This is a genomic window from Plebeiibacterium marinum, from assembly GCF_026013615.1.
Lineage (GTDB): Bacteria > Bacteroidota > Bacteroidia > Bacteroidales > Marinilabiliaceae > Saccharicrinis > Saccharicrinis marinus_A.
This window is the reverse complement of the sequence record NZ_JAPDPI010000010.1, coordinates 57,672-143,088: the sequence shown is the minus strand read 5'-3', so window position 1 is coordinate 143,088 and position 85,417 is coordinate 57,672. Positions and strand designations below refer to the sequence as shown.

The 85,417-nt window shown below is 36.5% G+C and carries 45 protein-coding genes (1 of these 45 running past the window's edge); 41 read left to right on the top strand and 4 right to left on the bottom strand.

Going from position 1 to position 85,417, the window contains the following annotated elements:
- The first annotated feature begins 1,355 nt into the window (after window positions 1-1,355).
- The 15 genes from OM074_RS07095 to OM074_RS07025 all read left to right on the top strand — a co-directional run bounded on the left by OM074_RS07095 (window position 1,356) and on the right by OM074_RS07025 (window position 27,700).
- Window positions 1,356-4,439 (top strand): SusC/RagA family TonB-linked outer membrane protein, encoded by a 3,084-nt coding sequence (locus OM074_RS07095; protein ID WP_301198759.1) that lies wholly within the window; start codon window positions 1,356-1,358, stop codon window positions 4,437-4,439.
- A gap of 12 nt (window positions 4,440-4,451) precedes the next feature.
- Window positions 4,452-6,137 (top strand): RagB/SusD family nutrient uptake outer membrane protein, encoded by a 1,686-nt coding sequence (locus OM074_RS07090; RefSeq protein ID WP_301198758.1) that lies wholly within the window; start codon window positions 4,452-4,454, stop codon window positions 6,135-6,137.
- A gap of 26 nt (window positions 6,138-6,163) precedes the next feature.
- Entirely contained in the window at window positions 6,164-7,621 is a 1,458-nt protein-coding gene (locus tag OM074_RS07085) for a DUF4859 domain-containing protein (RefSeq protein WP_301198757.1), read from the top strand.
- 10 nt (window positions 7,622-7,631) lie between these two features.
- Window positions 7,632-9,692, top strand: a complete 2,061-nt coding sequence (locus OM074_RS07080; RefSeq protein ID WP_301198756.1) for a DUF4859 domain-containing protein — start codon at window positions 7,632-7,634, stop codon at window positions 9,690-9,692.
- Between the two features lie 219 nt (window positions 9,693-9,911).
- Window positions 9,912-11,300: a DUF6055 domain-containing protein gene (locus OM074_RS07075; protein ID WP_301198755.1), complete on the top strand. Its 1,389-nt coding sequence runs from the start codon at window positions 9,912-9,914 to the stop codon at window positions 11,298-11,300.
- A gap of 72 nt (window positions 11,301-11,372) precedes the next feature.
- A complete protein-coding gene (locus OM074_RS07070; protein ID WP_301198754.1) occupies window positions 11,373-13,499 on the top strand; it encodes a family 43 glycosylhydrolase in 2,127 nt (708 codons plus the stop codon).
- Window positions 13,500-13,565: 66 nt separating this feature from the next.
- Window positions 13,566-15,965 (top strand): glycoside hydrolase family 127 protein, encoded by a 2,400-nt coding sequence (locus tag OM074_RS07065; RefSeq protein ID WP_301198753.1) that lies wholly within the window; start codon window positions 13,566-13,568, stop codon window positions 15,963-15,965.
- Between the two features lie 10 nt (window positions 15,966-15,975).
- On the top strand, window positions 15,976-17,163 hold the full coding sequence (locus OM074_RS07060) for a glycoside hydrolase family 27 protein (RefSeq protein WP_301198752.1): 1,188 nt from the start codon (window positions 15,976-15,978) through the stop codon (window positions 17,161-17,163).
- A gap of 18 nt (window positions 17,164-17,181) precedes the next feature.
- Entirely contained in the window at window positions 17,182-19,413 is a 2,232-nt protein-coding gene (locus OM074_RS07055) for a S9 family peptidase (protein WP_301198751.1), read from the top strand.
- 21 nt (window positions 19,414-19,434) lie between these two features.
- Complete coding sequence (locus tag OM074_RS07050) at window positions 19,435-20,256, top strand: M90 metallopeptidase family protein (RefSeq protein ID WP_301198750.1); 822 nt, start codon at window positions 19,435-19,437, stop codon at window positions 20,254-20,256.
- A 76-nt stretch (window positions 20,257-20,332) separates the two neighbouring features.
- A complete protein-coding gene (locus OM074_RS07045) occupies window positions 20,333-22,693 on the top strand; it encodes a glycoside hydrolase family 127 protein (RefSeq protein ID WP_301198749.1) in 2,361 nt (786 codons plus the stop codon).
- Between the two features lie 50 nt (window positions 22,694-22,743).
- Window positions 22,744-23,484 (top strand): Crp/Fnr family transcriptional regulator, encoded by a 741-nt coding sequence (locus OM074_RS07040; protein WP_301198748.1) that lies wholly within the window; start codon window positions 22,744-22,746, stop codon window positions 23,482-23,484.
- A 45-nt stretch (window positions 23,485-23,529) separates the two neighbouring features.
- Window positions 23,530-24,603 (top strand): M24 family metallopeptidase, encoded by a 1,074-nt coding sequence (locus tag OM074_RS07035; protein WP_301198747.1) that lies wholly within the window; start codon window positions 23,530-23,532, stop codon window positions 24,601-24,603.
- A 60-nt stretch (window positions 24,604-24,663) separates the two neighbouring features.
- Window positions 24,664-26,049, top strand: a complete 1,386-nt coding sequence (locus OM074_RS07030; protein WP_301198746.1) for an aminopeptidase P family protein — start codon at window positions 24,664-24,666, stop codon at window positions 26,047-26,049.
- Between the two features lie 130 nt (window positions 26,050-26,179).
- Window positions 26,180-27,700, top strand: coding sequence for a peptide MFS transporter (locus tag OM074_RS07025; RefSeq protein ID WP_301198745.1), 1,521 nt, complete (start codon window positions 26,180-26,182; stop codon window positions 27,698-27,700).
- A gap of 44 nt (window positions 27,701-27,744) precedes the next feature.
- Here OM074_RS07025 and OM074_RS07020 read toward each other — a convergent pair whose 3' ends face one another.
- Entirely contained in the window at window positions 27,745-28,623 is an 879-nt protein-coding gene (locus OM074_RS07020; protein WP_301198744.1) for an AraC family transcriptional regulator, read from the bottom strand.
- 370 nt (window positions 28,624-28,993) lie between these two features.
- Here OM074_RS07020 and OM074_RS07015 point away from each other — a divergent pair, with 370 nt between their 5' ends.
- The 11 genes from OM074_RS07015 (at window position 28,994) to OM074_RS06965 (ending at window position 49,466) form a co-directional block, all read left to right on the top strand.
- A complete protein-coding gene (locus tag OM074_RS07015; RefSeq protein ID WP_301198743.1) occupies window positions 28,994-32,053 on the top strand; it encodes a SusC/RagA family TonB-linked outer membrane protein in 3,060 nt (1,019 codons plus the stop codon).
- Window positions 32,054-32,073: 20 nt separating this feature from the next.
- On the top strand, window positions 32,074-33,729 hold the full coding sequence (locus tag OM074_RS07010) for a RagB/SusD family nutrient uptake outer membrane protein (RefSeq protein WP_301198742.1): 1,656 nt from the start codon (window positions 32,074-32,076) through the stop codon (window positions 33,727-33,729).
- A 16-nt stretch (window positions 33,730-33,745) separates the two neighbouring features.
- Complete coding sequence (locus tag OM074_RS07005) at window positions 33,746-35,446, top strand: hypothetical protein (RefSeq protein WP_301198741.1); 1,701 nt, start codon at window positions 33,746-33,748, stop codon at window positions 35,444-35,446.
- 191 nt (window positions 35,447-35,637) lie between these two features.
- Entirely contained in the window at window positions 35,638-37,578 is a 1,941-nt protein-coding gene (locus OM074_RS07000) for a glycosyl hydrolase (protein ID WP_301198740.1), read from the top strand.
- A gap of 26 nt (window positions 37,579-37,604) precedes the next feature.
- Entirely contained in the window at window positions 37,605-38,711 is a 1,107-nt protein-coding gene (locus OM074_RS06995; protein WP_301198739.1) for a glycoside hydrolase family 26 protein, read from the top strand.
- Window positions 38,712-38,747: 36 nt separating this feature from the next.
- On the top strand, window positions 38,748-39,950 hold the full coding sequence (locus OM074_RS06990) for a glycoside hydrolase family 130 protein (RefSeq protein ID WP_301198738.1): 1,203 nt from the start codon (window positions 38,748-38,750) through the stop codon (window positions 39,948-39,950).
- Window positions 39,951-40,047: 97 nt separating this feature from the next.
- A complete protein-coding gene (locus OM074_RS06985; RefSeq protein ID WP_301198737.1) occupies window positions 40,048-41,280 on the top strand; it encodes an AGE family epimerase/isomerase in 1,233 nt (410 codons plus the stop codon).
- Window positions 41,281-41,305: 25 nt separating this feature from the next.
- Window positions 41,306-42,682, top strand: coding sequence for an MFS transporter (locus OM074_RS06980; protein WP_301198736.1), 1,377 nt, complete (start codon window positions 41,306-41,308; stop codon window positions 42,680-42,682).
- A gap of 137 nt (window positions 42,683-42,819) precedes the next feature.
- Window positions 42,820-44,040 (top strand): glycoside hydrolase family 27 protein, encoded by a 1,221-nt coding sequence (locus OM074_RS06975; RefSeq protein WP_301198735.1) that lies wholly within the window; start codon window positions 42,820-42,822, stop codon window positions 44,038-44,040.
- Window positions 44,041-44,838: 798 nt separating this feature from the next.
- Window positions 44,839-45,003, top strand: a complete 165-nt coding sequence (locus tag OM074_RS06970) for a two-component regulator propeller domain-containing protein (protein ID WP_301198734.1) — start codon at window positions 44,839-44,841, stop codon at window positions 45,001-45,003.
- Window positions 45,004-45,425: 422 nt separating this feature from the next.
- The gene (locus OM074_RS06965) at window positions 45,426-49,466 is read left to right on the top strand and encodes a hybrid sensor histidine kinase/response regulator transcription factor (RefSeq protein WP_301198733.1); all 4,041 of its coding nucleotides are present in this window, start codon (window positions 45,426-45,428) and stop codon (window positions 49,464-49,466) included.
- An 18-nt stretch (window positions 49,467-49,484) separates the two neighbouring features.
- On the opposite strand, the gene OM074_RS06960 is transcribed toward OM074_RS06965, so the two are convergent.
- Complete coding sequence (locus OM074_RS06960) at window positions 49,485-49,997, bottom strand: GNAT family N-acetyltransferase (protein ID WP_301198732.1); 513 nt, start codon at window positions 49,995-49,997, stop codon at window positions 49,485-49,487.
- Between the two features lie 298 nt (window positions 49,998-50,295).
- On the opposite strand from OM074_RS06960, the gene OM074_RS06955 reads away from it, so the two are divergent.
- The 9 genes from OM074_RS06955 to OM074_RS06915 all read left to right on the top strand — a co-directional run bounded on the left by OM074_RS06955 (window position 50,296) and on the right by OM074_RS06915 (window position 66,448).
- On the top strand, window positions 50,296-51,264 hold the full coding sequence (locus tag OM074_RS06955; RefSeq protein ID WP_301198731.1) for a T9SS type A sorting domain-containing protein: 969 nt from the start codon (window positions 50,296-50,298) through the stop codon (window positions 51,262-51,264).
- Between the two features lie 34 nt (window positions 51,265-51,298).
- Complete coding sequence (locus tag OM074_RS06950; RefSeq protein ID WP_301198730.1) at window positions 51,299-54,508, top strand: SusC/RagA family TonB-linked outer membrane protein; 3,210 nt, start codon at window positions 51,299-51,301, stop codon at window positions 54,506-54,508.
- Window positions 54,509-54,520: 12 nt separating this feature from the next.
- Window positions 54,521-56,221 (top strand): RagB/SusD family nutrient uptake outer membrane protein, encoded by a 1,701-nt coding sequence (locus OM074_RS06945; RefSeq protein ID WP_301198729.1) that lies wholly within the window; start codon window positions 54,521-54,523, stop codon window positions 56,219-56,221.
- 20 nt (window positions 56,222-56,241) lie between these two features.
- Window positions 56,242-57,483 (top strand): glycan-binding surface protein, encoded by a 1,242-nt coding sequence (locus OM074_RS06940; RefSeq protein ID WP_301198728.1) that lies wholly within the window; start codon window positions 56,242-56,244, stop codon window positions 57,481-57,483.
- 21 nt (window positions 57,484-57,504) lie between these two features.
- Window positions 57,505-59,604 carry a glycan-binding surface protein gene (locus tag OM074_RS06935; protein WP_301198727.1) on the top strand — a complete coding sequence of 700 codons (2,100 nt, stop codon included), beginning with the start codon at window positions 57,505-57,507 and terminating at the stop codon, window positions 59,602-59,604.
- A 136-nt stretch (window positions 59,605-59,740) separates the two neighbouring features.
- Window positions 59,741-61,111: a glycosyl hydrolase gene (locus OM074_RS06930; RefSeq protein WP_301198726.1), complete on the top strand. Its 1,371-nt coding sequence runs from the start codon at window positions 59,741-59,743 to the stop codon at window positions 61,109-61,111.
- A 177-nt stretch (window positions 61,112-61,288) separates the two neighbouring features.
- Complete coding sequence (locus OM074_RS06925; RefSeq protein ID WP_301198725.1) at window positions 61,289-62,497, top strand: glycoside hydrolase family 27 protein; 1,209 nt, start codon at window positions 61,289-61,291, stop codon at window positions 62,495-62,497.
- A 352-nt stretch (window positions 62,498-62,849) separates the two neighbouring features.
- Complete coding sequence (locus OM074_RS06920) at window positions 62,850-63,959, top strand: glycoside hydrolase family 26 protein (protein ID WP_301198724.1); 1,110 nt, start codon at window positions 62,850-62,852, stop codon at window positions 63,957-63,959.
- Window positions 63,960-64,066: 107 nt separating this feature from the next.
- Complete coding sequence (locus OM074_RS06915) at window positions 64,067-66,448, top strand: glycosyl hydrolase (RefSeq protein WP_301198723.1); 2,382 nt, start codon at window positions 64,067-64,069, stop codon at window positions 66,446-66,448.
- A gap of 292 nt (window positions 66,449-66,740) precedes the next feature.
- Here OM074_RS06915 and OM074_RS06910 read toward each other — a convergent pair whose 3' ends face one another.
- The gene (locus OM074_RS06910) at window positions 66,741-70,838 is read right to left on the bottom strand and encodes a hybrid sensor histidine kinase/response regulator transcription factor (RefSeq protein ID WP_301198722.1); all 4,098 of its coding nucleotides are present in this window, start codon (window positions 70,836-70,838) and stop codon (window positions 66,741-66,743) included.
- A gap of 232 nt (window positions 70,839-71,070) precedes the next feature.
- Between OM074_RS06910 and OM074_RS06905 the strand changes: the two genes are divergently transcribed.
- The 4 genes from OM074_RS06905 (at window position 71,071) to OM074_RS06890 (ending at window position 79,780) form a co-directional block, all read left to right on the top strand.
- Entirely contained in the window at window positions 71,071-74,220 is a 3,150-nt protein-coding gene (locus tag OM074_RS06905) for a SusC/RagA family TonB-linked outer membrane protein (RefSeq protein ID WP_301198721.1), read from the top strand.
- Window positions 74,221-74,244: 24 nt separating this feature from the next.
- On the top strand, window positions 74,245-75,711 hold the full coding sequence (locus OM074_RS06900) for a RagB/SusD family nutrient uptake outer membrane protein (protein WP_301198720.1): 1,467 nt from the start codon (window positions 74,245-74,247) through the stop codon (window positions 75,709-75,711).
- A 171-nt stretch (window positions 75,712-75,882) separates the two neighbouring features.
- Window positions 75,883-79,422, top strand: coding sequence for a family 78 glycoside hydrolase catalytic domain (locus OM074_RS06895; RefSeq protein ID WP_301198719.1), 3,540 nt, complete (start codon window positions 75,883-75,885; stop codon window positions 79,420-79,422).
- Between the two features lie 223 nt (window positions 79,423-79,645).
- Window positions 79,646-79,780, top strand: a complete 135-nt coding sequence (locus tag OM074_RS06890) for a hypothetical protein (protein WP_301198718.1) — start codon at window positions 79,646-79,648, stop codon at window positions 79,778-79,780.
- Between the two features lie 8 nt (window positions 79,781-79,788).
- On the opposite strand, the gene OM074_RS06885 is transcribed toward OM074_RS06890, so the two are convergent.
- Complete coding sequence (locus tag OM074_RS06885) at window positions 79,789-83,730, bottom strand: hybrid sensor histidine kinase/response regulator transcription factor (RefSeq protein WP_301198717.1); 3,942 nt, start codon at window positions 83,728-83,730, stop codon at window positions 79,789-79,791.
- Window positions 83,731-84,145: 415 nt separating this feature from the next.
- Between OM074_RS06885 and OM074_RS06880 the strand changes: the two genes are divergently transcribed.
- Both OM074_RS06880 and OM074_RS06875 read left to right on the top strand, forming a co-directional pair.
- Entirely contained in the window at window positions 84,146-85,354 is a 1,209-nt protein-coding gene (locus tag OM074_RS06880; RefSeq protein WP_301198716.1) for a glycoside hydrolase family 53 protein, read from the top strand.
- A 19-nt stretch (window positions 85,355-85,373) separates the two neighbouring features.
- Window positions 85,374-85,417, top strand: the 5' end (the start) of a protein-coding gene (locus OM074_RS06875) for a glycoside hydrolase family 2 protein (protein WP_301198715.1). 2,338 nt of this gene lie beyond the right edge of the window; only the first 44 of its 2,382 coding nucleotides appear in the window; the start codon lies at window positions 85,374-85,376; the stop codon falls past the right edge of the window.

Sequence of the window (85,417 nt, the reverse complement as noted above, 5' to 3'; positions counted from 1 at the left end):
CTTTTGTAAGATACTGAATATCAAGGTTTTAAACAAGAAAATCACATACTTAATTTGATGATTTTCAATTGTTTATAGTTTTGTCATGTACTAAAGTGTTTTGCTTAAAAATATAGCCTTTCCTATCATTTTTTCATGAACTATCATAAATAAAAACAGGCGTACCTGTTAAATAAAACCACTTATTTGTAAAAAAGAATCGTAAACGGGAAAAATAACGCCGTTTTCGGTAAAAAAAGAACCGCTTTTCTATAAATTTTATTCAAAATCGGTTCTTTTTTATAGGAATTCTGCTAAATAAAATAGCATGTTGTATAAAATTTATAGCGTATAGAATAGAAAGTATAAAATAAGAGCAAAACAATAAGCAAATCCTGTAAAAAATATAGAAAGGCCGCTCTTTTTTATAAGAAAGCCATTCTTTTTTATAGTGAAGTGGAGTTATTTTATAGGAAAGTGGAGTATTTTTATGATTCAAATCTAAATAGTTCTTGCAACAAAACCAGATTTTATCCCAACCCGTACTCTCCAACTTCCAAAAGGGAGAGCTTCAACCCCCGCAGTGCGACCATAAATTTCCTACCTATACATCACGGTAATCAATCTTCCCCTATCAGGGGGAAGTACCATGCTAAAAGCATGGGGAAGGGGGTAAATTTGTGCTAATACAATAACTAGAATATTACCATGTTTATCTCACTCCAATCCTCATAAAACTCCTCAATTTCTTTTATAATAATATCGGGATGTTCTAAGTTTATTTCTATAATATTTTAATTTGGGCCGGTTTATTATTTCATAAAGCCAATAGTTGTTTTTGGTAATATAGACAAGATGTTATGAATAAAACCCCCTTCCCCCCATCTTTGATGTGGTACTTCCCCCTTTCAGGGGAAGATTGATTCCCGTATTGCACAATATTCAGCCAGCACAATCCCTCTTTCCAACATCCAAACCCTATTTACTTCCCCGTTACCTTCCTCATTAAACTATCCTCTCGTTTATGGCCTTTACTCGCCCAAAAAGTATCGCGGAAAATACATTTGTGCGCTTGTACATATGTTCAAAAACGCGTACAAATGTCCATTTTATAGGATAAAAGGCCTGTTAGGATGGTGTTTTAATGATTTGTAAATTGTAGGTAATGAAATATTTAAGCTTTGTTAACATATGGTGTGTAGGCGAAAAATGAGCAATTGAGAATATTCTGATTCAAACATAAGGTTATTGTAGCGGAAACAGGGCGTGTACACAGGTGTTCGAATTTAAAAAACATATGTGTAAGCCGCCGAGGAGAATAATTGTCAATTTTGAAACAACTCTGGAACACATCTAATATTTAAATTAAAATTTTTATGAAAGAGAAGAGAATTTGCTTATTAAAAGGTCTTAGTTATTTCCGGGCTAGGATGATAATGGTTGCTTTTCTATTTTTTGCCTCAACAATGATGTGGGCTCAAAATATTGAAGTAAAAGGAAAAGTTGCAGATGATACAGGCGAATCATTGCCGGGCGTTTCTGTTGTTGTTAAAGGTACTACAAATGGTACAATAACAGATATTGATGGTAATTTTGCTATTACAACTGAAGCAGGCAATGTTTTGGTTATATCATTTGTTGGTTATGCAAATCAAGAGATTGTAGTTACGGCACAAACTTCAGTAATGGATATAGTGTTACAACCTGATGTGATTGGTTTGGATGAAGTTGTGGCCATTGGATATGGAACACAAAGAAAAGGCGATATTACCAGTGCGGTAGCCAGTGTAAAGGCTGAGGATTTTTCTGTAGGTAAAATTGGTGATGCTGCAGAATTGGTTAAAGGTAAAATTGCTGGTTTAAGTATTACTAAGTCGTCAGGAGACCCTAACGAGAATTCAAGTATCATGTTACGTGGTATCACTACAATTAAGGGTAGTGTGGAGCCTTTGATTTTGGTAGATGGTATTGAGGGGTCTTTAACTACTGTGGCTCCAGAAAATGTGGCTTCTATTGATGTGTTGAAAGATGCTTCTGCAGCAGCTATTTATGGTACAAGGGGTGCCAATGGGGTTATCTTGATTACAACAAAATCAGGTAAGCGTGGTTCAAAAACAAGTGCTACCTATTCGAGCTATGCTTCTATATCAGAATGGTACAAAACATCTGATTTTATGAATACCAATGATGTAATTTACGGACGTACTCAATTTAACTATGATGGTTATGATACAGATTGGTTAGAAGCTATTACCCGTAAGGCTGGTTATACTCAAAATCACTCATTAAGCTTAGAGGGAGGATCAGAAAACTCTACTTACGCTGCAAACATTACTTATTCTGACGAAGAAGGAATTATGCGCAAGAGTGATAGAGAAAACATCAAAGGGCAATTGGATTTTAGTCAATATGCATTAAATGATATCATTAAGTTTAATGTTAATGTACTTTACAGCACTCATAAGCATACCAATAACAACAACAAATATGCTTACCGCCAGGCTGTAATCCGCAACCCTTCGTCGCCTATTTACAACGAGGATGGAACTTACTATGAAGAATATAGTAAATTCCAGTATTATAACCCTGTTGCAATTCAAAATGAACTTATAGGTGATACCAGAACTAAACATGCCCGTATAACAGGTAATATGACAGTGGAGCCTATTAAGGGATGGAAAACAAATTTGATGATTTCCAGAAAGGAAACAGAAACTACTTCACAAAACTATTACAGTAGTGGGTATCTAGGAAATAAAAAGGCTAGTGAAGATTCAGAAACTAGTACACAAACAACCGTAAGGGGGTCTGCTTCTAAAGGGTCTTATTTAGATCGCAGTGATAACCTTGAGCTGACGTCTAAATATGATTTTACAGTGGGTAAAAATCGTATTAATGCTTTAGTGGGTTATAGTTACTTGTATAATAGCTATGATGGTTTTACCGCAGGAAACTCAAATTTCCCGTCAGAATCATACCTATACAATAACTTAAACCAGGGAACTTACTTAACTGATGAGGACCATGTTGCAAGTATGAGTTCTTATCAGAATGATAACAAGTTGATTGGTTTCTTTGGTCGTGCAAGTTATAGCTACGACAACCGTATCAATGCAATGGTTAGTGTTAGGCGTGAAGGTTCTTCTAAGTTTGGTGATAAGCATAAATGGGGTACTTTCCCTTCTGCATCTTTGGGATGGACACTTAGCAACGAAGAATTTATGCAAAATTTTGCATGGCTATCTAACTTGAAATTACGTGCAGGTTATGGTGTTACTGGTGTAATTCCAAATGATCCATATGTGTCTTTGAATAGATATGATTATGACACCTGGGGTAAACACTTAAGTAAAGATGGTGATTGGACTCCTTCATTAAAAGTAGATCAAAACCCAAATCCTGATTTGAGATGGGAAAAAACAAGTGAGGTAAACATCGGTATGGATTGGGCTGTATTAAATTCCCGTGTAAGTGGTAGCATTGATGTTTATAGTAAGAAGACTGTAGATTTGTTATATGATTATGCAGTACCTGTACCTCCAATGTTGTATGATATTACTACTGCCAATGTTGGAGAGATGAGCAATAAGGGTATCGAAGTAATGATTAATGCTGTCCCTGTAAAATCATCAGATTTTGAGTGGAGTACTACATTAACCATGTCTCATAACGAGAATGAACTATTAAGCCTGTCGAATGACTTATACCAAACAGATAACTTTGTTGAAGTTGGTGGAGTGAGCGATCCTATTTCAGTACCTACTCACGCAATGGAAGTAGGACATAGATTGGGAGACTTCTGGGGATTACGTTCTGTTGGAGTTAGTAAAGATGGTTTTGTATTGGTTCAGGTAAAAGATGATAATGGTAACTGGACTGTTAAAGAGTTTGAAACAAAATATAACGACGAAAAAAATCGTCAGCGTTTAGGAAATGGTCTGCCTCAGATTTATGCAGGATGGAATAATACCTTGCGTTATAAAGGATTTGATTTGAATCTGCAATTTACAGGACAGTTCGGGTTTAAAATTTTAAATGTTCAGAGAAGTTTTTACGAGAACAACTCTATTGCCTATAACCGTTTAAGTTCAGCTGCTGATCAATATCCTGCAGTAGAACCAGGAGGTGCTGCTGTAATCGATCCAGAAACAGGAAAGCAAAAAATGGTAGCCTTAGCTAACTCAATGACTCAAGGTGTTTGGAGCGATCACATTGAAGATGGTGATTTTGTAAAACTTACAAACGCAACATTGGGTTATACCATACCTACAAAGGGAAAATTAGGTGAGTACATCAATAAACTTCGAGTGTATGTTTCCGGACAAAACCTTTTCTGTATTACAGGTTATTCAGGTCTTGATCCTGAGGTTTCCAATTACTTTTTGGCACCAGGTATTGATGATCGTGATAAGTATCCTACTGTTCGTTCATATACAGTTGGTCTTTCTGTTAACTTTTAAATTTGGAGAATAATGAAAATTACAAAATATATAAACTTTAGTATAGTCTTAGGCTTTTTGTTGACGATTGGTGCGTGTACTGATCTGGAAGAGACTGTTTACGATAAACTTACTGATGAAACGATAGATGTAACCGATCCAACCGTAGTAGGATCTATGATGGGTGAGGTATATGCACAGTTTCGTTTCTTGTACTGGGGATGGAATGGATACTTTGATGTGATGGAAGAGTGTAGTGATACATATATGACTCCTAAACGTGTTGGTATTGGATGGGGAGACTTATATATTAACATGCACAAGCATGACTGGATCTCAACTCAAGGCCATTTAGCCGGCTTATGGCATTATGCCTATTTAGGTATTGGTTATGCCAATAAATGTTTGGATGTATTACCTGAAACAGGATCTGATCAGGCTGAAATGCGTTTTATGAGAGCCTTGAATTATTACATATTGCTTGATGCATTCCGTAATGTTCCTTTGATCACAACACAGGATTTTGAAGCAGGTTATTTGCCGGAACAGGTAACTGCTAAGGAAATCTATGAGTTTTGTGTAACAGAATTGAACGCCATTAAAGATGAGTTAGGTACAGAAAAGTATCATGGTTATCCTAACAGATATGGTGCCTGCATGGTATTGTCAAAACTTTATTTGAACTACAATGCTTACTTCGAAACTAATGACAATACATATTACGAAAAAGCATTGGCTGAAGTAGAAGAAGTAATTACAGAAGGAGGCTATTCATTAGCTCCAAATTATTTGGATAACTTTAAAGCGGATATTTCTACTTCACCTGAAGTTATTTTTGCAATTCCATTAGATAAAAAGAATGCATCGCACAATTACTTGGTTAATAAGTGTTTGGTTGGTGCCGGTGCTGCAGCTTACGGATATGATGGTTCTCCATGGAATGGAAGTTGTGCAATCCCTCAATTTATCGAAAGTTATGAAGAAGGCGACAATAGGTTAGCTTATACCTGGGCTGGTGGTGTGCAGTTAACTGCAACTGAAGATGCTTCAGGAGAGGTTATTCCTCAATCAGGTGACCCTATTTCTTTTACTACTGATGACTGGGCAGGTCAGGGAGTATTAAACTACTCTGTAAATGTTCACTCAATTGATAATCCTGGAGCGTACCAGCAAGAAGGTTACCGTTTTGTGAAAAGTGAGATTGTAGCCGGAGACGGTGGTACTTATGGTAACGATGTGGCATTTTTCCGTTTGGCTGATGCTATGTTTATTAAAGCGGAGTGTTTATTACGCTTAGGAAGAGATGAGCAGGTTGCTGCAGATTTAATTACCGAAGTAAGAAGCCGTTCTTTCGATTCAGCTGCTGAAGCTCAACGTACAGTTGCAGATTTAACTGGAGGTAGTGTTTACGATTATGGTCACAGAGAGTATACCAGCGAAGGTTTTAACAACTGGGAAACTTATGTATTTACTATCGAAGGTGGTGGTGATATTGAGTTAGGTGGTTTATTGGATGACCTTGCATGGGAGTTTGTTGGTGAACACCACCGCAGACAAGATTTAGTGCGTTTTAAAATGGCAGATGGAAGAAGCGTGTTTAACGGAAAATCATGGTTCTGTAAAGATGCTACAACTGAATCTCACTGGAACTATTTCCCTATACCTAAAGATGCTTTAGATACCAATATTTCATTGGTTCAAAACGAAGGGTATAACTAACATTTTGTAACGAAAGGATGATACGTATGAAAAATTTTCAATTATATATTGTTTTAGCTGCGCTATTTGCAGGTTTATTTAGCTGTGGCGATAATGAAGATTTCAGTGCTTTGCATGTGCTAACAGACGCTGAAATTGCAGAAATGCATCGTCAGGATTCAATTGCCGAAGCAGAGAGAAACAGGATTAATGCAGATTTACTTTTAGAATATAGCATAGATGCTACCACAAGTGATGTATCGTGGGATGCAGGTATGGTTACAGTTGAAATGGACAAAATAGCTGAGCTGTTTGGTCTTACTGAGGCTGAAGTTTTAGCAGGTATTGCCGGAGAAAGTGGTGCTCCTGAAATTAAGTGTTTTGCGATTGACTGGACAACTCGTGCCGATTATGCAAACGCCTCTACAACCAATGCTCCATGGGGGCACTGGTGGGGTCCTGAAGGAGATGTTACCTCTTGGGGTGATGAGATAAATGTTCCTACTGTATTTTGTGAATTCGATTATGAGGCTGGTGAGTTTTTTGTGGGTCAATTACCCGGAAACCTTGAGCCAGGAACTATTAAAGTAATCGAAGCTCTAAAATATAATGAGTTACGTGTAGCTGTTGTGATCACAATTAATGCTTCTGCACCAGGACAATTAGTAGCTGATGTGGTTAGTACATTGGATTTGTCAATTGATGTTACTGCATTAAGTTCATATGATGGAGGAGAGATCCAATTTGACCTGGATCAGGCTTTAACTGATTTAGGTGTTAGCTCTATTGATGAAGTTAAGTTTATTGGTGTAAACGAAGATGGTTCATACAATCAGGAACCAGTTACCAACAACGGATTCTGGTACGATATGAATGGTTATGTAGGTAGCTATGGCGATGATGCAAGTGTATTTACAGAATACTATATTGATAATCCGGGAGTAATTGTAATAGGTCAATTCCCTGATCACCTTGCAGGCGATGAAGTATACAATATTAAATACGGTTTGTTTGCTAACGATAAGATTGTGATGTTTAATATTGCTGTAAATATTTTAGGTTATCAAGATCCGGAAACAGCTCCGGCTGGTGATCCTGCAGATGCTACATTAGATGTTGCGTTAACACAGGCATACAACAATACTTATGCAAGAACTACTTTAGATGTAAAAGAAACATTGCGTAATGCATTTAAAATGACTACTTATCAAATCCATAAAGCAATTGGATCTGGTGAACTTAAACTATACCAGGGTGCAACAAGCGATACGGATCCTGCATATACTTCAGATGTTCCGGGATACTGGCTTAAGGCTGATGGAACAGTGGGTGAATGGTCAGAAGGCGTTGTGTATTGTTGTCTTGGACATAGCGAAACAGAGCTTTATATCTATGCAGGAAACCATCCTGATAATGCAGCTTCTGGAAATACTGTGACTACTACATATATTGCTACATTAAATGGTGCAGCAGTTACTTTCAACATTACTTATACTATAGAATAAGTATTATTTTATGAAAAATTTGAATTGTGAATTAAAACAAAAGTCGGCTTTTGCCGGCTTTTGCTTATATTTTTTGCCAATACTATTTGTTTTGGCTTTGGGTGTTTTACCCTCTTGTGAAACAGATGGAGATGTTCCTGAAGTAGTGATACCGGATCCTGATGCTAAGGATACAACTGATGTTGTGGAACCTAAGGATACGGTGTTGGTTCTGGAAGAATCAGATGTTGCTGACCTGGACAAATTTTATAAACCGGCAGAGCATAAAAATGTAGATTTCTTTAGAAGTGACAGTAAATGGAACTTTGTTAGAAGTAAGCAGTCAGATCACTTTATTGTATTTTGGGAAGAAGGTTTTGGTGAAAACCCAAATTCAAGCGATGTTCCTGCAGAATACAGAGTAGATATTGATGACCTGTTAACCAAGGCAGAAAGTTTCTTTGATATCAATATCAATCAGTTAAAGTTTGCTCAGCTTGGTGCAGGAACTTCAAATGTAGACAAGTATAAATTGCAGATTTATCTTTTTTATACTCAGGAATGGATGGCCTATGGTGGTGGCTATGATGATCTTATCGGTGCATTATGGATTAACCCATCTACAGTTCATCCTGTTGGTTCAACCATTGCTCACGAAATTGGACATAGTTTTCAATACCAGACATATGCCGACTTATTAGCCTATGGTGGTATCTCTAATGATTTCAACAGAGGTTATAGGTATGGTTATGGTGGTAATGGCGGTAATGCTTTTTGGGAGCAATGTGCACAATGGCAGTCCTTCCAAAGTTATCCTATGGAAGCTTTTACTTCATATAACTATAGTGTACATATGGATAACTATCACCGCCATTTTTGTCATGAATGGCAGCGTTATGCTAGTTATTGGTTGCATTATTATTGGGCAGAGAAACGTGGCCTGGATGTTATAGGGAAACTATGGCGCGAATGCGAAGGACCTGAAGATCCTATTGAAACCTATATGAGGATAAATGGTTTGGACGTTAGTCAAATGAATGATGAGTTGTATGATGCCTATGCACATTTGGTAACATGGGATGTGGAAGCAATTCGTAGTAATGGGTCAGATTTTATAGGAGATTACTCATATAAACTTTACCAGTTAGAAGACGGAAGCTACCAGGTTGCATATAGCAAATGTCCGGGTACTACAGGATTTAATGTAATTCCGCTTAATGTTCCCGATGCCGGTTCTGTTGTAACTACATCCTTTAGAGGTTTAACCCCTGGTTCAGCCCTGGCTGCTGATGATCCGGGTTCGTATACCGATGAGGAAAAAGTTATGACTACAAGAAACTACAATAGTAGTTCACTTACAAGGGCAGGATGGCGTTATGGTTACGTTGCCTTATTAAATGATGGTACACGTGTGTATGGAGATATGAATAAATCCACTTCAGCAGATGTTGAATTTACAGTTCCTGAAGGATGTAAAAAACTATGGTTTGTGGTTTCCGGAGCTCCATCGTCATATACATCTCACCCTTGGGATGAAATAGAAAGCAATGATGATCAATGGCCATATAAGGTTTCGTTTACCAATACCGATTTGTTGGGTAATTTAACTATCGATCCTAATGCCACACCTGAAAATCTAACGTTGACATATGATATTTCATTTGCTGCAGCAGACGATTATTCAGGTGCTGTAGTCAATTTATATGACAATGGTGATATAAATGATGTTGCTGAGGCCTTGGTTATGCAACCATCTGCAATAGCAGGAATCATGTTGGCTGCCAAAGAAACACCTCAGGAAGGTAAAATTGCCTTTGCAGCTGAAGAGTCAGGTGGTAATATTAACTATGAAACAACAGCCAATGGTTATGGTTTTTGGTTCGATAGCAACGGTGATGCAATAGGCTGGGGAGGTGATAATGACAGTAAGCTATTCTCAGAATTCTCCAGCAGTAATTTTGAGTTTAATATAGGTCAGTATCCTGGAAAAAGTAGCGCAGGTGATAAATACACAATAAAAGAAGCTTTTGTTTATACAAAAGACGGAGAACAGTATCAAATCACATTTGTGTTCAATGTTACTTTGCAATAATTCTCTAATCTTAAGGTTGTCAGTTTTTGGCAACCTTAAGGTTTTTTATATAGGATAGGAGATTATGTCTTCTACCACTTGCATAAATGTTCATATCTGTTTATTAACGATTCGTATAAGCTTTTTGAACATTTGTTATGATCTAAAAGAGATTGAAAATACAATTTTACAGTGAGATTTAATTTTTGAAACATAGGTAAGGATAGTAAAAATAATTGTATGAAACTTAGTGCTTTTTCGATAGTATTGTTCTTTTTAATGAGTATTCATAGTGCTGGTTTTTCTCAGTCAATGGAAACTCCTGTTAAAAAAGAAGCTGATAGGAAAATATATATTCCACAGGAATTTAAAGAATCAGGTTTTGATGATCCCAACAATAAATGGAGCTATAAACGAAGCAAACAATCAGACCATTTCATAGCCTTCTGGGAGGCAGGTTATGGTGAAAACAATCCAAACTCCAACGATATACCGGAAGAATACCGTGTAGATATAGATGATATGTTGCTTAAAGCTGAAGAGTTTTATGCTTTAAATATCAATAAGCTTCAGTTTGCAAATGTGGGTTCAGGAAAATCTAACCTGGATAAATATAAAATGATTATCATGCTTCATTATACTACCGAATGGATGGCCTTTGGTGCCGGGTATGATGATGTGATTGGTGCACTTTGGGTGAGTCCAAGTACATGTAAACCGGTGGGAAGTGTTATCGCTCATGAAATAGGGCATTCGTTCCAATACCAGGTTTATGCCGATTTGTTGGCAAATGGGGATGTAAAGGAAGATTTTACTAGAGGCTTTAGATACGGTTTCGGAGGTAATGGAGGTAATGGCTTTTGGGAACAAACAGCACAGTGGCAAGCCATGCAATGTTATCCTGATGATATTTTCAATAAAAGAGATCTTGATACGTATATCAAAAACTGCCACCGTCATGTATGTCATGAAGATTACCGTTACTCAAGTTATTTTATTCATTATTACTGGATTGAAAAACATGGGGTTGACTTTATAGGAAAACTATGGCGCAGTGCTCAAAAACCGGAAGATCCTTTTCAGGCATATATGCGAATTACAGATATTTCTGCACCTCAGTTAAATGATGAAATTTATGAGGCAGCATCTAAAATGGTGACCTGGGATATAGATGGATTGCGAGAAGGAGGAAAAGAAAATATTGGAAAGTACAAGAGTAATACTGACTTGTTAGAAGATGGCACTTATCAGGTTGAATACAATAGTTGCCCGGGAACAACAGGTTTTAATGCATTGGAATTAGAGGTGCCGGGAGCAGGAAAAAAGATTACAGCCTATTTTAAAGGGATTGTAAATGCAGACGGTTACAATACAGTTGAAGACACAGCCAGGGCAGGATGGCGTTATGGTTATGTGGCGCTTTTAGAAAATGGTAAAAGGGTATACAGTAAAATGAATGCAGCCACTCAGGGTGCTGTTACATTTAAAGTGCCAAAGAAATGTAGCCAGTTATGGTTTGTAGTAACTGGTGCTCCAAAAACCTATGCTCCACATCCCTGGGATGAAGATGAAAGTAATGATGACCAATGGCCATATCAGGTAAAGTTTGATAATACAACATTACTCTAGCCAAAACTAATATATAGAGTGTAGTTATTTAGTATTGGGTGAAACTATAATTAGGCGATTAAAGATTTTAGAATGAAGAGAGTATTATATATAGCTTGGATAATTTTAGTAATATTTGGGTGTACTGAAGGTAAGCAGGAAATTGCCGTTCAAACAAACAGTAATCCGTTGCTGCCCGGATATTTTGCAGATCCTACCATTAAAAAGTTTGGTGATACCTATTATATATATTCAACAACAGATGGAGTTAAACTGGCATCGGGACAGCCAACAGTTTGGTTAAGCAAAGACCTTGATAATTGGTTTAACTATGAGTTGGATATAGATTTACCGGAAGGTTTAACCAATTGCTGGGCTCCGGATGTAGTAAAAGGACAAGATGGCAGGTACTATTACTATATGGGTAACTGTCAGTTTGGATGTAACATATATGGTTATGTTTCAGATAATCCCATAGGTCCCTGGAAAGCTTTAAACGAAGGAAAACCAGTGGTTCCTGTAGGAACCGGTACTGAAAATCTGCCGGCTCTGGATGCACAGTTTTTAAGTTGTAGCGATGGAAGTCTTTATACCTATTTTGGCACTTGGTGTCACGTGTTTAAAGGATTGGGATGGGCAAAAATAGATCCATCAGATATGCACACTATTTTGGATGAGGGCTATATTCCCAATGAACAGCTTCCTGAATTATTTGAAGCGGTATATCCTATTGAACGAAATGGGAAATATATACTAATGTATTCGGCAGGGGATTGTAGACTAAGTTCGTATGCAGTGCATTATGCCTATGCCGATTCTCCTACAGGCCCTTATAAATACGGACAGAACAACCCAATACTCAAAACCAATGAGGATATGACGGTGGATTCTCCAGGGCATCATTCATTAATTGAGATTGATGGAAAAACATATATCCTGTACCACAGGCACGATAACCCACATAGTTCAGGTGGGGAGTTCCGTCAGGTTTGTATGGATGAGATGGTGTTTGCTAACGATACTACCATTTTAAAGATAGTGCCAACCCACACAGGGGTTAAGAGGTTTAAAACCAAATTAAAGAATATTGCATTAGGAGCAGGCACAGAGGCCTCTTCTGAGTATCACCTAAAGTCAAAAGCTTCTGTTTTTACACAAAAGCCGGTCGACTATATTTATAGTTCGCAAAATGCAACAGATGATGATAATGGTACCTTATGGAAGGCTGAAAATTGTAGTATGCCACAGTCTATCATCATTGATTTGGGAACGAAACAGTCATTTAAAAGAATATTAACACAATTCGAGTATAGCACTTTTTATTATCAATATAAGATAGAAACATCTAACGATAAGAACAGCTGGGAATTATATGCAGATAAAACAAAGAATGAAACTGCTGGTAGTCCGATGATTGATGATAAAGAGGTTGCAGCAAGGTATATTAAAGTAACTGTTACAGGTACTGAAAAATCCGGGATGTTAGCTGCAATATGGAATGTTAAAGTGTACAATACGCTATTTGATATTCCTGAATATAATAATCAGCCTGTTAAAGTAAACGATTACAAACAACCTAGTAATGCGCTGGAGGTTCTTTTCGATGCGAAGGATTTGCCTGCAGGAACAGTAAACAATTCAATTGTTAATGAAGGGGATTTGCAGGGAGAGTTTATTCCGGTCGGAAACCCTAAGGTTAAAAAGATAGGTAAGCATAAGGCCTTGTATTTAGATGGTAAGAGTTATCTGGAATTATCAAAAAATGCACCTGATAACTTTAACTGGAATGCTCCTTTTACAGTTGCTGCATGGATCTATCCTACAGAGGAAACCATTGGACAATGTATTTTGTCGTGGAACAGCCGTGATAATATGTTGCAGGGGTCATATGCCTCAGTAATGTATGGCAAAGGTAATTTTGGGGCTGTTGCCCATGGTGATGGATCTGTGGATATGCCTTTTGTTACAGTGCCACCTCTAAAAGAGTGGACTCAAATAGCAGTAACCTTCGATGGAATGAAGGAATGTATTTATGTGAATGGCGAGTTAGACAATGAGATGCCTCTTAACCTGTTTGTTGAAGCTGATAAAGTGAAAATTGGGTCATCGGGTTTCGATCCTGAAAATTTTAAAGGGTTTATCAGGGAAGCAAGGTTGTATAATAAGGCAATGAATAAGAGTGAAATAGAAAACCTGTATAAAGAAGGATCAGTTCAGTAGAAAGTCCGCTTAATAATATATTCAGGTTAAATGTATGGGGTAATGATTAATAGAAAAAATGTACTTATGAAAGTAAGAATTTGCACAATATTGTTATCTGGAATATTGCTTATTTCAGGATGTAAAAATAATAAGGTAGAGCCTGTTACTATAGAGCAGGTACCATTTACCAATGTTCATCTTAACGATTCGTTCTGGGCACCAAAAATAGAAGTGAACAGAACAGTTTCTATTCCTTCGGCATTTAAAAAGTCGGAAGAAACAGGGCGTATGGATAATTTTGCAGCAGCTGGTGGAATCATAGATAAAGAACATCAAGGTGATTTTCCGTTTGATGATACAGATGTATATAAGATTTTGGAAGGTGCCTCATATGCTTTGGCTGTGAAACCGGATACCGAATTGGATCAATATCTGGATAGCTTGATTTATTTAATTGGTGAGGCTCAGGAAGATGATGGGTACCTTTTTACCTGTATTACCAATAAATGTGACCGTTTAAAGGGATGGTACGGTGAAGGTAGATGGGATCGTTTGAATAGCCACGAATTGTATAATTGCGGTCACCTATACGAAGCAGCCGTAGCGCATTACCAGGCAACAGGAAAAACCAGTTTGTTAAATATTGCTGTTAAAAATGCTGATTTAATATACAAAGTGTTTGGTCCTAACGAAGGACAAAAGCACGTGCCTTCTGGTCACCCGATTATTGAAATGGCATTGGTTAAGTTATATCATGCTACCGGTGATAAAAAATATCTGGATCTGGCTCATTATTTTATTGATGAAACCGGAAAGGGTACAGATGGTCATGAGTTGAGCGAATACAGTCAGGATCATATGCCTGTGGTTGATCAGGAAGAAGCTGTAGGGCATGCCGTTCGTTTAGGTTATCTGTATTCAGGAATAACCGATGTGGCTTCTCTGTTGCACGATGAAGAGTTAATGAAGGCAAGCAAAAGAGTTTGGGAAAATATTGTATCTAAAAAGCTATATATTACCGGAGGTATAGGGCAAAGAGCTCAGGGTGAAGGATTTGGTCCGAATTATGAGCTTAATAATATGACTTCTTATTGTGAAACATGTGCTTCTATATCAAATGTTTACTGGAACTACCGATTGTTTTTGCATGAAGGTGCTGCCAAATATTATGATGTATTAGAAAGGACATTATATAATGGGTTGATTTCGGGTGTATCGTTAAGCGGCGATCGTTTTTTCTATGATAATCCGTTGGAATCTGATCATAATCACGATAGGGCACCCTGGTTTGGCTGTGCTTGTTGTCCGGGAAATGTTACCCGCTTTATGGCCTCTGTACCAGGATATGTATATGCAAAAGCAAAAGATGCCGTATATGTAAATTTATTTGCCGGAGGAACAGCTTCTATACCAATGGGTAACGACACTCTGAATTTAACTCAAAATACTACCTACCCATGGAGCGGTAAAATTAAGTTGAGTGTACAAAGCAATGTTAAAAAGGACTTTAAAATTAAAATCCGTATTCCTGGATGGGTTAAAAACAATGTATTACCATCCGATTTATATCACTTTGTTAACCAGCATGATTCTACTTATACAATTAAAGTAAACCGTAAGGAAGTAGAAATTGTAGAAGAAAATGGTTATGCCGTACTATCGGGTAATTGGAAAAGCGGTGACGAAATTGACATTGAGCTGCCTATGGAAACCCGTAAAATTGTAGCTCATGATAAGGTGCTTTATGATAAAGATAAAATGGCTTTCCAAAGAGGTCCTGTAGTATATTGTTTTGAAGATAAGGATAATAGTAACGAAAGTGTTTTCGATAAATATGTACATCAGGATGTTGATGTAAAAGCAAAATTTGAGGAAGATTTACTGGGTGGCGTAGTAACGTTGAGCATGACGGGAAATAAAAAAATAAAAGGTAATAATGTTGATGATGATGCCGTTATGCTTAAGGCAATTCCCTATTTCGCCTGGAATAACCGTGGAACTGCCAGTATGAAGATTTGGACACCAATTACTTCTGAGGCGGCCACGGTTAAAAACACCACCGATATATCTGCAAAAGCAGAGGTTGCTGCTTCTACCGGTTGGGCACCTGGACTTAACGATGGATTCGATCCTGAAAATTCAGGGGATATCGACAAGTCATATTTTTATTGGTGGCTTAAAGATGGTTCAGAAGAATGGGTTGAATACAGCTTCAAAAAACCAGTAACCGTATCTTCATCTTCAGTTTACTGGTTGCACCTCGACCATTATGATGTTAACTACCGTGTTCCTGAGTCTTATAAATTATCCTATAAAAACAATAAGGGCGAGTGGGTTGAAGTAAAAAACCACTCCGAATATGAATCAAAATTGAATCAATATAACAAGGTTTCTTTTAGTCCGGTGAAAACAAAAGCCATCAGGTTAAGTGCAAAAATACAGAAAGGTTTTTCTGCCGGTATTTTGGAATGGAAACTAAATTAAGGTGAAAAAGATGAAGTACTTTATAACAACATTAATTGCCCTTTTAACCTCGGTTTCAATATGGAGCCAAGGCGGTGATTCACTTGCTTTAACGCCGCCTATGGGATGGAACAGCTGGAATAAGTTTGGCTGTAACGTTAGCGAAACCATGATAAAGGATATGGTTGATGCCATGGTGGAAAGTGGTATGAGGGATGCCGGTTATGAATATGTGGTAATTGATGATTGCTGGCAAGTGGGGCGCGACTCATTAGGTAATATTATTCCTGATCCCGAGCGTTTCCCTTCCGGGATGAGTGCTTTAGCTGATTATATACATGCACAGGGATTAAAGTTTGGTATTTATTCCTGTGCAGGATCAAAAACCTGCCAGGACAGGCCTGGTAGCAGGGGGTATCAGTTTCAGGATGCCCGCACTTATGCTTCATGGGGTGTTGACTATCTGAAGTATGACTGGTGTTATGATGAAGGTCAGGATGCCCATGCAGCCTATAAAACCATGAGTGATGCATTAAAAGAGTGTGGAAGGCCTATTGTTTTTTCTATTTGTGAATGGGGTGAAAGTGAGCCCTGGAAATGGGGAAAAGAGGTAGGTCATTTATGGAGAACAACTGCTGATATCAGGGATTGTTACCAGTGTACTTTTGATTGGGGTGGTTTAGGTGTGTTGGATATTATTGATAAGCAAGTGGATTTATGGAAATATGCCGGACCCGGACATTGGAACGACCCGGATATGCTTGAGGTTGGTAACGGGGGCATGACCGTAGATGAGTATAAAACACATTTCTCGATGTGGGCTATGATGGCAGCTCCGCTTATGGCAGGAAACGACATCAGGGAAATGGATGCATCAACAAAGGAGATACTGACCAATAATGATGTTATAGGAGTCAACCAGGATGTTAAGGGGGAGCAAGCCCGTAAGTTTATGGATATGGGCGAATATGAAATTTGGGCCAAACCCCTGAGTAATGGCGAAGTGGCCGTTTGTTTTTTAAACAGGTCAAATTTTGAATGGAATCTTGATTACGACTGGAGCAAACAAACCATGTATTTTGTAAAAGATGTGAGTATTCGTAAAAACGTTTATAAGGTATATGATTTATGGGAGCACAAGGAAGTTGGGAAAACTAATGAGAAATTAAAGAAAACGATACCTCCGCATGGAGTTTTAATGGTGCGATTGCATTTATAAGATAACAATCCGGATATTATGAAGAAAATTATATTAGGTTTTATTCTACTGTTTTTTAGTCAGTATTGTTTATTTGCTCAAGTATCAGAAGCTGATTTTGAACGGGCAGATTCTTTATCCAGGTTTAATGATTTGGTTTATGGAAACATGACCAATGTACATTGGATTGAAGATAGCCATTTGTTTTGGTATGAAGTAAAATTGCGCAAAGGGATTGAATTTAAACTGGTTGATGCAGATAAGCAGAGAGTAAAGCCTTTGTTTAATACAGAAAAATTTGAAATTGAGTTTGGGAAATTCCTTGGTAAAGAAATAAAAATCAGGAAATACAGCTTGCGGAATATTTCTGTTTCTAAAGATTTAAAAGGATTGCATTTTGAGTATGAAGGAACCAAATATAAGTGCGACCTTAAAAAGTATGTATTTGAATCTACGGGTGAAGTTAAGGGGCATCCGGATAAACATTGGGGATGGACCGACGGAGCTTATGACTTCGAGCCATTTTATGCTCCGGATTCTTGTTATCTGGCCTATATAAAAGACTATAATGTTTTTGTTAAGGATGTTAAAACAGGTAAGGAGCATCAGTTAAGCTACGATGGTTGCTTAGGTGAATTTTACTCAGGAGAATTGTTTTGGTCGCCCGATTCAAAGAAAATAGCAGCACGCAGGATTCGTAATAATACGAAACACTATATTCATTTAATAGAATCATCGCCTAACGACAGGCTTGAACCTAAGTTATTAAAGCGCGAGTACTTAAAGCCGGGTGATGCTTTGCCAATTGCCAAACCGTGTTTGTTTGATGTTGAGGGTTTAAAACAAATAGAAATTGACGGTACCGCCTTTGACCAACAATATAGTTTAGACAAGATTAAGTGGAATAGCAACAGCAAATACTTCACGTTTGAGTTTAACCAAAGAGGGCATCAGGTATATCAGGTTGTAAAAGTAAATGCCAAAACCGGCGGGTACTCAGTTATAGTAAATGAACAATCGGATACTTTTATTGATTACAGTGGAAAGTATTATCGTTTTGACACGCAGGATGATACCAAAATTATTTGGGCTTCGGAACGAGATGGATGGAATCATCTTTACCTGATTGATGCGGCCAACGGCAATGTAATAAACCAAATAACTAAAGGAGAATGGGTTGTTAGGGGCGTTGAATACATCAACGAAGAGGATCAGACTATCATATTTAGAGGTAGTGGTAAAAATAAAAACGAGGATCCGTATTTTGTACATTATTACAAAGTAAAATTTGATGGTTCCGGGTTAACAGATCTTACTCCGGAAGAAATGAATCATGATGCTGTTTTCTCTCAGGATTTTAAATGGTTTACTGATACCTATTCAAAGGTTGATGTTGCTCCGGTAAGTGTTTTGAGAAACACTTTGGATGGAGGCAAGTCTATGGATCTTGAACAAACCGATATTAAAGATTTACTGGCAGAAGACTTCCGTTTTCCGGAAGTGTTTGTAGCCAAAGCCCGTGATGGGAAAACAGATATTTGGGGAAATATTTACTACCCTACTAATTTCGATCCGAATAAAAAATATCCGATTATAGAGTATATATATGCCGGTCCGCAGGCAGCCTTTTCGCAAAAAAGTTTTAGGGCTTATAATTATGCTTTTTCAGGATTGGCAGAATTGGGTTTCATTGTGGTACAGATGGATGGAATGGGTACCTCATATCGTTCAAAAGCATTTCATGATGTTTGTTTTAAAAACTTAAAAGATGCGGGTTTTCCTGATCGCATCAAATGGATAAAAGCTGCTGCCGAAAAGCATGCTTTTATGGATACAACACGTGTGGGGATATTTGGCGGTTCGGCTGGTGGCCAAAACTCAACAGCTGCTTTATTGTTTCATCCTGAGTTTTATAAAGCTGCAGTGTCATCATGTGGGTGCCACGATAATAGGATGGATAAAATGTGGTGGAATGAACAATGGATGGGATTACCTGATGGAGACCATTATAAAGAGTGTTCAAATATAGAAAATGCCTATAGGCTTAAAGGAGACTTAATGCTGATTCTGGGAGAACTTGATGATAATGTAGATCCTTCATCAACCATGCAATTGGCAGATGCCCTGATTAAAGCAGGTAAGGATTTTGAATTGGTAGTTTTACCGGGTGTTGGCCATACATTGGGAGGTAATTACGGTGAAATGAAGCGACGGGACTTTTTTGTGGAATGCTTTTATAAGCAATTGTCTCCGGATAGAAATAGTAAATAATCATCATATACATAAGTTGTTATGAAAAAAAGAAACGTAGTATCAGTCTTAATAGTTGTATTATTTTGCAGTATGGGTGTATTGGCTCAGGAAAGTGCTTTAAATGTTCCTGATATAACCACTCCTCCGGCAAAATTAAAACTTGATCCATTTTATAAAAAATATATGGATGCCAATGGAATACCGGTGATTAGTTCTCATAGGGTGCCGGATTCAGCCTTGGTAAAAGCCTGGGAGATTATATATTTTATGACCAATGATTTGCCTGCAAAGGTGCTTAAAAATATGCAAAAAGAAGGTGCTCGCGTAGGCGTGATGGCCCGATATGAAGGAACAACCGATATTCCGGAACATGCACACCTTGAAAGTGATACAACCTTAAATTGGGATTTAAGGGCTCGTGGTTTAGGAGGTGATTTGGAATTGCCTATGTCTACATGCGCAGAAGAAAATTTGTTGTGTTACCAGATTGATAAGTACCATGCTGAGGATATTACCATCCACGAATTTGCTCACAGTATCCACCTTATTGGAATTGCTCCCATAGATAAGGAGTTTGATAAAGAGCTTCAGCGATTGTTGGATAAGGCCGTTGCCGAAGGAAAGTATGCGAATACTTATGCTAAATCTAATATTTATGAATATTGGGCCGAGGGGGTACAAAACTGGTTTAATGTTAATGCAGAAGTGGAAACAACTGATGGAAAGCACAATTGGGTGAATACCAGGGATGATATGAAAAAATATGATCCGGATTTATACAATTTGCTTTCAAAATATTTTTCTGCATTTGAAACATCACCATCATGTCATGCGGGAATCAATAATTACAAAGGTGAATAATGTGTAACTGAAAAGTTATTTCTATAAAGTTCAGAATATCAGGTATTAAAATAAGTTGAAGAAAAAATTTACAGAGATGAAAATTGTCAGTGTTTTTATAATCGCTATAGTTGCAATGATAGGATTAAAGGGGTGTCAGTCAGCAACACAAAAACCTACGATACAGGGTCATGAGTCGGAAGTGATTCCTTTTAGGGCAGTAACTTTTGATATTAAAGATGTTAAACTGTTGGATGGCCCATTTAAACATGCCACTGATCTTAATAAAAAAGTGTTGTTAAACTATGAGCCAGACCGGTTTTTAGCGCGCTTCCGCATAGAAGCAGGTCTTGAACCAAAGGCAGAACAGTATCATGGTTGGGAAGATAATACTATTGCCGGCCATAGTTTGGGACATTACCTGACTGCAATTTGTTTGATGTACGAAACATCAGGTGAAAGTGTATTTAAAGAAAGGGCAGACTATATTGTAAAGGAGCTGGCCGAATGTCAAAATGCTGATGATTTTGGGTATGTCGGGGCTTTTGAAAATGGTGAGAAAATTCTGGAAGAGCAGGTTGCAAAAGGGGATATACGAGCAAAAGGGTTTGATTTGAATGGAATATGGGTTCCTTATTATACCCAGCATAAAGTGCTTGATGGTTTAATTCATGCCTATAAAATTTGTGGCAACAAAAAGGCACTTGAGGTAGCTACTAAATTTACAGATTGGTTGTATACCATTGTTAAAGACCTTAATGATGCGCAAATTCAGGAAATGTTGCATTGCGAGCATGGTGGTATAAACGAAGTGCTTGCTGAATTATATGGGCTTACCGATAATAGTAAATACCTTGAAATGTCAAAGATTTTCCATCATAAGTGTATTATTGATTCTTTGGCAAACCATAATGATATTTTGGCAGGAACACATGCCAACACACAAATACCTAAATTTGTAGGAACAGCAAGGAGATATGAGCTTACCGGAGATGTAAGTGATTATGATGCTTCTGAATATTTTTGGGATAGGGTTGTTCATCACCATTCTTATGTTACAGGAGGAAACTGTAATCATGAGTATTTCGGACAGCCAGATACACTTCGCGACAGGTTGAGTGATGGTACAACTGAAACATGTAATGTGTATAACATGTTAAAGCTTTCAAAGCATTTGTTTCAATGGGAGGCTAAGGCTGAGGTTGCCGATTATTATGAAAGAGCGTTGTTCAACCATATTTTATCTTCTCAACACCCAAAGGATGGAAGGGTTATTTATAATCTTTCGTTAGAAATGGGTGGATATAAAGTTTACCAGGATCCGCAATGGTTTACTTGTTGTGTGGGTACCGGGATGGAAAACCATGCCAAGTATGGAAAAAATATATACTATCACAATAATGAAGAGCTTTTTGTAGCACAATATATTGCTTCAGAACTTAACTGGAAGGATAAAGGGGTTAAAATCGTACAGAAAACAAAATATCCTGAAGAGCAGGGATCAACTTTGGTATTCGATTGTGAAAAACCTGCTGAGTTTGCCTTAAATGTGCGCTATCCGGGTTGGTCAGAAAAGGGGATTTCTATTACCGTAAATGATAAACCGGTTAAAATCACTGAAAAACCACAGAGTTTTATCGCTATAAAAAGAGAATGGAAATCGGGAGATGTAGTGAAAATATCTTTCCCTTTCAACTTAAGACTGGAGTCGATGCCTGATGACAAAAACAGAGTGGCCGTTATGTATGGTCCTTTAGTATTGGCAGGTGACCTGGGTCCTGAAAACGATCCGGAATCTAATGAATTGTTGTATGTGCCTGTACTTATGACTCCGGAAAGAAATCCAGAGAAGTGGCTGAACAAGGTGGATGGAAAAGTAAATACTTTTGTTTCAGATGGTATTGGCAGACCAAAAGATGTATTGTTCCGACCATTTTATGGGGTTCATGAAAGAGTGTATTCCGTATACTTTGACTTGTTTACTGAGGAGAAATGGGACAAGCAAAAAGCTGAATACCTTGAAAAACAACGTCAGCTGAAAAAGATGCAGGAGATGACCATTGATTACTTTAAAATGGGTGAAATGCAACCGGAACGTGATCATAACTTCAAAGAGCATAAGTGTTGGGTTGAGGAATTGAAACGTATTAAATATCGTGAGGCAGACAGAGGCGGATGGTTCTCGTTTGAAATGAATACTTATGCTGGTCAGCCAATGGCATTGGTGTTAGAGTATTATGGAGGTTTACCGGGATCACGTACATTTGATGTATTTGTAAACGGACATAAACTGGCCACAGAGAACCTTTCAAATAGAAACTCAGGACAGTTTTTTAACCAGGTTTATGATTTACCGGATAACTTAACCGTTTCTGGTGGTAAAATTACAGTTAAGCTGGTTCCTTTTGATGGACATAGGGCAGGGCCAGTATCTAGTGCCAGAGTTATTAAAAGGTAATGTTACTATTAACCATCAAAGGAATCGTCTTTTGAATAATTTTAAGTAAAGTGCTTAGTCAAGTAGAAAGAAAGTCATACGAAAATTTCATAGTAAACCCTGTTTTATCAGATATCTCGCTGTTTAATCTACTAACAGATGAGGAAAAGATGCTATTGGAAAGAAATAGTTCCCGATATAGGTTTAAACGAGGAACGATTATTTATTATGAAGGGAAAAGGCATTCGGGCATATACTGTGTCTTAAAAGGAGTTGTAAAGATTTTTAAGATGGGTTGCCTTGGGAAAGAGCAAATTCTTAGATTTGCACATAAAGGTGACGTTATTGCATACCGGTCGTTGTTAACCAATGAAATCGCATGTACTTCAGCTAAGGTTACTGAAGATGCCGAGGTATGCAATATACCATATGCTGTGTTGATGGAGCTGTTTGAAAGAAATTGGAAATTCAGGCAGTATATGATGCGGATGATGTGTAAGGAATTGAATGAGGTCAACTGTTTGGTGACTGAAATTGCACAAAAATCTGTAAGGGAAAGAACGGCTGAAATACTTTTGTATTTTAAAGATGAATTTGGGATTGACTTTGATAATACCTTAAAAATCAGGATAACAAGGGTAGAGCTAGCCAACAATATTGGTACTGCAACAGAATCGGTTATACGGGTATTAAAGGCGTTCGAAAATGAGAATTTGATAGAGCTGGATGGACGGCAGATTAAAATCTTAAATTCAGGACGCTTAAGGGAAATAGCCGATTTTCAGATGTACCGCCAACATTGTAAGTTTTAATATATTATAAAGCAAGGTTGTTTATTTTAAAAATATTGATTATCCGTGGAATTGATTCAGAATAAGGTGCTAAATAAATTAGAACAGTTAAACCTGGATGCTCTTTTTGTAAGCTCAGAGGAAAATATTAGGTATTTAACTGGATTTACAGGAGATTCATCCAGGTTGCTTATTACACCTGATGGATCGTATTTAATAACGGATGGCAGATACCGTGAGCAAGCCGAACAGGAGTGCGGAACGGGTATTCAGGTTTTTACCTGGATAAAAGACCAGAGATACCAGGCCTTGACATATTGGTACTTATGTACTCAAAGCAGGGTGCAAAGATTAGGATTTGAAGGAGGTAACCTTAGTTTTAGTGAGTACGAAGAGCTTCAAAAGATAGAGTCTGTACTTTTGCAGAATTGTAATGGTGTGGTGGAAGAATTCAGACAAGTGAAGAGTGCGGTGGAGATTGATTGTCTTCGTAAAGCGGCTTCTTTGTCGGATGAATCATTGGAGAGTATTGTTGGGTTTATAAAGCCTGGTGTTTCAGAACTTGATCTGGTTGCCGAACTGGAGTATGCCATAAAAAGAAGTGGGGCAGATGATATTTCGTTTGAAACAATGATATTGTTTGGCGAACGAACCTCTCTTTTGCATGGCAAGCCGGGCTCTAGGAAATTGAAGGAGGGCGATACCATACTTTTTGACTTTGGTGCGTTGTATAAAGGCTACCATGCTGATATAAGCCGGGTTTTTGTGTGTGGAAAAGCTTCCGAAGAACAGAAAAAAGTACATCAAATAGTAAATACAGCCGGCCTTGGGGTTTTGGACGTTTTGCGTAACGGTGGGTCTACTGCCGAAGTAGACAGGGTTGTTAGAAATGCCATACCTAAGGATTATCTTGAATATTTTTATCCCGGTATCGGACATGGAACTGGTCTTCAGATTCATGAAGAACCATTTATAAAACAAGGTAATAACGAAGAGCTTAGGTCGGGAATGGTTTTAACTATTGAACCGGGACTCTATATTCCTGGTTGGGGTGGAATGAGAGAGGAAGATTCCATTCTTATTCACGACAAAGGTTGTGACCCGCTTAATAAGTTCAGCAGGGATCTGCTCGAAATTTAACGATGGGCCATTTATAATAGCACTTGGTTATTAACTTAAATCAAGTCAAACAATTTAGATATGTTTAAAAAAGAAGTATATATAAACCGCCGCAAGGCATTAAAGCATAAAGTAGGGAGTGGAATAATCCTGTTGTTGGGCAATAATGAAAGTCCGATGAATTATGAGGACAATACTTATCCATTCCGTCAGGACAGTACTTTTTTGTATTTCGTGGGACTTCAGGTACCTTCATTAATAACCGTTTTTGATGTAGATGAAGGAAAAGACATATTGTTTGGGGATGATCTAACCATGGATATGATAGTGTGGATGGGGAGTCAGCCCGTTCTTTCAGAATATGCTGCCAAATCGGGGATTGAGGAGGTCAGGCCATTAAAGGATTTGGTCAGCTACATTGAAAAGGCTAAAGGATCAGGAAGGGAAATTCATTTCTTGCCGCCATACCGTCACGATCATATGTGGAAATTAAATGAATTATTAGGCTTTTCGCCTGCTCAGCTGCAGCAAAAGTTTTCGGTTCATTTGGTTCAATCAGTAGTTGCCCTGCGCGAAATTAAAAGCGAAGAAGAAATTGTTGAAATAGAAAAGGCAGTGGATATTTCTGTAGACATGCATGTGGCAGCTATGCAAATGGCACGGCCAGGTATGACAGAGGCTCAGATTGCTGCCGAGATACATAAAGTGGCACTGGCATCAGGAGGAGATATAGCATTTCCTATTATAGCCACAAAAAATGGTCAAACCCTGCACAACCATAATCATTCCAACATCATTAATCAGGGAGATATGATATTGGTAGATGCAGGTGCACAGACAGCTATGGGCTATTGTGGTGATTTGTCTTCTACGTTTCCTGTATCTCAAACCTTTACCGAGGAACAGAAAGAAATATACCAAATAAGTCTCAATGCCCACGAAAGGGCTATTAGCCTGCTTCAGCCCGGAATTCCTTTTGCCGATATTCACCTTGAGGCCTGTCGGTCAATTATCGAAGATATGAAAGCCATTGGTTTGATGAAAGGAGATACCGAAGAGGCTTTGATTATGGGTGCTCATGCCTTGTTTTTCCCATGTGGTTTAGGTCATATGATGGGGTTAGATGTACATGATATGGAAAACTTTGGTGAAAAATGGGTTGGTTACAATGGAGAAGAGAAAAGTACCCAGTTTGGATTGAAATCGCTCCGCCTGGCAAAAAAACTACAGCCAGGGCATGTATTAACCATAGAACCGGGCATTTATTTTATTCCAGAACTGATTGATATGTGGAAGGCTGAGAATAAATATTCAGACTTCCTGAATTATGAACAAATAGTAAAGTTTAAAAATTTTGGTGGCATCAGAAATGAAGAAGATTTTCTGATAACACCTCAGGGCGCCAGATTACTTGGTAAACTTTGTCCGAAAACAATTAGCGAAGTAGAACAAAAACGTAAAGGTTGATAAGATATTTGACAAAATAGTATTTGAATGGCTATGGCGGTCATGATCTTGAAGGACTATTGATTTGCCGCTTGGTAATTGTTTTACTAAAAAAATGATTTGCTATTTTTAGCATCCTAAATAAATTGTAATGGTAAAGGAAAAAACTTTTTTAGGACATCCTAAAGCTTTATTTACGCTCTCTGCAACAGAAATGTGGGAGCGTTTCAATTATTATGGGATGCGCGCATTGCTGATTGTTTTTTTAACAGGAAACCTGGCAAGTGGTGGATTTGGAATGGATACCGATTCTGCTTTGATAATATACGGTATTTTTACTTCGTTGGTTTATATAACCCCAATTTTAGGTGGCATTTTGGCTGATAAGTTTTTAGGTCAACGTAAAACCATATACATAGGGGCGTTGACTATGGCTATTGGTCAGGTATTGCTGGCATACTCAGCCATTGTTTCGGGCCACAATATAGGCTTAAAAGAAAATGTGTTTTATATGGGGCTGGGTATTCTTATATTCGGTAATGGTTTTTTTAAGCCCAATATTTCCACCCTTGTGGGAGAGTTGTATGATGCAAATGACCAACGTAGGGATGGAGCTTTTACTATTTTTTATATGGGCATTAATGTGGGGGCAATGTTGGGGCCATTTGTTACAGGATGGTTGGTGGAAAATGATCTGTTTGGAAAATGGCAATATGGTTTCTTTGCTGCAGCTTTAGGAATGATCATTGGATTTCTGTGGTTTTACCTGTCGCGTTCAGAATTGGGAACGGCAGGGATGCCTCCCAAATATAAAGGACAAAAGAGTAAGCTAACAGCAAAGGATAATATTGATGTATTAGTTTATGTAGTTGCCATTGTAGTAATGGTAGTTGGAGGTGTTTTACTCGGTAAGTTAGTTCCGGCCACAACAAGAAATGTGTTTGTATATGGCGTATTGATTTTGGGAGCTCTTTATTTATTGCAAGATATCATCCGAAATACAAAAGGTAAAACAGAATGGAGCCGGGTAGGGGTCATTTTGGTGCTGGTGGTGTTTAACATTGTTTTTTGGAGCGGTTATGAGCAGGCTGGCGGACTTTTTAACCTTTTTGCCCGTGATAACCTGGACAGAACTATTGGAGGCTGGACTATTCCTACTGCATGGTTTCAAATGGTGAGCGCTATTTCAATTGTTGTTTTTGCGCCTGTATTTAGTGTGTTGTGGGTTCGTTTAGATGCTGTAAAACTTAATCCCAATACGCCACTCAAGTTTGCATGGGGTATTGTGCTGTTGAGTTTGGGTTTTGTAGTAATGGCTTATGCCAATGACTTGACTCAAAAAGGATCTGTATTGATAAACCCTATGTGGTTAATTACTGTATTTGTAATTCATACATGGGGGGAATTATGCCTGTCGCCTATCGGGCTTTCCATGATTACCAAGCTTTCCCCCGTTAAAATTGTCTCCACCATGATGGGAGTATGGATGGGATCCATAGCAGCCGGTAACCTGTTTGCTTCACAAATGAAGGCTATATCTCACAGTATTGGCGCCTCTTTGGGCAGAGAAGTTCCCGTATTTTGGTTTATCGCTATAGAAACAGCCTTTGCTGCGGTTATATTGTTTTTGATAAGCCCATGGCTTAAAAAGATGATGAAAGGGCTGAAATAAAGGGCTGTCACATTCAGAACATCCTCTGCTCGATATATAAGTGTTTAAAGAACGTTCCTGACCCCGGTGAAATTTGTCCTGAATTCACTTGGTGTACAATTCTGTTTCTTTCTGAAGATTCTGTTAAAATTGGATATGTTGTTAAAACCACATTCAAAACAAATTTCAGAAACACTTTTGTTGGTTTCAATAAGTGACCTGGTGGCAATTCCTAATCTTATCTCGTTAACAAAATCAACAAATGATTTTCCGGTGCGTTGCTTTATTAAGCGACTAAAGGAAACGACAGACATGTTGACGAGCTGTGCTGCATCTTCAACTTTCAGTTTTAAAGCATAGTTTTCTTTAATATAATTATATACAGTTTCTATACGTTCGCTGTTGTGGAAGTCACTTTGGCGCTGAAAAGCTACGTTGGTTAATAATTGCTGGTCGCGCGAAATTGCCAGGTCGTATAGTAGTGATTGGAATTCCAGGAAGCTGTCAAATCCTCTTTTTTTACTAAGTTCCAGTAATTTGGGTTCAATAAGTCTGATAGTGTCCTGTGAAAAAAGAATACCCCGGTTTGCGTTCCCAAAAAGTTCTTTTATGGGTTTTAGGAGGTTGCGGTTGAATAGCGCTTCGTCAAATAGTTCGCGAGGAAACTGTATTGTTATTTCGTGAAGCATATCGTTCGGATTATAGTTTCCATTTTCCCACCCATGGTAAAGGTTAGGGCCAACCATAACCAATTCTCGTTCTTCAGCTTCTCCAATATGGTCCCCTACAACCCGTTTGGCCCCAACTGCATTAGCTATGTAGTTGATCTCAAATTCTGGATGAAAATGAATCGGGAAAGTAAAACCTTTTCTTTCTCTGTCAAATATTAAAAAACAATCATTCTCTTTTAATGGAGTTATTTCGCGGTGAATTTGATCTTTCATGGTGATATGTTCTATTGGTATTTTGAAGATGATATAAAAGTATCATTAAAAAATGATGATATGATATAAAAATATAAAAATAATTCACTGACAAAAGTTAAAAAGTGTATAAAAGCGCAGTGTTTTAATTTCTTAAAAAGATCCTAAGTGGCTGTGAGAAAGGAATAAGAGTGTTTTGTTAGAGGTTGTTGATTTTTTAAAAGGTAATATGTGTTAATGGTAAGTGAAATATATTTGATAAAAAAGTATCATTAAGTGATATAAAACTATTTGATAAGGGTGTTGATAGGATATATTTTTGTATTGATGATTTATTTCCGGAAATCAGATTGAATCAAGGTATAATTAAATCTTTTTAAAACAAGTATTTATGAAAAGTGGTCTGCGAATTTTTATGATGCTGTTTATGCTTTCGGCATTTTGGGTTGCTAAAGCCCAGCAGCGATCAATTAGCGGAAAGGTAATAGATTCAACAGGAGAGTCTTTGCCGGGCGTATCAATAGTTGTAAAAGGTACAACCAATGGTACTATTACAGATATTGATGGTAATTATCTATTATCAATAGGGGATGGAGAAAAGGTTTTAGTCTTCTCATTTATTGGTTATGATACCCAGGAAGTTAAGGTGGAAGGGAGTTTAAACATAAATGTTACAATGGTAGCTTCCGTACAGGATATTGATGAAGTGGTGGTAGTTGGATATGGTACTATCAGAAAAAGTGATTTAACCGGTGCGGTATCAAAAGTTGGAGGTGATGATCTTCAACAGGTAGCGACTACTGATGTTGTGCAAACGTTACAAGGTAAAGTGGCCGGTGTTGATGTGGTGGCCAATTCCGGAGAACCTGGATCTGGTGTAAAAATCAGGATCCGTGGTGTTGGTTCCTGGGGCGAAAGTAACCCTATTTATGTGGTGGATGGTTTTCCAACCAATGATATTAGTAATCTGGATCCTTCAAATATTCAAAGTATCGAAATATTAAAAGATGCTTCTGCAACAGCGATTTATGGTTCAAGGGGAGCTAATGGTGTTGTATTGGTAACTACAAAACAAGGTAAGTCAGGTAAAGCAGTTATTGAAGCAAATGCTTTTGCCGGGGTTCAGTATGTTAATAATACAATAGATTTGACTAATTCTTCGGAATATGCAACCCTTCGGTTAGAGGCCTACGAAAATGATAATAAGCTGAGTTTGATTTCAGAGTCTGATATGGCTAAGCTTAATTATGTTATCAATAACAACCTGAAAGGAACGGATTGGCAGGATGAATTGCTACAGGTCGCACCTATTCAAAACTACAATCTTTCAATACGGGGCGGTAGCGAAAATGTAAGTTATAATGTAGGAGCTACCTTTTTTCAGCAAGAGGGTATTGTTGATAATAGTGGAATGGATAAGTTGTTCTTGTGGGCAAACAATGAGTATAAAATAAGTAAGAAAGTAAAAGTGGGTGCAAAAATTGCGTATTCAACTTACAAAAAGAATATTCATAATGATAATGCATGGACCGGGGCATTGCCTGTGGCGTTGCAGATTGATCCATTAACTGCGGCCTGGGATGATTATAAAAATGATTACGGAAGTCGTGTTATTGGAGGTACTGTACTTGGTAATCCTGCAAGGTTTATTGATGAAGCAAAATATCAAACCAGGGGAGATCATAAGATTGTAGGTAATTTTAATTTAAAGGTGGATGATTTATTTCTTGAAGGTTTGAGCTTTACTACTATGTTTGGCGCTGATTTAAAGTTTAATAGCGAAAAGATTTATTCTCCAGCCTATTATGCGGATGTGGATCAAAAGCGTGATGAAAGTGAATTGTATGAGGAGAGGGAACAAATGATCAATTATACCTGGAATGGCTACTTCAACTACAATAAGGTGTCTGGTGATCATAGTATCAATGCAATGGCAGGGGCAGAAGCCCAGGTTTTTTCTTCAAATGATATTTCTGCAAGGGGTTACGGGGTTTCTTCAAATAAAGACTTAATGTACCTGGGACTTGCCACCAATGTTGATATGATGGAGATTAATGGAGGTGCATCTAAAAATACCTTGCTGTCGTATTTTGCAAGGGCTAATTATTCATATAAAAGCCGTTATTTGTTTACAGCAACTGTTCGTGCAGATGGATCATCTAAGTTTCTTGATGACAACAAATGGGGAGTGTTTCCATCATTTTCTGCAGGATGGAACGTGAAGGAAGAGGCTTTTATGCAAAATGTGGATTTTCTGGATAGATTTAAAGTTCGTGCAGGTTGGGGACAGGTAGGTAATGAGCAGTCGGCAGGTAACTTTAACTACGTAACGACAATGGTTAATGGGTATACTTATGTTTTTGGAGGTTCCATTGTTGATGGAGCTGTGGCTAAACGTTTGGCAAACCCCGATTTAAAATGGGAAACTTCTGATCAGACCAACATTGGTGTTGACCTGAGTTTTTTAAATCAAAGACTGGATGTGTCGTTGGATTATTTTAACAGGAAAACTAAGGACATGTTAATGGATGCTCCGATTCCTTATTACGTAGGAGCTCAACGTCCATATGTAAATGCCGCTTCAATGGAAAATATTGGTTATGATGTGGCTTTAACATGGAGAGAACAGTTTGATTCAGGGTTTCAGTATTCTGTTGGCTTAAATATTAGTACGGTAAAAAATGAAGTTACCAAAATGGCAGAAGGGGGAGAACTGAGAGATGATGGAGTATCTGGTTTTACATCAACAACCCGCACTGTGGAAGGGGACGAGCTGGCCTATTTTTATGGAATGAAAACCGATGGGATTATCAATACACAACAGGAACTGGATGAGTATCTGGCCATGCTGCCGGGTGAAAAAGCACAACTGGGTGATGTGAAGTTTGTTGATTCTCATGAAGATGGTGTTATTGATGATAACGACCTGGTAAAATTAGGTAGTGCTTTTCCGGATTTTACTGCCGGCTTAAATATTACCATGGGATATAAAGGATTCGATTTTAAAGCCTTCTTTTATGCGTCAGTGGGTAATGAAATTGTAAACGGACCTGCATTCTGGTATCAAACAGGGGGTGTTTTGTCAAATTATTCCACAGATCGATTAAAGCGTTGGACTGCAGAAACTCCGGAAAACAATGAACCAAGAATGACCGCCAGCGATCCGAACAATAACGACCGTTTCTCAGACCGATATGTTGAGGATGGTACATATCTTCGGTTAAGAAACCTGCAGTTAGGATATACGCTGCCTAAAAACCTGGTTAGTAAAATAGGTCTTTCAAAACTAAGAATTTACTGTTCTGCGGATAACCTGTTTACGCTTACAGACTATTCTGGCTGGAATCCGGAAATTGGAAATTTCCAGGGGGATGCCCTTCGTGCCGGTGTTGATGGTGCTACTTATCCAATACCTACAATATTAACCGGAGGTATTAATATCACTTTTTAATTTTTAAAGTAATTACAACGATGAAAATATTTTATTCAATATGGTTATTGGGGCTGACTTTATTAATTAGTAGTTGCTCTGATTTTTTAGAAGTTGACCCTATTGCTGCGGAAACTGAAAGTAATTTCTTTGATACTCCGGAAAATGCAGTGTACGCTGTTAATGCATGTTATGATTTGATTGGTATGACAGAAGGTCCCGGACCGGATGATCAATGGTTAACTCACAATTACGAGTGGTTCTTTGGCGATCTGCTGAGCGATGATTCTGAAAAAGGCAGTACAGAAGCTGACTTTACCGAAATACAAGATATTATAGAATGGAGGACAACAAGTGATAACCCAATTGTTGTTTCGCTTTGGATTAAATGTTACGATGGTATTTACCGGGCAAATAATGTGTTGCTTCAGTTAGAAAACAGTGAGTTGGATGAAGATTTGCTGAACAGGCTTAAAGGTGAGGCATCTTTTATCAGGGGCTACTTTTACTTCTACCTGGTTAAAGTATTTGGTGGGGTACCTGTGTTTACAACCCCTGTAACACCTGAGCAATTTGGCCAGATTGACAGGGCCTCTTATCATGAAACATTTGAGCAGGTTATTGCTGATTTTACTGCAGCAGTTGACTTGCTCCCTGAAAAAAGTGCTTATGGTTCAACCGATTTAGGACGTGCAACAAAAGGAGCTGCACGTACATTCCTTGCCCGGGCATTAATGTATCAAATTGGTATGGATGCACTGGGAGAGGCAACTTGGCAGGATGTGTTTGATCAGACAAATGCAGTGATATCAAGTAATGAGTATACCTTAGTAAGCAATTATGCCACCATTTTTGAAATGGAAGGAGAGAATAATTCAGAGTCCATTTTTGAATTGCAAATGGAAGTGGGTTCTACAGGTACAGCCCCTGGTAAAACAGGTACAAACAGCAATCAGTTCCAGGGTAACAGGATGGATTGGGGTTGGGGATTCAACAATCCTACAGTTAATTTATTTGATGCTTATGAAGACAATGATCCTCGTTTAAGTTGTAGTTTGTATGGTGAGAGTATTCAAGGTGGTGTAGTTCATGGTGTTACTCAGGAATTTGATTTAAGTCAGCAAATGACTCCTTATCTAAGCAGGAAAGCAGCCCTGGAGCCAGGATACCGACCTTCTAACAGCACCAGTAGTCCGGCTAATATACGTAAGGCGCGTTATGCCGAGGTTTTATTGATGCATGCCGAAGCATCATATCACCTGGGAGATGAAACCACAGCGAAAACAATGCTCGAAGCAATTAGATCAAGAGCAAGAACCAGTACATACGCCAAAGGTTCAATAGAAGGTGAGTTGTCTTATGTTGTAACCGGATTTAGTGGAAATCTACCAGAAATCACCTCGTCGGGAGAGGATTTGCTTGAGGATATTTATCACGAAAGAAGGATTGAATTGGCTGTTGAAGGATTCCGTTACTGGGATTTGGTGAGGACTGGTAATTATTTTGATGTCCTTGATCTTAAAAAGGCAACTTTTACTGTATCGGATGGTTCAACCCTTCGCTATGAAAATGTTGATTTAAGAGGGAATTGTTTACCTAAATGTATCGATGGTCCTAACGGAAATAAAGTACCCTTGTTACCTATTCCGTTATCTGAGGTTCAGGATTGGGGGCTACAACAAAATAATGGATACTAATAAAATCTAAATTGTTATGAAGAAGATGAATCAAGTTATATATCTACTTGTTTTTGCAGCCATGATGGTATTTATTTCTGGCTGTGAGGACAAACAATGGGGTGAAGATTTTGATATAGAATGGCCTGTGTCAACCATAAATTCCATAAGTGCTGATGACGTGATGATTGACGATGTAGTAACGGTTTCAGGAAGTAACCTGGATAAAGTTCATAAAGTCTATCTGTCAGGAAGAGAGTGTGTTGTTGTAGAGGGTTCTGCAACAGAAAGTCAAATTCAATTTGTAGTTGGACGCAGGGCAACAACAGGGTTTCTTTCGTTAACAAACTTGTATGACCGGGAATATTCATATGAGGATGCAACCATAAAAGTAAGTTATCCTGATGTTGTTGTAACCGGATGGCCAAATAAAATTGTTTCCGGAGAGGCTTTTACTATAGAAGGGGATAATGTGGATTTAATTACGTCTGTTTCCATCAATGAACAAGTTGTATCCATCTCAAATCCTTCCGAAACAGGAAAAATTACTGTGCCAACAGCAGGGTTGGTCCTTGTTCCCGGGGAAACAGCTACGATAGTCATCGAAGGGCTTGGTGAGATTGCAGATAATCAAAGATCCGGCATTCCTATTGAGGAGCCAACGGATGTGTTTGAACCTGCTGCACCCATTATTCTTTGGGATTTTGAATCAGGCGAGCCTGTGATGCAAGATGTTGAGAATGCACCTCAGCAAGCGGGTCTAAATCTTGGCGGACTTACAAAAGCTCGTGGAAACCATTATTATTCTGTGATTAATAATGGTGAAACTTCAGGATGGAAAACATATTTCTATATCAGGTACGGACAGTCTGTTGACTTGTCGGAATTTCATGAGCCAAATATTACCTTCCTTGTAAATACAAACGGCAAACGAGGATATATTAATCCATTTATGACTCAGGGGGGCAGTGAAAAGGATAATCATTTAACAAATGCCAATGCCAATGAAGGATTAAAATATGGTGACGATTATGCAGTTCAAACTGATGGATGGGAATGGCGTTCATATCCAATTGAAAAGTTATTTGTCGACTTTAATGCTACAGGAGTGTTTGACGATGTAGCCATGCGTTTTATTACCGGTAATGTGGCAAATGGAGATCCTGAAGATTTTGAGATTCATGTGGATCAGATTATGATTACAGATGGTCCTGTAAACCCGGTTGCTAAGGTCTTTGATTTTGAAGATGCAGAACCAACCTGGGAAGAGAATGTGGCAGGAGCCAGCTATGGATTAAATGTGGCCGATATTGATTTAGGAGCAGGAGAGGGCTATTATACTGTTAAGGTTGATAATGTACCGGGATCATGGAATTGGATGGGAGCAATAGGTAACTATAATTCCATTGATTTGAGTTCTATGTCAGATCCTCATATTAGTTTCATTGCTAACACCAATGGAAATAAAGGAATGATTCAGGTGGAAACCTATCAGAATGACACGAAATGGGGAGGTAGTATTGATAATGTCAATTACTACATAGAGACATCCGGTTGGGAACCTGTTTCGCTTAGGCTTTCTGATATTTTAGGTAATTGGGGAGGTGACGCATCTGAATTTGACCCTTCAGTTGCCATTGATTATGTGAAATTTGGATTTACTACAGGTAATGTAGAAAGCGGCACCTATGAAATAAGTATCGATGATGTTTATATCACTGATGGTCCAATGTGGTAGTTAAAATTATACTTGGAGAATTATTATACCTAACAGGCCTGGTGCCTGTTAGGTTTTAGAAAGTTTAATCATATTCTGGCAAGAAACAGATAACTGATATTATAATAGGAGTTGACTCACAATTGGGTGCATCTATCTTGTTATTTCCTTTCTGTTCGATAAATGAACATATAATCAAAAAAAATAATTGTATGAGATATTTTGGGTGTGTAATGGTTATCGTTCTGTTGTTTTTTTCTTTTTCATGCAAAAAAGAAGAAGCAAAAAGTAGCCTGGCCATTATAGAGGAGTTTGCTATAGAGGAACTACCTGATATTGAATTTGCAATAACTGCCGAAAATAAGATAGAAGCAACAGTGCTGGATGGTACAAGTCTGAGTAGTTTAACGGCTGTTTTTACTATATCACAGGGGGCTAAAGCATATGTAGGCATGCAAGTACAAGGTTCGGGTTATACAAAAAAGGATTTCTCGGATGAAGTAGTGTATCGTATAGTAGCGGAAGATGGAACTACAAATGAATATACAGTAATCATTTACACAGATATAGTTATTAAAAGCTACAGTATTGTTGAATTACCCAATACTATTTTTTCTATTGACGAAAACAATATTACGGCAACGGTTTTATATGGTAGTGATTTATCTGTATTAACTGCAAAGTTTACGGTATCTGAAGAATCAGAACTGTTTATAGGTGATGTTAAGCAGGTGTCGGAAGAAACAACCAATGATTTTACAAATCCATTATCATATAAATTACAATCGGCCAACAAAGAAAAAAGCTACACGGTTACTATAACAGAAGCAGATAACGTATTGCCGGTAGCCGATGCAGGGGAAGATAAAACGTATTATATCCCCCAGGGAAGTTCAAGTGCTTTGGTAAGCTTAGATGCTACCGGGTCTTCGGATGTGGAAGGAGAAATAGCTGCTTACGAGTGGAATAATGGAAGCGAAACACTAGCAACAATAAAAACAGCAGAGGTTGCTTTGTCTGAAGGTGAATATACAATTACCCTTACGGTAACAGATGCAGCAGGAGCAACGGCCAGTGACGAGGTTGTAATAAATGTGCTTATGTCGGGCAGTTATGTGCCCATTGATGAAAATGCAACTCAGGAAACTAAAAATTTGCTAAGCAACCTGGGGAATATTGCCAATAGTGACCAATTTATCTTCGGTCAGGAATTTCCCCTGTCGTTTAAATTAAACGCACTCAGTTACGATTTAACTACTTCTGATTGTAAGGATGTCACCGGTGATCATCCAGGAGTTTATGGTATCGATCCTCATTATATGCTCTACAAGTCTGACACGGAAAAGCAATTACATATTGATGAAGCGAAGGAGGCTTATCAAAATGGGGCAGTGGTGACTTTTGATTTTCATCAGCAAAGCCGTACCGATAATAAGATATATATGAGCGAAATTACATGGGAAACAGATAAAACTTTGCTGTACGATATCGTAAACAACAATAACGGGGCACGTATCTGGTTTTATGAAGAGTTGGATGCCATTATTGATATCATAAATAATGATCTTGGGTTTCCTGTTGTTTGGCGACTTTACCATGAAATGGGTGGAGGCTGGTTTTGGTGGGGAAGTGAAGCCACCTACCATAGCAGTGATTTATACATAAATTTTTATCAGTTGGCTGTTGATTACATCAAAGAAAAATCTGATTTGGTGTTGTTTGCATGGTCGCCCAATTATCCTTTAGATGAAAGTTACTATCCGGGTGATGCTTATGTAGATATAGTGGGAGTTGATATTTATGAACCCACAAAAGCTACATTGAAAAGTTCACTTGTAGATCTTTCTTCATTTGCTTTAGAGCATAACAAAATAGCTGTTCTGGCCGAAACCGGATATCGTAATGATTACATCAATACCAAGCCGGAGTTTTGGAACGATAATGTTTTAGATGCCATAAAAGAAGGTTCTGACGACATCCGAATTGCATGGGTTTTGGCATGGTTTAATGCCCCATGGACAAGCTCACAAAGCGATCTGTATATACCTAATAGCGATAGTCCTCAAAATGCAAAAGATGAATTCATTTTATTTAAGAATGATCAGCTAACCCTGTTTCAGGAAGATGTTAAGGAACTGAATATCTATGATTAAAACAACAGTAATTTAAAATATTGAAAATGAAATTTAAAAATATAACCTACGGTTTGCTGGTATCAACAATGTCATTTTTCTCTTGCCAGACTACTGTAAAGAAAGGTGTTGTAAGTAAAGAAAACCCAATTATTGAAACACTAAAATCAATAAAGGGAGAAGGTATTCTTTTTGGTCATCAGGATGATTTGGCCTATGGTATGCAATGGAGTTATATCGATGGTGAATCAGATGTGAATAGGGTTACCGGTGATTACCCCGCCTTATTTGGTTGGGAACTTGGAGGTATTGAATTTAATCATACCCATAATTTAGATAGCGTGCCTTTTTCTGCAATCAAGAGGTTGGCCATCTGGGGACATGATAAAGGAGGTGTGAATACTTTTAGCTGGCATCCTTATTCCGTGATTGACACCGTGAGTGCATGGAATGGTGATTCTGTAGTAGTAAAACACATTTTACCGGGAGGTGCATATCATGAAGCTTTTAAAAAGCAGCTGGATATAGTAGCAAACTTCTTTACTTCTTTAAAAGATGAAAAAGGAAATGCGATTCCGTTTATTTTTCGCCCCTGGCACGAGATGGATGGCGATTGGTTCTGGTGGGGAAGCAAAGCTTGTTCTTCAGATGAGTTTAAGAAATTATTCCGTTTTACTATTGAATATTTAAGGGATATAAAAGGATTGTCGAACATGGCAGTTGCCTACTCTCCCGATAGAAATTTTAGCGGTGAGGATGAATACCTTACCTGGTATCCGGGTGATGATGTTGTTGATATTCTTGGTTTGGACAACTATCATGATTTTAAAATGGAGAATGGAGAAACAGTGGTAATCGATAAGTTACATACCATTATTCATTTAGCAAATGTAAAGAATAAACTGGCAGCATTAACCGAAACCGGTCTTGACAATGTTACCGATTCGGTATGGTTTACACAAAAGCTGGGCAAAGTATTAAACGATTCAATCATCAGCAGGGAGCTTAGTTATGCCATGGTTTGGCGCAACGATCCTAAAGTACATTTCTTTTTTCCTTATCCCGGCCATCCTGCAGAGGAGGATGCCAAAGCATTTTGTGCAGGGAAAAATATTTTGTTGCTGAAAGATTATAAAGGGTTAGGTGAAAAGTAGATTTTTAAGGGTGTTATTTATAAAAAGATAATAAAAATGCAATTGTTTGAAGATAGGTTGAAAAGAATTAAGGCAGAGCATAAAACCTTAATTGAGAAGAAGAATGAAGAGGAATTTAGTGTGAACGGGGTTTATGCGCGCTTTAAAAATCCGATTATAACAAGGGACCATATTCCCTTGCATTGGCGGTATGATTTAAACAAAGAAACCAATCCTTTTTTAATGGAGCGCATAGGTTTTAATGCAACTTTGAATTCCGGAGCTATTAAAATAAATGGTAAATACCTGTTGGTTGTTCGTGTAGAGGGGAACGACCGTAAATCATTTTTTGCTGTAGCAGAAAGTCCTAACGGAATCGATAACTTTAAATTCTGGGATCGCCCGATCACCTTGCCCCAAACCGAAAACCCGGATATCAATGTGTACGATATGCGTTTAACGCAGCATGATGATGGTTATATCTATGGCGTATTTTGTACTGAGCGCAAAGATCCTAATGCTCCGGAAGGCGATACTTCCAGCGCAGTTGCTGCAGCAGGAATTGCCAGGACAAAAGATTTGGTGGAGTGGGAAAGACTTCCTGACTTAATTTCTACCAGCGGGCAGCAGCGTAACGTAGTATTGTTTCCCCATTTGATTGAAGGTAAATATGCTTTCTATACCCGTCCTCAAGATGGATTTATTGATACAGGTAAAGGAGGGGGTGTTGGTTTTGGATTATCTGAAACTATTGAAAACCCGGAAGTAAAAGAGGAGGTAATTGTTGATGCAAAGACTTATCACACTATTTATGAAGTAAAAAATGGTTTAGGGCCTGCTCCCATTAAAACGGAACATGGATGGTTGCAACTGGCTCATGGGGTGCGTAATACAGCAGCAGGTTTAAGATATACTCTGTACCTGTTTATGACAGATTTAGAAAAACCGTGGATTGTAACGCATAAACCACATGGGCATTTTATAGCTCCTTTAAAAGAGGAAAGAGTGGGTGATGTATCCAATGTTGTATTTGCCAATGGCTGGATAACAGATGATGATGCCTGTCTGCCTGATGGGCAGAGGAAAGTGTATATCTATTATGCATCTTCTGATACAAGAATGCATGTAGCTACATCAACAGTAGAACAATTGGTTGATTACTGTATCAATTCTCCTCAGGATAAATTGCATTCGCACCTTTCTGTGGAAACCATTAATGAACTAATTGATAAGAATAACGAATTCATAAAAATGATTTAGAGTTCTTTATTATAGGGCAGGCACCGGGTATGCTTTTTTCTGGGATTATGATGTGTACCTGGTGCTATTGCAAATTTAAAGTAATAAGTAGGATGGCATGAGCAAAATAATAGAATTAAAAGACGAAATAATCAAGTCGGATATGTTGGCCTTGAGCGAGGAAATGAAGGCTGAACTAACGCGACTTTTGAATTATTGGAGTAGTGTTGCGATAGATCATGTTCATGGAGGGTTTATTGGTAGAATTGATCATTTTGGAAATAAATATCCCAAGGCAATAAAAGGTGTTGTGTTGAATGCACGTATTTTGTGGACTTTTGCGGCTGCTTATCGAATAACCAAACAAGAAAATTATAAGGATATAGCCGATTTGGCTTTTCATTATCTGATAAATCAGTTTTGGGACAAGAAAGATGGAGGTTTTGTATGGGCTTTAGATTATAAGGGAAATGTAGCGAGTGACAGGAAACAGACTTATGCACAGGGATTTGGGATATATGCCCTGGCCGAATACAACAGGGCAACAGGTAATGCCCAGGCATTGGAATATGCCCGGCAGTTATATTATATTATCGAGAATAAATATTGGGACAAGGAACATGGTGGTTATATCGAAGCCTTAAAAAGGGACTGGTCAAAACTTGAAGATATGCGACTTAGCGATAAAGATGCCAACTTGCCCAAATCGATGAACACCCATTTACATATTCTTGAGCCCTATGCAAATTTGTACCGTATTTGGCCAGATCTGCAGTTAAAGCAAAGTATCATATCACTTATTAAGATATTTCAGGATAAAATTATTGATAAAAAGACCGGCCATTTTAATTTGTTTTTTGATATGGACTGGTCTCAAAAGTCTAAAGCTATTTCATTTGGACATGATATTGAAGGTGCCTGGCTGATGCATGAGGCAGCAGAAGTAACAGGCGATGAAAAAATAATAAGAAGTGTACAGCAAACAGCATTAAACCTTGTCTATATTACTTTGGAAGAAGGGGTAGATAAAGATGGTTCTTTATTTAATGAAAAGGATGGTGATCATTTAGATACAGATAAGCATTGGTGGCCACAGGCAGAAGCCATGGTAGGTCTGTTTGATGCCTGGGAAATTTCAGGAAATAAAGATTATTTGTTTGCGATTGAAAAGCTATGGAAATTTATTAAAAATAAGCTGGTTGATAAAGTGAACGGGGAATGGTACTGGAGTGTAAACGAAAAAGGGGTTCCGCATATTGAAGAAGATAAAGTAGGCTTTTGGAAATGTCCTTATCACAATTGCAGGGCTTTGATGGAATTTATTGTGCGCATAGGGAAATTAAATAATTGAATAGTGTCTTTATAAATCAAATACTATGTCAGGAAAACTACATATTAAAGAAAAAATAGGTTACGGGTTTGGTGACTTTGCATCTTCCATGTTCTGGAAGATATTTGCCATGTACCTGACGTTCTTCTATACAGATATAGTTGAGCTGTCGCCGGAATCGGTAGCATTTATGTTTATCATGGTAAGGTTATGGGACGGATTAAACGATCCGTTGATGGGTATTATTTCCGACAGGACTAACACCTCAAAAGGAAAGTTTCGTCCTTACCTTTTATGGATAGCCATACCTTTTGGAATAATCGGAGTACTCACATTTTCCGTTCCGGAGTTTGGGCCATCGGGCAAATTGATATATGCTTACATTACATATACCTTAATGATGATGGTGTATACGGCAATCAATGTTCCCTATGGTTCCTTAATGGCAGTTATGACGGACAACCCAAAAGAACGTACCAGTTTAGCTTCCTTCAGGTTTATAGGTGCCTATTCCGGGGGTATTGCCATGACGGCTTCAGCACCTTTTATTCTGGAATTCTTTAAAAATGCAGGGGCGAGTGATGCAAAAAGCTACCAATATATGGTTACAATCTATGCTGTTGTTGCGGCTTTCTTTTTTGTGATGACTTATCTATGGACAAAGGAGCATGTAAAAGCCATTAAAGAAAACAACTCTGTGTGGAGTGATTTAAAAGACCTGGCTAAAAACGCACAATGGTTTATCATGCTTGGAGCCGGGGTTTTAATGCTTGTGTTTTTAACCTTCAGGGAGTCCAGTATAATGTATTACTTTAAGTATTTTGTGCAAGATCAAACGTTGCCTGTTTTGGGTGATGTGAGCTGGGGAAAGCTGTCGGGTATGTACATGACGATATGGTTGGTGGCCAATATGTTGGGTGTTTTGCTGGCGATCCCGGTGTCAAACCGGATTGGAAAGAAAAATACCTTTATTATAGCCATGTTTTTATCTGCCATACTTAGTGTTTTATTGTATTGGTTGAATCCGCAACAGGTGTTCTTGATTTTTGTCTTGAATCTTATAAACGGAATTAGTGCCGGAATTGTGTTGCCTCTTGTTTGGTCGATGTATGCCGATATTGCCGATTATTCAGAATGGAAAACCGGACGCAGGGCAACAGGTCTGCTGTTCTCGTCTTCATCCATGTCGCAGAAATTAGGTCTGATGGCAGGGGGAGTCCTTCCTTTATATATTCTGGGAACATATGGTTTTGAAGCAAATGCTGAACAAACAGCCAGATCCTTAGAGGGTATTCGCTTGATGATAAGTGTTTTTCCGGGAATTACCGCCGGATTGTCAGGTGCCTTGCTGTTATTATATAAACTTACCGATAATTATATGCTCGGAATTACCAACGAGCTGTCTCTAAGAAGGAAGAAATAAAATTTTTATGCGAATCCAGGTTTCAAAAAAACGTTCGACTCCTCTGCTTGTCTGTTGCCGGACAGGCAGCGGAGTCGTACAATCAAACCTTGATTGGCATTATTTACAAATAAAGTATAAATCTATAAAATACATAAATGATGAAAAAATACATGGTAATCGCATTTCTTGTTGCGATTTGTTTAAACGGCTTTAGTCAAAAGTATGAAGGATTGGCAATGACCCCTCCAATGGGGTGGAACAGCTGGAATACATTTGGTTGTGATATAAATGAGGATATGATTAAAGATATCGCTGATGCCATGGTTGAATTGGGATTGAGAGATGCCGGGTATATCTATTTAAATCTTGATGATGGGTGGATGGCCAAAGAAAGAAATGAGGAAGGAAAGCTTTATGGCGATCCCAAACGTTTCCCAAGTGGGATGAAAGCATTGGGCGATTATATTCATTCAAAAGGATTAAAGTTTGGTATTTACAATTGTGCCGGAAGTAAAACCTGTGGTGGATACCCCGGAAGCAGAGGATATGAGTATATTGATGCGCAGTGTTATGCCGATTGGGGAGTGGATTATCTGAAATACGACTGGTGCAATACTGAAAATTTAAATGCCAAAGGGGCGTATCATACCATGAGAGATGCGCTTTATAAAACAGGACGTCCAATTGTATTTAGTATTTGCGAATGGGGCGATAATAAACCATGGAAATGGGGAAAAGAGATGGGGCATCTTTGGAGAGTAACCGGGGATATCATCAATTGTTGGGACTGTGAAGTAGGACACGGTACCTGGTCTTCATGGGGGTTGTGGAAGATTATTGATATGCGCAAAGACATCCGTAAATATGCTGGTCCGGGACATTGGAATGATTTTGATATGATGGAAGTGGGCAATGAGTTTTCTGATGCAGAAAATCGTAGCCATTTTGCCATGTGGGCTATGTTGGCCACTCCATTAATCATGGGTAATGATATTCGAACAGCAAGTCAGGAAACCATTAAAACGCTCACAAATGAAGGCGTAATCGCTGTTAATCAGGATAGCTTGGGTATTCAGGGATTTAGATTTAGCAACGAATTTAATATTGAAACATGGATCAAGCCTTTAGCCGACGGCGATTGGGCTATTGCATTTGTGAATAAAAATGATGCGGATTTTAATTTGGAATTTAACTGGTTGAAACATGAAATGGGTGATGACCTGAATCAGCGATTTATCAATTTTAAACAAGATACGTACAAGATTAAAGACTTGTTTAATGATAAAAAACTGGGAGATACCTCAAAACCATTAAATGCTGTTATCGGTGTTCATGATGTTTTAATGGTTCATATCAGTAAAAGTAAGGTTGAATAAATCAATCACTATTGACTGAGAATAAATATAAGAGTATGCATTTTGTATATATTAATAAAGGTTATACGATAATGAGCGATATGTTAGGGTATCTAAACCGCCTTCATGTAAAAGCGTTAAAAAAATCAGTAAACGAAGCGTTAAGAAAGAAAAGCTGTTTGAACGCAATGAGTTCTTTTCTTTTAGCGGAGAGCAGTGATTTTTAGCTTTTTCATGTCAGCGGCGGCTTTCTTTGTTTACTTTCTTCAGCTGTAGGAAGAAAGTAAAAGCCCGTCGGCTTGAGACAAAGGTAATGTAAGTCTGAAGAATATATTTTAGTCACACGTTAGTGTAAGCATATATCTAAGAAGCCTGACCTGGGCTGGCTAATACTCTGTTTTGTTTTAGCTGGTTCAGGTTAAATTATGTATTGAGCAGGTTGCAATCAAATCAGAAACAGAAAAATTATTGAAATTATATGTTGAGTGTTAACAAAAAATACCATTTTAGCTTTATTGCCCGGCGAAACTAAGGAAATTGAGATTTCCGGAAAAGGAGTTTTTTAATGGATTGTTACATGTGATGTGTTTGAATGAGGTGTGTTAGTTGTGTAAAATAATCTTTTCAATAAGGTTATAATATCTTCAACAGGGTAATCTTTGTAAATTTTTCAAACAGATGTTTTATGTTAATTATAAGATGTAACTATTATCCTTATATTTATCCTGAAATAATTAGAGACACAAATGGTTAGTATAGTTTGGAACTGTATATTTTGATATTGGTTATATAGTTTAGAATTTATAAAAATTATTGATTTTGAAGATATATTTTGCTTTACTGGTTTTTTCAATTGTATTTAGTATTAGAGCATCTGCTCAATATTCAGTTTCCAGTCTTTCCACTTTAGAAGGACTTTCTCAAAATGAAGTAACTTCAATTATTCAGGATGAATATGGTTTTTTATGGTTTAAACAGGTATGATGGGAAAGTTGATAGCAACAATATAGGCCTGGGACACTTAAACCTTGTGTAAAAAGATGAACAGTCTGTAAACCATAGTGCCATTGTTTATTTCATATCTTTAAATCGTAGCACAAAGGTTGTGCATGTTCTTTATTTCAATGATAAGAGGAAGCCAATTTATAAAATTTTATTTCTCAACAGCTATTTGTATTGACAAGACTCCCCATTAGTTGAGTATGCCTGAAGAACATAGAAAATTATTTTCATTGCCATTGCCTAATATATTATTCAAATAAATACTCTAGTAGCTAAAAGGATTATGTAAAAAAATAGGTTAATAGATATCTTTCTCATAAATCAAATTCCTATTTTTTGCTATAAGTAATTTGTAATTATCTGTTAATAATAGCTAAATTTATATTTTAATCAGGGAGTCAGGCATGAGTAATTATTCTTTTAGAACTATGTTTTTAATAATATGGTTAAGTACAGTTTCCATTTTCTTATACGCTTCAGAAATTGATTATCATGCTAAAGAATTAACTATCGAAGATGGCTTATTAAGTAGTTTAGTCAATAAAATTTACCAAGACAAACATGGTTATATCTGGATTGGAACGGAAAATGGTTTGTCGAAGTACGATGGGATACATTTTAATAATTATCAGTACAGGCCTCATGATAATAACTGTTTGTCAAGTAGTATAATCTATGATATTATTCAGGATGCAGATTTGAATTTATATATAGGAACAGTCAATGGTTTGAATAAAATAGAGGCTGATGGTGGTAAGATTATTTTTATGCCTTTAATATATAACGGTCAGGAATTAGAGGTCGTTGTTAATAAATTGCTCATTGATGACTGGAATAATCTTTGGATTGGGACAAATAAAGGATTGTTTATTTATAATCTTAACAAAGGGTCTTTTGAAGACGATTTGTTTAATCGGGATATTAACTTTGAGGTAAAAGATCTGTGTATAGATAAGTACAAAAATATCTGGCTAACGGGTCGTGAAGGAGTCTATAAAATTGCGTTTGAAGACTCTATTACAACAGCTAATGTTCATAATTATTCCGAGATTAACCATTCGTCCTATATAAATTGTATTAAAGAAATAACTAGTGGGATTTGGGTAAGTAGTACTAATGCAAATTACTTTTTGCCATATCAGGATGATAAGGTTTATGAAGTTTCTATCGTTGAAAAACAATCAAAAGAAATGCTTAGTGATATTAAAACAGTTTTTGCTGATGATAAAAATTTATTATGGGTAGGTTCAGGTGCCGGATTATACTATTTTGATGATATAAATCAAATTTTAAGAGGGAATAAACAAGGGGAAATATTACTAGAAGTTGAGCGCTATAAAGATTATTGTTGCATTGATGATATTTTTGCTGATAGGAATAACAATATATGGGTCAGTTCAGGAAAAGTTGGTGTGAAATTATTATATCAATCAAGTATAAATTCATTTAAAATATACAATGATTTATTTGGAGATAGTTTAAGTAAATTTTATACATCAATTTCGGTAGGAAATCAAAAAGATTTGTATGCAGGTTCAGGTGGAGATGGATTATATTATTTTAATAATGAAATGCAAACTTATTCCAGACTAAACTTTGATATCCCTGCTTTTAAAGGGGTTGATATTGTTATAACATCAACATGTATGGATGCCTCGAATAATTTATGGTTTGGCACGTATAATAAGTCACTATTTTCATATGATCAGGAAAATGGGCTGGTTGATTATTCTGATATAATCAGTGTTGGAAATCAGAATAGTACCTTCCCGATTAGTGCAATTGTTGAATACGGAGATAAACTATTGGTTGGGTCAAATGGAAATGGACTTTATGTATATGATAAAATCAAAGGAAAAATTACGAACTTTAATATAGAAAACAGTAATCTTTCAAGTAACCATATAACTTGCTTATATATAGATAAAAACAATAGAATTTGGATTGGAACATACTGGGGATTAAATCTAATTGATATTAGAACGGAAAGATGCAGGAAGTTTTTGTATAGCGAACATAATAATGCCAGCATTAGTAATAATATAATAAACTCCATAAATGAAGATCAAAACGGTAATTTGTGGATTTGTACCAGATATGGATTAAATAAATTCAATGAGGATTTCACCTTTGAAACAATTGATAATAATTACGGATTGCCGAGTAATTATGTCTGTTCTATTGTTGAAGGTTATAATCAGGAAGTATGGATAGCTACTAAAAAAGGACTGTGCGCTATGAATCTGCATGATTATAGCATTAAAAGTTATAAGCAATATGATTCGAAAACGATAATTGAATTTGATGAGAATGTCTGGAATAAAGATGGAGAGGGAAATATTTATCTAGGAAGTAATATTGGAATTATTCAATTTGCTCCTTCAGCGATTAAGGACTTTGTTCAAAAATACGATATCGTCATGACTGATGTTAAGTTGTTGAATAAGTCAATATTCAATAGTAACTTAATAGAAAAGTCTCTAACAAAAGACAAGAATTCCTTAAAAATTAATCATGCTCAAAATGTCATTACATTTGAATACACAGCTTTAAATTTTATTGATCCTGAACATGATGAATTTCTTTACAAATTAGAGGGATTTGATAACGAGTGGCAAAAAGTTGGAAACAAACGAAGTGCAACTTATACAAATTTAGGGTCAGGCAATTATGAATTTAAAGTTAAACTGGCAAAACAGAGTGATAGTAAAGAAGTATCGATAGACGTAAAAATTTTGCCTCCTTTATGGCAAAAGTGGTATGCATATATGCTTTATACCCTGATATTATTTCTTTTGCTATGGATATTTAAAAGATACTCCATAATAAAAATAAAGCTTAAAAATGAACTTGTAACTAAGGAAATTAAGAGACAAAAGGATAAAGAAATTAATGAAATGAAATATCGTTTTTTCACAAATGTAAGCCACGAATTCCGTACGCCTCTTACTCTTATTATTGGTCCGTTAGAAAAACTGAAAACAGAAAATAAAAGCAATCCCTTATATGATATTATTTTAAAAAATGCCAATCGAATGCAGCGATTGGTAAATCAATTGCTTGAATTTAGGATGATAGAGTCAGAAGTATTAAAGCTTAATCTTAGAAATGGTGATATAATTAAGGCTATTCATGAAATCTATGATGTTTTCAGTTATTTGGCAGAGGAAAAAAACATTCAATTTAGCATAGAAAGTACTTCTGGTAGTTATATTATGGCTTTTGATTATGATAAAATTGAAAAAATATTATACAATTTGATATCAAATGCTTTTAAAAACACAGAGTCTGGTGGAAAGATAAATGTTTTGGTTAAACATAGTTCAAATAATATTCAGATTATTATTGAGGATTCAGGGGTAGGTATATCAAAAGAAGAACTACCTAATATTTTTGACCTCTTTTATAGTTCGGCTACGCATAAAATTTCTAAATCCAAAGGAGGGGGTGTCGGACTTTCTTTAACAAAGAAATTAGTTGACCTGCAAGGAGGAACAATAGAGGTTTCTAGTAAGCTTAATGAAGGAACTAAATTTGTGGTTACTTTGCCTCAAAGGGTTGTTTTAGAGCAGGATGAGAAAGATGAGTTAGAAGTGTCAGTGTCGAAAAGTATTGAAAATTATTTAAAAGAAGACTTTAATGATTTAGGTATTCAGGATACTATATCAGGCAAAGAATCCTTAAATGAATTTCACGGTACTGTATTGATTATTGAAGATAATGATGAAATTAGAATGTTTTTAAATAGTTTGTTGTCTTCAAAGTATCAAATAATTGAAGCATCTAACGGAAAAGAAGGATTGATTAGTGTTAAAAAGTACAAACCTAATCTTGTAATTGCAGATATAATGATGCCTTTAATGAATGGGATTGATTTTTGTAAACGTATAAAAAAGGATTCATCAATAGATTTTATTCCAGTGATAATAATCACAGCTTATGATGAGAAAAAATTTGTTATGGATGCCTTGAATAGCGGAGCTATTGATTTTATTGAAAAACCGTTTGATCCTCATATTCTACTGACCAAAGTAGAGAATATAATAAGTGGCCAGCAAAAACTAAATGAAAAATTCGAAAAAAGAAATCTAGTTCAACCTTCAATAGTTACAGCAAGTACAAAAGATGAGGATTTTTTGAAAAAAGCAATTCATTTTATTGAGGATAATTTAATAGACGATAAAATTTCAGTAGAACTTCTAGCTCAAAAAATAGGAGTTACTCAAATTAGCTTATATCGGAAGATAAAAAAATATGCAGGTATGACACCAATAGAATTTATCAAAGTGATAAAGGTAAAAAAGGCTGCAGAATTCCTTAAAAATGATCCTGGTTTAACGATTAATGAGGTGTCGTATATGGTGGGTTTTAATGATATACAATATTTTAGAAGGTGCTTCAAAAAAGAATTCGGAGTTAATCCTTCGGAATATAAAAGAAAATAGAGTATGAACCTAAAGCTTTTACACAGGATCTAATCTCATCATTATGTCAGTTTGTTCGTCTTCTCCAAGTCTAAATATGTGCTTGTCAAATGCGAAGAATCCATTTTTCTCATAAAATCTAATAGCTCTAGAGTTGTGCTCCCAAACACCTAACCAAACATAGTCCTTTTTAAGTTCTTTTGCTTTTTTAATAGCCATATCCAAAAGCTTTTGTCCTACACCTTTTCTGAGAAATTCTTTTAATACATAAATTCGTTCTATTTCAAGAGCATTTATATTTTTCATTTCTGATTGAGCTTCACCAAAATTAATTTTTAAGTATCCAATAACATTTTTATCTGATTCGGCAAAGTAGAATAATGAACTTTGATTACGGAGTTCACAACTGAGTTTCTCTGTTGAAAATTCCGTTTCCAGATAGTTAATCATGTTATTCTCACTATTTTCAGCAGAGAATGTTTCAAAAAAAGTTTGTTTGCCAATTTCTTGTAATTTCCTAATATCGTTTTCAGTTATCCTTCTAATCTCCATAATATTGAATTTATGGTCGAATATATATTAATTAATCAACTTTTGAACTGATAGTGTTTATAAAAAGCATTTACCAACGGTTAGAAGGAAACAAATAGGATGTTGAAATATTCTTTTAAGGTTATAGTTAGATCAAGTCTGGTTGCTAAGATTTCGGCATAAGAGTGATAAATCTTTCATATATGCATGACAAATATATCAGCTATTGACAGGTCAATGTTTATTGAATGATTGCAATACCTATGTGGAGCTGTAAGTAAGGTAGATTTGTTAAGAATTATTAACAAATCTATTTTTTATGAAAAAGACACACGTATTATGTATGCAATGGGTATTGGTTTTAAGTTTTTTACCATTACTATGTACAGCTCAAAATTTATGGACAGGATCTTTGGTTATTGGTAATTGGGATAATTACCAATCTATAGATGCAATAGAGTTCAATAATGCTCACGTTGGTGATATATTACAAATTACAGCTACTAATATAGATATGAGCTCTGCCCAATTATCATTGAATAATGGTAGTTGGGTTGATTTAGCAGGTTCTGGCATGGTAAATTTAAGAACTGAAAGTTACAACTTTGTTATTACCTCTGTGATGTTAGCTGAATTGCAATCTAATGGAGTTCTTGTACGAGGAAAAAATTACACACTTACATCAGTTGATATATTCCCGGGAGAAGGAAATTATGAAGTACAGAATGCAATTTGGTTAGGGGAAACAGTTATTGGTAATTGGGAGGGTTACCAAGCAATTAGTGCAGGTAGTTTTCTCAATTCTCAAGAAGGGAATTTGCTCAGAGTAAAAGTTAAAGATGTAGGAGAAAATGCTCAAGGACACTTGTCTAATAGCAGTTGGGGCGATTTAATAGATGCGGAAGCATATGTTGATCTATCCGGATTATCCTATTATGAGTTTACTATTACACCTCCCATGTTAGCAGAACTAAAAGCTAATGGAATTCTTGTTCGTGGTGCAAATTATACTGTTGAAGGAGTATATATTATTGATCCTTTAGCAACAAGGACTGATCTTAATAAAGAAGTATCAAGGGTAAGTATTTGTGTAAAAGATAAACAATTATTCCTGCGAAATCTACCAACAAAGGGGGTGGTGCATATATACAATTTGAATGGGGATAAAATATGGGAAAATGTAATATCTGACTCTTTTAGAAGTATCTCTCTTCAAAACAATGGAATCTATATAGTCGAGGTCAGAAGTGAAAACAATAGGTGTATAAATAAAATAGTAGTTGAATAAATAAATCTATGTATTTAATATTTAAAATTAATTTATGAATGTGAATTTACGTTTAATAGGTGTTATTGTCCTTTTGTGTACTCAATACATTGTATTTGGACAAGAAAGATCAGTAACGGGAGTTGTTACGGATGATTTAGGTCAGCCGTTACCAGGTGTTTCTATTGTAGTGGAAGGAACAGTAAAGGGAACTATAAGTGATGTAAATGGTAATTATTCAATTGAATTACCTGCTGAAAAATCTGTTCTAAAGTTTTCTTTTGTTGGTTTTATTAATCAAAAAATAGATGTAACTAACAAAAGGATTGTAAATGTAAAAATGGAATTGGAAACTGCAGGATTGGATGAGGTTGTAGTTGTTGGTTATGGTACAATGAAAAAGAGTGATTTGTCAGGGGCTTCAGTTTCGTTGAGCGCGGATAAATTGAAATCAGCAGGTATGGCCAACTTAGACCAGGCTTTGCAAGGGCGTGCTGCAGGGGTTAGTGCTGTATCTACATCTGGACAACCAGGTGGAGCTGTAAGTATTCGTGTACGAGGTCAAAGTACAATTAATGCAGGAGCTGAGCCCTTGTATGTAATTGACGGTGTACCCATGACTAATACTAGAACTAGTGGCAGTGAATTGGGACTCGGAGATGCGTTAGGGAATTCGCCAACAACTGGAATATCTCCTTTATCAAAGATTAATCCAAGTGATATTGTGTCGATGGAAATTCTAAAGGATGCTTCTGCTACAGCCATTTATGGATCGCAAGGTGCTAATGGAGTCATCATTATTACTACTAAAAGAGGTAAAAAAGGTGATGCAAAATTCGAATATGATGGTTCTTATGGTATTCAGAGGCAGGCTGTAAGCATTGATATAATGAATTTGAAGGAATTTGCAGAATATAGCAATGCTGTTGCTGCTGAAACAAATGGGCGTGATGAAAGGTTGGAGTATATGGATCCTACATTATTGGGCCATGGCACAGATTGGCAAGAAGCGATTTTCCAATTGGCACCGGTTCAGCAACATCAGGTAAATATTTCGGGTGGTGGAGAGATGTTAAGCTATTACGTATCAGGAGGATATTTGAATCAGGAGGGTACGATAATTGGTACCGAATTCGAACGCTTTTCTTTTAGAACAAATTTGGATACACAGCTTAAAGATTGGCTTAAAATGGGAGTCAATTTAAATTATACACAAACAGATGAACGATTGGGGTTGGCAGATTCTGAATCAGGTATTATTCGAATTGCACTTCAAACCACCCCGGATATGCCTATTTACAATTTGGATGGAAGTTATGCAAGTATTTTTAGAGAAGGCCAGATCTCACAGCCTAATGCAATTGGCAAGGCAATGGATGATGATAATTATTTGTATAGAAATTCATTAGGAGGAACAATTTTCTTTGATGCAAATATTATGAAAGATCTTGTGTTGCATTCAGAAGGTTCTATGAATTTAGATTATTCTAAAGCAGAGGTATTTCGACCAAGAATTGTATATGGCAATTGGGAACGTCCTATAAATTCAATGCGTTCGCAAGTTAATAAGAATGTGTTTTGGCAAATAAAGAACTACTTAACTTATACTAAGAAGTTAGGAAAGCATAATGCAACTTTAATGGTAGGTCAGGATATGTGGGAGAGTACCTATGAATATCAAAGGGTATATAATACAAACTTACCAAGTAATGATATTCAGAATCCACAACTTGGTGGAGGTACTCCACAAATTGGTTATGGATTTGGAAGTTCTGCCAATGCTTCATATTTCGGTCGCTTAACCTATAATTATGATGAACGTTATATGTTTACTTATACCTATCGTAGAGATGGCTCATCTAATTTTGGGCCTAAAAATCGATGGGCAGGTTTTAATTCCTTCGCCGGGTCATGGAGGCTCAGTAATGAAGCATTTATGGAATGGGCAGAACCGGTAATGACGAATGCCAAACTTCGTTTTGGTTGGGGACAAGTGGGAAATCAAAATATAGGAGGATATTTATGGGGTGCATCCATCTCAAAAATGGATACGGGATTAGGAGCTGGTTATCGTCAGTCAAATATTGCCAATCCATTTATCCAATGGGAGAAACAAGAACAAATTAATATTGGATTAGATTTATCACTATTTCATTTTATTGATATGGTATTCGAGGTATATGATAAAACCTCAAGTGATATGTTAATGGAATCCCAATTGCCTTCATACATGGGAACAAGAGGTAATGTATCCAGTGCAATGAAATCGCCTTGGGGTAACTTTGGTGAAATCAATAATAAAGGACTTGAAATATCAGTAACAACCCATAATTTCAAAGGTAGTTTTGTATGGGATACAGATTTTCAAATATCATTTAATCGTAATAAGTTAATTGCACTGGATGGTTCTCCATCTGCACATATTGAAGGATATGGTCAATGGAATGATGTAGTTTCCTTAACTGAGATTGGCGATCCGTTATTTAATTTCTACGGTTATGTAACTGACGGTATATATCAGGATTTGGAAGATCTTCAAAGTAGTCCACGACCAGAAGGATATCCAACAGATGGAGAATCCTTTATGTTTGGTAATACTACTTATGTTGGTGATATTAAATATAAAGATATCAGTGGGCCTGATGGAAAACCGGATGGAATTATTAATGCTTATGATCGCACGAGTATTGGATCTCCTATGCCTGATTTTACGTTTGGTTTCAATAATACATTCTCGTATAAAAACTTTGATTTGAGCGTTTTTATTAATGGAATGTACGGTAATGATGTAATGAACTATACATCCATTAATTTATCGAACATGAAGAGTATTTGGAATAACCAGTTAGGTGTAGTAAGAGATAGGGCAAGATTAGAGCCAATAGATGGTGTTTACGGTGAAAACTGGTGGGAAGATGTTAATAATGTAAGAGTTGCAAATTCTAATACGAATATGCCTAGAGCTGTAGTGACGGATCCTAATGATAATGATAGAATTTCAGATCGTTATGTTGAGGATGGTTCGTTCATCCGTATAAAAAATATCACACTTGGATATACTTTACCTAAAAGTCTTACAAAAAGGATTCATCTTGGTAATGTAAGGGCTTATACTAGTATAGAGAATCTTGCCACATTTACAAATTATAGTGGTTTCGATCCGGAAGTAGGAGCTAGTACACAAAGTGCTAATGTATTTGGGTTGGACAATGGCCGTTATCCCTCACCTCAGGTATTTACGTTCGGTTTAAATGTTTCATTTTAATTAATTACGGTAATGAAAATAGAAGGAATAAAAAATTTAGTAATGATTTTCCTCGTTGCGATCGGATTTGTTTCATGTGATGATTTTCTTGATCGTCCAACAGAGGATACATATACAATTGACAGTTTTTATCAGAATGATGAACAATTGTTTCAGTCAGTAAATCCAATCTATAATTCTCCATGGTATGATTTTCAACGAGGATTTATGAGAATTGGAGAAGTTATGGCCGGAAATCTGGTCTTTGATGGCGCAGATGGTTATACTAATTTTACTCTGAATAGTTCTGATGAACAAATTGCTAATGTTTCAGCATCGTTATGGGCAGTCAATGCTTACTGTAATGGAGTAATTCAAAATGTAGATCTGAAATCTGGAGCTTCTGTAACTCGTAAGGCAAAAAATACAGTCAAAGGAGAGGCAATGGTTTGGAAAGCAATGAGTTATTTTTTCTTAGTCCGCTGCTTTGGTGCCGTTCCCATTATTCATGATAATGCAACAACCATAGCTAACAATAATTCGGCAACAGTGAAACGCAATAATATTGAGGATGTTTATAAATATATAACTCTAATTCTTAAAGATGCAATTGAATTGTTGCCTGAAGACAATATGACAGGTCGAATTGATAAGTATTCTGCATATGGATTATTAGCTAAGGTATATCTAACAAAATCAGGGTATGGAATGAGCGGTACCCGTAATGAGAGTGACTTATCTGAGGCAGCTAAATATGCAAAAATAGTTATTGAAAAAAGTGGAAGGAATTTACATCCTGTTTATGAAGAGATATTCCAACTTAAAGGTAATTTTTTAGATGAGAGCTTGCTGGCATGGCATTGGACGGTAGGGGAACAATGGACTAGTCAGAATTCCCTTCAATCAGATTTATCCTTGTCAAACTTCTCAGATGCAGTGGGATCATGGGGAAACTACGTTTATCCAACAATTGATTTGCAAGCAGCTTTTGGTGAAAGTGCAGATAAACTATCTAGAAATTATTATGATGTACGCAGAAAGGCTACAATGATGATGGTTGGTGATACCTATGATTACTTCTGGACAGATAAAGGAGGTTTTATATATAATTGGGATAATTCATCTGATGGAATTTATGGTGGATCACTCAGTTTTGTCAGTGGTACAGGATCTAATTGTGCAAAACATATTGTAGGGCGTTTGGCAGACGCAAAGGCTCAAGGTTATGAAACATTGGATGGGATGCACACGCCATTAAGTACTCATTTGTTAAGATTGTCGGATGTATATTTAATCTATGCAGAAGCTGTCTTAGGGAATGGAACATCAACAAATGATGCCTCAGCTTTATCTGCATTTAACGCTGTACGCGCCCGAGCTCTTAAAGGAAACCATGAAGATGTATCAAGTATCACTTTTGAAGATATATATAAAGAAAGGCGTTTGGAATTTGCTTTTGAAGGAGACCGATGGTATGATTTGGTAAGATTACATTATTACAAACCAGAAGTTGCTAAAAGCATTATTGTAGCTCAGGAAAGAGGTACTTGGTTAGGGCTAGACAATTTTTATTTGCATAATGATAATTCGGGTCTTGAAATTCAAAGTCATAAGGTTACAGGTTTAACAGATGAAGATTTTAGCATTCCTTTCCCAGAAGTAGACTTATCATTAAACCCAGGTTTAATGGATGATCCTATAAGTTTTGACTTTGGTTCAATCGGTTATAATTAATTTTCTTAAAGAAGTTTAATATGATAGCATATAATAGAAATAGAAAACATGGTTTATTCCTTGTAATTATGGTTGTTTTAGTAGGATTACTTTTTAATGCCTGCGAGGAGTATCCACATGAGTATGAAATAACAGATGGGACTCCTGGTATTGATTATATACGAGTTGCAGATCCTGATAAATCAGATTCATTGATTGTAAGTGCATCATTAAATTCAACCATTGCCTTAATAGGTGAAAACTTGACAAGTATTAGTGAGGTATGGTTTAATGATAAACAGGCTTATTTAAATACAAGTTTTATTACATCAAACTCAATGTTTGTTACTATTCCTAATGAGATACCGGAAGAAGTGTCCAATAAAATATTTATGGTTGCAGGAACGGATACTATAAAATATGATTTCAATGTGGTAGTTCCTCCTCCAGCGCCTAAGTCAATGGTATGTGAATTTATTGCGGATGGAGAACAGGCTGTTATTAAAGGAAATTATTTTATTAATGATGAAAATGTTCCTCTTCGTGTATTTTTTCCGGGAAATCAGGAAGGAGAAGTCCTAAATGTAAGCGAAAACTATGATGAGATTACTGTAACTGTACCTTCTGGTGCTGGAGTTGGTCCTCTTACCGTTAAGACAATATATGGATCTGGTCTTTCGACTTTTTATTTTCGTGATGATCGCAATTATATCCTGGATTGGGATGAATTAGATGCTGCAGGAGGATGGCGTTCTGGAAATATTGCCAATACTGAACCGGAAGGTATAAATGGTAATTATATACGTTTTGAGGGAGATATGGCTGGTTCAATTGGGGGAACATGGAACGAGGACAATTTCAGTTTTAATTTATGGAACGCCTCCAATGGAAGATCTGAAGATCCTTTTTATGAAGGAGATCTAAATAACGCAGTATTAAAGTTTGAGTGCAATGTTTTAGAAGAATGGAAAGCTTCTGCACTTCAAATGATTTTTACACCTTACGAAGTTAGTGGAACAAATGCCTTTATTGCTGACAATGTTACGATGCGTGGATTATGGAATCCTTGGGTGTTGACAGGCAGTTACCAGACAGATGGTTGGGTAACCGTTTCAATTCCAATGTCAGAATTTCACTATTATCATGATGGTAAAGATGCTGGAGCTAATATAACAAACGATATGCTTGGCGGATTAACCTTTTTCGTATATCATGGTGGCGTTGAAGGAGAAGATTGTAGGGTGCATATATGTATTGATAACATTCGTATCGTACCAATGTAGTAATATTTAAAACAATTAGATATGCAATTAAAAGAATATATAAAAACAACATTACTATCATTTTTGTTTGCTGTTACAGCACTGTGTATGGTATTGTCGTCATGTGAAAAAGATGATAATAACGGTATTGATGAAGTAATTCTAAGCAGTTATGGGCCAATGCCTATAGCCAGGGGAGCCGAGTTGCGTTTTATTGGTGAAAATTTGGATCAGGTAGATGCTGTAATTATACCTGGAGATTTGGAAATTACAAGTTCTGAATTTGTATCACAATCAAAAAACGGAATTAAATTAATAGTGCCTCAAGATGCCGAGGAAGGATATGTACAATTGTTAGCAGGAGAGAACGTGATTACTACAAAAACACCGATTGGTTACTATGAACCAATCTCTATTGAATCATTTTCTCCAACTACTATAAAACCGGGCGCTGTGTTAACATTAAGCGGAGATTACCTTAACCTTGTTGGAGAGGTCATTTTTACAGATAGAGTAACCGTTGATAGTGCCATGTTTACCTCAAAGTCACGTAAGGAAATTACTCTTGTTGTTCCTAAGGAAGCCCAAACAGGAAAAATGGCAATTTCTAACGGGGCTGAAGATCCAATAATTATTTATGCAGAATCGGAATTAGAGGTAATTATTCCAACTTTTAGAGGTTTAACGCCCAATCCTGTTAAACCAGGTAATGAGTTGAACTTTACAGGGACAAATTTAGATTTGGTAACAAGCATTACTTTTGGGGGAGGTGTTCAGACACAGGAGTTTACTGAAGTAAATGGAACTTCTATAAAAGTAAGTGTTCCTATGGATGCTCAGGATGGCAAATTACTACTTGGACTTGCCTCTGGAGTTACAGTTACTTCGGAAGAGGTTCTTAATCTAGTTATGCCTACACTTAGTGTATCCCCATCTACGATAAAAAATGGAGAAATATTAACTGTTTCAGGGGAGGATTTGGACCTGATAAATACTGTTGTTTTTGCAGATGGTGTTGAAGGTAGTATAGGTGATGGCAGTTCATCTACGCAATTAACGGTTGTTGTACCTGATGCTGCTGTTTCTGGAGAAGTTGTATTTATTACAAATTCCTCAAAATTGGTTTCAGGTGGAAATATTACAATAGTATCTCCATCATTCACCGAGTTTGCTCCAATTTCAACAAAACCTAATACTAGTATTGTAATTACAGGAAATAACCTTGATGTAGTCGATAAAGTATTGTTTTCCGGTGACGTTGAAGGAGTAATAAATCAACAATTGCCAACAGAGTTGAATGTTACTATTCCTGTTGGAGCAGAGACTGGTGTTATAACTTTAGTAGCAATAAATGGGGTAGAAGTTATTTCAGGTACGGAAATTGAGATTCTTCAGAACCTACCGAATTTTGATTCCTATGGGGAAAATAAAGCTACTCCAGGAGAAATCCTTACTATTAGAGGTACTAATTTGGGGTTGATTAAAGAGCTGGTATTTCCAGAAGAGATTTCTGCAACTGAGTATGGCATTAAAACAGATTCTCAGATTGAAGTTTATGTGCCGGTTGATGTTACAACAGGATTTGGTCAGATAAAAATGATAACCTATGAAGGTGAAGAAGGCCTATTGCCTGAATTATTTATTGGGGGTACAGATCCAATAACTTCAGAAACAATTATGGTTATGGATTATGAGCCACATGGTGACCATAATGGTTATTGGGATAATTCATGGAGTGGTAATACTTCTATTGTTGAAGAAGGTGGGAATACTTATCTGCATGTTGATGCAACTATAGGTGATGGCTGGTTAATGAACTGTAATCATCAATCTAGTGGTGCTCCCGGGCCAATAATTAATAATGTTGAAAATTACATGATTAAATTAGATATAAGAATAGAGGAGGGAGTAACTGGTGCTGATAATGCAGCAATGCAATTTGTATTAGGAGATAGTTGGAATTGGTTCGGTTCTGGACTATTCCCTTCAACCACAAACGGAAATTGGATAACAGTTTCTGTTGATGCGGCTCAACTTAATTTATCAGGAACTCTTGATCTTTCAAGTGGAACGAACGGTATGTATGGAGGTCCAATCCCTGGAGGTATTAGTATCGATAATCTTCGTTTTGACCCTAAGTAATATTTAATAATTGAAATGAATCAACAGAGTTGTTTTGCAAACAACTCTGTTGAAAATACGCTCTAAGGATGCCTTATTTATATAGGCATATCCATTAATAAATCAGGTGAATAAGGGAAAGGATAAATGATTAGTTATGAGTAGAATGATATTTAGCTGCTTGCTATTAGTGTATCTAATGGCTTGCACAAAAAGTGAAGATGTTGAAAGGTTAGCTCCAAATTTTAAATCAAGTATTCCAGATAATAATGCTACAGATGTAGCTGTTACAACTTCTATAGAAATTGTTTTTGATGAGGTGATATCACTCATACCCAACCATGGAATAACCATAAATGATATTGATGTTGAAGTAGAAACTTCGTTTACAAAATTACTTTTTACAACAGAATTATCCGGGAGTACCACATATACTATAATAGTCCCTGCAGGATCTTTGGTAAACACCAATAATGTCCCGCTTGAAGAAGAATTGAAGATTGTGTTTACAACAAAGGATCTTATTGAAACTACAATTAATCCCAATTTAGTTGGAGAAAATTCATCAAAAGAGGCTGTTAATGTTTATAATTTTCTTATCGATAATTATGGTGTTAATTGTTTGTCTGCAACACAAGCATGTGGAGCATGGAATCTTAATGAAGCTGAATGGGTTAAATATCACACAGGTAAATATCCGGTGATAGCTAATTTTGATTATGGCCATTTACCATATTCACCTGCCAATTGGATTGATTATTCTAAAACTGATTTTGTTGAAGAGTGGTGGATTAATAATGGTTTGATAGGAGCTTCCTGGCATTGGGTTGTTCCAAAGTATGAAGGTTCAACAGAATATACATATAAACCCGATGAAACCACATTTAGAACTTCTAATGTTTTGATTGAAGGGACTTGGGAGAATCAAGTAGCAAAACAAGACCTCGAAAAACTAGCTAATTATTTGAAGTTACTTAAAAATAAAAATATTCCTGTGCTTTGGCGCCCCTTTCATGAAGCATCTGGAAATAAATATGAGTATAATGGTGGCTCTGCATGGTTTTGGTGGGGAGATGCAGGAGGAGATGTGTATAAGCTTTTATGGATTTATATGTTCGAATATTTTGAGTCGCAAGGATTAAATAACCTTATTTGGGTTTGGACTACACAAACTAAGGATGCAGATTACTACCCTGGTGATAAATATGTAGATATTATAGGTAGAGATATTTATGGGAATAATACAACAACCTATTTTGTAGAACAGTTTGAGATGATACAAGAAATTTATCCTAACAAGATGGTGACATTGAGTGAGATGGGGAATGTGTCAAGAATAACTAGCCAATGGTCAGATGGAGCTAAATGGTCTTATTTTATGCCATGGTACGATTATAACAGAACCAACGATGTTCATTCTAATACATTTACATCTCCTGATCATGAGCATGCAAATTCTGATTGGTGGGCTGATGCTATAAATTCCGATTTTGTTATTACACGTGATGAGATGCCTGATTTGAAGTAAAAATCGAGTTTTTTATAATAAAACAATAACTGTGTCAGGTTATCTACAAATGGTCATATTTAAAAGGGAGCAAACGAGAATAAGAATTTTTAATGTTAGAATAGTATAATTGACAAACGTGGCTAATATCCTAGTTGCGTTATGTGTAAATGGTTTTACAAAAATTAAATTTTAAAAATGAAGAGATTATTGATTTTAAGTCTAATGGTTTTTGCTATTTCTTTAGTTAATGGGCAAAAATCTGAAAATTTAGCTTTAACACCTCCTATGGGATGGAATAGCTGGAATACTTTTGGTTGTGATATCAATGAAGAGTTGATTAAGGGAATTGCAGATGCTATGGTAGAGAGAGGTTTACGAGATGCAGGATATGAATATCTCGTATTGGATGACGGATGGATGGCCATGGAACGTGATGAAAATGGGAGATTATATGGAGATACAATTAAATTTCCTAATGGAATGAAAGCACTAGGAGATTATATTCATTCAAAAGGGTTAAAATTTGGAATTTATAATTGTGCAGGCTTTAAAACATGTGCAGGTTATCCGGGGAGTAGAGGTTATGAATATATTGATGCTCAAACTTATGCAGATTGGGGTGTTGACTTTCTAAAATATGATTGGTGTAACACTGAAAAACTTAATGCAGAAGGAGCTTATTTAACCATGAGGGATGCATTGTATGCAACAGGAAGGCCAATTGTATTTAGTATTTGTGAATGGGGAGATAGTAATCCTTGGAAATGGGGTAAAGAAATAGGCCACTTGTGGCGTGTTAGTGGTGATATCATTAACTGTTGGAATTGTGAAGTAGGACATGGATCCTGGTCTTCTTGGGGGATTTGGAAAATTATTAATATGCGTACGGATATTCGTAAGTATGCAGGACCAGGACATTGGAATGATTTGGATATGATGGAAGTAGGCAACGATTTGACAGATGCCGAAAATCGCAGTCATTTTGCAATGTGGTCTATATTGGCTTCTCCTCTAATTATGGGTAATGATATTCGTAGTGCTACGCCTAAAACAATTGAAACATTATCAAATGAAGGTGTGGTTGCTGTTAATCAGGATAGTTTAGGGATCCAAGGATTTCGCTTTAGTGATGAGTATGGTATCGAAACATGGATTAAACCATTGATAAATGGAGACTGGGCTATTGTTTTTGTTAATATGAATGATAAAGAGGTGAAGCTGTATTTTGACTGGTTGAAACATGATATAGGAGATGACGTTAGCCAGAAATTTGCTAAGTTAAAATATAATACTTATCAAATTCAGGACTTGTTCAATAATAAAGATTTGGGTGATACATCAACTCCACTCAATGCAAGAATTGGACAACATGATGTTTTAATGATTCGACTTAACAAACAATAAGGTTATTCATTATTAATAGTATGCAATAATAAGTGATTTACCGGAAATAAATCAATTTAATAAAGCTGCATACTATAGGTCTATGGAGAATTGATTTAAATAGGCCAAAATCAGGGGCAATCACTTTGTAGTCGTAGAGCAAGTTTGATTGCCCCTATTATTTTATAGAATATTTGTAGATAGTGACAATGTTTCAGCCATAATACCAAATTTGTAATTCATCTATATAAATTCTTTAATTCAATGGGTACTGAATGAAGTTCATTTTATAGCGGGATAATCTCTACAAATTCACACCTAAAATATAATAGATCGTATTTTATGTATTGTCTGCAAATAAAAAACGTAGTTTATGAAAAAAAATAAAACATTTATATACTTATTCTTTATACTTATTTCTACTAGTCTTATTGTTTCATGTGGTTATGAGCGTAAGGGGTGTTCGGAAATATTTGAAAAACCAATAATTAAACAGCTTAATTGCATTAAAGGTAAAGGTATATTATTGGGGCATCAGGATGATTTAGCCTATGGTATGGGATGGAGTTTTGTAGATGGAGAATCTGACGTAAATAGAGTTACAGGGGATTATCCTGCCATTTTTGGATGGGAATTGGGGGGTATTGAATTTGATCATACTCATAACCTGGATAGTGTGCCATTTGTTACTATGAAAAAATTAGCAATGTGGGGACATGAACGAGGAGGAATTAATACCTTTAGTTGGCATCCTTATTCTCCAATTGATAGTGTGAGTTCATGGACAGGAGGTGCTGTTGTTGCAAGATATATTATGCCAGGGTGCAGTCATCATTTGGCTTTCAAAGTTCAATTAGATCGAGTAGCAGATTTTTTTTGTCAGTTAAAGGATGAAAAAGGACAAAGCATTCCATTTATTTTCCGTCCCTGGCATGAAATGGATGGGAGTTGGTTTTGGTGGGGTGTGAACTCATGTACTGCAGAAGAATTTAAGAGTTTGTTTAGGTTTACGATCCAATATCTGAGAGATCAGAGAGGTCTGTCTCAAATGACAGTGGCATATTCACCAGATCGGAATTTCAATACCAAAGAGGAGTATCTAAAATGGTATCCGGGAGATGATGTTGTTGATATTTTAGGAATGGATAATTATTGGGATTTTGGTCAGTATAAAGGAGAGAAGGAAGTCATAAGAAAGTTACACATTGTTATTGAAGCAGCCAAAGAAAAAAGAAAACTTGCAGCTTTGACAGAAACAGGTTCAGAGAATATACCAGATTCACTATGGTTTACACGAAAATTGGGTGTAGTGTTGCAGGATTCCTTGATTAAGAAAGAATTGAGTTATACGATGATATGGCGTAATGACCCAGAAACACATTTCTTTTTTCCTTATCCGGGACATCCTGCTGCGGATGATGCTAAGGATTTTACAGGGCAAAAGCACATATTCTTGATGAAAGATTTTAATGAAACAAAATAGAGAAGAGAATCTATTGATTTGTTCATTACGGAATGTTAAACAAATAAATACTTTGAATAGGACTCTTTAATCAAACTATATGTTTTTAATTTAAATAATCAGTTATTATGAAAAAAATCTACTTAATTCTATTTTTTGTGCTTGTTACATTAGGTATTCAGGCGCAAAATCTCATTACAGAGGTTGAGTCTGAAAATGGGAACCTGACGGGTACTTATATTGCAGATCCCGAAGGGACTTCTAGTGGGCAGTTTGTTACAGGCTTTGATGAAGATGGTGATAAAGTTTCTGTTACCGTTGATATAGCAAATGCCGGAACTTATGATTTGGTAATTAGGTATAGGTCATTATTTGGAGATAAATTTAATGACTTATATGTTAATGGTACTTATTGGTCAAGCGTGGGTTTTACAGCTAATGCCAATTTTGAGGATATGACATCAATTGCAGTCGTTCTCAATGCTGGTACAAATACCATCGAAATTGTAAAAAATTGGGGTTATGTTGATGTGGATAAGTTTTCTGTTTATTCTAAGGCTGCAAATTCATATAATATTACATCAACACTTTCTGATTCTCAGATAGAAAATTCGGCTCAGAATTTATATGATTTTATAAGGTCTCAGTATGGTTTAAAAATAATGACTGGACAGACATCTGATTATTATGATGATGTCGTAAGTATAACTGGTAAGAATCCGTTAGTTAGAGGTTTTGATTTGATGACTTATACCCCAATGTATCCATACTATTGGGATGGTAGTGGTCATGCTTTTGGGGCTGTTGACAATGGAGAAACGGATAAGGTAATTAACTGGTATAATACGACTGGCCAAAAAGGAGTTGTCGAAATCCATTGGCATTGGTATTCTCCGTCAGGTGGCGTTGCTGGTACAAGTACATTCTTTACTTCAGAAACAACTTTTGATGTTTCTTTAGCGGTAATCTCTGGCACGCAAGAGAATACTGATGCGTTGCGTGATATAGATGCGGTTGCGGAGCAACTAATTCGTATTCGGGATGCAGGCATCCCTGTAATCTGGCGTCCTCTTCATGAAGCTGGAGGAGGTTGGTTTTGGTGGGGGGCTAAAGGTGCTGAACCTTGTTTGGCTCTTTGGGATATGGTAAGAGACAGATTAACTAATTATCATGGTCTTCATAATTTAATCTGGTGCTGGTCTACCCCTGAATCAGAATGGTACCCTGGAGATAATAAAGTTGACATTCTTGGCTTTGATTCTTACCCTGGAGCATATAACTACACAATTCAAAAAAGCATGTTTGATACTTTTCATGAATTAGGGAATGGTAGTAAAATTGTGGCTATGACAGAGAATGGACCAATCCCTGAAATTGGTGATGCGATTGACTTAGATGCAAGATGGTCGTGGTTCTGTGCCTGGAATGAAATGTTGGCTTCTAATAATGAAACACAACATATTATAGATATGTATAACCACTCATATGCTTTAACTATTGAGAATTGTCCTTCTTATCAGAATCCTTCAGTTGCTACTCCTGAGTTTAATATTCCTGGTGGAATATATTTGGAAGCTCAGTCGATAGAACTAACAACCACCACCTCAGGGGCGACCATTTACTATACTTTAGATGGTTCCGTACCATCTACCTCCTCTTTAATATACAATGCTCCTATAGATGTTGCTAGTACAACTACTATTAGAGTATTTGCAACTGCTGCTGGTTTGGAGGATTCTAATATTGCTACAGCCGACTATACAATAAGTACAGCTGAATTTCAATATGGTAGTATTTATAAATTAACTCTCCGTTATAGTGGAAAAGTACTTGAAGTGAATAGTGCATCTCAGGATAATGGTGCAGTAATACAGCAGAATTCAGATGCTGGTTATGATAATCAGCGATGGGAATTTATAGATGGTGGTAATGGATCATACAAGCTGTTGGCCAAACACAGTGGTAAAGCTTTAGAAGTTGATGGTAGTTCGACTTTAGAGGGGGCAGCAGTTGTGCAATGGGATAATCTTGCTAATCAAAGTCAATTATGGAATATTGAATCGCTTGGGGATGGTTACTATAAAATCGTAAACCAAAACAGTGGTAAGGCTTTAGCTATTCCTTCAAAAAGAAAGAATAATGGCATTCCTGTAGAACAGCATGATTATACTGGTGATGCCTATCAACAATGGCAAATTGAATTAATCGGGTTAAAATCAGCATCATTAAGTAGCAATACTGATATTCTTCAGGCTGAGAAAAGCACTATTAGAAATTGCAGAGTATATCCAAATCCTGCAAAAGATTATGTAAATTTAGATTTGTCAGCTTATGAAGGAGAGATAGGAAATGTTTTTATAATGGACTTAAAGGGTAGATGTCTATACAGAGAAGTTGTTTTAGGTGGTGAAATTATCAAAATTAGGCTTAATGAATTTACAAGTGGTTGCTATCTATTAAGCATAAACTTTAAAAATCAATTATTATACAAGAAGTTATTGGTTGATTAAGAATGATGTAATGTATCAAGCTACTCCTTTTTACAGAGTGGCTTGGTTTTTATTTAAGGGAACTAAATTCAAACTAATCGTCTCCGCATTGCCATCTCCCCCAAAAGCCCACCTATCAGGGAGTAAGTTGCGGACTCCTTCATTTGTCATCCTTGGGCTTTTAGCCACACGCTGTATTACATCCTTGAAATAGGAAAATGTATTTATATTATTGATAGCAAGTGAATAGAGTGTAGCAGTTCTGGTGGCTCCGGCATTGTCTCTAAAAATAATAACAGCACAGGATGCAAGCTCATTTTTGGATCCTGTGTATATAATCGGATGGCAAGCACCCGAATTTTTCTTTAAAAGCATCCCTAAAATAGGACATACTATTGTAACCTATTAGTAGAGCAATTTCAGAAATGGAATATTTCCTGGATAATATGAGCTGTTCTGCATTGTTTAATTTAATATCCTTGACAAATTCGTTGGCAGTAATGCCTGTTACAGCTTTTATTTTCCTTGAGAATGAGGAATAGCTCATATTATGTTGGCCCGCCAGAAAAGAAACACTAATTTTTTCCTGCCCTAGATTTTCTTCAATAATCGAAATCGTTTTTTTTATAAAACTATCATCCAGATCAGAGATTGAATTGGATATAATATCTGTTTTATAGATATTTGAAGTGTAATATTTAGATAATTTTTCTCTGCCTTGTAATAAGTTTATGATTCTGGATTTGAGTAAACTGGCGCTAAAAGGTTTGGTCAGGTATGAATCCGCACCAATTAAATATCCTTCTGTTTGATCTGTGGTAGAATCTTTTGCTGTTAATAACACTATAGGGATATGGGAAGTGAGTATATTATTTTTAATAGCATTACACAATTCAATGCCATCCATAATGGGCATCATAACATCACTAACAATAATGTCAGGGATGTTCTTTTTTGCTAATTCAAAAGCATTCTGGCCATTTACTGCGGTAATTATTTCAAAGGAATCACTGAAGATTTCAGAAATGTAATCCAATATATCCTCATCATCTTCTACAATTAATAAGCGTTTTGTAAAAATCTTATTCGTTTCTTTGGGTATATAATCAGGTTGTATATGCTCAGCTTCAGGATAAAATTCATTCACCTTAAACTGAACAAAAACATGAGTGCCCTGATTTAATTTACTTTTGATCGAAATGGAGCCCTTGTGTAATTTAACCAGATTTTTAACCAATGCCAAGCCAATACCGGTGCCGGAAATCTGTTTGTTTCTTTTTACCTGGTAATACCTGTCGAAAATATGCTCTAAATCTTCTTCCGGAATACCCAACCCAGTATCAGCAACTTCAATTTCCAGGTATTTTGTATCAACCTTATTAATAATGCGAACCTTAACTAAAACAGATCCTTCCTGTGTGTTTTTTATGGAATTGGATATTAAATTATCCATAATAATCGAAACAACTTCCTTGTCAAAATGTACTGTTTCAGAATCCTCTATTAGTAAATCAATTGATACTTTTTCATTTTTATTTAGATCTTTAAATTTTAATACTATATCCTGCAAAATAAAAGTAATATCATCTTTTGCAACAGTCAGTTTTCTATGGTTGGTTTCGCTTTTTCTGAATTCCATGAGTTGATTGATTAAATGCAGAAGGCGAATCGCGTTTTTGTGAATAAGGGATAGTTTTTTCTGATTTTCTGTACTGTTTTGTAATATATCTTCCAGTGGACCAATTATCAGAGTTAATGGTGTTTTTAGTTCATGGGTAATATTGGTGAAGAACTGCATTTTTTCGGCATGAAGTTCATGTTCTTGTATGTTACTTTGTTTTTGCAGAATTAACTGGTTTTCAAGTTTTAGCTTATGTCTGAAAAAAAACACAATGGCAAAAGCTATAATCATAAAAGTAAAAGAATACAGAACTTTTGCCCACCAGGAAAGCCATAAGGGAGGATAGATTTTAAATGAAATGCTCTCTGCCTGATCAGACCAATATTGGTTATGAATTTTTGCTTTTACTAAAAATGTGTATTCCCCGGGAGATAAATTTCGGAAAGTGACATTGTTTTGCATTTGAGTTTGATGCCAGGTGCAGTCTTCCATCCCTTCTAAAAGAAAAGCATACTCAACTTGTTTTTTTAATCCATAATCAAGAATGTTAAAATCAATGGATATTGTATTTTGTGAATATTTTAATTTTTTAATCCTATTAATGGGGAGATGGGCCTTTTTAATAGTGATTTCATCTTTAGAGTCATATATGTCGATGTTTGTTATTACAACCGGAGGTATTTTTTTTTGAATAATACTATCGCTTGAATTAAAATAGCAAATGCCGTTTTGAGACCCGAAATATATAGTCCCATCCAAAGATTTTGTAACCGCTCCATTTTTAAAAGTTCCGGTAAGGATCCCGTCACTATTGGTATAATTTTCTATCCGGCCGGAATTGGTAATGTATTTGGAGATACCTGAATTTGTTGATATCCACATTTCACCATTTTTGCCTTCGCTTATTGAATGGGTGTAGTTGTCGCTAATACCATTACTATCATTAATAAATTCGATGTAGTCATAATCTTTTTCTTTAATATGGGGAAAGATACTTATCCCATTATTTGTACATATCCATATCTGATTCTGAGAATCTGCATAGATATGGCTGATAATATTTGAATGTAAGCGATTTGATGTATTAAAGTTCCGAATCAGTTCAAAATCCTGAGTTACTACGCTAACTCCATTTATTGCACTCCCGATCCAGAAATTCCCATTGATATCCTGAACAATATCTCTAATATAATTATCACCCAGACCAATGGCTTTTCCATCATATTTAGTGATAGAATTATCATTTAAATTATAAACAATGATGCCATAGTTTGTTCCAATCCAAATGTTTTGGTTTTGATCTTCGTAAAGAGAACTAATGTATTCGATTTGTTCCTCGTTATTAAATACATCAATTTTTTTTAAGAGTCCGGTTTGGGGATTATAAAATATAATGCCATCCATATTTCTGCCAAACCACATGTTGCCATCATGGTCTTCCATTGAGCAAAGAATATAATTGTCGAGAAAAATGCTTTTATACTTGTTATAAACCCCTGTTGTAGTATTCTTTTTATACAGGTCAACATACCCATTCCCAAGACCAACCCATAAATTGTTGTTCGAATCTATTTTTACGCAATTTACAGTTTTATCACTTAGACTATTTGTATAACCTTTTATTGGCGAATAAGATAGCTTGTTAAAGTATGGTTTTATGTGACTTATTACATTTATACCTTCACCGGAAGTGCCTATCCAAATATTGCCATACGAATCCTGGAAAATATCTTCAATAGAAGGCGAGGATAGTCCTGAAGGTAAGTCATTTGACAAGATGTGTTTGAAGTGTACGCTTTTAGTATCTTGTAAATTAGCCGTTTTTAGGTCCAGAATATTTATTCCTCCTTTCCAGGTCCCTATCCAAAGCTGCTCATCTATTTCTTTTATTACATGAATGTCATCATCAGACAAGCCATTTAAATGTTCCGGGTTATGATGGAAATTGGTAAATGTATCTTTTTTAGGGTCATATATTGCAAGACCATTATGTGTGCCAACCCATACATTATGGAAAGAATCCATAAAAATGCTCATAACTTCATTACCAGAAAGCCCATCAGGAGTGTTTGGATCATATTCAAAGTGTTTTGTGGTAAGTTTTTCGGTAGAAAGAACCGTAAAGCCATTTCCCCAGTGTCCAATATATAAATTACCTTGGTGATCGTCTAATATGCACTTGATTTTGTAATTTTCAGGGAGAGATATGTTTCTTAAATTAATGTCACTAATGGTGTTGTTTTTCTTATCGAGTTTTTTAATGCCATGATTATAGGTTGCAATCCATAAATTGCCTTCTTTATCGAGTTGTAAATCAGTGATTCCTGATGTTTTTGTACTGTTGGCCTCATCAGGTGAAGTTGGATATTTATAAAATTCTTGCGTTTTCTGATCAAGTACGTTTAATCCACCACCCTTAGTTCCAATCCATATTAAATGATCAACTGTATCCACCAAAATCTTATTAGTACCATTGTGGTTTACCGTAAACTTATTGGATGGCTTGGCTTTGTATACGTTAAAAGTTTTACTGTCAAACCTATTCAGCCCCCATTCAGTTCCAAACCACATAAAACCATTTTCGTCCTGATTGATACTTAGGATGTAGTTATCTGATAGGCCATGCGAAGTATTTATTTTATCAATAGTTGTTGTGTTTTGTGAAAATGAATCTATAACTATAAATAAAATTAGAATGATAAAAACCAGCTTTTTAATATTGAATAAATACAAGCCTGTAAATTTTGAAATATTGGTGAACTTATAAAAAGGTGTTAGCAATTCCTTCATTAGTACTGTTTGAGTTCTTAACAAAGATAAATCCTTTTGTTCTTAAAATGAAGCCTGTATAGCCTGATTTTTTCGAGTGGTAAAATACCGTCCACAATTAGTGAAATAAAGTTCTGTTAAATATGAAAAGAGTTCTTTGTAAGTAAAATAGCATCCCCCCTTTAGTCTCTTCTCAAACTAATTTTGATGTGTTCCTTAAAAGTCAATAATAGTATTAAGAAAATTGTTAATCATGAATGAAAAAATCAGAATGGGTTCAAATTTGAATCCAAAGAAAAATTATCTGTTAAATTTAATCCCAAAGTTGCTGTTTGTTATTGTGTTTCTGAATTTGTTGCAAATTACACAAAGCACTTTGCACGGGCAGAATTCTTTGGCGACAAAAACAATTAGTGGTACAGTGGTTGATAAAGCTAACTTACCTATTCCCGGCGTATCTGTGTTTATTAAAAACACCAGTATCGGCACTATAACAGATATAGATGGGAAATATGTTTTAGCTCAAGTTCCAAATGATGGAATCGTTGTTTTCTCTTTTATTGGTATGAAAACGAAAGAGATCATGGTTTCAGACCAATTGCAGATTAATGTTGTTTTAGATGATCAGAGCATTGGGTTAGATGAAGTTGTTGCAATTGCATACGGAAATACTACGCAACGAAAATCCACCGGATCGTTACAATCCATTAAATCAAAGGAATTGACAGATATTCCTGTTACTCAGTTTACACAAAAGCTACAGGGCAAATTTGCAGGCGTAAATATTTCACAGGGAACAGGGAAGCCCGGGCAGGGATTGAATATCCAGATTCGCGGGGCAGCTTCTTTATCTACCAACTCATCTCCTTTATGTGTTATAGATGGTTTTCCAGTTTCGGGGGGTGTGATAGATCTTAATCCCAATGAAATAGAATCAATATCTATACTTAAAGATGCAGCATCAACCTCATTGTATGGTTCCAGAGCTGCATTTGGAGTAGTTTTAATCACAACAAAGAAAGCAAAATCAGGTAAATCAAATATTTCCATTAATGCTTATTCCGGTTTTCAAATAGTTCCGGATAAGGGAAGGCCGGATGTTATGAATGGAACAGAATGGGCCCGGTTTAAAAAGGAATATTATGAGGATTTGGGACAATCTGTGCCGGAAGCTTATCAGAATCCGGAACAATATGGTAAAGGTTATGACTGGTATGATGCTATGTTAAGGACTGGTACTATTAATGATTATAGTTTAACGATAAGTTCTAGTAAAGGAAAATTAAGTAGTTCGGTTGTTGGGGGGTATTTTAAGCAAAAAGGGGTAATGCTCAATTCTGATTATACCCGTTTTTCATTACGTACAAATGTAAAATATGATCTTAGTGATAAACTGACAATAGGCGTAAACCTTGCACCTACATACAATATTGATAATTCTCCATCAACTGATGGTCAGTTTTTTAGCGGCGGTGGAATGTTGTCAAATGCCACTCTTACTCCTCCAATCCTTTCGTACAAAAATGCAGATGGCAGCTATCCTGTAACTGTTACTACTCCCGGGGTAACTTCATTTCCAACGCCTAACTGGGTCAGATCAATTAAGGAAATCACAAATAAAACCATAGATACGCGTTTAATAGCAAATGAATACATCCAATATGAAGTGTTGGATGGATTAAAACTAAAGTCTGCAGCAAATGTGGAATTGGTTCAAACATTAGTACATTATTTTCAACCCTCAACAGCAGGCAGGGCTTTTGCAAGTGCTCCAGGTCAGCTTACTGCCAACCTTAGAGAAACCAACAGACGTTTTTGGACCTGGTTGACAGAAAACACCATGGAGTATTCTAAAGAAATCAATGGACACAATTTAGATGTTCTTGCAGGATTTACCTCTCAAAAGTACCGATATGATCAAAGCGTAATAAGTGGATATAATTATACTGATGACAGGGTTGAAACTATTGATGCTGCATTGGTAAAAAACAATCCAACAATGGATATTCAGGAGTGGAGTATGTTGTCATATCTTACCAGGTTAAGTTACGATTATAAGAGTAAGTATTTATTAACTGCCAGTATCAGGCGTGATGGATCTTCGCGTTTTGGTAAAGATAATAAGTGGGGGAACTTTCCTGCTGTTGCAGTGGGATGGGTAGTTAGTGAGGAGCCTTTTATGAGTAAGTTTGATTGGGTGTCGTTTTTGAAAGTAAGAAGTAGCTATGGTGTTACAGGTAATAATAATATTGGTAATTACACCCAATATAGTACAGTTGAGGGAGATGTAAATACAACCTTTAATAATACTACTTACAGTGGTAGTGCGGTTACAAACCTGGGTAATGATGATTTGGGATGGGAAAAAACCAAGGAATTTGACCTGGGGGTTGATCTTGCATTTTTTAAAGATCGTGTAGCATTGACTTATGATTATTATAAAAAAGAAACTTCAAATTTATTGTATACTCTTTCAGTTCCTATAGAATCAGGCTTTTCTTCATTTACAGGTAATGTTGGTAAGATTCGTTTTTGGGGGCACGAATTCAATATTAACTCCGACAATTTAGTGGGAAAGTTTAAATGGAGTTCCAATTTTAATATTTCTTTTAGTGACAATAAGGTATTGGCATTATCCTCATTGAGCGACCAGTTAATTGTATGGCAGGGATTTGTGTCTACAAGAACGAAAGTTGGAGGAAGGATAGGCCAGTACTTTGGATTGAAACAAGAAGGTGTTTATAAAAATCAGGCTGATTTTGACAGCTCTCCAAAACTTGTAGATTCAGAAGTAGGAACAATTAAGTTTAAAGATGTAAACGGTGATGGAGTAATAACAACAGGGGTAACAGAAAATGACGATAGAACAGAAATCGGAAACCCATTTCCTAAGTTTGTTTATGGATTTACAAATAATTTTAAATATAAGAACCTTGATTTGTCCATAGTAGCAAAGGGCTCCTATGGAAACAAAGTTGTTGCTGCCTTAGAGCAGGGAATGGTTAATCTGGATGGCGTATTTAATGTGTTGAGAGATGTGGAAGACAGATGGCGGTCAGAAGAAAATCCAGGTGCCGGGTTATATGGTAAAACAACAGGTTCCACTTCACACGATCGTGATGATTTTCATTCCAGATATGTAAAAGATGGTAGTTACTTTACTATCAAAAACATTACTCTAGGATATACCGTTCCATCTAAAATTGCAAGTTTTATACAAAGCCTGCGTGTTTATGCCAGTGTACAACAAGCTTTTGTTTTTACAAATTATAAGTATGGAAACCCTGAAGTAGGGGTTGATTTTAATGGAAATCAGCCAAGTTCAACCACTCAGGGTATTGATTTCTCAGCATATCCGGTTCCCAGAACATTCACCTTTGGTGTAAATGTGAATTTAAAATAGTTTGAAAGTTAAAAATATAATGAGATGAAGAATTTAATAATATTATCAATTTTAGGGATGCTTTGTTTTATTAGTTGTGATGAAAGCTTCGTTGAGATTCCTTCGGAAACAACTTTAAGTACACCTATATATTTTAATACACAAAGTGATTTTGAACAAGCCATAAATGGAGCATATGCTCCTCTTAGGTCTCTTTATAATGGTACTTATGGCGCATGGGCAATGGGTGAGCTGAGAAGTGATAATTCTACCTATAAGTATAATCCCAATGACAGGGGGACGATCCAGGGCGAATATATTGCTGATTTTATAGAAGAAAGTTCAAATGGTATACTGGATACTAAGTACGCCAATAATTATTATGTTATAGCCCGTGTAAATCAAATTCTGGATTTGATTGATGGTGTGGATTTTGATGTAGATGATAAAAATAATATTAAAGGACAGGCATTGTTTTTAAGAGCATTCTGTTATTTTGATTTAGTTCAATATTTTGGGGCAGTACCATTACACCTTACGCCAGCTGCAACTTTAGATGAAACAGCCTTGCCTCTATCTGATGTAGATGAAATTTATAAACAGATTATAGCCGATGCGGATTTAGCTTCTGAATTATTGCCTGACAAAGCAACTCAGGAAACAGGACGTGTTACTACAGGCTCTGCCAAAATGCTATTGGCAAACGTATATATTGTACAAAAGAATTGGTCAGAGGCAGAAACTGTTTTAAAAGCTATCTCGGGATATAGCCTGTTACCTGATTATAATGATGTTTTTGATCCTTCAATGAAAAATAATAGCGAATCTATTTTCGAAATTCAATATAAAGAAGGAACTGAAGGTTTTCAAAGTAATTTCTTTTATACTTTCCTGGTTCAACCAATAACTGCAGATGAGATATCTGTTGTTACAGGGATTACAGAGGTGGCAAGAAATATTGAAGGGTATAACATTCCTACTCCGGATATTATTAATGCTTACGAAGTTAATGACCTGAGAAAGGATGCTACTATAGGTTATATCTCGGCGAGTGGTGTTGATTATCCTTATATTAAAAAGTATGCTCACCCTCACTCTTTAACAAATAATACTGATGACAACTGGCCTGTTTATCGTTATTCTGAGGTTTTGTTGTTTTTGGCAGAAGCCTTAAATGAACAAAATAGAACAGATGAGGCATTGATATATCTGGATCAGGTTAGAGCCCGGGCCGGACTGGATGGAAGCACTGCTACAGGCCAGAATGAAGTAAGGGATGCTATTATTCGTGAGCGGAGAGTGGAATTTGCATTTGAAAATAAGAGATGGCTGGATTTAGTGCGGACAAATATTGCAGAAACTGTTATGAAAGAATATGGAGAAAGGGTAAAAGCCAATCCTCAGGACTATTACTTCCCTGAAGGATATGGTGTTTCACCTTCCTCTTATACTACAATTAATCAGTTGTTTCCAATTCCATCATCACAATCAGAGTTGAACCCGTATTTTTAAAATTAGTAAGGAGAGAATAATGAGATATTTATTCTCTCCTGTTAAAATAGTAGTTTTGGTTGTTTAATCAAATTTACAAAGTAAAGTCTTGATTGTGCCATAATTATAGGGATTACAAAGCATAAAAAATGTAGGTGAAATAAAACAGGAAATAATAAGATATAGATGTTGATGAATAAGCTAATAATAATTCCTTTAATCTTAATTGCTTCAATTTCAATATTGAAAGCAGAAGTAAAAATCGTTAATCTTAAAGTAGAATATGTCCACACTCCATTGGGTATAGATGTTGACAAACCTCATTTTAGCTGGCAGATGCAGGCTTCTAAAGAACAAACTGGTTGTTCGCAGAAAGCTTATCAGTTAAGTGTTGTAAATGAGACTGGTCGTTCAGTATGGAATTCAGGTAAGGTAGAATGTGGCGTGTCACTGAATATAAAATATGAGGGAGAGCCTTTATCTTCAACACATAGGTATTTTTGGGAAGTTACAGTTTGGGACAATCACAATAAAAAGCATAAATCAAGCTCATGGTTTGAAACGGGTCTGATAAATCCTGATTATAAGTCGCCTGCATGGGATGGTGCTTGTTGGATTGGTGGGAATAATGAGGATATGGTATTATACTCCCATTATCTTCCTGTATTTAAAATTGACTATACTATTAAATTAGGTGAAGAAACAAAATCAACAAAAGCCGCTTTTATATATGGAGCAAATGATAGTAGGCTATTGGATCGTAATAAAAACATCTACAATATTGAAAATGAAAAAGACGGATCGTATGTAAAAATTGAATTGGATCTTTTACCGCTGGAATCAGGAGGAAATGCATTGCTCAATATTTATAGGGTTGGTTATCATCCCGATGATAAAAAAGGGGTGCCTTTTAAGTCATACCAAATTAATGATGGAATTATTAGCAATGAAAATAAATACCTTTCGCATAGCGTTACTATTCAATCTAATTTAGGTATTACTACAATCTTTATTGATGGATTAAAAAATGAGAATAAAATCTGCAATGTAAACTTAAATCCTGTAGGACGGGGAGGTGGAGATTATATCGCTTTCCCGGTAGTAGGTGATATTGGATTCCATGTTCCAAAGTATAATACAGCCTTGTTCTCTAATGTGAATATTTCTCATTTTAGATTACCTTCCAATGTGATTTTTAGTGAAGATCTTAGCAATGAAAATTATAAAGGAATATTTGCAAAAAATAATGGTTTATTTGGAATAGAAGACAGTTCGTATGTTATAAAAGGAGGGGAAGGCGGAGCCATGATTGTTGCAAATCCCAGTAAGAATTCGATGCCTTTATTACGTACAACTTTTGAAGCTGGTTCTAAAGTCAAAAAAGCTCGTTTATATGTTTCTGCAAGAGGAATTTATGAAATGTATTTAAATGGTAACAGGATTGGTAACAGCTATTTTGCACCAGAGAATACACAGTATAACAAAACCCAACTATATCAATCATATGATGTAACAGAATTTGTAAATAGTGGCAAAAATGCATTGGGGGCAAAGTTAGGTGAAGGATGGTGGAGTGGTGGAATAACTTATCAGGGTGAATATTGGAATTACTATGGAGACCGTCAATCATTGCTTGCCGAATTGGTTGTTACATATGAGGATGGCAGTAAAAAGGAGATTGTTACCAAGCCTGATACCTGGAGTTATTACAACCAGGGGCCAGTTATTTATGGTAGTATATTCCAGGGTGAAGTTTATGATGCCCGTAAGGAGAAGAACATAGAAGGGTGGAGTATGGCATCTTATGATGCATCCAACTGGCATCCGGCTTCGGTAATAAAAGAAGATGGTACTGTAAGTAAAGAGCATAATGCCAATTGGCCGGATTTTAATGATTTTGCAGACGCAAAATTAAAGGGACAAATAGGGCCTTCGGTTCAGCAAGTGAAGGAATTAACCTCGGTAAGTGTTTTTGAAGTTCGCCCGGGTGTTTTCATATATGATATGGGGCAAAACATGGTGGGTGTTCCTAAAATAATATTACATAATACTACAGAGGGAAAGGAGATTAAACTCCGCTTTTCAGAAGTGTTATATCCCGAATTAGAAGAGTATGAGTCGAAAGAAAAAATGCTAATGCTGGAAAATATCAGGGCAGCCATGGCTCAGGATATTTATATAACAAAAGGATCAAAGCAAGAAATAATACAACCCGGTTTTACGTATCATGGCTATAGATATATAGAGATAACAGGTATCACCAGCCCCTTGCCCCTCAGTGATGTAAAAGGTATGGTTTTGAGTTCTGTTCATAAATTTAATTCATATTATGAAACATCAAATCCTCAGGTTAATAAACTGTGGGAGAATATCACATGGTCAACATGGGGTAATTTTTTGTCGATACCTACTGATTGTCCCCAGCGTAACGAAAGACTTGGCTGGAGCGGAGATATCTCTGTTTTTTCAAGAACAGCAACTTATTTAGCAGATCTTCCCTTGTTTTTACGCAGGCATATGTTGGCAATGCGTGATCTTCAGCGTGCAGATGGGCATTTCCCGAATGTTGCGCCTTTGGATGTTGGTTTTGGAGAAACACTTTGGGGTAGTGCTGGCATTACTGTCGCCTGGGAATCATTTCAACAATATGGAGATCTTGAATTATTAAAAGTCCATTACGATGCCATGAAACATTATATAGATTATCTGGCAACCCGAATAAATTCAGAATCAGGCATTTTATGTGAAGATGAACGCAATCAATGGTGGGCGCTTGGAGATTGGCTGTCGCTAGAAGACAGTAGAAATGAGAAAACGCTTCTTTGGGAGTGTTACTTTATTTATGATTTGGAAATCATGTCAAAGGTAGCCTCTGTCCTTGGTAAAAATGAAGATCAAAGATATTTTGAAGGACTTCATACAGAACGAAAAAAATTCTTTAATCATACCTATATATGTGAAGAAAACGGAAAAACTGTTTTTGGAGATAGAGTAATAGACACACAAGGATCGTACGTACTCCCACTTGCATTCAATATTATAAATGAGAAAAATAAGAATAATGTATTGGGTCATTTTGTTAACTCTGTCACAAGGGAGAATAAAATAGATAATGGTCCCATGTGTGAGCCCTATTCACTAATGACCGGGTTTATTTCAACGGCCTGGATTAGTAAGGCTTTGAGCGATAATGGTTATTCAAATATAGCCTACAGACTGCTGCAACAAACTTCTTATCCATCATGGTTATATCCTGTTACACAAGGAGCAACCACTATTTGGGAACGTTTAAATTCGTATACCCATAACAACGGTTTTGGAGGGAATAACCATATGAATTCTTTTAATCATTATTCTTTTGGTGCAGTTGGTGCCTGGATGTATAATTATTCGTTAGGAATTATTAGAGATGAAGATTATCCAGGATTCAAGCATTTTATTTTGCAACCAGAGCCAGATCCTACAGGAGAGATGACTTATGCAAAAGGATATTATGATTCTATGTATGGACGAATAGAGAGTAGTTGGAAAAATGAAAATGATACCTGTCATTATCGTTTTGTGGTGCCAGCCAATACAACGGCTAGGTTATATATTCCAGTTGGAGATAATCAAAAAGTACTTTTTAATAAAAAATTACTTAAAAATAAGAGTTTAATGTTTTTAAGAAAGGAAAAAGGAAGAGTCGTGTATACTTTGAAATCAGGGGAGTTTGAATTCGATGTGTTATAAATCCGGATATACCTCCCTTTACCCTTCTTTTACCCTGCCTTTATACAAGTTTTCAATTCACCACGGGGTGATCGCAGGTTATACGCAAGTTCTTCACACTCTTAGGGCGAAAAACTTGCGATTAACCTGTGTTGCCTCTGTGTAAAAAGGCCAACGTGGTTCATAGAAGGCCCATAGATGTTCCATAGCAAACCCAAAGCAGAAGCATTAAAATGCATACGGTATGCATAGGTTTTGCGAAGAAATGCGAAGACGGTGCGAAGAAATGTATAGCATATGCGAAGAAATTGCACAAAAAGTACAAAAAACCTTACTTGATACCAGTGTCATTGTACTTCTTCCTGGTTATCCTGGTTAAATTATGTATCAGCCTTCCTTTCCATACTCACTTGGCGAAACACCAAACACCGCTTTAAAACTCTTCGAAAAGCTGGACAGGCTGTTAAAGCCAACATGGTACATGATTTCTGTTATATTTCCTTCTTTGTTTTTAATCATCTGGGCAGCTTTTTGTAGCCGGTAGTTTTTAAGTATATCCTTTGTGGATTGATTTGTAATAGCCTTGGTTTTCCGGTAAAGATGGGTGGAACTCATACCCATTTGGGCACTGATCATATCAACCGATAATTCCGGGTTGCTAATGTTTTCTGAAATTATTTCCATTACTCTTTTTATAAACTGCTCATCCTGGTTGTTTTTCTGGTCGGTAGGTTCTTTGGGAGCAACGAGCAGTTCTTTGCGGATATAATTGTATAGCTGTTCTTCACTATTTAATAGGTTGTAGATACAGGCTTTTAAATAGTTGATATCAAAAGGTTTGGTAATGTACATGTTGGCGCCGCTTTGAATCCCTTCTGTTTTTTGCACATCAAGACTTTTTGCCGTTAGCAATATCACAGGAATCCGCTGAAGCGTTTCATTGTGCTTTATTTTTGTGCACATTTCAATGCCATCCATAACAGGCATCATTATATCAGATACTATAATATCAGGTTTTTCTTTTTGGGCAAGCTCATATCCTGTTTCCCCGTTTGTTGCTTTACTGATATTGAATTCGGTTTGCAAGTTCATTTCAACATAATCCAGGATATCCGGGTTGTCATCTATAATTAGCAAATGTTTTTGTTGCGGATTGGATATGTTGTCAATGGGGGACTCTGTTTTTGTATTCGCTTTGGGCTGCTGCGTTTCTGTTAATATGTTTTCTTCTTGTACTGCAGGGAATGTTAGGGTGAATATACTCCCTTGGCCTAATTGGCTGTTTACAGATATATTCCCCTGGTGTAAGAGGGCATATTGTTGCGCCATGGCTAGTCCTATGCCTGTTCCATGTTTCAAATTTTGTTTGCCCGACTGGTAAAAACGATCAAAAATCTTTTCCAGATCGTTGGTTCCAATTCCAGCACCTGAGTCTGAAATGCTCACTTTTATTTCCTGATTCATAGTGCTCGAAGGAGTAGTGACCTCCATTTTTATAACACCGCCGGATGGTGTGTATTTGAAGGCATTGCTCAGTAAGTTGTACAGTACTGCTTCAATTTTTTCTTTATCAAGTGCTGAGAAAAAGTGATTGTTATTGCTATTAAAAAGGTAGTTTACCTCATTCCGTGACGCCATGTCTTTAAAGGAATCATAAACCTCGCTACAAAGAAGAACCAAATCAGTATTGGTTCTGAAAAGTGGGATAGTCTGGTTTTCCAGTTTTCTGAAATCAAGTATTTGATTAACCAGTTTTAATAGGCGTTTTGAGTTTTTCTCCGCCAGTTTTAACATTTCCAGGTTTTTACCCTGCAGTACCCCTGAATTTAAAACCTGTTGTATTGGTGGTGTAATCAAGCTTAGGGGAGTTCTGAATTCATGTGAGATATTGGTAAAGAACTGTTGTTTTGCATTCAGTAGTTCTTCTGAATGGTTTTTTTCAAGATGAGCCAGTCTTAGCTGGTTGTTTAACTTTTGTCTTTTGGTGTAAATTCTGAATATAAGGTATATAAGTGCCAGCAAAGCAAATATATAAAGAGCAATAAAAGGTTTGCTTAACAATAGGGGAGGTAATATTTTTATTTGTAAGGAGGCAGTTTGGTCACTTTTAATTCCCAGGTAGTTTATAGCCTCAAACTCCAATACATATTCACCGGGATTTAGGTTTGAATAGGTAATAAAATTTACATCATGAGTGTTGTACCAGGTATCATCAAAATTTTGCAAGCGATATCTGAAATAGCTTTTCTCAGGCAACCAGTAGTTGAGTGATGATAAGTGGAATGAAAGCGAATTGTTGGTATAGTTAAGATCAATTGAAGGGGTGTATGCAATATCTTGCATTAAATAGTTCTTTAAACTTTTATGATCTATCAGTTTGTTATTGATGCTGATGCCCGATATTACAGCTCTTGGTATAACAGGCTGAAAGGGTTCTGATACAACGCTGGCTTCAATATATCCGTTATCCCCACCAAAGTATACCCTTTTGTTTTCAAAAACAGCACAACAGCCGGCATAAAAATTCTTTAATGGGTAGTTAGGATTTAAAGGCATGGAGGCAATACTGTTGTCGTGGATATTATATTGAATTATGGCATTGCGCGACGACATCCAGATATTATTTTCAATAACCTCAATACTCATTGGATTGTTGATTACCGGATTATTAAGCGGGTAGGGTTGAAGTGATTGATCCCGTGGTATATATTTCAGTATCCCTTTTTCAGTTATAATCCATATAGCCCCATCTTTAGAAACATTGAAGCATTTTAGCTTTTGATTATTAAGCTCTTTGTTTACCTGAAGAACCGGGCTTGAAGTAAGGTTGTTATGGTCAATTTTATGTAGTTGTCCCTGGGTGGAATAGTAAATATCTTCACCACAGGCATATATTCTATCAGGTGAAGCATCATCTACTTTAATAAAACGTAATTTACTTAGCGATTTACCTGAGTTGGATAGTTTGTAAATTCCTCCTTCCCAGGCACTCACCCATAGTGTTCCGTTTGGTGTAAAGGCAAAGCTGCTGATGTAGTTTGATGTTAAACCGTTTTCCTGGTTTGAACTAACTGAATGCATGGTGTGTGTTGAAGGATCCCATATGTTTATGCCACCAGCAGAGCCAATCCATATTCTGCCATACGGATCTTCAGCTACAGCATAGGTGTTGTCAAGAAGTATCCTGTAATTACCTTTTGCATTGGCAGTAAAGTTGGTTTTTGCCCCTGATATGGGATTTTTGGCAATAATTCCATGGATTGTAGCCAGGTATAGAGTGCCGTTTTTGGCAACGTGGATGTCCCTGATCTGGTTTCCTGCCAGTTGGTTATCAATCGTGTAAAATTCTTCGTGAAGGGTAAACAGGCTGTTCTCTTTATGGTGCATACTGATCCCATTGGAAGTAAGTAGCCATAACACACCATCCCTATCGGTAAAAATATTCCAGATTACATTGTTGGCAATGCTGTGGTTAATAATAGGGTTGTGGAAATAGTTGTCAATATGTTTTGTATTAAGGTTAAAAACCGACATTCCAAAATCAGTTCCCAGCCAAATATTGCCTTCAACGTTTTCAATGCATTTAATCACTTCGTTGCTCATCCCTGTATTGGCGATGTTGTATAAAGTTGATTTTTTTGTTTTGATATTGAACAGGGAAAGTCCTGTTTCGGTACCAATAATTAGCAATGAATCATTTTTGTTTTGATATGAGGAGATGTCAAGGATCAGGTTGTTTTTCAAAAACGGTTTGTAATCCCCTTTCAAATTGTAGGAGGCAAATTCTCCTGCTTTATAGGAATTGAGCTTATCGTAGGTTCCTATCCAGAGGGTGCTGTCGGGTGTTTCATAAAAACATCGAATGGTTGCATGGCTAATATTGCTGTTTTGTGTATCAAAGTATTCAAACTTGTTTAGTGCTTTGTCGTATCTGAGCAAGCCCTTTGATGTGCCAATCCATATTTTATTGTCTTTGGTTTTATATAAGCAGCGGATTGAATTTGTAGCGCCAAGGTTTAATCTTTTTACCTCGAAATTCTTCGTGTTGATGTAGCTTAACCCTTCCCAAGTGCCAACCCAGAGCGTATCTCCTTCCAGCATCAGGCAGCTTGTGTTGTTTGTTGGTATTGAATGCTGTGTGCCGTCATTTTGGAAAATCAGGGTGTTGTATCCATCATATCTGCATAGGCCATTCCCGGTTCCTATCCAGATAAAACCCATGTTATCCTGAACTATGGAGTTGGTAACATTTGAAGGAAGGCCTTCTTCCTGTCTGAGGTTTGTAAAGTATAACGAAGATCCGGCATTGTCGGCCAACAGATTCGGCATTGAATATAGAAAAATACAAAGAAGGATTGTTTTCAGTTTTGGGTTGAAAACATTTGGGGTAAAAAATAATCTGATAAAACTAGTGTTTGCAGACTTATAATATTGCCTGATCCTTTTTCTTTCTGCACTCTTCTTTGCGAACATTCATCAATGTTTAAAACGAAGTTAATTCTTAAAATAAAGATATTGAAAAAATGTTAAGGATAGGCCTTATGTACGATTTAAATCAATATTGGTAAGAAATGAACAAATTCCAGAATCCTTATATACCAGGCGATGCAGGAGGTTTTTGTGTATTGGGTGCTGAAATGTATGATTTGAACAAGTATCGGTAAGCTGTTGCCAATATGTATTGTTAACACTTGTTTACTTTTGATATGTACTTGTTAAAAAAAACAAAATAAAACTATACAATATGCATTACAGGAATTTTATTACAGGATTAATCGTTTTGGCATTAGTCGTATTTAATTATTCATGTTCTTCCGGGGAGACTGGTTCTGGTCAGCAAAAAGCAGATGTTAATATACTTGATGGATTTGTTATGGGGGTTGACCTTTCTTATATAAACCAGGTTGAGGATTATGGTGGGGTTTATAAAGAGTCAGGACAGGTAACTGATGTATATAAGTTGTTTAAAAATAAAGGGGCCAATCTGGTAAGGTTGCGTCTATGGCATAATCCTTTGTGGACAAAAGAAGTGTATGGAGAGGGGGCTGTATTGTACAGTGCGTTTGCCGATGTAAAAAAATCCATCCGGCGATCAAAAGAACAGGGGATGGCTGTAAATCTTGATTTTCATTATTCTGATGTGTGGGCAGACCCGGAGCACCAAACAGTTCCGGAGGCCTGGAAAGATATTACAGAAATTCAGGTTTTGTGCGATTCGGTATATAATTATACTTACGCTGTACTGGATGAATTGAATAAGGAAGGGCTATTGCCGGAAATGGTACAGATAGGTAATGAATCAAATTGCGGCATGATGCATACAGAAACCCCTGAAACTTTCCCTGCATTAAGTGTTTGTGAGGGTAATTGGGCCGGATTTGGAAAGGTTATAAATGCCGGAATAGCTGCAGTTAGGGCTATTGATAAAAAAGCGGGAGCAAAAACAGTGGTAGCCCTGCATGTTGCCGACCCTAAAAACCTGGATTGGTGGTTTAAAGATGTAATTGAAAAAGGGGGTGTTACTAATTTTGATGTAGCAGGATTTTCATACTATCCTCACTGGCATACAGAAATTTCTTTTCAGGAATTGCCATTGGCTGTAAAACGTTTAAAGGCGGCTATCAATAAGGAGGTGATGATTCTGGAAACCGCATATCCCTATACTTTAGATAATGCGGATGCCTATCCTAATATTTTTGGAAAGGATAGTGCTATTGATGGTTATCCTATTTCTATTGAGGGACAGCGCTCTTTTTTAATCGACTTAACACAAAATATGATAGATGCAGGGGCAAAAGGTGTTATGTATTGGGAACCGGCATGGATTACATCGGGTATGAAAGACTTGTGGGGTCAGGGATCCGGATGGGATAATGCTGCCTTGTTCGACTTTACAGGCAATATCACTACTGCAGCAGATTACCTGGGATATACTTATACATCAACAAAATAATAGTATTACAAAAGTAGTTATGATAAAATCGTTTTTACAAATTGGAGTTGTTCTGTTTGCCTT

What these genes read in the sequence shown, in the direction of transcription:
- OM074_RS07000 (WP_301198740.1), top strand. Translation starts at nt 35,638, where the DNA reads ATGAGATATTTTGGGTGTGTAATGGTTATCGTTCTGTTGTTTTTTTCT.
- OM074_RS06990 (WP_301198738.1), top strand. Translation starts at nt 38,748, where the DNA reads ATGCAATTGTTTGAAGATAGGTTGAAAAGAATTAAGGCAGAGCATAAA.
- OM074_RS06900 (WP_301198720.1), top strand. Translation starts at nt 74,245, where the DNA reads ATGAAGAATTTAATAATATTATCAATTTTAGGGATGCTTTGTTTTATT.
- OM074_RS07020 (WP_301198744.1), bottom strand. Translation starts at nt 28,623, where the DNA reads ATGAAAGATCAAATTCACCGCGAAATAACTCCATTAAAAGAGAATGAT.
- OM074_RS06905 (WP_301198721.1), top strand. Translation starts at nt 71,071, where the DNA reads ATGAATGAAAAAATCAGAATGGGTTCAAATTTGAATCCAAAGAAAAAT.
- OM074_RS07010 (WP_301198742.1), top strand. Translation starts at nt 32,074, where the DNA reads ATGAAAATATTTTATTCAATATGGTTATTGGGGCTGACTTTATTAATT.
- OM074_RS06920 (WP_301198724.1), top strand. Translation starts at nt 62,850, where the DNA reads ATGAAAAAAAATAAAACATTTATATACTTATTCTTTATACTTATTTCT.
- OM074_RS06975 (WP_301198735.1), top strand. Translation starts at nt 42,820, where the DNA reads ATGATGAAAAAATACATGGTAATCGCATTTCTTGTTGCGATTTGTTTA.
- OM074_RS06985 (WP_301198737.1), top strand. Translation starts at nt 40,048, where the DNA reads ATGAGCAAAATAATAGAATTAAAAGACGAAATAATCAAGTCGGATATG.
- OM074_RS07095 (WP_301198759.1), top strand. Translation starts at nt 1,356, where the DNA reads ATGAAAGAGAAGAGAATTTGCTTATTAAAAGGTCTTAGTTATTTCCGG.
- OM074_RS06935 (WP_301198727.1), top strand. Translation starts at nt 57,505, where the DNA reads ATGCAATTAAAAGAATATATAAAAACAACATTACTATCATTTTTGTTT.
- OM074_RS06925 (WP_301198725.1), top strand. Translation starts at nt 61,289, where the DNA reads ATGAAGAGATTATTGATTTTAAGTCTAATGGTTTTTGCTATTTCTTTA.
- OM074_RS06915 (WP_301198723.1), top strand. Translation starts at nt 64,067, where the DNA reads ATGAAAAAAATCTACTTAATTCTATTTTTTGTGCTTGTTACATTAGGT.
- OM074_RS07045 (WP_301198749.1), top strand. Translation starts at nt 20,333, where the DNA reads ATGAAAATTGTCAGTGTTTTTATAATCGCTATAGTTGCAATGATAGGA.
- OM074_RS06960 (WP_301198732.1), bottom strand. Translation starts at nt 49,997, where the DNA reads ATGGAGATTAGAAGGATAACTGAAAACGATATTAGGAAATTACAAGAA.
- OM074_RS07030 (WP_301198746.1), top strand. Translation starts at nt 24,664, where the DNA reads ATGTTTAAAAAAGAAGTATATATAAACCGCCGCAAGGCATTAAAGCAT.
- OM074_RS06890 (WP_301198718.1), top strand. Translation starts at nt 79,646, where the DNA reads ATGCATAGGTTTTGCGAAGAAATGCGAAGACGGTGCGAAGAAATGTAT.
- OM074_RS06995 (WP_301198739.1), top strand. Translation starts at nt 37,605, where the DNA reads ATGAAATTTAAAAATATAACCTACGGTTTGCTGGTATCAACAATGTCA.
- OM074_RS06950 (WP_301198730.1), top strand. Translation starts at nt 51,299, where the DNA reads ATGAATGTGAATTTACGTTTAATAGGTGTTATTGTCCTTTTGTGTACT.
- OM074_RS07060 (WP_301198752.1), top strand. Translation starts at nt 15,976, where the DNA reads ATGAAGTACTTTATAACAACATTAATTGCCCTTTTAACCTCGGTTTCA.
- OM074_RS07090 (WP_301198758.1), top strand. Translation starts at nt 4,452, where the DNA reads ATGAAAATTACAAAATATATAAACTTTAGTATAGTCTTAGGCTTTTTG.
- OM074_RS06940 (WP_301198728.1), top strand. Translation starts at nt 56,242, where the DNA reads ATGATAGCATATAATAGAAATAGAAAACATGGTTTATTCCTTGTAATT.
- OM074_RS07025 (WP_301198745.1), top strand. Translation starts at nt 26,180, where the DNA reads ATGGTAAAGGAAAAAACTTTTTTAGGACATCCTAAAGCTTTATTTACG.
- OM074_RS07015 (WP_301198743.1), top strand. Translation starts at nt 28,994, where the DNA reads ATGAAAAGTGGTCTGCGAATTTTTATGATGCTGTTTATGCTTTCGGCA.
- OM074_RS06880 (WP_301198716.1), top strand. Translation starts at nt 84,146, where the DNA reads ATGCATTACAGGAATTTTATTACAGGATTAATCGTTTTGGCATTAGTC.
- OM074_RS07055 (WP_301198751.1), top strand. Translation starts at nt 17,182, where the DNA reads ATGAAGAAAATTATATTAGGTTTTATTCTACTGTTTTTTAGTCAGTAT.
- OM074_RS06930 (WP_301198726.1), top strand. Translation starts at nt 59,741, where the DNA reads ATGAGTAGAATGATATTTAGCTGCTTGCTATTAGTGTATCTAATGGCT.
- OM074_RS06895 (WP_301198719.1), top strand. Translation starts at nt 75,883, where the DNA reads ATGAATAAGCTAATAATAATTCCTTTAATCTTAATTGCTTCAATTTCA.
- OM074_RS06980 (WP_301198736.1), top strand. Translation starts at nt 41,306, where the DNA reads ATGTCAGGAAAACTACATATTAAAGAAAAAATAGGTTACGGGTTTGGT.
- OM074_RS07075 (WP_301198755.1), top strand. Translation starts at nt 9,912, where the DNA reads ATGAAACTTAGTGCTTTTTCGATAGTATTGTTCTTTTTAATGAGTATT.
- OM074_RS07085 (WP_301198757.1), top strand. Translation starts at nt 6,164, where the DNA reads ATGAAAAATTTTCAATTATATATTGTTTTAGCTGCGCTATTTGCAGGT.
- OM074_RS06885 (WP_301198717.1), bottom strand. Translation starts at nt 83,730, where the DNA reads ATGCCGAATCTGTTGGCCGACAATGCCGGATCTTCGTTATACTTTACA.
- OM074_RS07080 (WP_301198756.1), top strand. Translation starts at nt 7,632, where the DNA reads ATGAAAAATTTGAATTGTGAATTAAAACAAAAGTCGGCTTTTGCCGGC.
- OM074_RS06965 (WP_301198733.1), top strand. Translation starts at nt 45,426, where the DNA reads ATGAGTAATTATTCTTTTAGAACTATGTTTTTAATAATATGGTTAAGT.
- OM074_RS07070 (WP_301198754.1), top strand. Translation starts at nt 11,373, where the DNA reads ATGAAGAGAGTATTATATATAGCTTGGATAATTTTAGTAATATTTGGG.
- OM074_RS06955 (WP_301198731.1), top strand. Translation starts at nt 50,296, where the DNA reads ATGAAAAAGACACACGTATTATGTATGCAATGGGTATTGGTTTTAAGT.
- OM074_RS07065 (WP_301198753.1), top strand. Translation starts at nt 13,566, where the DNA reads ATGAAAGTAAGAATTTGCACAATATTGTTATCTGGAATATTGCTTATT.
- OM074_RS06945 (WP_301198729.1), top strand. Translation starts at nt 54,521, where the DNA reads ATGAAAATAGAAGGAATAAAAAATTTAGTAATGATTTTCCTCGTTGCG.
- OM074_RS07050 (WP_301198750.1), top strand. Translation starts at nt 19,435, where the DNA reads ATGAAAAAAAGAAACGTAGTATCAGTCTTAATAGTTGTATTATTTTGC.
- OM074_RS07005 (WP_301198741.1), top strand. Translation starts at nt 33,746, where the DNA reads ATGAAGAAGATGAATCAAGTTATATATCTACTTGTTTTTGCAGCCATG.
- OM074_RS06910 (WP_301198722.1), bottom strand. Translation starts at nt 70,838, where the DNA reads ATGAAGGAATTGCTAACACCTTTTTATAAGTTCACCAATATTTCAAAA.